The sequence below is a fragment of the Sporocytophaga myxococcoides DSM 11118 genome, from assembly GCF_000426725.1.
GTDB classification, from domain to species: Bacteria; Bacteroidota; Bacteroidia; order Cytophagales; family Cytophagaceae; genus Sporocytophaga; species Sporocytophaga myxococcoides.
The window spans coordinates 1-115,343 of the sequence record NZ_AUFX01000006.1; the positions used below are offsets into that span (position 1 = coordinate 1).

The window sequence follows — 115,343 nt, forward strand, 5'->3', positions numbered from 1 at the left end:
GAAGCACCATTGCAAAGTGCATCGGTATGGGTTTCAGAAGTTGAAAGAACGGTTGGCTGTCCTATTACAACTGAAATAGTGGAAGAACATCCATTTGCATCTGTTACTGTGTAAGAGTGCGTTCCAGCTGCAAGGCCAGTAAATGTTCCTGTTCCTGTGTAAGGAGCTGTTCCACCTGTTGCAGAGATGATTGCTGTTCCTGTTAAAGCTCCATTACAAAGTGCATCGGTATGAGTTTCTGAAGCAGTTAATATAGTTGGCTCTCCTATTACAACTGATATAGTGGAAGAACATCCGTTTGCATCTGTTACTGTATAAGAATGCGTTCCAGCGGCAAGACCAGTGAAAGTTCCGGTTCCTGTGTATGGAGCTGTTCCGCCTGTTGCAACGATGGTTGCTGTTCCTGTTGAAGCTCCATTACAAAGTGCATCAGTATGAGTTTCACTTGCAGCTAAAGTAGCAGGCTGTCCAATTACAACTGATATAGTGGAAGAACATCCGTTTGCATCGGTTACTGTGTAAGAATGCGTTCCAGCTGCAAGACCTGTAAAAGTTCCGGTTCCTGTGTATGGAGCTGTTCCGCCTGTTGCAGAAATGCTAGCAGTACCTGTCGAAGCACCATTGCAAAGTGCATCGGTATGAGTTTCTGAAGCTGAAAGAACTGTTGGCTGAGAAATCGTCTGACTTGTAAGTGCTACAACACAATTGTTGGCATCTCTTATATTTAATGGATAAGAGCCCGCTGCAAGACCTGTAAAAGTTCCACTTGCCTGATAAGTTCCTCCGTTAATAGAATATTGATAAGGTGAAACTCCTCCTGAAGCGGATGAAATAGTAATTACTCCAGTTGAAGTTCCATTACAAGTTACATCTGTTTTACTCACCGTTGCTGATAAAACAACTGGTTCTGTAATTATTTTACCAGGAAGTGCTACAACACAGTTATTTGCATCTTTGATATTTAAAGTATAAGTTCCTGCTACAAGGTTAGAGAAGTTCCCACCAGACTGATATGTTCCTCCATTTATAGAATATTGATATGGTGATACACCGCCAGTAGGAGAGGAAATTGTTATAGTTCCATTATTACCTCCATAACAACTTACATTAGTAGAGGATGCAGTTCCATTTAATAAAGATGGTTCAGTTAAAGTTAGTGAATTATTAATAACAAATCCACCACAAGAAATATTAATGGCGTCTCTTAACTGGACGTTATAAATCCCTGGAGATAGGGATGTAAAACTTGAAGAACTTTGCCATGATACTCCACCATTTATGGTATATTGGTAACTACCACTTCCACCAGATGGAGTATTTATTGTTATTACTCCGTTATTATTACCATTGCATGTTATATTGGTAAAACTAACTGACCCATTAAGCGGGCCTGGCTGAGTAATAGAAACACCTGGAAGGTAAACAGGACAGCCTGGTGCAGACGGGTCTCTCATTCGAATAAAATAGCTGCCAGATGTTAAGCCGTTAAAGACAGTAGCCGTCTGCCACGTTAATCCATTGTTAATTGAATACTGATAATTACCGCTTATTCCACCTGAAGGCGATGTAATGGTAATCGATCCATCGGATCCTCCGTTACATGTAACATTTGTTTTTGTAAGAGTAGCATTTAATGGACCTGCTTCAATAATGGTTTGACTGGCGAGTGCCACAACACAACTATTTGCATCTTTGATATTTGTTGTATAACTCCCTGGTCCCAAGCCAGTAAAACTTCCACTCGACTGATAAGTTCCTCCGTTGATTGAATATTGATAAGGTGAAACTCCTCCTGCAGCTGATGTAATGGATATCGCTCCGGTTGAAACTCCATTACAAATTACATTTATTTTGCTTACTGTTGCCGATAAAACCACTGGCTGAGTAATTGTCTTACTTGCAAGAGCTACAACACAATTGTTCGCATCTCTTATATTTAATGTATAGGTGCCTGCTGTTATACCACTAAAGTTTCCGCTTGATTGATACGCCCCTCCATTTATAGAGTACTGATATGGTGATACACCACCGGTAGGAACCGCAAAGATTATAGTTCCATTATTCTCTCCGTAACAACTTACATTGGTAGAGGATGCGGTTCCATTTACTAAAGATGGTTGTGTTAAAGTCAATGAATTATTAACAACAAATACACCACAAGAAATATTATTAGCATCCCTTAACTGGACACTATAAGTTCCAGGAGAAAGGGATGTAAAACTTGAAGAGCTTTGCCATGATATTCCTCCATTTATGGTGTATTGATAACTACCACTTCCACCTGTTGGAGAAGTAATTGTTATAATTCCATCATTTTTACCATTACATGTGATATTGGTAAAAATAACTGATCCATTAAGTGGACCTGGTTGACTAATTGACACACCTGGCAAATAGATAGGGCAGCTTGCTGCAGACGGATCTCTCATTCGGACAAAATAACTTCCTATTGCTAAGCCGGTAAATACGGTGCCTGTTTGCCATGTTGCACCGTTATTAATCGAGTACTGATAATTACCGCTTATTCCTCCTGAAGGTGATGTGATGGTGATTGAGCCGTTGGATCCTCCATTACATGTAATATCTGTTTTGGTAAGAGTGGCACTCAATGGTCCTGCTTCTATAATTGTTTGACTGGCAAGTGCTACAACACAATTATTTGCATCTCTGATACTTGTTGTATAATTTCCTGGTCCCAGGCCAGTAAAGCTTCCAGTCGACTGATAAGCTCCTCCATTGATTGAATATTGATAAGGTGAAACTCCTCCTGAAGGGGATGTGATGGATATTGCTCCGCTTGAAGCTCCATTACACAAAACATTTGTTTTACTCACCGTCGCCGATAAAACCGCTGGCTGAGTAATTGTCTGACTTGGAAGCGCTAAAACACAATTATTGGCATCTCTTATATTTAATGTATAAGTACCAGCTGCAAGTCCAGTAAAACTTCCGCTTGTCTGATAAGCTCCCCCATTGATTGAATACTCATAAGGCGTAACTCCTCCAGTAGGAGAAATGCCGATTGATCCGGTTAATGCTCCATTACATAAAACATTTGTTTTACTAACTGTTGCAGTCAGTTGAGATGGTTGAGTAATAACAACAGCAGAGTTTAAAGTTCTAATACAATTTACAGGAGATGAAGGACCTGAAAGGACATCTAATTTCCATTGCTGATTAGAATTCCCATGATAGAAATATTGTATGAGCAAAACACCATTAGCTGTGCTAGCCCCTGTAATATCAAAGGCTTTTCCGCTATGTTTTGCTACTATTTTTATATAACCGTTATTATCAAAAGATATAAACCATTTTTGATAATCTGCATTTGTCCATGTTTGTTGTTCGATAGTCGCAACATCAGCCATAGAACCTCCCTCAACACCTAAAGCCAAATTACTGTGTTTTGCCAAAAACCTATAGTAACCCGGCTCTACTTCTTCAATGACAAATTGCTGATTAAGAGCACCAGTATAATCCCACTGCTGAAGATCTGCTCCGCTGGCCATAGAACTCCCTGCAACATTCAATGATTTACCACTGTTTCTTGCGGTAATTTTATAGGTGCTTCCGCTTATAATTATAGCATCTCTGATTTGAACATTATATGTTCCCGGAGCAAGGCCAGTAAAAGTAGGGCTTGATACCCAATTGGCTCCTCCGTCTATGCTATAGTTATAGCTTCCTGTTCCTCCAGATGGAGAGGAAATTGTAATGGTTCCATCATTTGCATTGTAACAACGTACGTTTGTAGCTGTAACAGTACCATTTAAAATTGGAGGCTGAGTTATAGTTAAAGAACTATTGATGGATACAGAACAGGTTGTTGCTGCGGCATCTCTCATCCTTACATTATAAGTACCAGGAGAAAGTCCTGTAAAAGTTCCTGAGCTTTGCCAGGTTGCCCCTCCATTAATTGAATATTGATAAGTCCCTCCTCCTCCTGAAGGTGAAGAGATTGTTATAGTACCATCATTTGCACCATTACAGGTCACATTCGTAAACTCTTCCATCCCATCAAGAGGCTGGGGTTGAGTAATAGTTACAGAAGGAAGAGATCTGGAACATGATGTAAACGCAGCATCTCTGATTCTAACTGTATAGGTACCGGCCGCAAGTCCGTTAAAACTTGTTGCTGTCTGCCAGGTTGTTCCATTAATAGAATATTGATAGGTTCCTCCTCCTCCGGAAGGAGCAGCGATAGATATTGATCCGGTAGATGCCCCATTACAGGTCACATTAGTTTGACTTAATATGGCATTTAGCGGAACTGGTTGTGTAATATTATAAGCAGCGTTTAGAGTTCTGGTACAAGATGTGTTGGCCGCATCACGGATTCTAATATCATAACTTCCGGCTGGAAGTCCTGTAAAACTATTGGAAGCTTGCCAGGTAGTACCTCCATTGATAGAATACTGATAAGTACCGCTACCTCCGCTTGGTGATGAAATTGTTATTGTACCTGTGCTAGACCCATTACAATTAGCATTAGTTGAAGATATTGATGCGTTGGGGCCAGGACTAACAGTTAAAGTAACGATATTGGAAATTTCGAAATTCGGACAGCGATATACCAATACCCTATATTTGTTTCCGCTCATAGCTGCGGTCACGTTAGACAGCGTCAATGTACTGCTTGTTGCTCCGGATATACTTGAAAAGGGTCCTGTCCCTCCAGTTTGAACCTGCCATTGATATGTATTTGAAACAGGAGTCGATGCTACAGTAAAGGTAGCATTTGTTCCAACACACGCTGATACATCAGAAGGCTGGGTTGTAATTGTTGGATTTGCGTTATTCACATTAACCGAAGCCTGCAAAGTCCCGGTGTTAGGAGAAGGTACTTTATTAATTGACAAACCGCCATTACTCAGAATATCTCCTGCACTATTATTAGTAAAAGTACCGGTTACATCTATACCTCCGCAGGAACTTGATCCATTTCCCTGTATCGTGCCATTATTAGTAATTGATCCTACGACGGAAAGAACTCCTCCAAGAGAGATTGTTCCGCCACTGTTAACCGTTACAGTTCCTGTAACATTTATTACGGAACCGGGGAAAGAATTTATATCTGAATTATTATTAACTGTAATACCTGATGAGACATTAAATGTACCATAATTATTAAAGGTATTTGAGTTTAATGTAACAGTATTTGTATTAGTTGTACCGTAATTGTTAAATGTAACACCACTTTGATATAGGCCTGCCCCTGCGCTTAGAGATTTATCCCAAATACCATAGTTATTAATTATTGCGGTTGTAGAAACATTGCTTAAGGTGGCAGTGGAACTAAGTGTTACATTATTTCCAATACAAAGAGTTACATTGCTTCTAGAATTAAAATTAATTGTCCCGGTATATGTTCCGGTTCCTGTAATACAAAGTATCTGATTGTTGACTGTAGCTGAAATATTAGTTGATGTTGTTCCACTAACATTCACTGTTACAGAACAACTGCTGCATTGGCTGTATCCCGATCTTATACCTACAAAAAAGACTATTGTAACTAAAATGGCGAGTAGAAAATATTTCATTTAATAATGTAAGAGAAAATAAACCGAAATTATAAGTAGAAATATGGAGCTAAATTTTTGAATTAGATAAATTTGACAACACCACTAAAAAGGCCTGATATGTATTGATCTTCAATTCGATAAACATATAATATAAACATTGGCTAACTATACAAAGCTTTGTAAAACCTTTGCAGTTAAGGATAAATAAGAATAATCTTTAACGAATTAATTTTAAAATACACAACCATTGAGCAATTGTACACGCTGCTTCTATGGTGTAAAATTGACCTAGTAGGTAATTGATTTAATAGAATTTAATATGCCCTGAATAGTATGGATTGAAGAAATATAAATGTGCAGACTTGAAAGTATTATTAATATTAGTCCCCTTTAATAATGCTTATTGTAACTCAGCTATACTTCTACCTCTAATTTAAATTTTATAATTATTTTGAATTGGTTACGATATGAGGCAAACAGTTTTATTTCGAGAACTATAAAATACTTAACCGTATTTTCCCCGATGCGTCTTTCTTAGTTTTTAACGCAACATGTATGTTATAGTTACAAGTTGAAACAAATATTTTTAACATATAATGAATATCAATTCTTTCACATTTAATATTCATTATAATTGTATGTGAGACTGATATACTTTATTAATATCAGCAAAGAGAACAATTTCACTTCTATGCTATACATAACTTTATCTTACATCTTATTTTTATCATTGAAGAATCCTCTTTAATCCTCAGCCCGGCCATCTATAGGCTTTATAAGCCTATACAAAGATCCTTCAAGCTAATAAATTGAAATTCATTCTCTTTATGAGAAATGTCCTCATATCATAAAGATTAAAACTTCATTAAAATTTATATTTCTGACAACTACACCTATCTGGTTATCTTTTTTTGATTACTAATATTCAAATACTTATCAGTATTCAAAGACCTTCCAGAAAACAATCTTAATAATTACACCATTATATATAGACTGTTAAATGTATTTTTTATTAAAACTTTAAATTTCAATTATGAAGAATAATCTACTCATAAAAGCAATATTGTTTTATTTAATAGGTCTAAACCTAGCATCGGCCCAGGTTCTAGACAGCTGTACGTTTGTTCAAAGAGACAGCATTATAACAATAGAGATGGAGTCAGCCAATCTAAATGGAGGATTTTGGGTTGTGCAAAATGATGTACCAGGTTACACAGGATCCGGGTATATTCAATACATTGGTGGAGACGCAACAGGAGTGCCTGGAAAAAGCCAGCTTACATATACATTCAGAGTTAAAGAAGCTGGTCGTCATAGTTTCAAGATGAGAGCTTTCAGAGAAAATTATCATGACAATGATGTATGGGTAAAATTCCCTCACGGAGGTGTTATTACAAAAATTGGCAATGACAGCACAGGTACTATGGGAAGCAATTGGTTTAAAGCAGTTATAGGCGCTAGAAATGAATGGTATGGTTTTGTCAAGACACAACATCTAGGAACTGCATGGGGTGAAACATTTCACGACATATATGTTGATTTTCCAGAGCCCGGAGTCTATACTGTTCAATTCTCAGGGAGAGCAAGCATGTTCAGAATTGATAGATTTATGCTTTATTATCAGAAAAGCAGTTTCTTTGGTATGAACCCGGACAATACAGAATCAGCAAAGGAAAACTGTCAACCTTATAATACCATGGGGCGCCTTTATCTTTCAAAACCATTATTGGATTATACAATAAGAAGTGGAGAAACCTGGACGTATACCATTCCTGAAAATACTTTTGAAGGAGGCACTAGTATTGGCTATTCATCTTTCTTAGGAAATATGTTTCCGCTTCCTTCCTGGCTGTCATTTGACCAGAAGACACGTACCTTCACAGCCAACCCCGCCTTTGAAAACGGTGGAAAATATACTGTACTTGTCAAGGCTGAAGATAACGGAACACATGCAGTTGATGCATTTACATTGAATGTTCTTGGTAACAGACCTCCTGAACATGCTTCCACTATTAGTGATACTACAGCCTTTACCGGTCAAAATTTCACCTATGATCTTTCACCCTATTTCTCTGATGCTGATGACAATACATTAAATTATTCAGCAAGATCAGGCTCAGGGGCTATACCATCATGGCTAAGCCTGGAAGGAAGTACTTTATCCGGAACGCCCTCCAATGCTGATATTGGTAACGATACCATTTATGTAACTATAAGTGATGACTTCGGAGGTTCATTAGTTGAAAGCTTTATTATCACTGTTAAATATGCAGTCGTTGAAAGCTTATATAAAAATAACTCTAGAAAGCTTTATATGTATCCTAACCCTGCAGATCAAATACTTAACATCAGAACAGAAGGAAATGGCAAAGGAAGCATGGCACTAATAGACAATATGGGAAAAATCATTTTCAAAACAGAAAATGTTGATCTTGAAAATGATATAATTCTGGATCTGGAATCTGCAAGCATTAAACCAGGAATATACACTTTGAAAATAAAATCAAACAATTCAACTTCTGAATATAATGGGCTTGTAGTTAAAAAATAAAAGTCCGAGGCCGCCATAAAAGGCGGCCTCTATTTTTCTTTATATTAATTCAAAATCTCCTGGCTTCCAGGAGCCGTTAAAGGCAGCCTCTAGAGGTGCATATATACTGAAATATGCAAACCATCCTTTTCCTGGAATTGTCTTGATCCATTGTTCTTCTTTACCTTCTAGAGGTCGTGGACCAAAGTATAGATCAATACCTGCCCCATCAGATATATCTTTTAACTCAAACATAGAACGAAGCGCAGCTTTACCTTGAGCTATTTGTATCTGGCTTCTTGTGTCTATATCATATATTGTAACTGACCAGAAGAGTTTTTCAGAAACTGGAAATGGAACGTGAAGTTTATAGGTTTTGCCTTAGTCTACATAATTACCATTAGTATCTTTTAAGCCTAACCAATATAAAGATCCTTGTCCTCCTTCTTGACTAGTCGGAGATGCTCCTATTAACGGATGAATGGTTCAATATTTTACTTCACAAATACCTTCAGCTTCATTTTCCTCATCTCCAACCCAATCGGATTTTTAAAAGCATTTAAACCAGCCATTAAAGCCTCGTTAAGTAAATTGCATTGCTTTCAAACATAGTATTTGGGGTAAGAAAATATTTTTAGGATGATATTTAATAACTGAAACTGAGTTTTATCCGTAATTCATCCAGAAATGCATATCCTTTACAAAAAAATATAGACTAACTCGGTACATGTGCAACAATCATTTTCAATTGTAAAAGGAAATTTGATCTGGAGATTATTTTTTCTAAATTTTTCGATAAAGTTTCAGAATGGAAATGCAACTCTTTTCAGGCTCTCATTTTTCATGGTAAAAAAATATATCAGTAAATAAAGTGGAGACCAGAACCCACTAAAAAAAACGGGGCGAAACCGAAAAGCCTTACTAGTAGGAAAAAGTAAAAGATTAAACTAATGAAATATTATCTTAAAGTTTTAAAAAATTATGCACTATTCAGTGGTAGAGCAAGGCGAAGTGAATATTGGTACTTTGTTTTATTTAACATTATTTTTTCTATAGGTATTGGAATTGTTTGTGGACTCATCAGTATACCTGAATTAAGTTACGTTTACTCAATAGCAGTTCTTATTCCTGGACTTGCTGTTGGAGTCAGAAGAATGCATGACGTTGGAAAGAGTGGTTGGTTTTTGCTTATCCCCTTCTATAACCTTATCCTTGCCGTTACAGAAGGCGAGATTGGTAGTAATCAATATGGTCCTTCCCCTAAAGAAGACACTGAATCTACCCAGACTGAAGTATATTAACTGGAGTATATTAAAAACTCCAAACTCTCTAATATTTATGCCATTTAGATTCTTTGAATATTACTATTCAGAGAATCTATGGATTTAGATGCATATAAAACTAAAAACCACTGCAATTTAAAATTACAGTGGTTTCATTTTAAGTAGCCCGTAGGGGAATCGAACCCCTGTTTCCAGGATGAAAACCTGGCGTCCTAACCCCTAGACGAACGGGCCAAAATATCTTTGACTTAGATTTCCTTTCTTTTTGCAATACGTTTTCAATATCGCTTTGCAGAAATGAAATTGCTAAAAACAAAAACCACCATAACTTTTATTACAGTGGTTTCATTTAAGTAGCCCGTAGGGGAATCGAACCCCTGTTTCCAGGATGAAAACCTGGCGTCCTAACCCCTAGACGAACGGGCCAAATATCTTTGGCGTAATTATTTTTTCTCTCTTTTCGTGAGACGTTTTCGTTAAACGTGGCGCAAAGATAACGGGACATTTTTAATTTGCAAAACATCAACCCAAAAAAGTTGTTTTTTTTTCATTCACTTAGATCCAAAAAAAAACAAGTCAATTATTATCAACGCTTTAACATATATTTTTTTTTCAATAAAAATCTTAAGGGCTATTTAGAACATTTTTCTCTAAACAATTTTTAATTCTGATTTACATATGCCGCCTTCGATCTTGCTTTTAGTTTCAACTTATTGTATTATTGTTCCTTGTTTTTAAACCCTAATTATCTAAATCAATATGGCTAAAATAAAAGTCGGTATTAATGGATTTGGTCGTATCGGCAGACTTGTGTTCCGCGCTGCAGTAAACAGACCGGATATTGAAATCGTTGGAATCAATGACCTGATAGATGTAGACTACATGGCTTATATGCTTAAGTATGACTCTACTCACGGAAGATTCGACGGAACTGCTGAAGCAAAAGATGGTAAACTTGTAGTTAACGGAAAAGCTATCAGAGTTACTGCAGAAAAAGATCCTGCAAACCTAAAGTGGGATGAGGTTGGTGCTGAATATGTTGTTGAATCAACGGGTTTATTCCTTACTCAGGATACTGCCGACAAGCATATTAAAGCCGGTGCTAAAAGAGTAATTCTTTCTGCTCCTGCAAAAGATGATACTCCTACTTTTGTAATGGGTGTTAATAACAAAACTTACAAGAAAGAAATGAGCATCATTTCTAACGCTTCTTGTACTACTAACTGTCTTGCTCCTATCGCTAAAGTACTTAACGATAAATTCGGTATCCTTGAAGGCCTTATGACTACAGTTCACGCAGCTACTGCTACTCAGAAAACTGTAGATGGTCCATCTGCTAAAGACTGGAGAGGTGGCCGTGGTGCTTACCAGAACATCATTCCTTCATCTACAGGTGCTGCTAAAGCTGTAGGTCTTGTAATTCCAGCTCTTAAAGGCAAACTTACAGGTATGGCATTCCGTGTTCCTACTCCTGATGTTTCTGTAGTTGACCTTACTTGCCGTCTTGAGAAAGGCGCTAAATATGAGGATATCAAAAAAGCAATGAAAGATGCTTCTGAAGGCGAACTTAAAGGTATCCTTGGTTACACAGAAGATGAGGTTGTTTCTAACGACTTCCTGGGTGATGCAAGAACATCTATCTTTGATGCTAAAGCTGGTATCTCATTAAATGATAACTTCGTGAAAGTAGTTAGCTGGTATGACAATGAGTGGGGTTATTCAAACAAACTTGTTGACCTTATAAGCTATATTGACACTGTTAAATAAGCTAACAATAATATTTGTTATACTAAAAATAAGCTCCTTTACAGGGGCTTATTTTTTTTTGCCTAAACGATTAAAGCAATTAACTTACTTTGAACAATTCTATCCCCATTAACAATTGTGAGCTTCTAAAATAATAAAAGTAAAAGAGGAATAAGAAACATAAAAAACCAACCTATATATACAAAGGTCTGCTTAAGCTGCAAAAAACTGATTCTACTTTTATATAAAACAAAAAACACAATACCAGAAACAATGAGAAATACAGGCATCAGGTCATATTGCTTCAACAATAAACTTATTGACCATTCTATAAGCACCCCAACTATAAAAGCATAAAACAAAGAAGTAATACTATGCTGTCTTAAATCAAAATGATATGTATTGGGATATAAAATTTTATAATTCACTAACACCAGGATATAAAGTAGTGGGAATATTAAAAAATTTATCCAGAACCACACTCCTTCCATTCCTGCAATTTTCAATGCAATAACTATGACTCCCAGATTCAAAATAGATAGAATACCAAAATAATAGTTTCTGTACTTCTTTTCTTTATCGGGACCACAATCACATTCCAGCGCCGCCTCTTTAGGTAATAAGATTACATATCGGTTATAGGCGATAATCTTGTAAAGGAAAATAAATATACTGAAAACGAAGGGGATCTTGATGATTGTATTTAAAAATCCAGTATTGCTGCAAATAGCTTTTTTAATACCGTAAGGCCCATACAGAACACCATCCGATGGATCCAGAAAGGCCATTTCATTCTTGAATCGGTCTTCGTCTATCAGCGATTTTAAATCAAGGGGAAGTTTGTAATAAGAAATACATTTATCCGCAGGAAACAATCCTGTAATGTTAATCAACTTGATAAGATTGATACATACCCGGCAATAGCCGTCAAATACGAGGATTTGTTCCCGGATCAAAAGCTTTATATTTCTGTTAGTTTACGAAATATAATCATCTATTTCCGCTTCAGGAAGCAACTCCGAAGAATCTTCTTCCTTATAAAAGCTTCTGATAGACTTATCAATCTCATTTTTCTGTCTTAGATGATGGCGGAAATGCATTTCAATAATCTGAAACCACTCCTGTCCTGTAAGCATTCCCAGTGATGGATGCATTGTCTTATATGTAGATGGAGTTGCATCAAGGTCTTTGGCAAGCTTTTGCATTTCCTTGAAAAACTTAAAAAATTCATCTTTCATTTTCTCAGGACTTTCCGGCTGAGAGGGAATATATCCGTTGGGATCTACCCCTGCGATTTTTACGGAAGGAAATTTCCCGAGAAAAAATACTATATGTCCTTTGAATAACTTCTTCCCTTCTTCACTTCCTCCGGTTTTTTCAAGACATTTTCTTATTTCCCGCATATGGTAAGCTCTGGTACCATTGATCAGGTGATCATATACCTGACCAATAGTCCATGCTGAATTTTCTGTTACTTTTTTAAACTGATTAGAACCATAGAAGTCAAGTTCTTTCAACCAATATTTGGCTGTTTCCAAAAACTTCTTGTAAGTTCTATCCCCTTGTGGTAGATTTTTTCCTTTTGATTCAAAAATACTCATCGTGCCGAAGCTCAAGCAATTATTACACTAATTTACTATATTTTTTCTTGGGAAAGCTTCTAAACACAACTAAAAGGACAAAAATCAGAGAAAATTTTGCCTTTTATTTTAATATATGTAGTAAGACTTTCCCTGGTGCTCAATCTGACTATATGCATTAACCAGAGTCTCTTTATCTACGTTCAAAACAAAGTGATTATTGTCATTCCCTTTAACTAAAGCTTCGTACGGGATAGCAAAATTCTTGTTACCTATTCCCATAAACCCACCGAACGACAGGATTCCATATTCAACTTTTCCTTTTCCGGTATCCATCACCCATTCTTTGATCTCTCCAAGATCTTCTCCTTCAGGGTTTCTAACCTTGTCTCCTCCAATTAGCGGAGACGATAATATTTTTTCTTTTTCTGATTTCATAAGAGGATTATTGTACTTTCCTTTGAAATATAACAGGTCTGCCTCTTGAATTGTTGGTAAGAATTTAAAGGATAATTCTAAAAAAATTAAAAGTTAAAATGATAAAAATTTACTCCTTAGAAATAATGATTGAGCTGTTTTAATACGGAGGGCTTCTAAGAGTTCTGCAATATACCTTCTATTATTACTTTCCCTTAACTACATCAAAAAAACACAAAAATATCGCTTTAAAACTTTTCCTCTACTCCCATACCGAAAAGTGCGAAATCATATTTTACCGGATCCTTGGGATCAAACTTTTTTAAATTTTCAGTTAACTCTACTGCTGTCTGCCAATCAGTTTGTTTTCGATTTATAAGGCCTAACTTTCTCCCTACCCTGTCCACATGTACATCGCAAGGACAAACCAACTGCCCAGGCTTAATATTTTTCCAGATCCCAAAATCCACTCCTTTTTTGTCATTCCTTACCATCCAGCGCAAATACATATTTAACCTTTTGCAAGCACTGTTCCGGGCAGGAGTTGAAATATGCTTTTTCGTTCTTTCAGGATAATCTTCCAGACTGAAAAACATATTATGAAAACCAGACAAAGCCCCTTCTACATTAATTGCATTCTTTGAATGTCCCTGGAGAAATGCTTCCTCCAATGATACATGCTTTTCATAAAAAGTTTTAAAAAACTCTATAAAATAAAGTGTATCTGTCGCATTAAAAGTTCTGTGCTTAAACTGCATAAATACCTTTAAATCACGTGGCTTATGATTCCTTATAAAATCATATGGAGCCTGATCCATCATTACGATTAATTCTCTGCACTTATTGATAATCGTAGCTCTTTGTCCCCAGGCTAATACTGAAGCCCAAAGACCCATAATCTCTATATCCTGTTTTTTAGAAAAAAGATGCGGGATACAAACCGGGTCATTTTCTATAAACCCGGGCTGATTGTATTGTTGGTATTTTTCTTCGAGAAAATCCCGGAGGGCTTCAAATTTCACCTAAATAATATTTTCTTAAAGCTTAAAAGAACCTCATCCCTAGCCCTTCTCCTGAAGGAGAAGGGAACAGTCGTGGACAATAATTAGTCATTTAGATTTTTTTATATGAACGAATTTCTGGAGGGATCTACATGAAACCTTGTGTTCATCCTGATATGTGAAACAAAAGTTTGTAATGGCTTAAGCCTAGACAAACTTTTAACTTAAAACTTTCAACTTAAAACTTTATGGTATGTAGGATATCTGAACAGGAATCTTTTTGTCTACTCCTGACAAACGTTCGTAAGCTTTTTGAGAAATTTTGATAATTACTTTATCTTCAACATTTCCATTCTGAAGCTTACCAATGACTCTTACAAACAATTTCTGTCCATTTGCCTCATTTTTCACCTGAATAATGGTGCCTATCGGCGCAGTTTTATGCAAGGCAAGATACTTTGGGGAATCACTATTCCCTTCAATCACTTCAGCAAAACCACTTTCAGTAACCTTATTAAAATTATCTGTAGGTGGTACAAATACTTGCTCCTGACTCTTATTATTTTTGGTTACTGCTTTCTGGGTTGAATTAGCAGTTTTAGGTTCTTCTTTTTTCACTTCAGATCTTGAAGCTTCTTTAGATGCAATTGTAGTGCTTGCTGCACCTGACTTTCCAGGTATGTTTATCGTCTGGCCAACCTTTAAATCTGCAAGACCTGGATTTGCTTTTTTTATCTCTTCAACAGAGACATTGTATTTTCTGGAAAGAGAATAAAGTGTTTCTTTTGGTTCAACTGTGTGGCTGCCTGGAGCACTACCTGACGAAGCTGATGTCGACGTTTCCGCTGCATTGGAAACTGCCACAACCGATCCTTTATATGGAATACGCAAAATCTGACCTACCTTTAAGCCAGCTGACAACTCAGGATTATTTTTATTCAGTTCATCTACAGTTACTTTATATTTTCTGGAAATAGAATATAAAGTTTCTTTCGGATCTGCCTTATGAAGCACAAACACCTTGGAATCCTTTTTCTCTACACCAATAGAATCCTGTATACCTGCAAACACATTAGAAAAAGAGATAAACAAAATCAGGATCAAAAAATACTTCAACAGAGATACAGCTTTATAATTCATAAATTATCAGTTCCTTTTTTTCTTTAACAAAGATTACAGTATTCTCCAGCAAAAAGAAAGTATCCATCCCCACTCCCTTTGGACTTTTGTCCAGGATTTCTTTCAAAAGCACCTCTCCCTCTTCATTGGCTATTAACAGGAGATTTTGAAGTTTATTATCTGAGTAAATATAATAAGAAATAATTATAAAATTTTTATACTCAGCATAGTCAAAGGCCAATGAGGCTTTTTCGCCCGTCACTTCCTGCACATATTCAGATAGTTTGGGAAAATATTCGCTTTCCTGAGTAAAATGTAGCGCATTCTGAATGCTACTTTTTTGCTTTTCCCGAAAGACCTGATTAAGTTTTTTTAAAACTTCTACATCAGAATATTCTTTCTTTTGCTTTCCGGTTTTGAGATCAAGCAAAAAGTAGACCTTATTTTCTTCCTCTTCATTTTGCAAAGCAAGAATACCTTCTGAAAATACACCACCAAAACTTAATACCTTTTCTTCCCACATTACCTTACCTGAATCTGATGCTACAGCAATAATTCCTTTGTGCTCCGGATTCTGTATGTCTTTAAAACCATGAAGATAGATGTAGCCGTCTTTAATAGCCTCCAGCCCAATCCACCAGGGTTCATCCTTTTTTATTCCCTGCCATCTGATTTTTTTCTTCTTCAAATCTATGGCACTAAAATCAGCAAGATGCTTATCAGAATTTCTATATTCCACTATAAGCAAATGATTTACTTCATCAGGAATTACTTTCCAGATCAAACCATCAAAAGAAAAGGAAGTTAGATTTTGTGTCGACAAGCTTTATTTGTATTTTTTCTGCAAAAATAAACATTTGGTAAGGTTTACAAAGGAAAAGAAGCTGAAAGTGAAAAGTTGAAAGTGAAGATGAAACTTGAAGCATTATACGGTTTTCATGCAAATATTGAAATACTTCATCTTCAGAGAAGGATTTATGATGAGGTCTATTTCGCGTGGTGAGAGAAACTGAATACATAATCAAAAAACATAACTGATTTCGTAACTCTAAAATAAAGAATGAATATAATAGGTATAATTCCTGCAAGGTATGCCTCCACAAGATTTCCTGCCAAGCCTTTGGTAGAAATTGGGGGCAAATCAATGATCAGAAGGGTTTATGAACAGGCAGGAAAAGCCAGACTACTTTCCCAGGTTGTTGTTGCCACAGACAACAATGAAATATTTGACCATGTCAAAAGTTTTGGAGGAAATGTAGTCATGACAAGGGAAGAACATCCAAGTGGCACAGACAGATGTTTTGAAGCATTGGAGAAAACATCAGGTAAATTTGATTTTGTTATTAATATTCAGGGGGATGAGCCATTCATTCATCCTGAACAGATTGATCTTCTGGCTTCCGCACTTAAAAAAGAAACAGAGCTGGCCACATTGGTTAAAAAGATTGAGGACCAGGAAACTCTATTTAATCCGAATACCCCAAAGGTCATTTTTAATAAAAATAAAGAAGCTATTTACTTCAGCCGTCAGACCATCCCATATATAAGAGGAGCTGAACAGGACCAATGGTTGTCGAAAGCAGAATTTTACAAGCATATAGGTATCTATGCTTATCGCTCAGATATTCTTAAAGCGATTACTTCTCTTGATACTGGCAGTTTGGAAAAATCAGAATCTCTGGAACAATTGAGATGGCTGGAAAACGGATTCAAAATAAAGGTAGAGATTACAACTTATGAGAGCGTGGGGATTGATGTTCCTTCGGACCTGGAAAAAATAAAAGATCTGATTTAAATCAGATCTTTTTTTCAAGGCTATCTACAGCCGTTTCTATTCTAAGCTTAAAGCGAGTCCATCCTTCTTCTGCATCTACCTTTGTAGAATCGAAATTATAGTCCTTCACTTGCTTCTTTAATGCTGTAAATTTCTGTTTAACTACTTTGGAGCCTTTGCCTGCTTTTTCATCAGCCTTTTTCTCCAAGCCTTCTATTTTATTTTCTAACTTCTCTTTTTCTTCTTCCATTTCAGCTTTTGAAGTTTCTTTCTTTTGCTGATTTTCCTGTTGAGAATACATCGAAGTTGCTGAATCACCGTGTCCTGCTTCTGTTTTCTTTTCTTCACATCCCGAAAGATAAATTCCGCCAATAAAGGCAAATCCTATAACAGAAGTAACTATGTTGATCTTTTTCATCTCTTTCATCACTTTATCAAACTCACAACTCTTCTTTATTTCGCTGTCTGTCTTTTATACTAAGTTTTCTTTCTTGTTTAACTGCCGCCTTTCCGGCAGACATATCTTTTCTGAGTTTATATGTTACTATTGCACAATCAGATTCCTTTACAATATTTTCTGAAATACTATCACTGAAAAACCTCTCCAGTCCTTTCTTTTCATGACTGACAAGACAGAGTACATCAGCTTGTACTTGTTTGGTAAAATGTAAAATACCCTCTTCCTCTGTTTTATCTGTTACTAAATGAACAGGATTGTTCTCCAGCTTAAAATCATCTCTGATTTCATCTAGTGTCTTCTGGATCTTTGCTTCGGGAATATTTCCTGATGGCGTATTGACCTTAAGAAAATGCAGGTCTGCACCAAAAGCCTGTGCCATGCTTTTAACCCTCGTGATTATTTTATAAACAGGCTCTGCAAAATCCGATGCAAAAACAATGGTTTTGATTTTGAATGCAGCCTCCGTATTCTTCAATATCAGTAGAGGAATGTTAGACTTTCTGATTAACTTTAAAGTTGTGGATCCGAATAAGACTTCTTCAAAGTCACTTTCTCCCTTTTTGCCGACGATTATCAAATCGATATCTTCTTCAGCTGCGTGCAGGAGGACTTCTTTAGAAACTTTTCCTTGTACAATGTCACCACTACATTTTACACCTTTTGACTTTAGACGGTCTACAAATCCTTTTAACAGTCTTTGCTTTACTTCCATTATCCTTGCCTGATAATCCATCTGCAACTCATCTTCGAATAATGGATCACCGAAGGAACCCACCTTTGGTACATAAACCTGCTGCACTACATGGAGCAGCTTCACTTCACAGTTCTTTTGCAAAGCAATGTATGCTGCTGCTTCAAGAGCTTTTTGTGAGTAAACAGAAAAATCCACGGGCACCAGTATTCTTTCCATTAATCAGTTCCTTATGTCTTTAAATGCAACAGTTTTAAAATTCAAATTGTTGGAACCATCCTACAAATCATCATGAGAATCAACCCATTCAGACTTTTCAAAAAATTCAGAAAACAAAAAATACTAAAATAAAAAAAGCTGAGGCATTTCAGTCTCAGCTTTTTTAAAAATTTGCTTAATCTAACTTATAAGTTTAACCGCCGATTTTTTTTACTTTATAACCTTTGCTTTGAAGGTGGGCCATTACTTTATCTCTGAAATCTCCTTGAATCAATATCTCACCATCTTTCACACTTCCTCCCACTCCGCATTTCTGCTTTAACTCTTTCCCCAATGCTTCAAGATCTTCAACTTTACCGACAAATTGAGTTATTGCCGTAACAACTTTTCCACCGCCTTTTCTGTCAAGCTGCACTCTGAGATCCTGCTGCTGAGGAGGTAAAGTTGTAACCTCTTCTCCTTCCTGATTGTATTGATATTCAAACTCGGGGTTGGTGGAAAATACTACTCCGTCTCTGTTCTTTTTACTTTTTTTCATACTGACAAAACTCTTAAGCTGTTAGGAACTATAGATATTTTTAATCTGGCTTCCATATTCACCGGCTCTCCATCAAGATGTACCGGGCCAGATGACTTTCTTTCTATTTCAATATTCTTGGCTTTGATTATATCCAGATAGTGAAATTTATTTACTCTTTTGGTGAATAATTTAAAGCCTAGGTTCAAAAGAGATCTCAGCGGAAAAGGATGCATCATACAGACATCAATATATCCGTCCTGCAGACTTGCCTGGGGGGCAATAAATACATTGTTACCATATTGTGAAGCGTTGGCAAAACTTAACAGAAAAGCTTTCATTTCTATTTCTTTTCCATCAAGCGTAATTTTATACGATTCACATTTATAGCTTTGATACTCTGCAATGACTGTTTTTAGATAGGTAGAAAAACCCCTGGTTTTCTGTTCAGCAAAGACTTTTCCTATGAGGGCATCAAAGCCTACTCCTGCTGTGCAAAAAAAAGGTAAATCATTTAACCTGCAGTGATCTATGGAAATTGGAGTGGCATCGAGCAGGTATTTGATAGATTTTTGAATATGTATAGGTACCTGTAAATGTCTTGCAAGACCATTTCCTGAACCAAGAGGAATAATACCAAGAGCAGGTGTTTGCCCTATAAGACCCGTGGCGACTTCGTTGATTGTGCCATCACCACCCACAGCCACAACCGCATCAAAGTTTTTTGTTAAAGCTTCCTGAGCCAACTCGGTTGCATGCCCCTTGCACTTGGTAAAGGCTATTTCATAATACCTTCCTGAGCCGTTAAAAATGTCTTTTATATTTTGTGGAATATCTTCCTTACTTCTTACTCCCGCAATAGGATTAATGATAAAGAAAAATCTCTCTGGTTTTTGTTTCATCTAGTTTTACCCTTTTCAAACCAACTAATCTGTTTCTCGAAAATACGACATATTCCTCACTTCACATATATATTCTTATTTTCAAGGATATTGGAGAGCTGAATTTTTATAATAGTATAATTGCTTAATTTTATTTTTTATTTGGGCTACTATTAAATTTGGATACAAATGGAGACTGTTTCTTCCAAGAAGTTTTACCATACACTTTACTTTTATGTTCTGATCGCTATTGCTGCAGGCGTTTTTATAGGATATTTTTTTCCTTCAACCGGAGCACAGCTAAAACCTCTCGGAGATGCTTTTATCAAACTGATTAAAATGGTTGTTCCAGGGGTTATTTTCACCACTGTTGCGGCAGGTATTGCTAATGTGAAGGAAAATAAAAGTATAGGAAGGATAGGTCTTAAGGCGTTTATATACTTTGAAGTTATGAGTACCCTGGCTCTTGTTATCGGACTTATTGTAGCAAAACTTCTTAAGCCCGGTAAAGGAATGAATGTCAACCTGGCCACTCTTGACATATCAGGCATTGAAGGTTATACTGAATCAGCCAAAAAATTTGATACCATTACCTTTCTGTTGGACATTATCCCTGATTCTTTTTTCGGGGCATTTGCTGAAGGGAAGATATTACAGGTATTGTTTCTGGGCATACTTTCCGGATTTGCTATATCGAGGATGGGTACTTTCAGAGAGCCCCTTGTAAAGGGGATAGATTATTTCAATAGCTTCTTCTTCCGTATTGTTTCAATTATTCTGAAAGCTGCGCCGATAGGCGCTTTCGGTGCTATGGCTTTTACTATTGGTAAATATGGCATTGAAAGCCTATTATCCCTGGGAGAGCTAATGGCTTCCGTATATCTGACCTGTTTCTTTTTTGTCTTTATAATCCTGGGAATAATAAGTAAGCTTGCAGGCTTTTCTATTTTTAGAATTTTAAAATATATAAAAGAGGAAATTTTTCTTGTTCTGGGGACCAGCTCCTCTGAACCTGCATTGCCTGGATTAATGAAAAAAATGGAAAAGGCAGGTTGTTCCCAATCCATTACCGGATTAGTAATACCGGCAGGCTATACTTTTAATCTTGATGGTACTTCTATTTACCTGACTATGGCTACCATGTTTATTGCCTATGCAACCAATACCAAGATAAGCCTCTGGGATGAACTGGCATTGCTTGGCATTCTTATGCTTACTTCCAAAGGTGCTGCTGCCGTAACCGGTGGAGGTTTTATTGTCCTTGCTGCAACACTTTCATCTATCAATAAACTGCCTGTAGCCGGTATTGCCCTCCTTTTAGGTGTAGATCGATTTATGTCCGAAGCAAGGGCTATCACCAATCTAATAGGAAATACCGTAGCTACATTGGTTGTCGCTAAGTGGGAAAAAGAGTTTAACCCAGATGAATATTCTGAAAATCTCAAATAAACCGTTTTCCCTTATTGCATCACATAATATTTAATTAAAATACTAGTAATAAGTAAAATTTAATCTCTCGAATATCCATAACAATCTGAACAACAAAGGCATAAACATTACATAAAAACAATTATCTCATCTATGGACTTACTTTAATATAAGTAAGAATCCGGGGAGATATTGAATTTATGTTAAAACAACTGGCTTATCTGTTTTTGCTTATCTTTTCATTCATCTTTGGAAATGTTGCGAAAGCGCAGGTGAAAGAACCTGGCTACACTTACATTCCCTGGGAAAGAATTAAAATTAATGATATAGAAAAAAACAAAACGGATACAGTAGTTATCATCATTACTACAAGAAAGTTTTCTTCCGATAAAATACAGTTATTTAGTAAAGATCAGGAAGAACCGTGTCACATGCATTATGTAGTTGCAAGACTAAAAAACAAATCCTGGAATCTCGAAATTAAAAACTCATTTGAAGAAGCTGCTTTAGAAATGCCTTCAAATAAAGACTTTTTATTTTATGTTCATGGAGATGGCAAATCATTTCCTGACGTGCTTGAAGGAGGCCTGCGCATGAGTATTCTGTATGGGATCAACTTTGTAGCTTTTGATTATCCAACTAAAGATGAGGAGTTGCCATTCTGGAGAAATTTTCATACTTCCATAATCAACGTCAACAATGCAGTTACTTCATTTGGCAAAATGATCAACGAAGTAAAAACCTATCGTGCATTACATAATACCAATGGCCACTATACCTTGCTTTTACATAGCCTCGGAAATGTATTGATCAGAAATTCTAAAGGTCTTCAGGACTCCTCAATTGTTTTTGAAAACATAGTGATGAATGCACCTGCTGTCAAACAAAGAAAGCATTCACAATGGGTTGAAGATATTGCATTTCAGAACAACATCTATATCATTTCAAACAGACGTGATATCATCCTCACCGGTGCCTATTTTCTGACATTCAAGAGTTATCTGGGGAAAAAACACAGGAGGCCACTTGCTGAGAATGCTACTTATGTTCGTCTTGACAATGTTGCAGGCCACAAACACAGCTTTTTTATTGATATAGAGCTCTTAAATCTCGCACCCTCCGTTAAGCATTTCTATGATCAAATTCTTCACGGATTGCCAGCAGACAACGAGACTTGCTGTTACCTGAAGGCAAAAAAATGCCAGAATAATTATTCTATGAAAAAAAAACCTGATTGCAAGTTTCTTATTTCCGATGAGAAAATATTTGTAACCAGTCCTGCCTCTCCTGCAATGACAGAATTAAGTCTGTCTAATTTTATTAATCAGATATTCCATACCAAAAAATTCCGAACAGGTGGTAACTGAGCTGATTGTAACCCCTAATACACCATGCAAGCTTATATTCTGACCTGTAAAGAATAGGTTAGGAATTTTCGTTCTTGGAGGTATAAAAGTTCTGATGGGATCATTGTAATCCTTCATGACTCCGTACATGCTTCCATCTTTTGTGCCTATATAATCTCTGTAAGTCAAAGGAGTAGAAGTATTATAGGATTTGATTTTGCCCCTTAGTCCAGGAATTCTTTTTTCCATTTCATCAATCAGCTTTTCGGCCTTTCTTATTTTAAAGTCCTCATAACCTTCTCCTCTGTTTGTCCTATGGTGAGGTATGGTATGAAAAGAAAATTCCCAGGGTGCCACATCTTCATATTTCATATAAGCCATTACAGTCAGGCTTTCCGCATACTCTTCATCTTTTTGACTTACAGGAAAAAATAAAGCATAACCTAAAGGCCAGTTGTCCTCATTATAATTCAGAGTATTCCATACATCCTCATTTTTATAATGATAAATATTGCTATTTCTGTACTTTAAAGTTTTAGGTTTTAAGACTATGTTAAGAATAAATACTGAACTGGTATTTTCAAGGCTGTGAATCCTGGTAGAGTATGCTTTCCTAATTTTTCCAGGTTCTACCATGTCAAGAGTATTGCTTGGATGGATATTTGATATAAATCTCTTTCCCTCAACCCTTTCGCCATTAGACAATTCTACAGATTCAATCTCATCACCTTTGAAACAGAATTTAGTAACCTCCGAATAATTCCGGATTTCACCACCCATTTCCTTTATTGATTTTGTTAAAATAGTTGCGATCTGAGCTCCTCCTCCAATGCACTTATAAGCACTTTCAATATAACTATTGATAATCAGGCCGTGTACATAAAGGGGGGTCTTTTCTCCAATGCCAGCATACAAAGGATTGGTGCCCGCAAGCACATTCTGAAGTAATGTATTTGAAGTAATAGATTCAATATACTCCTTTGCATTTACAGACAGATATTCCGTATTAAAGAAACTTTGTTCGCTGTACCTTAAATTATAAAGAGGAGAGAAATTACTTATTTCTTTAAGCTTTGCACAATATTTATGAATAGCTTCTTTCTCAGTTGGAAATTGTTCAATAAGTTTTTCACTAAACTTTTCATATCCCATTGCATAGGAATATTCCTTTTCATCATTATCAAATGAAACGATGTCAAAGCTCTCTTCATCCAGTTTCTTGAGCTTTAGCTTATCCATAAGACCAAAATATCTGAAGTATTGATTCAGATTTTGTCCTTCATCCAAGCCTCCTATATAATGAATACCAGTGTCAAATATCGCTTTGTCCCTCACGAATATCTGAAGGTTACCTCCTATTTGTCTGTTCTTTTCAAGAACACAAACAGAGTTACCTTCTTTGGTAAGTGTGTATGCACATAATAAGCCCCCCAGACCACTACCAATAATTACATAATCAAATTGTGGCATTCTAAAAAATTACTTTTTTTATGATAAAAATTCTATTTGAGGTCAGTTTTGTATTGTCTACAATCTCAACATCAAGTCCCTTGTCTTTTGCCTGTTTTACGATAGCTTTACCGGAAAGATACGAAAGTGGATTTTCCGTTTTGTTAAACTTGACAAAACGTGTAGAGAAGAACTCAGTTAACTTAGTTCCTTTATGTCTCTCCTGATAATCTGAATCTCCATCTCTCAAGATCAACATTCCTCCTGGATTTAACTTATCAAAGCATTTATCTAACAACTCCGTTTGTACTACTTCAGGAAGATAATGCATTACATCATTCAGTAGAATCACATCTGAATTCTGAATATCATACTTCGTAATATCCGCTGCTTCAAATCTAACACTTGCAGGTTTTGCGAATCCGTTCTCTGCTACCTCTATCTTCTCCGAGTCATAATCAACTCCAACTATTTTTCTTTCATCAGAAAGGAAACCTAGCATATTACATAGAAAACCATAGCCACATCCCAAGTCTGTGATTACAGCTTTCTTTGGCACAATTGTATTGAAAAACTCGTAGTTATTTTCAAGCCTTAATTTCACTCTGAGATACCATTCAAGAACAGGTCCTTTATAGATATAATTTTTGATTAATCTATTCTTGTAATAATTTACTGTCTCCTCTGAATCTCTTAGTTTCTCGTATTCACCTCTGAAATATCTTCCGATCAATTTTGCTCTTTCAGAGTATGTCTCACCATATGTCTTGTCCTCTGGGGATATTCTTGGAAGTAACTTCATTGTAATCCTTCCATTCTTCAGGAGTAGGTCACCTTTCGCAATGGTATCACCTGTGCCATGTAAAAGAAGTGGAATAATATCAAGCTTTAAGCGTTCTGCCATAAGAAAAGCACCCTTGTGGAATCGGGCAACTTTCTTGTCTGCTGCTCTTGTTCCCTCAGGGAAAATTATAATTGAATAACCTTCATCAACCAATGCTTGCAACTTCTCCAAACCTGCTTCATGATCTGATGTTGCAAGGTAGAAATCAGCTGATCTGATAACTCTTCCAAAGAATGGAGAGTTCCAGACCCACTCATTTGTTACCATTACCATCTTGGGATAAAGCATAATAGTAACAAGAATATCCAGGAATGACTGATGATTAGCGATGATTACCGCAGGTTTCTTAAAATCCTCCCCAGTTTCATTGATAATTTTCTTCCTGACATTTCCCATAATATAAATCATGGACTTGCTGAAATACATCAGCAGGTAATGCAGTATAAGTTTCCTCTTGCTCGCTTTAACCGGAAGGACATACAATACAATAGGACCAACTACATTTAACACTAAACATCCTAAAAGGAAATAAGTGTAGGCAACAAAAGTAAAAAACAAGCCTTCTGCAGTATATGGGTCAAATCCTTTTCTGGTTCGATTGGTGATCAGAAGTCTGAACAGTAAAGGCTGAACAGTGTAGGAAATAATGATTACCGAGAACATTCCAACTATCGATAAGAATGCAATGGATTGCAGTGCCGGGTGTTGAGCAAATACTAACACACCTATACCCACAATAGAGGTAAATGCTGAAAGGAATATGGAGGTTTTATACGAAGCTAGATTATTCAGCCCCAGTCTGTACTCCTGAAGGAGCCCCGACATGATGAAAATACTGTAATCTATACCGAGACCGAGAATAAACGTTGAGATGATGATATTGACAATATTAAACTTAATACCAAGCATTCCCATTAGCCCAAGTGTCCACAACCAGCTCAGGCACATAGGTACAAATGCTATTAACCCAAGCTCTATTCTTCCATAGGAAACAACAAGTATGAATAATACTAACCCAAGGGATAATACTTCCAGAAGGCTGAAATCACTGTTCAGGATTTCAATAAACTTATCAGTAAGATATTTCTTATCAACTATAGTGAGGTTATCATTTTCATGTATATCAGCATAGACCTGTTTTTTATCCTCCTCATCAACTTTCAACAAGGTAACAACTGTTGTCAGATCTTTGCTTTCTGTGATAAAATCATTGAAGAATAGTTTTCTGACATCTGCAAGATCTTCCATAGTCACTGGCTGATATTGTTTATCCAGAAGTTCAAAGAATCCTGCAAATGCCTCAGGTTTGAATTTATACTTGGCAGAAGATTCCAGGAGATTCTTTTTAAGTAAAGCTTTCTTTTCTTCAGTCCAGTAATTATTCCATCTTTTGATCTTTTCCTTTTGCAAACTATCACTGATAAGCATTTTGCGTACGGATGTATACTTGCGGACCACACCTTCTTCCTTCAGCTTTTCAACCTGAACTGCAACCTTTTCACTGCTGGCAAGGGCTTCATTCAATGTTTTTCCGCTTGAGACAAGGTACACTGATTTAGAAGAGGCTGAACTTATTTTATTCAGATTTTCCTGAGCAACAAAAAGCTTATCCGATACATAGTTCATCTTCAACATGTCGCTTTCGAACTCCACTAAATTATAAGTGTATGCGCACACCATTGAAACAATAGCAATTGCACCTATGATAAAAGGATTTCTGTCGAACTCGTAGGAAGTATATTTATGAACAAAAGAAAGACTTCCGTGATCTTCTGTTTTATGTTCTTCTACTTTCTTTTTCTTAAGAAAATGAGGAAGCACTATTAAGCCTATCAAAGCAGCATTGATACAGCTTATTGCTGCGAACAAACCAAGGTCCTGCAAAGCTTCACTTTTTACAAACATCAGGCAGAAGAAAGAAGATGCAGTGATCAAACAACTTAGCAAAAGCGGAGTGGTTACATCCTTTATAACTGCCTTCGGAGAGCCTGTACTCTTATAGTGCGTAAATATATGGAGTGAGTAATCTATTGTTATACCAAGCAACACCGACCCCATGCCCAGTGCTATAGCAGAAATATTTGGTCGGAAGAAAGTCAAAATTGCGAGTGAAATTAGTCCGCCAATAGCGACTGGGAGGAATATCAGAAATACAATTGCCGCCCTTCGGAAAAACAAACTGATGAATACTACAAGAATAGAGATAGCAATTGATACTGTAATGGTAATATCATTCTTGATTCTTTCGGCATTGCCCACCGACATTGCCATTGCACCGAAATATTCTGCTGTTACTTTTCCACCCTCTATCTTTTGTAAACTATCGATAGTGGCATCTACACCTTTTAGAAATTCAGAGTTCTTTGCTGTTTTATTTCCGGAATGAGCAGGGTCAATAAAAAACACCAGATGTTTTTTATCTTTAGTTACAATGCTACCATTATATAACTCATAGTTATCTTCGTATTGAAGATTTTGAAGTTTTTTCAAGCCAATGAAAGTAATTCCGACAGGATCCTTGACAATAAACTGCTTCATCACAATGCTGGCAGGGGAAATTAAAGTCTTGTAATTCCTTGCCATTGTGGAGTCCAGATGTTGCCTTTCTGTCAGCAGGTTAATGTCCTTATAATCCTTCTCATCCAGGAACAAAGGAATATTTTCATAGAAGGTATTATAAACCTGAGCCATCATATCATCAGACACTTTATAGTTGATGTCTTTGATATATTCTGGCTGGTATTTTCCCTTTAATACTTCTGCGAGGTTTTCAGAGAACCCAACTAGTTTATCCGGATCAGTTACAGTAGTATCATTCAGGTATAGATGGAAGATAAGCTTATCTGTAAATTTAGAATTCTGGAAGATCAGGTTCATCTTCGTGATCTTCTCGTCTTTAGGCATTATCTTGGAAATATCTTCTTCCATTTTGATGCCCGAAGCGAAGAATGCAGCTACAGCAATAACTGAACAAATAATGACTGCAAGCAGCCATCTACGTTTTTCAAAAAAATTATAAAGATTAAGAAACAGATCAGACATTAATATTTCAGCTTGAAATTTCAGTATTTAGTTTTTGCCTCGCAGGAAAAACTTTTAATAATAAATAAGTAATAAGACCAAACAACACAGCTGCAGCTACTGCAAGCAACATGCTTCCTACGGTATATTGGAAGAGATCTGCTTTAACATTTTCTAATGTTATATCTCTGTTGAATATCAAAACATCTTTACCATTAGGCAACACCATACCTCCTGACTTATAGCTCAGGAAAATAAGAATGGGAATCATAGGAGGTATGCTAATATGTGCAGCTGTTACAAATAGCACCTTATTTAATTTCATCAGATGTGCCAGCGTTATTCCAACTATCAGCTGAAAACCCCATATAGGCACTATTCCCATGAAAACTCCAAACATCACAGCGAATGTCTTTCTTAAATCAGATTCGTCTCTGTTGAAAACATACTTTTTGAAAAAGTCAGCAATACTGTTTCTGTTAAGACTTCTGACTACTTTAAAAGGTTTGATAAAAAGAACTGCAATCACAACCAGTACAGTGTTCAACACACTTACTCTGCTAAAATCTTTAAACGGCCTAAAGTGCGTTACACGTTCTTTACCATAATATACCTGAACTGGCACTGAATCAACCTTTACACCTTTCCAGGAAGCTCTTACTATATTCTCAATTTCAAATTCATATTTTCTGGTGAACCATTTCATTTTATATAAAGGCTCTAAGGGATAAAGCCTATATCCTGACTGAGTATCGGGAAGTTTTACTCCTGTTTCAAACCAAAACCAGAAATTGGAAAACTTATGTCCGAAGCTGCTTTTGCCGGGCACAGAGGATTGCTCCATATTCCTTGCCCCTACAATAAGTGTCCCTGGTTCTTTTTCAATCTTATCTATAAATACAGGAAGATCCGATGCCATATGCTGACCATCTGAATCTATAGTAATAGCGTATTGATATCCCTGTTCAAAAGCAGCTTTGAACCCTGTGCGAAGGGCCATGCCTTTGCCCATATTATGAGGCTGCTGAACTACCTTAACCTGAGTGAAAGACTCAAGGATGCCACGTGTAGAATCTGTAGAGCCATCATTAACAACAATGACATTTGCCGTATATTCCAGTACATCCCTGATCACGTTGGACAAAGTTTTTTCATTGTTGTATGTAGGAATAAGCACACAACATTTAAGCTTGTCAAACTTTTCCCTATAGGTATCTTTCAGAGATTGCATGAATAATTTGATATTGAATATTTAGTCAAAAAACTGATTAATAACGTATTCCCCGCCTGTTTAATTCCTCAAAAGCAAAAAATATTAATCAATTCTGAATGGCTACTATCTGAAGGTTCCACTAAACTTAAAGAATACTTTATCTTCAAAAAATATGGTATTGTTTACCTTAATAACAGAATCTTCCAGATTTTTATAATTGATATCGAAATCAAGGAACTTATTTACCTTTGGATTTACAATATTCATAAACTTCAGATTATCTCCGGTAACCAATATCAGTTCTTTTCCTAAAGCTGAAGAAAGCATTTCTTTAATCATCTGCACCATGCATACTCCCGGCACAACTGGATTTCCCGGGAAATGGCCTTCAAATATTTTATGCTTTTCGTTCAGCTCAACTCTAACTTTTAATGAGCCTTCCGCAACCGGCTCTGCTGTTTGTACTTTATAGAAATTTTTCTCTTGTAACATATTATCTTTTCAAAAGACTCATCTTAATTGTCAACTTAATATTCTGATGATCCAGCAGAATATTGGAAGGTACTGCGCCTGAATAATCGGTAAATAAGATCTCCACTTTTACCTTCGACTTCTTTCCGTAGGTCGTCATTATTTTTAACAACTTGCCATCATCAAGTTTGTAAAAATAGGAATTTTCTTCCTTCTTTCCTCTGAGTCTGTAAATTACATGCGTGCTATCTTTTGAAACAACTGCTTCTGAAGCAATTAATGGATTCATAAGCAAAAGCCTGAAATCATCTCTTAAAAGGTTAATTACAACCTTCTTATTCATTTGGTCAATACAGTAGTGTACCTTAAAATAATCAGAAGGACCTAGCTCAAAATCAAAAAGTTTGACTCCTACTTCTGTTGTAAATACAAGTCTGTACTTATCCGGCTCTGTGTTTTTTATAATTAACAAACCGCTAAGGTAATGGCCATAAACATCTACCGCAGTTTTATATACAAAAGCTCCGCTGTCACTTTTAAAAAGCGATACCAGCTCACCTGATTTCAGAGGCCTTCTTTCTTCCCCTGTACTTGCTGTTTTAGAGCCCTTACATGAGAATAGCAGAACAATCAGGACACTACTTAATATGAAACTTCTCATCCGGAATTTCGGCATTTACTTTTTTATTAGTGAAAGCGATATTGGTATAATCTCCTGAGGGCTCAGTCATTGTCAGTTTAGAAACTGTATAATCCTTTTTGTCAAAGTATAAACTGATGGTTTTCAGGAACCCCTTCATATTCTTGTTCAGAGGAGTAAGGTCTACCAGATAGTACTTTTCATTCTGATAATACTTGATTTTATAATCTTTGCTATTCAACACATTTCCCTGCACACTATTGACAATCATATTGTTGATTTCCTGGAACATCTTGTTTGACTGCATGTCATACTTATTTTCCCTGGAGTCGTCTTTGATATAGACTTTGTTTTTATTCATGATGATCAAATATTGAAATGGATCTGTATACTGCCATCTCAGCATGTTATCCTTCTTGAACATGAAACTGCCTTTGGTAATAATTTTCTCTGCAAGTACACTTAGGTTTTTCTCCTGAACAAATTCACTTTGAATGGTCTTGGTCTCTTTAGCTGTTTTAGCAAGATTATTTTTAAATGAAACCGAATCTGTTAGCGGACCAAAACCAGTATGCTGACTAAAAGCTATTGTGGTAAGACCAAAAATAAGCGAAAGAATAAATCCGAATTTCTTAATTAACTGCATATGCATTTTTATTTACAAACTTCTCAATTGATACAAAAGAATATCCATTTTCCTTTGCATAAAGAATAAATGATTCCAAAATTTCAACAGTGCGGTCATTGGTATCGTGAAACAGATAAATAGCTCCTGGTTTCAGTGCTTTTTTCAGTTTATCCAACAAACTGTTTTTATCCATTACAACAGTATCGAAGGAACGAACATTCCAACCAATTACAGAATATCTTGAATCTCTAAGCGCCTTATACAAAGGTGGATTCGTTACTCCATAGGGTGGTCTGAAATACAATGGATATTTACCCAAAACTTCCCTGACCTTATCATCGGTTTGCTTCAGTTCAAGTTTCATGCCTGAAGGTGATTTCAGGTCGAACCAGAATAAATGATTGAAGGTATGATTTCCAATGATGTGCCCCTCCTGATCTGTTTTTTTTAGTAAAGCTTCGTTTCCCTCAATGTTTTTTCCAATAACAAAAAATGCAGCAGGAATAGAATGCTCTTTTAAAATTTGTAATATTCTGGGAGTTATTTCGGGATGAGGACCATCGTCAAAGGTTATGCATAGTTCTTTCTTATTGTCAGGACCAGCACAAACAGCTTTTACAAAAAAGCCTGCACTCAAATAAGTCACTCCGTAAAATACAACCCCGGAGTAACCTAAAACAGAAAGTACCAGCCACCAAAAAGAAAAACCTTTTTCGATCGCCAGGTAAAGGAGGAGTACCGAAATTATAAAAAATAATGCACTGACAAGCTTAAACCTCAACATGAGGATAGTAAAATGAGGGAATGATTTCCGCAGTAGTGGTTATACAAAAGAATCTTGTTCACTTCCTTGTCAGAATTGCGAGTCAAAGAAACACATGTAGGAATTTCTTTTTTCTTTAGAATCTGGGAAGCCAGCCAAACTCCAAATGCGGAAGCTGTAGAATACTCGCCGCAAAGATTTTTGAAAGCTGCAGAATTATTTTCTTTAAAGAAATTTTCTTTAAATTCTGAATATACTTTATCCCCTTCCTTATCGCCATTGGCTCCTAACAATATCAGATCAATATCTTTAGATTGTATGTTGTTAGAAGAAAGAATTCTGTCCAGAACCTTTTTTAGATCTTCCTTGCCATTTGTATTAAACAGCATTTCTACTGCCAGCACAGTGGCATAGGGATCATTTGGACTTGAAGATAGAGAAAAGAATGTAGCACCTTCACCAGGCATTGTCCCATCTGGATTTTTGTTAAAAATTTCAGAGGTTTGTACCCCTGTCTTCCACAAACCTTTTTTGGCATGAATGGAATAATGGTTAGGTGTAATTTCGTCTACTCCACCTAGCAGAACATTACTGGCTTCCCCCTCTTTCAAAAGAAGTAAAGAATCCACAAAAGCGCTTTCGAACGAAAAATCTCTGTGAACATAGGTGAAATTATAATTATTGCAGGTAAGAAGTAATGCAATCTGAGCACCAACAGTATTATGCGTTGATTGGATAAATGAAGTTGGTGTTAAAAACTGTTCTTTGTTATTAAGTATATTACAGAGAAAATTCTCAGTGTCCTCGAGGCAACCCATACCAGTACCCGTAATGATTGCATCAGGATTTTCAACCTTTGCATCTCTGAGACAATAGTTAGCAGCTGCTACACCCATTTTTATAACCTTCCCCATTCTTCGTGCAGCAGCCGGCGATATGAACTCCTTATAATTTGGCTCTACCACTTTAAAATAATCCTGATGATATTTTATCTCTTCCAGAAAAGAGGAATTGTCCAGAGTATTCTGGGGAGAGACATTACCAAGACCATTAATATAAATCTGCATAATTTAAATCTTCTTAAAAACAAGAGCTGAGTTATTCCCTCCAAAACCAAATGAATTGGAAAGTACACTTTTGATATCTACACCTGATAGTAATGAAGTTTCAGGAGCAAGGTCCAGCTCTTTCATCTTCGCCTTAAAATTAAGATTTGGGAAGATGGTTTTATTCATAATGGATAAAGTAGAATAAACAGCCTCAATACCACCACACGCACCTAAGGTATGGCCTGTATATGATTTGGTAGAACTGAATTTCGGAACCTGAGCACCAAACAGTCTGGTCATTGCTGTTCCCTCAGACAAGTCATTATTGGGAGTGCCTGTCCCGTGAACGTTGATATAATCAATTTCCTCAGCCGTTAATCCTGCCACTTCAAGCGCCTTTTTCATAGCAAGAAATGCGCCTTGCCCGTCTGGAGAACTTGCAGTCTGGTGATAAGCATCATTGGTATTGGCATATCCTCCAACTTCAGCAAGAATCGGTCTGTTTCCGGCTTTCGCAGCTTCTTCAGACTCTATCACGATATAGCCTGCGCCTTCTCCAAGATTTAATCCTTGTCTGCTATCATCAAAAGGTCTGCAATGCTCTTTATCCAGAATCATCAATGTATTAAAACCATTGATCGTAAATACTGTGAGAGAATCTACTCCTCCGGCAACAACTCTATCGATCATTCCTGCCTTTATCATTCTGGCTCCAAGCATAATAGAATTTGCAGAAGAGGAACATGCAGTACTAATCGTTGTCATAAAGTCTTTAATTCCCAAGACCTCAGCAATTCTTTCAGTACTCTCCCCACAGTCGTGAGTTTCCAGGAATTTCATGAAATCCCCTTTGTCTGAAGGATCAAGATATCTCTGATAAAGCATTTCAGTCTTGCCCATTCCACCTACAGAAGTGGCTGATATAAAACCTGTCCTGAGTTTGGCAACTTTATCCAGGCCAGCTGCAAGATACGCTTCTCTTGCAGCAATGATTCCTAACAAAGTAGTTCTTGTCACTGGCCGATTCATATCAAATCCGGCCATTTGACCAAGTTCCTTATCTGAAAGCTTTACTTCCGATACAGGAATGATATTTTTATGAACAGTATCAAGGTTTTGAATATGCCCTATACCAGGCCTTAAAGAAGTCAATGAGTTATAGTTCTCCTGCACATTGTTTCCAATAGAAGAGATAACTCCAAGACCGGTAATGACAACCTTTTTACTCATTCCTGATTACGCTTTTTTATGCTCTGCAATATAGTCTGCCATCGATTTGATCGATGAAAATATCTTTTTAGCTGAAGCTGCATTTTCTACTCTCAAACCATATTCCTTCTCAAGAAGAACGATTAGCTCAAGCGCATCTATGCTGTCAAGACCAAGTCCGTCTCCGAACAAAGGTGCTGTAGGGTTGATGTCTTCAGGTTTTACATCTTCCAGTTTAAGGGCCTTTATAATTTGAACCTTTAATTGGTTTACTAAATCTTCCATAATAAAACTTAAAAATTATATATTTTTTTAATTTGTTCTGTTGTGTGCATTATTCTATTCTCTCCTTGAGCAGCTTCAGCTAGGTATACAAAGGCCTCATATTTGCCTTCACAAAACTCTACCCAACCGGCAACACAGGATTTTAATTTTCCTGAAGAGAAGAGATTATTGACATAATCTGTAATAAACTCAGGATTATATTCTTCAAAAATAAAAAAAGTATTTTCACCTTTTATCTTATTTCTGATACAAATTTCCCCAATAACTATATTTGGCAAAGTATACACGAACACAGCAGGACTTGGAAAGTAATTACTTTTATCCTTAACTGTTTCATAATAAGAAGCATCAGTATGCAAACTCGAACTTGAATTCGAAAGTACCACACCAATTTCTGTATCTGTATATTTTTCTTTAATTGCAGTGTCTTTCAGAATCAACTCGGTTGCCATCAATCCAAGCTTGCACATATCATCCATTTTGTAAAATGGAGAGTGTGTTATTTCAAGTCTTTTATAAAGGCTTCTGATAAAGGTAGCAAAGTCATCTTCCGGGGCTCCTTTAAGAAATTCCTCACCATTCAGAATGGCTTGATTATTTCTTATGATCGAATATGATTTTATAAAACCTTTACTGCTCATTGTTTCTCAAAAATCAACGCTGCATTACATCCTCCGAAACCGGCAGCTGTTTTTAAAACTCTCTTAACCTTTTTCTCCATGCAATCACTCAGTACATTTACCGGCTGAGTAACTCCCATTTTAGAAAATCCTGCTGTCGCAAACAGAATATTATTTTTCATGGAATAAGCTGCCATCACAGATTCTGCAATACCAGCCGCTCCAAGCGTATGTCCAATATATCCTTTCAAACTGTTCATCGGCACAAGTTCCAGTTTGGCAGAATGAATCGCCTTAGATTCCATTTCATCATTGTAATTCGTAGCAGTGCCGTGTCCCGAAATGTAATCAATCTCTTCTGCAGAAATGGAGGCATCTTTTAAAGCACCATCTATTGCAAGAAACAAACCCTCTCCTGTTCTCGAAGGGCCAGAAATATGGTTGGCATCGTTGCTGATCGCTCCACCTTTTACCGCAACAGAAGTGTTGTTTTCCGGCTCAACAGAAAGAATCACAGTTCCTGCGCCTTCGCCCAGACTTATTCCATCTCTCCCTTCATCATATGGTTTGCAAGGTCCAGTTCCAATTGCTTTAAAAGACTGAAAACCCGATACTGTAAATTCAGAGATAACATCTCCTCCGGCTACAATTATATTTCTGTATTTTCCCTCATTTAAAATTCTCTTTCCTAAGAGTATTGCCACTGAGCCTGATATGCAAGCATTGGATACCACAAGTGGCTGATTAGAATTTTGAAAAAAAGAACTTATAACTCTGGCCAATACCGCCAGCTTCAAACGTTCTTTGGGAAATTTGTGGTTATATTTTTCTTCCAGCAAATCTATATTTCCTTTGGCAGTGGAAATGATAAATAAAGTATCATTAGATGCCGGATCAATGTTAGTTTTATCCAGAGCATCCGAAATACTTGTGATAATCATTTTCTCAAGCCTCGTATAACCTACTTTTGAATTTAACCTGCCAAATGATTCTTCTAATAAAGGAGTGTTCACTAATGATGCATAAAATGGAGTCGGGGAAATAAAATGATCTTCCGAAAGCAATACTCCGGAGCATTTTTCCCTCATTTTTGCAGCATTTTCCCCAGTTGTAAAACCCAGAGAGGTGATGACATTATCCGATATTAAAAAAACTGATTTCATCCTTTTTTATAAAGCCACTTTTCTTTCCACTGCTGATAGCAATCAGGATTTGTAATAGAAAGTTCGCCATCTTTAAGAAAAACCTGAATGGTTTTTCCTGTTGTAAGCACTTCCCGTCCCCTTGTAGTATCTCTGAATATTTTATAATCAAATATGATTTTTGCTGCTTCGGTTGGAACAAATGTAGTCTCTACAATTGCTTTCTCCTGAAGTCTTAGAGGCCTTTTATAATCGCAGTTTGCTGTTACAAGAGGAGTTAAATACCCCTGTGAGCTGTATAATTCAACAAAATCAAGGTCAAATTCCTTCCCGAATGCATCCCTTCCGTCTTCAAAAAATTTGAGATAATTTCCATGCCAGACAATACCCATCGCATCCACCTCGCAAAATCTGACTTTTATCTCTGTCCTGGCAACTAGTAAATTTGTTTCCAACTCTTATTTATTAAAATCCGAATTCTTTTTGATTATAAAGCCTAGTCTTCATTAACTTCTGACTTTAAATTTATTATAAAAATAGGCCATAATTAGCATTGCTCCAAAAAAACCAATCAACGCTGAAATTTCGGGCAATATTTCCTGTACCCCTGCTCCCCTCAGAAATAGATTATAGAAAGTTTCCATAGCCCATCCCAAGGGAGAAATGACACTCATTTTTCTTAATATTTCCGGCATCACAAAAACCGGTATCCAGATACCTCCTATTGCCGCAAGTATTACTATAGAAACGGCTGCAAATGTGGAAGATTGCTGATGAGTTTTAAATATGGTTCCCAGGAGCACGCCAAAACCCGTGGCTGCTAATCCGATAGAAACTACTGCTAATACAAGTGCTGGTGCGTCTTGCCCGATATCAAGGGAAGGTAAACCTAGAAGCGGCATTAAGTAAATTCCTGCCAGCATCATCAGCGCAAACTGCACCAGGGTAATTAACAAGTAGGCCACAACCTTGCCAATCATTACCACTAAAGAAGTACCAGGAATCGTTTTTAATCTCAAAGCACTGCCATCTTCTCTTTCTTTTATGATGCTGCCAGCTAAAGGAAGGACGATAAAGAAAATTCCAAAGATTGTCCAGGCTGGAACATTATGTTGCACTGAATTCATAGACAAACCTTCTAATTCAGGCTTAGCTGCTTTCTGGTCTAACTCTATAAATCTTCTTGTATCAATACTAAACTGATTCCCATTCGGAAAATACTGAGAAAGATGTTGCGAGATGACCTTTATAGATTGGCTGGCTTGATACCCATCCAGGATTTTATCCAAAGCCAGTTGTACTGACTTTTTGAAGGATGCCTGTAAAGCTGGATCATAAATAACCTGAACGGCTGCATGCAGAGAATCTTTGATACCATCAGAAGGACCATTGGTAAGTTCTCCAAAAGCCCTGCTGATGTCTCTGCTGATATGGGTTTGCAGCATCAAAGAAGTACCGGGAGGGACAATTACTCCAACTTTGTAAGTTCCATTATTTACTTCTTCTCTGATATTGTTTATATCAGTTTTTGAATATTCTGACTGTGTTACCTTAAATATCCCTGCCTGGCTCAGGCCTTGTGCTATAGCCTTGCCGCATTCATCTCTGTCCTGATCTAAGATGATTACCTTTATTTCCGCCTGCTGATAATCCCTGAAAGGACCATCTTGAATCAATGCCATGATGATGATCATTGTTAAGGGCATCAGAAACAAGATTGCCAGACCCGCTTTGTCACGGATCAGGATCAAAAGTTCTTTATAAATGGCAAAGAAAACTTTCATGTTAATCTCTCAATTCCTTTCCTGTAAGTTTGATAAACAGGTCTTCCAGATTTGAACATGGATTTTCCTGGGCTATCAGTTGTGCTGGTGCTCCCTCCTTAATGATTCTGCCTTTGTCTATGATGGCAATTCTGTTGCAAAGATCTTCAGCTTCTTCCAGGTAGTGACTTGTATAAATTACTGTAGTTCCCTTACTGTTGATTTCTTTTAGGGTTTCCAGAATGAGCACACGAGATTGAACGTCAACGCCCACTGTAGGCTCATCAAGGATAATTATAGAAGGTTTATGAAGGATACCTGCAATTAGGTTTACTCGGCGCTTCATACCAGTGGAGTACTCGCTTATTTTTTTATAGCGATGATTTGACAGGCCCATTTTGGTAAGCCAAAAATCAACTTCACTTTTGATAGTATTTCCAGGTATGCCATACATGCGTCCAAAGAAACTAAGATTTTCTTCCGCAGTCAGCGAAGGGTATAAAGCTATATCCTGCGGAACCAGCCCGTAAATTTTTTTTATTTTCTCAGGGAATTTCAGGATATCGGTTTCATTCATATAAGCAGTACCGATATTTGCAGAAGAAAGCCCGCAGATAATGGAAATCAAAGTAGTTTTACCGGCTCCATTAGGACCAAGTAATCCAAAAAAATCGCCCTTTTGAATAGTCAAATTTACACCCGTGAGCGCAGGAGCAAATCCCTTTTTATAGGTTTTGAAAAGATTATTTACCTGAACCACTTTTTATAAACTAATTTTTTTCAGTTTGGTAAAGATTGCCTTTTCACGATCTGCACATTCCAGTAATATATCTGATAATGTTGTATAAGATACAGCAGAAGAAGCCCTTCCTTTACAGATTCTTCCTGCTTCAAATGCAAAATCTCTCCACCTGTCTCCGGTTTCGGTAACTTCCTGAGCTACTTCCTGAAGCCATGGTTGTTGAAGATGATTAGATGCTTCCTGAAGAAATGCACCAAATATAAATCTAAACCCTCCACCTCCTGTTCCGATTTCTTCCTGCATTCTTATTACTTGTCCCAGATATAAAATCGCCCTTCTTTCATCAAGCTTATCTGGCCATTTTTTCAGGCTCTTAGCAAGAAACCTGATTCCCTTCACACCAAAAAGCGGAATAGGGACATTCAACATATCTCCTGCTGTCTGCTTAATTCCTTTGACAATTGCAGGTTTAAAGTCATATGAAGATGGTACTGCAGTCGGGTAGTACATTTTACCTTTGGGAGGCATTGTCCCTTTTGCAAATCTGGCTCTCACCAGATCATCATAATCTATTTCACAAGTCTCTTCAAGAACCGGATCGCTCACCAAATACTTTCCATTTCTCTTTCCAAAAACAACAATATTGTGAGCGTTAAAATGAAATCGTAAAGCTTTAGGTAAATAGGGAAGATAAAACACGCTTGTTAGCAATCCGACGGGCAAGCCCTTTTCTAAAGTCCTATCCAACTCTTCCATCGCTTTTGTTTCACTTCTGAAAGTTGTGGAGTGTATGGAAATGCCAAGCCTTGAGCTTACCCTTTTGAATATCCATCCTGGAAGAATTCTGTAAGAGGTAACGGGTAATCCATTTAGTTTAACAAATGGCAGGTAGCTAAAAAACAATCCTGAGCCTACACCAAAAACCATTGGCTCAGAGATACCAAGATTGTGGAACTTAAGTAGATTAGATACTGCACCATTTTCACAGTGCGCACTCTGATTATGTTCAAATTGCACTTCCAAGGTTATTCAGTTTTTTTTAGTTGTGCTACAGATATATTCAAAGCACGGGCATATTTTTCAAGGGTTTTCTGGCTTAGCTTTGCAAATGCAGAAGGGCGCAAATGCCAGATAATTTTGAACCATGAAACGCCGGACAATTCTGCCAGCATCCCTTTAGTAATCATATTTTTTTCAAGATGAAAAAGCAATGGACTGGCTTTACCGGTCACCACCTTCTGTCTTGCCGCTTCAACCTTTTCATTGATTACTTCCCAGGCTTGGTCCAGAGCGATATTTTCAGGTTCCCAACCAGCAGTCTTAACTTTTGTATAAGTACCGTTTTTATCAGTTGCATATAAAACTTTCCTGACGCCTTCAAGTGCACCATGATCCTGAGGAACCTGATCTTTTTCCATAAAAGCTAATTAATCTTTTTTAACGAAAATTTTCATTTCACATTCAGCAACTGCATTTCCATTGCAGGTACAAAATGCTTTAATAAGCAGGACGCCCATTACTTCATTTTCAAATCTCACCTCGGTCACCAGCTCGGAATGGACAGGAGGCAGTGAATGGATTTTCAATCCCTTAATTGCCCCAATATATCCAACAGGAGCCCCTTTTAACTCACCACTATTGTCAGATTTCTGTCTGTTAATTTCGTATCCCATACGAAGAGCAGCCGTCTGAGCCATGTTCTCCACCAGCCCTGGCTCTCTGAAAAAGCCGTTATAAGAAAAAATATTATCCTCTTTCAGAGTCAGTCCGCTTACAGTTTTTACATCATCAGAAAACAAAAGCTTGTCTACCATTACAAATGGTTCTTTTTGAGGAACCATATTAACAACTACATCGCCTTCGTAAATTGGACTATTGGAATTCATTTTAATAAAATTTTAAAACTTAAAAGACAGTCAGAAGCGCATACGAATAAGAGAATCGTGCACTTTCCGGAACTGCCAGCAATAATTTATCGCCTATATTTAATTTCCCTGAACTTAAAATTTCCTCTACCATCACAAACACTGAAGCCGCTCCGATATTTCCTACACTGGTGAGATTAGTAAACCACTTTTCCTGAGGAATCTCAATATTATACTTTGATAGTTCTTCTGCAATCTTAAACCTGAAGAACTCCGAGGAAAGATGTGGAAGTACATAATTGATTTCTTTAACGTCAAAATTTCGCTTTTTACAGATTCCCTTTAAAGCCCTTGCAGCTAAAACAGAAATATGCTGATCCAGCAGTTTGACATCCTGTTTCATTGCCATTACAGAGTTGTCGGCAATAGCTTTAGGATCCATTTGTTTAAAGCTTATAAGATTTCCTTTTTCATCTTTGTCAGAAGCAGCATACATACAAGTCTCCACTTCATTGGCAAAAGAAACACTATCAACCCATTCTATTTTTAGTGACAAACCATTCTCAGCAGGTTTATCCTCCAAAAGAAAAGCACCTGACCCGTCGGAAAGCATCCATCTCAAGAAATCTTTTTCAAAAGCGAGAATTGGTTTTTCCTCCATTTCTCCGATCTTTTTTGCTTCCTCTTCATAATTTTTAGCCTGAAGCATAGGAGAACAAAGTTCTGAGCCTACGATTACAGCATTTGAAGTATTTTCAGACTGAATAGACATAAAACCAATCTTCAGCGCATGCATTCCCGAACAACAATTTCCCATTGGAGAATAAGTTTCCAACGGTCTTCCTCCGAGGTAACCGTGAACCATAATTGTATGAGATGGCATGATTTGATCAGGATATGAAGTACCACATGCAAGCAGTTCTATATCATCCTGATTAAATGAACTGTCGAATAAAGATCTGACAGCTTCTGCCGCCAGCTGAGCGTTATTATGAGTTAGTTTACCCTCTTTGTTAAGCGCATAGTATCTTGTTTTAATACCATTATTCCTTAATACTATTTTCTTAGCTCTCGAAGGTTTGCCATTAATAAATCCCAGGTAAGTCTCCATTTCATCAATTGAAACCGGATCATTAGGCAAATATTTCGCAACCCTTGTTATAAATACTTCCTTCATTAATAACTTCTCTTATGAAAAACTCTAATTGAACCGGTAGAAAACCGCAGTCAACTAAATGCTTAAGTCAAACAAACAGTAAAACTAATGGATTTCCTCTTAAGAATCGCTAAAAATAATACTTTAAATATTAAATTTAACGCCGGTTGGGATTGAAAATAGCTCTATTTCACCCCGGAAAAATAAGCCACCTTCCTTTTCATTGGCCCCCATAGAAGTATTCTTTTAATATTTGCAACTATAAACATAATTGGAGTACCAATGATGATTACAAATACTAGATAATATAAAAAAAATGATAAAGCTGCTTTTCGTTTTGAATTACCTGAACGTCCTAATTTGCTGATAGCTTTAGCCCAGATTTTAAATATCTTAGACCCAGTCATTTCCATGGTCATCAATGGCTGTTTGATTTCTACAGCTCCTGCTTTTACCAGAGAATCCTGGAGGTTTTCCAGTTGATTTCCGGATAAATATTTATAGATAATTTCTCCATATGCCGAAGCCCCTTTGATGTCCGAATCTGAAACTCCCGAAGCTGGCAAAAATCCCCAATAATTTGCCTTCTTTCCTTTCATCAGCCAACCAATGATTGTAACAAGGCTTACCAGATTATGTGATTTATCAAACAAAGCAATGTTTCCAACGAGATGCCCCCCTGCTGCTTTTATATAGGCTTTCGCCTTTTCCTGGCCTGAAATCCACATGTTGCGGCAAGCTATAACTGTTATGACCGGTTTACCTTTTAAAATCCTTTTTCCTTCTTCACTTTGGAGAAATGAACAAGCAGGTAAACTGGGTGACAAATACCATGGCTGATATCCGAATATTACAAGGTCAAAATCAGAATTCTGAATTTGAAGAGGTTTCATTTTTACAGATTCCTGATGAACGGTTTCGGGAAACACGTCTAAAAATTCATCTGCAGACCAGGGAAAATTATAGTTATTCTCAGGCTGGAGTTGTTCAAAAGTAAATTCTATATCTTTTTTATTCAATCCTGAACAAACAGACTTCACTACTGCTGTCAATTGACCGGTTTGTGAATACCAAAGAACAAGTACTTTTTTCATGAATGTGAGTTTTTTGCCCAGAAGTTATAAAAATTAAACCATTGTTCCGGATAAGTTTTTACCATCCTTTCAACTTCTGTTACATATTCTTTCACCATTTCCTCGACATTTCCATTACTAATCTTTGGGGGTGTAGCGAAGAAGTGATAATGCTTGTCTGTTTCTTTTACAGCAAATACATAGCTGTAAGGTACTTTTAAAGCCTTTGCAAGCTGGAAAGGACCTAATGGAAAAAGGGCCTCTTTTCCCAGAAAATCAGTTGAAATAACCTTTCCTCCCTCTACATATCTGTCACCATGAATGCAGATAATCTCCTGATTTTTTAAAGCTTTATTAATTTCGAAGATGTGAGAAAGATCATCTTTCACTGGGATTATATTAACAGGTCGTTCCCCGTATATTTCAGAAAAATAACTTTTAATCTTTTCATGCTCTGCATCGAACATGACAATATTTATTTTTGCTTTGATCTCATTTAAGAGATGGCCTGCGACCTCATAATTGCCTATGTGAGCACTGATAAAAATTCCACCTTTACCTTGAGCGGCAATTTCCCTCAAATGGAACTGGCCATCATGATTTATGGTAAACCTGTTTCTTATTCCCCCCATAATAGCAACCTTGTCTATTAAGGTTTGTCCAAAAACATAATAGTTTTTATATACTTTAAGCCAGGCTGTGAAGTACTTATATTTGAGAATTTCTCTGAAAAAATGGAATGATGATTTGGTTGACTTTAATGAGAAAAACAAATAGTAAAGTGCAACAAAACGAAGTACCAGATATGCGATTTTAAGACCAAGGTGCCTGATCAGGAATACAAATATTTTGTGTCCTAATAAGGAACCCTGGGTTTTTCCTTTCCAGGCCATTATTACTTAGCTTCCTGTTTCTCGCCTACCTTACTTAAAATGTAGTTATAAAAATCCTGGAAGTTAACAATTCCGACGAAATCTTCACCTTTAACTTTAAATCCGAAATTACTTTCAATAACAACTACAAGGTCTACATAGTCAAGGCTATCAAGACCAAGGGTTTCTTTCAGGTTGGCTTCGGGAGTTATTTTATCAGCATCCACCTCAAACTCTTCAACCAAAAAGCCATTAATTTTTTCAATAATTTCCTGATTTTTCATTTTACCTCTAAGTATATTTTTTATTTTACCTTTTTTAATATTAATGAGGAGTTGGTTCCTCCGAAGCCGAATGAATTAGACAGCAAAGTGTCGATATTCTTTTCAACTGTTTTTGTAGCGATATTTAGTTTTGCGGAATCCTCATCTGGGGTTTCAAGATTGATGTTTGGTGCAACAAAATCATTTTGCATCATCAACAATGAATAAACTATTTCACTCGCTCCTGCCATCCAGCATTCATGCCCTGTCATTGACTTGGTTGAGCTTACCAGTGGTTTTGAACTTCCGAAAACGGAATCCAGAGCCCTAGCTTCATACATATCTCCAACAGGTGTTGACGTTGCATGAGCATTAACATAATCTATTAAATCCGCTGGAATTCCTGCATCCCTCAAAGACATTTCCAGTGCCCTTACGGGACCTTCAACATTTGGTTGCGAGATGTGGCCTCCGTTTGAAGAAAATCCATATCCGATAATTTCGGCAAGAATCGGTGCACCTCTTTCTATAGCCGATTCATAGCTTTCAATAATAACAGTTGCTGCCCCACCGCTAGGTACCAGGCCGTCTCTGTTTTTATCAAAAGGTCTTGATGCCCTTGTAGGTTCATCAACTCTTACTGAAAACGTACTTAACGCATCAAAATTACCCATTGAAAACGGATTGATTTCCTGTGCTCCTCCACAAATTACCCCCTTCTGAAGTCCATGTTTGATCAGAAAGTAACCTATTCCGATAGCATGAGAGCCGCTGGCACAGGCTCCGCTAACAGTGAAGTTTACACCTTTGAGCTTAAATATTGTTGCCAGGTTCATGGTTACTGTGGAATTCATTGACTGAAATACAGATCCGGAACCTACCAGTGTGGTATCTTTTTTATCTCTTATTATATCCGTTGCTTCAATTACAGCTCTTGCAGAACTGTCATTTCCAAACAACACACCAAACTCGTTTCTGTCAATAATTTCTTCATCGAGCTTAGCATTTTTAATTGCTTCCAAAGTAGATAGATAAGCATATTCACCTTGTTCCGCCAGACCAATTCTTTGTCTTCTGTCAAGTATTCCTTTCAGAACCGGTTTTTCAACCATCCCGGTAAGTGGCGAACGAAAACCCATAATTCTTCGCTCTTCATCAAATACAATTCCTGACTTTCCCTTATAAAGAGAATCGCGCACTTGATCCAGGCCTGTTCCCAGGCAGGAATAAATACCAATTCCAGTAATAACTACCCTGTTCATTTATACTAGGTGATTCTTATATTAAATACTAGGTATACAATCCTCCATTTACAGATATTACCTCTCCGGTAACATATGATGCCTTGTCTGAAGCTAGAAATGATACAACATTCGAAACCTCCTCTGCAGTTCCAAATCTGGCCAAAGGAATTAATGATTTAAATTCTTTTTCATTAATATCTTTTGTCATATCTGTTACAATAAAGCCTGGAGCCACGGCATTGACGGTTACTCCTCTTCTCCCTACTTCCTGCGCCAAGGCTTTTGTTGCTCCTATTATTGCTGCTTTGCTGGCAGAATAATTTGTTTGTCCCGGCATTCCCTTGATTCCAGAAAGAGAGACAACGTTTACTATTCTTCCATATTTATTAACCAACATTCCCTTTACAACCAGTCTGGTTATGTAAAAGAAACCATTAAGGCTTATATCAAGTACACCATGCCACTCCTCTTCACTCATCCACATCAGAAGATTATCTTTTCTGATTCCGGCATTGTTGACTAAAACCTCTATTACTTTATCAGGATTTTTTTCGAGCCAGGTTCCCAAGACGCCTTCAACTTCTTCTTTTTTAGAAACATTGAATTGCATTAGTTCACCATCACTACCCTTTTCTCTTATTAGCTCAAGTGTCTTTTCTGCTTCCTGAACGTTTGATTGAAAATTGATGAGAATTTTATAGCCCATCTCTGCGAGATTCAGACACACAGCTCTTCCAATCCCTCTTGAACCTCCTGTAACTAAAGCGTATTTCATTATTAAAAAAATTTATTATTTCTTTCAAACAATTTCCTGCATATCAGGTTAATGATCTAGGATAAGTGTAGACATTATCTACAAATATAATAAAATATATTTCTACCCAGCCCTAATTTCAAGGATTCCCCTTTATTTTAAATGCTATCAGGCTTATTATCAATCAAATACTGCTTGACTTTTTTGATATCACCATATTTAGGAAGGTCATTTTCAAACCTTGGGAAAATTTTCCTTAAAGCTTGATAAACCTTATGAGTCTTGCCAGACAGTTTACCTTCAATATCCAGATAATCTATTCCCTGAAGAATTGACATCATCTCTATTGATATTACTTCGAAAGTATTTTCAATCACCTTTTTGGTAAGCAAGGCAGAATTGGTTCCCATGCTAACAATATCCTGATTATCATTATTATTAGGAATACTGTGAACATACATAGGATTACTTAAAACCTGATTTTCTGCAGTTGTAGAAGTTGCAGTAAACTGAACACCTTGCATTCCAAAATTCAAACCTAGTTTACCAAGATTTGCAAATGGAGGAATCTTGCCATTTAGTTTATTATTCATCAGGTAATTCAATTGCCTTTCTGCAAGCATAGAAAGCTTCGTGATGGCAATTTTTAATTTATCCATTTCCAGAGAAATGTAATCACCATGAAAATTACCTCCGTGGAATACATTTTCAGCTATTGAATCAATGACAGGATTATCATTTGCCGAATTCAGCTCATTTATCAGAATTTCTTCTGCATACTTGATGGTGTCTTTAATCGGCCCTAGTATTTGAGGTACACATCTTAAAGAATAATATTCCTGCACCTTATCTTCCAGCACATATTCTTCCACTTTCTTTTTATACAGCTCTTCCTGTCTGTTTCTGGTAAGCTTACTGTCGTGAAGAATATTTCTCATCCTCTCAGCTATTTCCAACTGCCCTCTATGTCTTTTTACCTGATTTAACTCAAGGGAAAAATGATCATCATAGGAGTTGACCAGCTCATTGAGCATACAAGAGGCATAAGTACTCCACTCTATAAGGTTTTGCGCATGAATCAAATTTACCAGACCTATTCCCGTCATACATGAAGTTCCGTTCATGATGGCAAGTCCTTCCCTTCCACTAACTTTCAAAGGGGAAATTTTATATTCTTTATAAACTTCTGAAGCAGGTCTTATCTGGTTTTTCGAAGACACTTCTCCCTCTCCGATCAAACCAAGCGCCAAATGAGCCAATTGAACAAGGTCGCCGCTGGCTCCTACACCTCCATGCTCAAATATAACCGGATATATTTCGTTATTAATCAAATCTTTCAGCAGTGCAGCAACGTCGAAAGGAATACCAGAACATGCCTGGCATAGTGAATTCAACCTGGCTATCATAACTGCTTTCAGATACATATCGGGCAATACGGCACCTACCCCGGATGAATGACTTCTGATAAGGTTGTACTGAAGATCAATCTGATCCTTTTCGTCAATTCTGTATTGAGCCATTGGCCCAAACCCTGTATTGATTCCATAGATCAGTTTATCTTTTGAAAAATAACTTAAAAAATCATGGTTTTTCTTTATTCTTTCTTCAATAGATGTATGAATTGTAATAAGCTCTTTACCCGTCAATATTCTTTCAATTTCAGACAAATCGAGCTTTTTTTCTCCAATAGTAACCATCAGACTTATAAAATCAATTTTAGATTATTTTTTACTAACCCTACAGAAGCGGATAATCGTAAAAAACCAATATTAGTTCCCAATACGATTAATTGTAAAAAAACTTATAACTTTTCAAGGGGCATAAGCTTTTTTACCTTTGATTAAAAATCAGGGCTCAAAATTAATGTAACTTTCGACCTTTAAAAAAATTTTTCTTCAAAGTTGTGGAAAGTATATTCAAAATGAAACTGCTTTAATAAAAAAACGTCGATTTCAATCGTTCGATCATCCAAATACCTCAATACTTTATTAAAAGATGAAAAAAATAACCTTTTTTATTTCACTCTCTCTACTGGTTTTGAAAGGAGCGATAGCTCAAAATATCAAACCTGACTTATTTTCTGCAAAAAAAAGAAATCCACACACACACACATCTGTCAGAAAAGCTTCAGACATAACGATCGATGGTAGACTAAACAGGAATGCTCTTCCCTATCTTCTCAATGCTGTTCCTGCAAGTCAAGGAAACACAACCTTTTTGATCTCTTTAGATCAAGAAAAAAAAACTCCTTACTTTATAAAGCGAAAATCATCAAATACCAAAAATACTAGAAAGCTCTCCTTAAATGCCCCTGAGCTTTGCAAAAAAGAAGCTGCTAATTTTCTTAATGAAATTAAACCTGTTTTAAAACTTCGCAACAGTGCCAATGAATTTGAAATTCAAGATACCATAGAAGGAGATTTAAGACACATCCGTTTTACTCAAAAGGTTGGCGGGATTCCAGTTTTGGGAGGTGATGGTATAATTCACCTAAGCGAAGATGGCAACCATACTTTTCATGGACAAATTGAAAATGTAGATGCAAACTTGAGCACAACACCATCTATAAGTGCAAAACAGGTAATCGAAACTGCAGTCAATGACCTAAAAAAAACATTATCTGTAAGGACTCTATCAGCGAAAGAACAACAGGTCCTTGAATATAAAGGTCCTGAAGCAACTCTTGTAATTGTACCGAGATCCGAAATGATTAAACTTTATGAGTTGGCATGGGAAATTAGTATAAGACCCAATCTAATCGACCATTATCACTATTATGTAAGTGCTATTACGGGGAAAATAATCTTTAAAGAAAATCATACATGTACTGCAGTGCATGCGACAGGTACGGCACCCGATTTAAATGGGGTAAACCAGACTGTGACCAGCTATCAGGACGGCACTACCTTTTACCTGATTGATACTTCTACCCCAATGTTCAGTGCCAAATCAGTTTTACCGGAACAACCTGTGGGGGCAATTTGGACAATGAATGCTGAAAATACCGATCTTACCAGCATTGCGCAGATAACATCTTCTACTGCTTCTTCCTGGACTCCAACAGCTGTATCAGCTCACAGCAATGCTAAAGTTTGCTATGACTATTACAAAAACACCCATAACAGAAACTCATTGAATGGTCAGGGAGGAAATATTATCTCTGTAATAAATGTAACTGATGGTGGAAAATCTATGGAAAATGCTTACTGGAATGGTAAACTAATGGCATATGGAAATGGAGGTTCTTATTTCAAACCTTTGGCAGGGGCACTGGACGTAGCTGCACATGAAATGACACATGGAGTAATTCAGAATAGCTGCAATCTCAAATATTCCGGACAAACAGGTGCAATCAACGAATCTCTGGCTGATATCTTCGGTTCATTAGTAGATCGTGATGATTGGAAAATCGGAGAAGCTATTACAAAGAATTTCACTTTGTTTCCTTCAGGAGCATTAAGAGATATTTCAAATCCTCATAATGGTGGCTCTTCCAAATCTGATTATTGCTGGCAGCCCGCCCATATGGATGAATTTGTGATTACTTCAAGTGATAATGGAGGTGTGCATACTAATAGCGGTATTCCAAACAAGGCATTTTATTTATTTGCTACTCAGGTCACCAAAGAAAAAGCTGAAAAAGTTTATTACCTGGCCATGACTAAATACCTATTTGCCTCTTCTCGCTTTATTGATCTGAGAATATCTGTGGTTAGTGCAGCTACTGAACTTTATGGAGAAAATTCAAATGAGGTTACTCAAGCCAAATCTGCTTTTGACCAGGTAGGAATTCTTGAAGGACAAGCAACTAAAATTGAAGAAAACCTTCCTGAAAATCCAGGAGATGAGTTTCTACTTGTGACTAAAACACTAAAAGACAATTACAGACTTGAAACCATAAAGACTGCCACTTCTCAAAAAAATTTGATAACATCTAGCAAAGTAGGAAGAAAACCAAGTATCTCCGACAACGGAAGTGTCATGTATTTTGTCACACCGGATGGTGTTATCAAGCAGATCTATACAACTGGCAATTCTGAGATAATTTTTGATAATTCCAGAAAGTGGAATAATGTATCCGTTTCAAAAGACGGAACAAAAATAGCTGCCGTAACTGATGATGAAGATTCTTCAATTTATGTAAGAAAAACTTCAGGAACATCTCCATGGGTACGTTTTATTTTATACAACCCGACCTTCACTCCTGATTCGATAGAAATAAGATCTAACGGTCCTAAATATGCTGATGCCCTGGAATGGGATCATTTTGGAGAAAGAATTATGTATGATTGTTACAACCTAATCAAAGGAGACAAGGATAGTGTAGTATTCTGGGACGTTAATTTTATAAAAGTATGGGACAATGCTGAAAATGATTTTTCTGACGGAACCGTAACCAAACTCTATGCTGACCTTCCACAGGACATTAGTATTGGTAATCCTACATTTTCCAAAAACTCGCCTTATATCATCGCATATGAGATAATAGATGAATATGTCGGCTACGTAGATATGGTCTCTACTAATCTTGAAACATCCGAAAGTAATTTTATTCTGAATGGCAATAATGGGATGTTATGCTTTCCAAGCTTTAATAAGTCCGACACTAAAATTGGTTTTACCACCATGGGAGCAAGAATACAAGATACAGTTTTTGCATATGTAAATATGGATGTAGATAAAATTACTCCGATCGATGGCTTCTATGACCCAACCATAACCGGAAAATATTTTAATTACTATGCAAATGGGGACCGCGTCCTGGGCAATGAACCACAAACAAAGTCTGAAAATTTTAGAATATATCCCAATCCGTTTGATAATATCATAACAATTGATTTTAATATTATCGGTTCAACGGAAATTATACTGATAAATAGTTTAGGGCAAAATGTCTATCAGGAAACACTGAACCTGAATGGTTTCACTCAGCACCAACTTACAATGCCTGAGCTCAAAGCTGGAACTTACATCATTAAAATCATTTCAAAAGATGGTATATTCACATCTAAGTTGCTTAAGTTATAGATTAAAATTATCATAACTCCGGATTCGGATGTTCTTTATACTATCCAAAATATTATTCTACTTAGTAATGCCAATGGTCTGGATCATTGGCATTCTTATTTATTCCATATTTACCAGAGATGTCAGAAGAAAAAAAGCAGCTGTCATTTCTGCGACATTATTGCTTCTTTTTTTCTCCAACGAATTTATTGTTAATAAAGCCCTTTTATATTGGGAAGAAGCTCCTGTCCCAATAGCTGATCTGCAATCAGGCTATACAGCAGTCGTACTGACAGGAATAACAGAGTCTAACAAGTCTCCCAAAGATCGTATCTATTACAATAAAGGAGCTGATCGACTTCTTCATACACTTCAACTTTACAGGGAACATAAAATAAAATCTATCATTATTTCAGGAGGTGCAGCAGTAGTGGTTGGAGAGCAAATTCCTGAAGCTGAAAGTCTGAAAAAAACATTTTTAAATGCAGCAATTCCATCAAATGCAATGATTATTGAGACTGAATCCCGAAATACCATGGAGAATGCATTGTTTACCAAAAAAATAATTGACTCACTGAATTTAAAAGGCCCTTTCCTACTTGTTACTTCAGCATTTCATATGAAGAGAGCAAATGGATGTTTTAAAAAAGCAGGTATTGAAGTTACAGAATATCCAACTGACTTTTATTCTACAGATGGTAAATTTACCCCAGATTATTTGATCATACCTTCGGAAAGGGCGCTCTCAAAATGGAGCCTGCTAATCCATGAAATTTTAGGATATTGGGTATATAGAATAATGGGTTATAGTATTCCTACTTAACCCAAACAGATTTAATATTTACAAACTCTCTGATCCCAAATGCAGCAAGCTCCCTTCCGTATCCGGAAAGTTTAACTCCACCAAATGGAAGTCTTGGATCCGATTTTACCATACCATTGATAAATACAGAACCTGATTCTATATGTCGCGCTAAAACTTTACCTTTTTCAAAATCTCCTGTCCAGATAGAAGCTCCGAGTCCATACTTGCTTTGATTTGCCATATTAATAGCTTCCTGTTCATGATGAACACTTATAATGGCAGCTACTGGTCCAAAAAGCTCTTCATCAAAAGCTGGCATGCCTGGTTTAACATTATCAAGTATTGTTGGGGTAAAAACAGCACCTTTTGGAGGTATTCCTCCAACTACCACAGAAGCTCCCAAAGCAATACTTTTTTGAACCTGAGCATGAAGACTTTCGGCGAGGTCCTTTCTTGCGAGAGGTCCAACCTGAACCTCTGGAAGCAATGGGTCTCCAAGTTTTAAGACACTGATTGCCTTTGCCATCACCTCAACAAATTGATTTTTAATTGAATCCATCACAATAAATCGTTTAGCGGCGATACAACTTTGGCCATTATTTATCATTCTTGCCTTCACTGCCCACATAGCTGCCTCTTCAATATTGGCGTCTTTCAGAACAATAAAGGGATCACTTCCTCCAAGCTCAAGGACAGTTTTTTTAAGATTCGCACCAGCAGATGCTGCGACTTTCATTCCAGCCTGTTCACTACCTGTAAGTGTCACGGCTTTAATCGTTTTGTGAGCAATAAGCCTGTCAGTATCTTCTCCAGATATTAATACAGATTGAAAAACACCTTTGGGAAAACCGGCTTCTTCAAATAAATCTTGTATCGCCAATGCACATTGAGGTACATTGGAAGCATGTTTCAGGATACCTGTATTTCCCGCCATAATTGTCGGAGCAGCAAATCTGAATACCTGCCAAAAGGGAAAATTCCATGGCATGATTGCGAGAATACATCCTAATGGATCAAACTCAACATAACTTTCAGAAGCATCAGAAATTATCAAATCATCTTTAAGGAAAAATTCTGCATTTTCAGCATAGTACTCACAAACCCATGCACACTTCTCCACCTCTGCTTCTGCTTCCTTTATCGGTTTACCCATTTCAGAAGTCATAAGAGCAGAGAGATATCCCTTTTTTTCCCTGAGCTTCCCAGCTATTTTATTGAACAGAGAACTTCTTTTTTCAAAAGAATAGCCTTTCCACACTTTAAAAGCTTTTTCAGAAAAAGCCAAAACCTCATTTATTTTATCATCAGAATAAGATTCATATTCTTTCAATAATTGTCCTGAAAAGGGGTTTACAGATTTTATTTTTCCCATGATTGAAAATTAATTATTGAATAACTAAAATAAAAAAGGGCTGTTCCTTTCGGAAAGCCCTTTTTTATTTTTTTTAATTTTTGATTAGTCTTCGTAGTTGAATGAAGCCTTTTGTTCGCCAACGATTACATCAAATGCACCTGGCTCTGTTACGAAAGTTTTTTCATCCATGCCGATAAATGCAAGGTCACTCTTATTAAGTTCAAACTCTACAGTTTGAGTTTGCCCTGGAGCCAAAGAAATCTTTTTGAATTTTCTTAATCTCATCCAAGAAGGAGTAATTGTAGCAAAATGGTCTCTAGTATAAAGTTCTACAGCTTCTTTACCAGCTTTAGAACCTGCATTTTTCACATCTACAGTTACTTTAATTGATCCGTTTCCTTTAAGTGTAGGTGAACTTACTTTAAGGTTTGAATATTCAAATTTAGTATAGCTCAAACCAAAACCGAATGGCCATTGAGGTTTATATCCACCTTCTCCCATTTGACCAGGAGCAAGTTCAGTAACCTTATCGCTGTATTTATGGTCATAATGAATAATATCTCCACTAAATCTTGGGTAAGAGAATGGGAGTTTACCACTAGGGTTTACATCACCAAAAAGAACTTCAGCAATTGCATTGTGTCCTTGACTTCCTGGGATATAAGCATCAATGATACCTTTAGCTCCATCTTCAATTTTTCTGATAATTCTAGGTCTTCCTTCTACAAGAACGATTATTACTGGTTTACCAGCTTCATAAAGAGAAGCTACTAATTTTTGTTGCGCTTCAGGTAGATCAAGTTCGTCAATAACTCCAGGAGATTCTGCATAAGCATCTTCACCGATACATACAACAACGTAATCAACAGATTTTGCAAGTTCTACAGCTTTTTTAGCATCTGCTTCTTTATCAAACTCAGATCCTTTAGCATATAGAGTTGTTCCACCAGTATTCTTTGCTTTTATAGCATTAAAGATGTATGCGGTAGTATCTGGATAATATTTAGATTCATTTCCTTGCCAAGTATATGACCATGAACCATTAAGGGCAGTAATTGATTTAGCTGCAGGACCAGTAACTAATATTTTTTTTCCTTTAGCAAGAGGAAGAATGTTTTCTTTGTTTTTCAAAAGAGTTACAGATTCTCTCGCAGCTTCTAATGCAGCAGTTTTATATTCAGCCAAACCAAAATTCTTCATAGCATCTTTTTCAGGATATGCATTGATGAAAAGTCCGGTTCTGAATTTCAGAGTTAAAATTCTTCCTACAGCTTCGTTAATTCTTGCCTGAGAAACAGAACCCTCTTTTACAAGTTCTACAAGGTATTCGTAGAATGTATAATCGTGAGGAACCATACTCATATCAATACCAGCGTTTACTGCAAGCTTAACAGCTTCTTTCGGAGTCTGGGCAACTTTGTGCTTAGTATGAAGTCTGATAATATCTTCCCAGTCAGAAACAGCAAGACCTTTAAAGCCAAGCTCTTTTCTTAACACATCAGTCAATAAATATTTGCTTCCATGCACGGGAACACCATTGATTTCACTTGAGTTGATCATGATAGTGCTAGAACCAGCATTTACAGCAGCTCTGAAGGGAGGAAGGAAATATTCTCTTAAAACTCTTTCAGGAATATAAGCAGGAGTTCTGTCTTTACCTGATAGTGGCAATGAATAACCGATATAGTGCTTCATACATGAAGCCACTCTGTCAATTCTATTAAGGTTCCCGTCACCTTCCATACCTAAGATAGAAGCAACACCCATTTGACTTACTAAGTAAACATCTTCACCATAAGTCTCAGGGAATCTAGGCCAAAGCGGCTGTCTACCTACGTCTAAAACAGGAGCAAAATTCCATCTGATACCAGATGCTCTTGTTTCTTTAGCAGTGATTTCTCCTGCAAGTTTGGATAGTTCAATGTTACGAGTTGCTCCAATACCAATATTCTGAGGGAATAAAGTTGACTTTGAAGTGAAAGTCACACCATGGATTGCGTCGATACCATAAAGCACTGGGATTTTATTAGCAGTTTGCTTTGTAGCAACATCCTGGATAGCTGTAATAATCTGATGCCATGTTTCAACAGAGTAAGCATGGTTAATTGCATTAAGAATAGAACCAACTTTATAATCCACTACAGCTTTTCTCAAAGCTTCAGGATCAATAGTTCCATCCATGTTACCGTAACCGCCTTTAAGGACAACGTTAAGGTTCACCTGAGTCATCTGGCCAACCTTTTCCTCAATACTCATTTTACCCAACAGTTCCTGAACTTTGGCTTCCACTTCAGCATCTGTCAATACAACAGGTGCAGAAGCCGCAGGAGTTTTAGATCCTTTTTTCTGCCCATAAGCGGGGCCTAGCAAGGTGGCTAAAAATATCATTGAACCGATCAGGGTTTTCAATGAAAATAAACGTTTCTCCATAAAATGTTTTAAATGATGCTTTTTAAGATAAGTTTAATAAAAAGAAAAAGCTGTTCCCTTACGGAAACAGCTTCAAAGCTAATTATATTTTTATTTAAATCCGAAAAATAATGGCAGAGTTAAAATGGTTCAGGCTAAATTATTTCTTTGCCTTTGCATCTTCTGCAGTCATCATTTTTATTTCGTCAATCACAAGACTTCCAGTATAGGCCTTTCCTCCAGGATTAATATAAAATAAAATTTGAACTATCTTAGCAGGATTTACTTTCTGTTTTGTCGGGAAAGACTGTTCGAACTTACCAGTAAAATCGAAATACAAATCTACGAAATCAGCTCCGGCAGCAACTGTCTGCACTACAGGCTTAAGATTTGTGGAGTACCCATCAATATCTTTCACATCAAGTCTTATTTGCCCAGCTTTATCAGCTTTAACTCTTACTTTAACAACAGGTGTTGCTGTAAAGTCAGTTGATAAAAAGCCTCTTCCGAATGTTTCATACATTGGACCAACTCCATTCAATTCTACTTTTAGATCTTCACCTGCTTTTGAAAGTTTCACTTTATCACTTCCACCATACCACTTTACAATGCCATCCTTGAAATTATCAAGATTAACAATTTTGGAATTTACAGGAGTAGAAGCAGCCACAACTTCTTCTTCTTTTGCTTTCACAGTAGCTTCAATAACTGCAGGCTCTTCTGCCTTTTTCTCTGCAACAGGTTTGGTTTCTACTGCAGCCTTCTTTTCTGCAACTACTGCTTTCTTTTCTGGTGTAGAAGTTGCAGCTTTAGGAGCTTCTTTTGGCTTAGCAGTTTCTTTGACTGCTGGTGCTTCAGCAACAGGTTGAGCAGGAGTATCTTTTGCTATCGCAGTTTCCGTTGAAGCTGGAGTTGTTGTATTAGAAGAAGATGATGATGATTCCTCTTTTTTCTCCTCAACTTTTCCCTGACCTGTTAGTTCATTATACTTTTGTCTGGTGATTACTTCGATTTCATCGACATAGATCTTTCCTTCAAAAGCTGGTCCTCCCGGGTTAATGAAGAACAAGATATCCTTAATTTGAGCAGGATTCACAGTTTGATTGTCTGGATATACCTGAGAGAATTTCCCATTGTAATCATAGAAATAATCTCTGTATTCATTCAAAGCAATTTTGTGAGAAACTACACTGGCATTGGTAACTCTACCATCAGCATCTTTAACATCACCTCTAAGAATAGGCTCACTATCTCCGATGGCTTTGGCTCTAACTCTTACAATATCTGCCTTATTAAAATCTTTAATTGTAAATGCTCTACCAAAACACTCATATCCTGGTCCTGCTCCTGTTGCAGTAATAGCAAGTTCTTCACCTTCAGTCATCAGGTTAATTTTATCAGCAGCCCACCAAGAATCAATTGGCTCAGAGAAATCATCAATGATTCCACCAACAGCCGCCGGACCTGCAGCAGGTAATTCTGAAAGAGGTATCGCTTTTATTTCATCAATATAAAGTGTTCCGGTATAAGGAGAGCCTCCACCATTGATAAAGAATAATACTTCATTGATAATTTTAGGATCTACATCTTTAGATTCTGGCCAAGCCTGTTTCCATTTGCCTGTAAAATTGTAGTAGAAATCCTGATAAGGGCCGTTTTTCGGCACTTTGTTATTGGCAATCATATCTGCCATATAACCATTAGCATCACGAAATCTGATACTAACATTAGGAGCTGTTGCACCTTCCGAACGCATTCTAAGCTTAAGAACAGATGCTTCGGTAAAATCAAGCATTGTAATGGCACTACCAAAACACTCCCATTTCGGTCCAACATTTTTCATTTGGATTTTTAAGGTATCACCTTTTTTGGCCAGAGCAAGTTGATCGTTAGCTACCCACCAGCTGTATATTTCATTTGAAAAACCTTCAACAACTCCCTTATTGAATTTCAGAACCGGAACACCGAATTCCGGATCTTCAGCAACAGCAAGTTGACTACTGTCATCTAAAGTAGCTTTTTCAAGGCTTACACAGCCACTGAAAATGACGGGTAAGAAAAGTACCTTTATTGAATATTTAAAGAATTTCTTCATTTGTTAATGTCCTTATTAATTTTGAGGTAAAGGTTTACCGTAGGTAAAGATTGGATAGTCAAATATCAGATTTGTTTTAGCTCCACTTGGATCTGAAAGCAGTACAAATCCCATTTTACCCGCTTTATGAGGCTCTTTAATTCTGTTTCCAGGAATTGTTGTTGTGAATGAAAAGTCACTGTATTTAATAGACAATAACTTCCAACCTGTCCAGTTAATTTTAAAGTCATAAAACAACTCATCTTCGCTTGCCGACTCTACACCACCTTTTCCATTGTCATCCTCCTGAATTTTTATAGACCCTTTATCAGAAATATTCCCAGTTCCATAAACAAACATATTGAAATAAACACTATCAGGATTTGTAGAAGCTAATTTTAAAGTCTGAATAAAACCAGCACCGTCAACGTAAAAATCAACATTCGCATCTGTTGCATTTATCTTGAAATACTGATTTCCGGAAGGAGGTTTAATTGTCTTAGAATTTTGAGGAGAATATGCAACAGTTCCAAGGTAGTATTTTTCCTCATTAACTACTGTTGAGCCTGCCTCACCACCAAATTTATACCATCCTGCAGGCATTTTTAAATGTCCAGTTGTGGTTACTTTTTCAAAATCTTCGACAAGCTTACCATAAGATTTAGGAGTTTTAATAGTCAAGGTATCTCTTAACCTAATATTTGACCCTAGAAAACTTAACTCAGCAAACACACTATCATTTGCTGAGAAAAAATAAAGGCCATTATGTATCCCATCCCATATAACTTTACTTAAATCTGCAGCTTTACCAGTATAAGTTACGGCTGCTCCGTGGTTACTTGTAAGAGTTAGAAAATAAGTTACCTCTTGAGAAAACTGAGCATTAAATACTACTTGATTCTTAGTGAAATCTACCAGACTTGATGGTGTTCCTGCAAATTCGTTATTGACAACATAAAAACCCGGATCTGCATTTTTATACTCAGGTCCTATCATATTCTCAGGATGCTTATCACGCTTACAGCTAATTGAAGATATTACAGTCAAAGCTGTAATTCCCAACAATGCAATTTTTTTAAATCTTTTCATAATGAAATAAATGGTCTTAAGTTTTAGAATACCATTGTATAATTTAAGAAAATCTGATTGATTTTGTAATCAAAATCGCCTAAAGATGTTTGCAATTTGCTCTTGTTGTTATAAAATACTGCCTGGCCTGTAAAGTAAGTATTTTTAGTAAATCTGTATCTGATACCTGCAGCCAATAGACCTTGGTTAAAGCCCTGACTAAGAATGGTATTAGCCTGATCTACGTCACTATATCCCTGAACAGGGTTCACAACTTCATTAAACTCGTTTCTAGCAAGTAAAAATTCATTGCCTTTAGCAGTCAACATTTTATATCCAGCGATTAAATCAAAACTTTTAACAACTTCTACATTGATACCTGCATCTATTAACGTACTTTTCAGATCAATCTGATTTCCGCCATCTCTTTTTGTATGCTCATATCTGAAACCGAAGTTAAGACCTAAAGCTCTTTCCCAGTTAACCAACTTGTTAACGTTAAAGAATAATCCTCCTCTAACACCAGTAAATTTTCTTGTATCTGTAGAACCTTCACCTACAACTTCTGATAATAAATCCACCTTTACATCACCTTTTACTACCTTTTCCATTTCACCTACAGAAGCTCCGAATGAAATACCTTTTCTATTAGGTGTTGCTGTTCCATAAGGAGTTATATTGTTATATTCTGGTCTGTATGCCATTAACACCGGCATGATATTTAGGTTTCTAACATCTTCGTCTGATATTCTATCAAGTAACCCAACCTGTCTTATTACTCCGCCTTTAATTGTTGGGAATAATTCCGGAGCAAATGGGGTTGGTGCTACAGGATTTCCATAATCAAATATTCTTCTTGTTTGTGCTCCTGGGCTGCTAAAATTATCGCTTACATTTCTGTAAGATACAAATAACTTAACTTTCAAAGGCTTATATTCTGCAGATACTCCCACATCGTAAAAATTTCCATTTTTTGATACTGTAGTGTCATTCTGAGCTCTGAAAAATGAATATTTTGAAAATCCAGCTTCACCGTATGCAAATGCTCCAATTTGATCATTATCATATCCAAGTTTGAAATCAACTGTCCCAACTTTATTATCAAATTCGAATTGATTAACTGGGACAGTACCAGCCAGATCAACCATTTGGATGAAGTTACCACCTATATGGAAAAATTTACTTTGTACTAAATCTACTCTACCTCCCCAATTAACTCTGTCTGGGTTTACCAAATCAAGGATATCTTTTCTACCAGCTCTTGCAGCAAAAACCCTTACACCGATTTTTTCTATTCCTTTTGTAAATCTGAAATTAGCATTCGCATGAGCACCTTGAAGTCTCCATTTGTTTCCAAAATTGAAGTTCTCATAATTCACAATACTTCTTCTGATTGCAAATACATCTGCCTCATAATCATGGTATGATTCATCAAAGTTATAAAGAGTGTAAGGTGTTAATCCTAAATCAATATCGCCTATTTCATATTTTACGATTTTTGCTATTACCCCATCAAGACGAAGCTGTCTGAAGAATACAGAGCTACCGTTTCCATAGAAACCTCCAAAATCATTTCTTATCCTTAGTATCGCACTTGCTCTAAGATTTTCATTAGGTTGTGCATTTACTCCCAGGTCAAAAATTGTATATCCTCCAGTACCTCTTCTACCTGAAAGAGTATCTGGTCTTGTCACTCCTCCTTCATTAATTGTTAGTGCATTACCTTTCAATTGATCAGTAGTAACAAGAGCTCTACCCAATCCATTGAAATAAACTGTCTGAGCATTTGCATTGTGCAGACAGACAGCAATAAAAATTACTAAACCAAGTAAAAATTTCTTGCTCATTATATTATAAGTTATCATTTAAATCAGTCTTAAATTTTGTAATAATTATTAAAAGAAAATTTTTAATTCAACAGTGGTTTCTTGTCCGTTAAACTTGTCTTTGGTAAAGTTTACATCTTTATGATTAAACCATCTGTGTCTTACATACAGCCCTGCTCTTCCAGAAAAATCATAATCAAAGCCAAGTCCATATCCATATCCTCTTTGGTCTATTGGTTTTCCATTAGGGCTTGCGATTGGTCTATCCACTTTTGCTGCATCTGCTTTAACTATTTTTTCACCATTTGCATCTGCAAGTTGAGTTCTGTTATTTCCCAATGCCTTTTCATATGCGACAAACCCAATTAAAGTAAGTTTGGGTCTCAATGCATAAAATGCCATGAATTCTTCATAGAAATAGCGTAAGAAAGCTTTATCAGAGAATTTTGGGATTGCAGAAAACCCTGGCTGAACTGAGCTATAGTTATTGTAGTTAGCAAGAATCAATTCTCTTCCAAAAAGGGAAAGTTTATATTTCAAATTAAGGTCAATGCTATTAAAACCTTTTTTATAATCTTTAACTGTATCAGTGATTGCCAAGACTTCAAATGATCTTCTATAGATGTTCATTATGTTTCCATAAGGACCATTATTTCTTGTAAAAAATGCAAATCTAGATCTTGTAAATGAATTGGCTCTATGCTGGAAGCTTACAGAGTCATAAAGGTTTTCAATCTCCTGTGCGAAACCTGTCCCAATATTAACTTTCAATTTGCCATAAGTATCTTCATGCTTCAAATACCCGCCCCATCTGTTATTGGCCATTTGCTGAATATCAGTTACACCACCATAATATGTAGTAATATCATAGATAGCTCCAATATTTTCTGCAGATCCCAAAGCATGAGGATTCGCAGTATTCATAACCTGGCTATTGATGTTGGTTACTGACTTATCAATGAAATACATCATCAGGTTAACCGGAAAATTAAATGCTTCCTTGGTCACATCAATTTGTGACATTACTGCTGGAGCCCAGTTATAATCAACTCCGTAATTTTTACCTTTTTCTACATTAATCGGATCTTTAGGCGCTAGTATGTTACTTTTAGAATAATTATTCAAAATAACACCTTCCTGATTTCTTTGTGCTATAAAGTCTTGGAAACGGCCGACCCCACCTTCAAAATAAATCTTAACATTGTTAAGGTTTAATCTTCCATCAATAGTTACAATTTGTTGCCTGATTCTGAAAAGCTCTTGCACGTCAAGAAAACCAAATTGATTAAAATAGTTAAGTCCGAATTTGTTCATTCCAAATCCTTTATCTATTCTTCCTGCAACAAGGTTTCTTGGGCTTCTGGTTTTTACAGCTGTAAAACCTCCACTATTATCTGTTTTACCATAAACTATATTTCCGCCAAATCCTAAAGGAAGGTTTTTAGCTTCTAATATAAAACCTTGGGTAGCTGTATTTCCCCAACGAGCATCCCTTGCTATATTTTGAGTTGCGTAAAACTGGTTATAACGGTTGAAAGAGGCACCTTCCGGTTCCCATGGGTAGCGCTCGAAAAGATCATCGCGGTACTCATAATTCCAGAATGTAAATGGACTCACTCTATGCCAAAGAACACCACCTCCAGCTATTAATTTAAAATCTCCAATACCAGTATTTGCGCTTCCTTCAAACTGGAGTATTCTATATGTAGAAATCCTTCTGTTATATGCAGTATTTGTTCCTTCAATAACCCCACCGTCATCTTTTATAATTCCAGTCAGTTGGTTATCCATCGCATATTCTACTTTGAAGAATGTTCTAGCGGTAGGATTACCTTCAAGTCTTAATAAAAACAATGGTTCCTGATAACCCTGAAGCGATCCGTTATAAGCCTCAACACCATTGAAAACCAATGATCTTTCAGATAATGCAGGATTGCTAGTATAATGGGTAGGCATTACACGATACTGTGTAAAGGATCTCACATATCCGGAATATTTTAAACCAGACCACCTCTTGTAACCTCCGGCAGGAGTTTCCGCATTTGAAGCAGTTGATTTAAGTCCCAGTAATTTTTTAACAGGCAATTTTCTGAGAAGCAGTGGCGCTGAGCTCTTTTCCTTTTCAGATGGTGGATCTCCCGCAAAGGCAAAAAACCCGGGGAAACTTGCCAATAAAAAGATGATTAGTTTAGTACGCGTTTTCAAACGATAAACAATTTATTTAAGTGAACTAAATTCTTATTTTGTATTAAGTAAATTAAATACATCAAATCCGTATGAACTTTTATTTAAGTTCGTTGTATTGTATAGTGAAAGCTCTTTCAGCCAAATCCCCTCGATTAAAAAAGCCTAAAAAAAGATAAGCGTAAATGCTAATTTTTTTTGTCGAAATAATAGCTTAAATCAATTCGACTTTTGCTTAGCAAAGACATGCCTATTTACAGGTTGCAATATTATATTTTTAATTTCAAATAAGAAAGAGTTTTTTTTCTATTAATTACATTTAAATCCTACTTTATAATAAAAAAATTATATACTAGCAGGTTTTAATTCTGAATTAATAAAAATCCCTTCGGATGAAATTTATAAATAGGGCTCCTGCCCTGGACGAGAATAGTTGAAATCTAAAAAGTTATAAAAAAATCTTGATCGCTCATAAAACTGAAGTGGAGTTTTATTAAGCTTGACTGCATCAGGATAATAACCAACCATTACCTGGACCATACTGAATACAAGGTGTTCATTTCTAAACCTTAGTCCCAGACCAAAACCTGAATAATAATTTGACCTGGTTAATAAATTTTCATTTTGTCCTATCCATGCAAAGTCTGCAAAGAGGACAAATGCCATTTTGAATCCAAGCAAATTTAATGGAGGGTAGAAATTGGATTCTATATTAATTACAAATTTCTTAGTTCCAACCACTCCCTCAGAAATAAAGCCTCTCAATCCATTTTCCCGGTTGATATTTACATAGTATCCATCAAGCTGATTTAAGCCTTTTGTATATCTGAAACTTATGTAATTTCTGTACTTCCAGTTTTTTATGTTGATTAAGGGAGTGAAATGCAATAACCTTCCATAATAAACCCCTTCCTCCATTTTACCATTTCGCCAAAATGACCCATATCCACCTGTAACAGAAACATATCCGATCTTTTTCACAAATTCGGCAATTGTAAAATTTATTCCTCCATAAGGCAGGAGCGGACCGTCACGTTTCTTAACACCAGTTGTAACTCCCAGCATTTTACCAATTGGTATATCTTCCGTTCTTCCTAGCCTAAAGATATACCTGTCCTTATAAAAGCGTCTATTGATATAAGTCAAACCAGCAAAAGCATTTTCGGAAGAATAGTAAGTAAAATATTTACCTGCTTTTTTTTCAGGTATGTTTTCATATATATACCTGACTGCCCTCACGGCAAAAATCAATCTGCTCCCCTCTCCATTTTTAGTGTTTTCAAGAAAAGGAAATGCATATCCGGCCCAAACATCTCCCATTTTAAGCTTTATCTTTTGATCAACAGTAAAACTATCAAATCGAAGATTATAAGGCCAAAGCTCCAAAATAGAATAGTTAACTCCACCCAACCATTTTATCTCTGGTGTCTGAAACTCTCGATTAATCCCAGAAATAAAGCTGTTTAGTCCAAATGCATAGCGGTAAGAAAAACTCGCATTGATTAGTCCCTTTTGAAATGTATTGACATTGTAGTTCCCATAAAAATTCATGCCTTTGGGATATCTGTTGTTAAAAGTAAAATCAGTAAGCAACTGTTGACCTAGTCCTGCAAAATTGGCATCCTGAATAAAAAAGCCTTTTGAACCTGTTTTCTGATCAAAACCACCTCCTACGGAAATATTCCATACATCCTGCACCAGCACAATAATATCCACACTGTCTTTCCCTTCATAATCAACAATTACCACCTTTGCATCATATGCATAACTTGTCGCCCTTAATAACCTTTCCGTTTCACTAAGTGTAAGAGAATTTACCTTGTCTCCTCTGCTAAAAAGCAATCGTCTTTTTACCATCCACTTCTGACTCTTAATATGCAGTGCATTTCCACTTTTTTCAAGAACCCCCTTTGGTTTTTTGTCTGGATTATCCACTGATGGCCCGAATACACCTAGTACACGAATGTCTATTTTTCTGATGATCTTGTTTTCATAGCTTGCATATCTTTCATCACTTTTTTCCTTGGACTCAGGTTTTGCCTGATTGACGTCATTATCTTCAAAAACAAGGAAGTTTTTGATTAGCTGGGAAAAAAAATTCTTTTTTTGTGAGAATTGCTGGATATCCTTAAGCACTTGTTCATTTTTTGTACGGATAGTATCCTGATGAACAATAACTGTATCTATTTTAGGTAAAATTTCCTTACTCTCAATAAATTCAATTTTTCCATCTTTCAGAATAGGTTTAAGAAATTGAACTAGCGTATCCTTTTCTCTGATTACCAAATCCTTAACCACAATTAACGTATCATTTTTTAAAAAAAAAGTATCTTTTCTGGAAATAAAGAGTTCTTTAATTGAAAGTTTTTTAAATAAAGTATCCCTGTTTAAAAATGACAGAGAATCCGCTTTTTCGACCTGCGCAAATGTTTGCAGAGCAAAAAACATTAACACCTGTACAAGGAGAGTAAATTTTAAAAAAACGGGGAATTTCATCTAAAAACACTTTCAACGAAGTTATTTTATAAAACATTTGTAATGCTTATTGTTTTAAGTTTTACAAATTTTAATCCAATCCATCCAATCTGATAACTGAATTTTTCCCATTACAGCCATTATTAAAGGCTCACCTTGTGCAACAAAAATTTACTTTTTATTATATAAATACTAAAAATAAAAAAATCAAAAATATTAAATTGACCTTCATTTTACTTAATAAAATTTTATTATACTTAATTTTTTAGTTTATTTGAGTCTTTGATTTAAGACATAAATCAAAAATTATATATTAATTATGAAAATTATCGTTATTTTTTAACTTAATAAACAGATCATAATTATATAATTAATTTAAGATTCAAAGGATTAAAAATTTATCAGAGTAAGCAACTGATAATATATATAAATCAGAGGTATATGAAAAAAATTGAAGCGATAATCAGATCATCACACTTTTATCCTGTGAAAGATGCACTACATAAAATAGGTATTGATTTTTTCACATTTCAGGATGTTAAAGGTGTTGGCAATCAAAAAAGTGAAAAAACAATTTACAGAGGGCAGGAATATGATCTTGGTTCAATTGCCAGAACGAAAATAACTATTGTCGCATCAAATGAATCGGTGGATGAAATAATCAATGCTATTTTATGTAGTGCAAGAACAGGAGAAATTGGAGATGGGAAAATTTTCATTTCACCTATTGAACAAGCAATCAGAATAAGATCGGGGGAGCGAGATATTACAGCACTCTAATCTTTAACCATAATCAAACCTTAGTAAATAACATTTCCACTGTCCAAATGAACCAGCCATTACTCGATACTTCTACAACTGAAGCTATTGATTCAACTTCAAATTTTATTGCGGCTTCTAATGATTCCCTTTTTATAAATGCAGAAATTATTAATAGTCTAAAAGCTGAAATTGCCGGAAATGCTTTACTTTCCAACAACTTGTGGATGATGGTAGCCACTGCTCTGATGTTCATTATGCACCTGGGGTTTGCAACACTTGAATCCGGACTTTCAAGGTCCAAAAATACCACCAACATTTTATTCAAAAATACTATAATTCCTGCCATGGGGATCCTGATATTCGGTCTTTGGGGCTATAACTTAATGTATCCTGGTAGCCATTTTGAAGGTAATTTCATAGGCTTTTCAGGGTTTGGAATTGCAGCACCGGAAGATAGCTCCTACTTAGGGGCAAGCAACTACACATTCTGGTCATTTTTTCTCTTCCAAGCTATGTTTGCCGCTACAGCTACAACTATAGTATCAGGGGCAGTAGCTGAACGCATTAAAATATGGAGTTTTATACTTTTCTCATTTTTACTAGTAGGAATCATCTATCCAATAATTGGCTTCTGGGCTTGGGGCGGAGGCTTTTTACAAAAAATGGATATTCAATTTTATGATTTTGCAGGATCCACTGTTGTCCATTCTGTAGGGGGATGGTCTGCTCTTGCTGGTGTTATTGTATTAGGACCAAGGATTGGCAAATACATAGACAACAGAATTATCCCACTTCCAGGGCATAGTATGCCATTAGCTACCATTGGAGTGTTTCTATTATGGTTTGGCTGGTTTGGATTTAACGGAGGTTCTGTTTTATCAGCAAACCCTAAACTGGTCTCTCTTGTGCTTGTGACTACCTGCCTTTCTGCATCAGCTGGAGCAATCGGAGCTCTCACTACTTCTTTCATCACAACCAAAACTATTGACCATAGCATGGTCCTAAATGGAATACTTGGAGGACTCGTTGCAATAACTGCCGGAGCTGATAAAATGAATCCATCAGAAGCTATTATCATCGGGCTTACTTCAGGCGCATTAGTTGTCCTTGCTGTCCTCCTCTTTGATAAACTTAGGATTGACGACCCTGTCGGAGCAATCTCAGTTCACCTTATCTGCGGAACATTCGGAACACTTGCTGTAGGATTCATGGGGGATCTGGCAGAAATTCACGGAACTAAGCAACTTATCAGTCAAGTTATAGGCATTGCCTCGACAGGGCTGTTTGTTTTTCCTTCAACCTATCTTATTTTCATTCTTATAGATAAAACGATAGGCCTTAGAGTTACGGCTAAAGAAGAGTTGGAAGGACTTGACATTGGCATTCATGGAATGAGAGCCTATCACATTGATAATGCAAAATAAGTGTTTGTCTCAGAGTTGGTCAGCACAAAATACATTAAAATTAGATTTGGGCTGGCCAACTTATCTTAAGGATAATCTTCTCAACCCATTTCTCATATTGAAACCCGCTCGGATGGAGACCATCTGAAGCTGTATATCTCGGATCATCGGCCGATCGTCTACTAATTCCGGTAATACTAAGATAATGAGCACCCTCAGATTCAGATATTTCGAAGTTCTCTTTATTAAAGGCATCAATCTCCTCAGAAATTTTTGACTTATCCTTTTCCAAGGCAAATGGAGTGCAGGACCAATCTGGAATTGATAATATAAAAACAGAATTATTTACGGAGAAAGATTTAGCTTTCAGTAAAAGTCTTCTGAATTCATTTCGATATTTATCAATGCAGTATCCTCTATATTGATTATTTACTCCAATAAGCAGAAACACTAAATCATATTCTCTTTTTAAATCACTTTGCTCTATTGCGAGCCCAAGCTCATCTGTAGTCCAACCAGTTTTAGCTACAATTTTTAGTTCAACAGATAATCCTCTGTTTTCTAAATTTCCTTTAAGTAAATATGGCCAGCTTTCGCTTTGAGGAACATCTTCTCCTATTGTATAAGAATCGCCCAGGGCAAGTATTTTAATTTTATTCATCATTTAAAAAACCTTCTTTTCGATCAACTTACAAATGCCGTTTCAAACTGCATTCACTTAAGGAATCTTCCCTTTAACAAGGGATAGCTGTATTAAAAAAAGCCAATGCATTCAAAGCAAAATTAACAATTCTTACAAACTTTTATAAAACAGTCAGGTTTGAAATTCAAACAAACAAGTGTATGACAAAAGGCCTTACATTTATCTGTCTAGGAAATGAGCATTGGGAATGTGGCAACCCTTCTCCACTGATAGAGATCATGCATGAACTTAGCCGCGAGAATACTGTCCTATATGTAGAAAATCAATACTCAATCAGCGATATATTTGACAGCATCAAAGGAAAGAAAGAAGTTCCTGTGCGAAAGATACTTAATCTGGATAAACGATTAAGAGTTCAAAAATCACGCACAGGATCGAATGTTTACATATTAACGCCTCCTCCTGTTTTACCCTTAAACAAAATAAGGGATAAAGAGATTTATAAAAAACTTCTCGCATTTAATGCCCGCATTTTAGAAACAGAATTAAGAAAGAGTATTCACTTCTTAAACCTTACTGACATCATTTTCATTTCCGGGGCTAATCCTGACTATGGCTTGGCACTTATGAAAAAATTTAATGACAGTCTAAATGTTTATTATACATTTGAAGGTACAGATGAAGAAGAATCTCATGAGCAGGCATTACTTGAAAAAGAGTATATAGAAGCCACTGATGTAGTAATTACTAATACTGAAGTTTTATACAACAAAATCAGATGTTTTAAGGATGCTACTTTTCTTATTCGAAATGGTGTAAGATTTGAAGACTTCTATAAACGCAGTATGTCTATCTCAAAATCAGAATCTATAACTGTTGGTTTTATAGGGATCATAGATAAAGATTTTGATATAACTTTAGCAACATACTTAATTGAAAACCTGAAAGACATCAACTTCGTCTTTTCGGGTAAAGTGCTTGATAATTCCGTATTAAAAAAACTTGAAAAGTATCCTAACTTCACTCATATTGGAAATAAGAAAAGAGATGAGTTTACAGAACTAGTATCAAGTTTCGACATTGGCATATTACTAAACAAGGGAGACTCCCATCCACCACTTGAGGTAGGACTAAATGAATACCTTTCAGCAGGCAAATCTGTTATCGCATTCAATTATAGCTTTATCAAGGACTATAAAGACGTAGTCCGTTTTTGCAGTTCTAAAGAAGAGATGTTAAAATCAATTAAAGAAGAATTGATACTCGATTCAAAAGAAAAAAAAGAAAAAAGATATGAACGGGCAAGAGGAAATTCCTGGGAAAGAAAAGCTGAAATTTTTCAGACAATTGTAAAAGATTATATTGACAAAAAGCTTTATTCAAAAGCATAAAATATAAGAGGCTGTAATCTTCAGAGGATGAGATATCGAAGATTAACAGCCTCAAAATTATAATTAACTATATAAAGAAATAAAGTAAAATAAATATAAATATCTATTTAAAGAACACGCCGTTTTACCAAAATGTTCTTCACTCACTTTTACTTTTTAAGGATTTAACCAAACAGAGAGAATCCAGTTCTATTGTAAAGAGGGAATAAACCGATGAGAATATTTATAACGCTTGATGGAACAATATGTCCTGTCAAAAAAGAAAATGAAACCTTTGAAAATTTAATACCTTTCCCTGAGGCTAAAGAAAAGATCAATAAACTAAGAAAAGCAGGACATTATATTATTATTCTCACAAAGCGACATCTCTCCTCCTATAATTCCGGAATTAAAAATATTGGTAAAGTTACTCTTGAATGGCTGGACGCAAATGGGATAGAATTCGATGAACTATATCTTGGCACTCCTGATTTCTCTGAGCTGAAGACATCTGTTAAATTTACAGATTGGAAGGTGATTGAAGAAAAATTATTAGGTTTTTAGTAAAGAAAAGAGACTGCTTTCAATGAGCAGCCTCTAACTTTACCTTAAACAAACTTAACTTACTTATTGACTTTGCCTTACATGCTTAATTTGTTTTAAGAGTTCACCTTCCTTGTTAAAAAGAAGTTCGTATCTATAGTGATCCTTGAATAAAAATACTTCTATTTTGTCCGACTTTGGGGATTTCAACTCACTCATCTCTTCTATTCTGCAACCCGAAAAATGATCAGAAATATATTTTCTGGTCTGAATGGGCAATTGAATCCAGGTTAGCGTAATTTTTTGAAGTAACTCTTTACTATCAAGGGCTACAAGAACAGGTGAAACCAAAATTTTTCTATTGGCAACCGTGTACCCGGCAACTGACAATATCACAACAATGGTCATGATAATAGTCCAGAATAATGTTTTCATCACCTTTAATATTTATGATTGTAAAGGTAATTTGGAATTCTGAAAACATTTTGAAGCTGAAACCTAGTGGAAATACTTAATGATTTATACGCATTAGAAATTTATAACCAAAGTATGTAAACCATCCTGATGTATATAAATAATTTTATAATCCAGGAAATCGCATATTTTTTTGACAATTGATAAACCCAGTCCCACTGAGTTTTCTACAGCAGAATCCTTCCGAAAACGTTCAAACATTTCGTCAGCAGGAAAGTTGAGTGCGGTGCCTGTGTTCGTAATAATAAAATGTTTATCTGTAAGCTCTGCCATAATTCTACCGTTTTGGATATTATGTTTAATAGAGTTAGAGATAAGATTATTTAGCAAGCCTTCTATAAGCACTCGATTAGTCAGAAGTGTATCCTTACTTTTAATTTCTATTTCAGTACTTATATTTTTATCATTGATTTGTTCTTCAAGGTGATTAAAAATAGACTGAAGCAATTCTCCCAGATTTACATTTTCTTTCTGAGTAAACTGTCTGTTTTCAATTTTACTCAGAAGTAATAATCCTTTATTTAATAATGTCAGTCTTTTTACCGCACTGAAAATAGACTGAATATGAATCATCTCTTGTTCCGTAAGGTTTTTTGACTGAATGATCAACTCCAGTTTGTTTTTAATAATGGCCAGCGGAGTTTGCATTTCATGTGAAGAGTTCTCATTAAATTCTTTCTGAGTAAGAAAATCTTTATAAATACGCTCAGTCATTTTTTCGACATTGATGTTCAAATCCCGAAACTCGATGATATCAGTGGATTCATAAGGTATAACCTTAGTAGTCTCAAGGTTATACTTTTTTAATTTATCCAACAGGACATAAAAGGGTTGCCAAATTTTAGCAAGTATAAACCTATTCATAAGAAGGACTCCTCCCAGCAAAATCAGGAAAAGACCTATTTCTACCGGCAGAATACTGTTAAGTAAAGATTCTGCTTCTGCCAGCGGTTGCCTTATTGTTACCTTATACCAATTTGCTCCATTTTTATGATAGGATGTCAATTGCCTATAGTCGACAGATTCTTTAGAGAGCGAATCATAGATGGGTATTGTTTTATATTTATCTTTTTCAACATCAACTTCCTCGGCAGGCATAATCAACACATCTTTACTCGGTTGAAGTCCTTCACCTATTTTTTCATAATTGAGGTTAGCAACTAACTGAACTTTCTCTTGATGAATGGCCTCATCAATTCCATCCAATAGAATGATCTTAATAAAAATATAGAATAGAATCGTTCCTATTCCAAATATAAAAAGCGAATATAAAAGGTAATATAAAGTAGTTCTTTGTAATAACTTCATTCAGATTGAAACTTATATCCTATACCGTAAACAGTGTTAAGATAATCTTTCGCTCCTTGTTGTACTAGTTTTCTTCTTAAATTCTTTATGTGAGTATAAATAAAATCGAAGGAGTCTGCCTGATCCATATAATCACCCCAAAGGTGTTCTGCAATCGAGTCCTTCGGAATTACCCTTCCTTTGTTGGCTATAAAAAACAGTAAGAGATCATATTCTTTTGCAGTGAGTGCAACTTCTTTTCCGTTAATATAAACCTGTCTGGAATCCGGCAATATCCGGATCTCATTGAATTGAATCTCATTATTACCATTAAAACTTCTTCTTCTGATAATTGATTTTATTCTGGCATTAAGTTCAGACAAATGAAAAGGTTTTGTAAGATAATCATCCGAACCTATTTCAAGACCCGTGATTTTATCCTCTATTGAATTTTTTGCTGAAACTATAATAATCCCTCCCTGATGCTTTTGTGACTTGATAGCCTTAACAAGATCAAGGCCTGTGCCTCCTGGCAACATAATATCTACCACATAGCAGTCGTATTCATAAACGCCAATCTTATCAATTGCTTCACTATAATTTTTGGCAGATTCACAGAGAAAGCCTTCCTGCGAAAGATAGCTCACCATGTCATACCTAAGCTCCTTTTCGTCTTCAATTATCAAAACTTTCATGTCAATAAACTATTAGTCCTCTTTAACAAAAGGAAAGAAGACTACTACGCCTTCCTTCCCACAAATAAACAAACTAAACAAACTTACTTACTTTAACTAATGCTATATAAAAATCTGGTACTGCAATATAAAGCAACTCTTTCTTTGACTTACTTTATAATCAGCATTGTATGCGGGTCTGTTCTGGTAATCAAATGACAATTTTGATTTATGTCCATTCATCAAAAGATTTACTCCAACATCATAAAGATTCGCTGGATCTTTGAGTTTATCAAAATCAGAACGAGTGTAACTTATAAAAGGCATAATCCCAGGTTTACTGGATTCATGCGGAAGTAAATATCCTAGTTGAGCATAAATAATCTGTCCCGTACCCATCATTGGAACTGCATTACCAAATGAACCCGAAGGAGCGTTTACTCCATTTACAAGACCATTTGCAGGATTCATTATACCATTATACCTTAAATAATTTTTACCAAAATTATAATTGAAATAACCAAGGTACGCTGAAATAGCATCATTCTTACCTTTGTTAACATAGCTATCAAGATATCCTTCCACACACCATAAAAACATATCATCATACTTTGTAACAGAGTCCTCGCTAAGTCTCCACATTGCTTTTGACTGATAGATTGCGCCTGCTGCAATATTCAACACCTTCCTTTTTCCAAGATATGTACCAGTCATATATGGAGTCAGATTTGATTCCTTTTCCCAGAAGTTATAAGAAAAATAACCTTGATATTGATATGTATGACCGACATTAGCAAATGTAGCATCTTTAGAGTCAGGAGCTTTCTTAGTTATAGCCTGAATATTTCCTGCTGCATTGGTAACAACAGAAGTTCCGGCTGAATTTATGGAAAACGGGTCACTCAAAACGACTCTGTAATCTAGCTTACCTAGCTGCCCACGAGCATATACACTCAACTTTCTGGAAAAAAGATCTGTCTGATCCACTGTAGCCTGAGCAAAGACGGGAAGGTCGAGCGTCATTATAGTTCCTACACTCGGGTTTGAAAACCTTGATAGGCCGTTGGCTATTGTAAGGCCTCCTCCCAGTTTTAGTTCATTGCCTTTGGTAAGACGGTACTCTCCCACTGCATCATGAAAGAAGGACTGAATTTTTCTGTTGTTATCCATCTGGTAGGTGCGATTGAAGTTATTCATACCAAACTGAAAATAAACAAACGCTCTTTCCGTAACTTGCCCGTACATTTGGATTCGCGTACGTCTCAATCCAATATCAAAGGTATTTTCCTGAAGGTCTCCAAATACTGTAGTTCCAGCATTGCTTTCATTAAACCTTACCCATGCCTGATTCAAGAAGGTTATCTGAAAATATCTTGATCCATCATTGTTCAGAGAAAATTTTAATGGTTTATCTTCAACAGGAGCAAGACTTGTAAAAGATTTCAGACTATCTGTTTGTGCAAACGTATATAGAGAAAACAAAAACACAAGAATAGTAAGGGATGATTTTTTTTTCATTACTAACTAAATTTAAACATTTAAATAAAAGGCCGGTCTCATTCATTAAATAGCCTTTAAACTTGAATTTATTTTAGTTTAAAAATGAGACAACCTTAATATTAATGAACACTTGTGTTTCTTACAAATTTATTTCGATTCTAGAATTTGTCGCTTAGATAGGATACTTAAGAATGTCTTAAAATAGTTAAGTAGCTTGAGTATTTCATCCACCGGCATTAATGCTTCTGATTTATAAATTATTGCTTCATTTATGAGGCTTTCAACATTGTAAAATGTGTTTTGTTCGAAAAACCTTAGATGATCTTTAAGAATGAAAGCCTTTCAAAATCCCTCCTACAATTGCTGTTTTAATTCTAGCAATAGGCGGAAATCCGTTAGCCATAGCAATTCCAAGAAATAATGACAATGCTATCAGATATATCAGAAAACCGGATAATACACCCGACTTCCGGTTTTGCAAATAAACCTGCAAGACCTGTTGGAGAAATTTCCAGTGATGAGATTTCTGTTTTCATACTTTAATATGAATGAGCATTGCATCAAATTTAACGTCAGATTCTGAAGTAAATCTGAGTTAACCAATGGCCTTCACAACTCAAAATCAACGACCTGCAAAATATATTGCAGCGCATTCAAACAGTAAAAAATAAAGATTTACCACATCTTTATTTTCATTTTTCCATATCCTAATAGTTTGATGAGCCACTTCGACTATTTTAATAAACATATAAATAACAGGAATAGATTTTCAGTCTCAATTGAAATTCTGGGATTAGTTTTTAAATATGGCAATACCCAATTCATTTATACTTAACCTTTTCTTTCAAATATTTACATTTATGAAAATTTTATATTTTCTTTAGTATTAAAATAATAAGAAGCCTTTCTGAGAAACCAATCAACAGGCAATTTCAAGGCATATACATTTTATGATTACAATAATATCAGGTACTAACAGGGTTCCATCCAATTCGATAAAAATTGCAGAATACTATCAAAAGGTATTGAAGAAACACGGAGCCGAAAGTCAGATTCTCGATCTGAGTAAACTACCTGAAAGATTTATCTTCTCCGCTCTATATGAGAATACTGGTAAAGATCCGGATTTTAATATCCTATCTGATTATGTTAAAGAGTCGGATAAATTTGTATTTATAGTTCCTGAATATAACAACTCTTTCCCCGGAGTTTTAAAGGGATTTATAGATGGGCTAAGTTATCCAAATACCTTCAAAAATAAGAAAGGAGCACTTGTGGGTATATCATCGGGAGTTATGGGAGGAGCCCTTGCATTGAGCCATCTTACTGATATTTTAAATTATCTTGGTATGAATGTACTGGCAATAAAACCAAGAATATCGAGGGTAGAAAACAACTTCAAGGAAGGGGTAATTCTGGATCCTTTTGTTTCAAGCCTTATAGAAGCTCAAGCCAGTGCATTTATAGAATTTTAGGGAGTCTTAAAACTCTGTTAAACTACCATTAAAACTCTCTAATCTCTTTTGTTTGGCATAATTAATGCGCCCTAAGACGCCATACCTAATCCATTCTTATCAGGACTTGGATAAAAACCTGAAAAGCTGAAGGTTCAAGGAAAGAAATGATAAAAAGGCCAGGCCTTATTTTTTAAACTTTTCATACAACAGAGGGATTTTATATTTTATGGTTAATTACAAATTATCAGATCTAAAACACGATCTGCCATCAGGGCTAGTTGTCTTTTTCATAGCACTACCACTTTGTCTTGGGCTTAGCCTGGCTTCCAATGCACCTTTATTCTCTGGCATTATAGCGGGGATAGTCGGTGGAATTGTAGTATCAATAATAAGTAAATCACAGCTAAGTGTAAGTGGCCCTGCAGCCGGGCTGGCTATAATTGTGGCTGGTGCAGTCAAAGATCTGGGAAGTTTTGAAGCATTTTCTGTAGCTATTGTTCTTGCGGGTGTATTACAAATACTATTTGGCGCAATAAGAGCAGGAATTATCGCATATTTCTTTCCATCCTCTGTCATAAAAGGAATGCTTGCTGCAATAGGACTTATTCTTATCATAAAACAAATTCCTTATGCATTGGGCTACCACTCCAAAATATTTGAAGTTGATGAGTTTATGGACTCAGGAGACAACGGTAAATTCTCAATGATTACAAATGCCTTTGAGCATATTAATCCTCATGTGCTTTTGATAACCCTTGTGAGTTTAGGAGTATATATCTTTTGGGACATAGTACTTAAAAGAAAATACTCATGGTTCCCGTCTGCACTTGTAGCAATGCTTACAGGTACATTGTTCTATGCGATTCTTGAATTATACTTCAATATACAGCTTCCGGAAAGCGAGCTTGTTTCTATTCCCGACACAAATTTATTTCACGGATTCAAGCTTCCAGATTTTTCATTACTGTTTAATGGGAAAATAATCTATCTCGCTTTTACTCTTGCATTAGTTGCTTCTGTTGAAAGCCTTGTTACACTTGAAGCAATTGAAAAAATTGATCCTCACAAAAGGCAACCACATGTAAATCATGAACTGCTCGCGCAAGGTGCTGGTAACATAGTATCAGGATTACTGGGAGGTTTGCCATTAACAGCTTTAATTGTAAGAAGCAAAGCAAATGCAGACTCGGGCGCCAAGACAAAAGTATCTGCAATTATTCATGGCATCTTTTTGATTTTAGCAGTGTTTCTAATCCCGCAATTCATGCATCATGTCCCGCTAGGGGTGCTGGCTGCAGTCCTTATAGGTGTTGGATTCAAACTTGTAAGACCAGCGATTATTAAAGAAGAATTTTCACTTGGCTGGGCAACTTTCATTCCATTTGCAATTACAATAATTGCAACTCTCGCCACCAATCTACTTATAGGAATTCTAATAGGAAGTATTGCAGGAGTTATTTCCGTGGTCAGAACCAACTTCCATTCTGCTATCTCTGTTGATGGAGATGGTAGCGGAGATACTGTATATGTCAGGTTAAATAAAGACGTATCCTTTCTTAACAAACCTCAGCTGATTACTAAACTTAACCAAATTCCTAAGACCAAAAACGTAGTCATAGATGGCTCCAAAGCTTCATTCATTGATAATGATATTGCTGAGGTAATTGAAGATTTCAAAACTGCCTCTGATCACTTACAGAGGAAAACGGAATTAATCAAAACCCAATATAAACTTGACTCTGACGAAAACGCTTTTCACGCATTATTGGATAGAAATAAGGAATGGGTAAAACAAAGAACAGATATTGATCCGGAATACTTTAAACGGATGGCAAAGGGCCAGGCACCTAAGTTCCTCTGGATAGGTTGCTCCGACAGTCGTGTTGCTACTGACGAAATAACTCAGACTGACCCGGGCGAAATATTCGTACACAGAAACATCGCAAATCTTGTTATTAAAACAGACTTCAATCTGATGAGTGTATTGCAATACGCAGTCAGTGTATTAAAAGTAAAGCATGTTATCGTTTGCGGTCATTATGAATGCGGTGGAGTTAAAGCTGCCATGGGCAATCAGAAACTGGGTTTAATAGATAACTGGTTAAGTAATATCAAAGACATCTACGATAAGTATCAGGAAGAACTAGATGCAATAGAAGACGAAAAAGCTAAATTCAACAGAATGGTAGAACTTGTAGTATTAGAACAGGTTCTTAATCTTTCAAAAATGTCAGTAATTCAGGAGGAGTGGAAAAACGGTAAATTCCCGATTATACATGGCTGGGTTTATGACATTGCCAATGGGTCATTAAAAGATTTGAATGTTAATATTGAATCAACCTCTTCAATACCTGAGATCTATAAGTTTAAAATTTAAACATAAACTCAAATTTCAAAATTGATTTCAGAAAAAGACCTCATCCTAAATCCTTCTTCTGATGGAGAAGGACTTTGATTCATCTAAGAAATAAGTTTTGCAGCGAACCTTCATCTCCGCTAGCGAATTCTCACTCTTGAAAATTTAATTGCATCCATTCTATATCCTCCTTCTAATAAAGAATTATCTCTCCCCTTGCTAGTTTATACATAAAATAAAAAAGCCTTGTCTAAGGACAAGGCTTTCGGTTTTAGGGTTACTTTTTGACAAAAAAATAAAATCTACTTAGACAATTAATCTACATTGTCATGAAGAAACTTATTGTTTCCTAGAATTTCATTATCATCATTCAAATTGAACCTTGAAATGTTTCTTTCAGAAGAATGAGGGTAATCCTGAAGATTTACATTCTTTCTCATATAAGCAGGAACATCCAGCTTCTCTTTGAACTCATCAGGATTCATGGATGTATTCATGCTGCTAAGTCCCTTCAGCTTCTTGATTCTCTCATTAGCCTGTTGCATAAGCTGCTTCTTTTTTTCTTCCTCATAAAATGAATCCTCGTTAGTTTGAGGCTTCTTCATATCGAAAGAATGATATTTTGGAGTATCTTCTGTTTTCTTCGGTCCTTCAAAGTATGATTCTGTATTTCTTCTATCATCCTGAAAATCATAACTTCTTTCAGGAGATTGAGATTTCTGATTGTCAAATTCAAAAGACAACATCTCTCCCTGATTCCTTCTAACATTGTTTTGATTCACAGGTGGCTGCGGATCTACCCTGTTAACAGGAGGAGTTGTAAACTGCTGAGTTGGCAAAACTTCACGCTTTGCAACGTTTATCTGACGCTCTGATTCAAGATCAATAACTGTTTTTTTTACCGGTACAAACTCCTTTTCATGGAAGCCAGTAGCAATAACAGTAACACGAATCTGATCTCCAAGAGCTGCGTCGATACCTTCTCCGAAAATAACTTCAGCATCATCACCTGCTCTTTCTTCAATGTAGTCTGTGATTTCAGTAAGCTCATCCATGGTAAGCTGAGCCTGATCCCCGGACATAATTGAAAGAAGGATCTTCTTAGCACCGTGAATGTCTGTGTTATTAAGCAACGGTGAAGACAACGATTCTTCAGCTGCACGTCTTGCTCTGTTTTCACCACCCGTAACGGCTGATCCCATTACTGCTGCTCCAGAGTTCGACATTACAGTTTTAACGTCTTCAAAATCTACGTTCACTTCACTTGTTACAGTAATGATCTCTGCTATACTTTTTGCAGCATTGGTTAGGACATTATCAGCTTGTGCAAATGCATCTCTGATTGCCAGGTTACCATATATTTCTCTTAACTTATCATTAAGAATAATAAGCACCGTATCGCAATACTGCTTTAATTCAGCAATACCATGATCAGCCTGAAGTCTTTTCTTTTTACCTTCAAAAGAAAACGGAACTGTTACTATAGCAACAGTAAGTATATCCATTTCTTTAGCGAGTTTTGCAATAACAGGAGCAGCTCCTGTGCCAGTACCACCACCCATTCCGGCAGTGATGAAAAGCATTTTAGTATTATTGCTTAAAAACTCGCGGATTTCTTCTTTACTTTCAATAGCAGCATTCTTGCCTTTCTCAGGATTTGCTCCAGCTCCCAGTCCGTCAGTAAGGTTGACTCCTATCTGAATCTTAGTAGGCACAGGGCTTGCCTTTAATGCCTGAACATCAGTATTACAGACAACAAATTCGACGTCTTTGATGCCCATGCCATACATGTGATTGACAGCATTACTTCCCCCACCACCAACACCAATAACCTTGATGATGGACTTATGATGACTGGGTAAATCGAACTTATAAGAAAGCTGTGACATAATGCTTCTATTAAGAGTTATATTGATTACTTTGAATTATAATTACTTAAACTTAAACAATCAGGTATTATTACAAAATTAATAATTTTCTTTTTATTAATAATCACCTTTATCATCAAGATCATCAATCAGAAGACCTTTTGTTCTGTCAATGATTCTCTTTAAAAACTGAGTACTGTTATCTTCTTTTTTCTTCTGTTGATTCACATGCTTTCCGGTTGAATCCATTTCCATATATCTGTTTTCCCTGTCATCAATCGCACGGAAACCAGCCAATACAAGACCTACAGAAGTTGCATACATAGGGCTCTTTACTGCTTCTATCTTGCTCTTTCCAAGATGCTCGTTAGGATAACCTATTCTTGCATCCATCCCAGTCATGTATTCAAATAGTTGCTTTACATTTTGAAGTTGAGAACCACCACCTGTGATGACAATACCTCCGGCAAGCTTACCTTCATATCCAGAACAGATGATTTCAGAATGCACCAACTCAATGATCTCCTCCATTCTTGCCTGAATGATGTGAGAAAGATTTTTTATGGAGATCTCTCTCGGAGGTCTATTTCTCAAACCCGGTATTGAAACGATTTCATTACCGTTTGCTTCTTCAGCCATAGCTCTTCCGAACTTGATCTTCAAAAGCTCCGCCTGGTTCTGCATTACATTGCAGCCCGACTTGATATCAGATGTGATAATATTTCCTCCGAAAGGAATTACTGCTGTATGGCGAATTATACTATCATGGAATATAGCGATATCTGTTGTTCCGCCTCCAATATCAACCAATACTACACCAGCCTCTTTTTCTTCATCACTTAAAACCGCTAGACTTGAAGCCAGAGGCTCAAGAATCAGGTTATCAATTTCCAGGCCAGATCTTAACACGCATTTATTGATATTGCTGATAGCATTTGTCTGAGCAGTGATTACATGAAAATCAGCTTCCAGTCTTATGCCAGTCATACCAACAGGATCTTTAATTCCTTCTTCATAATCAACAACATAATCCTGAGGCATCACGTGAATGATCTCACAACCAAATGGCATGACAGTTTTGTACATGTCATTAGTAATTCGGTTGATATCTTCAACGGTGATTTCATCATCAGTGGTCTGACGTGTAATGCTGCCATGGTGCATGGAACTTTTAATATGTTGCCCGGCAATCCCGACATTTACCACTTTTATATCTATACCTGATGCTTCCTCTGCTTCTTTAATAGCTTTGGTTATAGCATTTACTGTGGTATTAATATTAGTTACCATCCCACGTATCACACCTTCGGAAACCGCTTTTCCCATTCCGAGAATTTCCAGTTTTCCGTATTCATTCTTGCGGCCCACTATTACACAGATTTTGGTTGTACCAATATCCAGACCGACTACTATTTTATCTTTTTGCATAGGATGTAAAAAGTAATAATATTATTCACAAATAATTTGATCCTTGAATTTAAGATTCACTTTGTTGTAAGAGTTCCATCCTTTTGTCGGAAGAATCTCTTTGTAAAAAATCTTCAGCCTCTTGAATTTATTCTCCACCTCTTCCGGTTTACCAAACAATATCAGTTGGTCTCCGATCTGAGTATACATTGAAATGTCTCCATTTCTCTCCACTGTCAGCTGAGTAATTTGTGCTTTCCAGAATTTATCCTGATCCAGAAAATTTATCAGATCAAGATATGGCTTGCCTTCTTCAGACTCGAAAAATTCTTTCTTCGTTAGTTTAGCAGAACCTGATCCATCTATCAGTAATACTCTTGCAGTAAAATCATCTGAAGTTGAAAGTGTATTACCTGAACTCCCGATATATGCATGCGGTCCGTCCGACTGCACAACTCTTGCTACTGGCCTGCACTGGCTCACTTCAACAGTTAGATTGCCTTTGAGATCTTTATATACCTCTGCTTCTTCTACAAATTTATGACTTTTTATTCTCAATTCAAGCGTTTTAAGATCAATATCATTATACGAAGCACCAATAATACGATCTGTTCCGTTCTTTGATATCAGGTCTAATACTTTTTCTTCTGTCACAAAATAATTGTCATATTCATAATCGATATGAACATTGATAGCTTTTATCTCTTTGTCTGCCTGCTTTTTCTCAACAAAGCTGATAAGCGTGAAAAGCACTATGGATCCGAGGATATAATAAACCTTCCTCTTTATCCTGAAACTATTAATGACCGGCTTCTTTTTCAAGTAAGTTTTTTATTGGTTCTATAAACTGATCTATATCTCCTGCTCCGATAGTAACAAGTATATCAGTATCTGTTGACTCAAGAGTTTTCATCAGATCTGACTTTGCAACTACCTTTTTCTCTGTCAGATTTATTTTGTCAAGTAAAACGGAAGAAGTTATTCCCGGTATCGGCAACTCTCTTGCAGGATATATTTCAAGAAGAATTAACGCATCAGGTATTGACAAACTTTCTGCAAATCCATCCATAAAATCTCTCGTCCTAGAAAAAAGATGAGGCTGAAAAATTGCAGTTACCTTTTTATCTTTATAAATCTCCTTCACAGCACTGAGAAATGCTTTGATTTCTGTTGGATGATGTGCATAGTCATCTATGTACGTTATCTTTTCAGATCTATATATATAATCGAAACGGCGCTTTACTCCTTTAAACTCCTTTAATGCACCTTTAATTGTTTCGGCTGATATTCCTAACTGAAGGCCAACTGCGAAAGCTGCAACGGAATTTTGAACATTATGATCACCAGGAACACCTAAAGCAATATTGGTTATAATTCCTGCAGGTGTTTTAAGATCATAGATATAATATCCGTTTTCAATTCTTTTATTGAAAGGAGAAAAATCAGAACCAGCTTCTCCGTAAGAATTTAAAGTTCTGCTTTTATCAATTTTTCTTACAGGACAACTACCTTGAGCAAAAACAACACCATTGCTCTTCACTTGGCCCGCAAACTGATTAAATGTATCGACAAAATCTGCTTCGTCCTTATAAATATCAAGATGATCAGGATCCATTGCTGTGATGACTGCAATAGCCGGACTTAACCTTAAAAAAGATCTGTCATACTCATCCGCTTCAACTACCATTACCTGCTCACCAGCATTCTTGTCTCCAACCAGAAGATTTGATTTATAATTCTGAGTGATTCCACCTACAAATGCAAATACATTTTTGCCTGCATATTTAAGTATGTGGGCAACCATTGAAGAAGTGGTTGTCTTGCCATGCGTGCCGGCAATTGCAACAGTAAATACCTTTTCAGTTATTTTTCCGAGAATCTCAGATCTCTTCCACAATTGTCTTCCCTGAGCTTTGAAATAATTAAGCTCTTTATGGTCAGCAGGAATTGCAGGTGTGTAAACGATGAGTGCATCATCTATAAAGTCCAGAGGGATAAGTTTAACGTCATCCTCATAGTGAATGAGCATTCCTTCAGCTTCAAGCTGTTCGGTAAGAGGAGTTCTGGTACGATCATACCCAGCTACGTGGTATCCGCTTCCACGAAACCATCTTGCCAATGCACTCATACCAATACCGCCTATACCAATAAAGTAGACGTTGCTAAACTTTTCCAATTTCAAACTATTATAAAAATATCTGCTTTACTCTTTTTAAAAATCTTAAGATTCTTAAAACTTATAACTTAAAAGGACCTCATCCTAAATCCTTCTCCTGAAGGAGAAGGACTTCATTGACTGCCAGAGTCTGAATCAATCCTTTGTCTTACTACTTTTTACTTTAAGCTTTAGACTTTGAACTTTAAGCTTTCAGCTTTTCGCTTCAATTATCCTGATCACCTCTTTTGCTATATTCACGGCAGCATCAGGCTTTCCAAGTGTTCTGATATTCTGCGAAAGCTCCTTTTGTTTGTTGAGATCTTTCAGTAAATCCAATGCAGCAGGTACCATTTTTTCAGAAGCTTCAATGTCTTTCACCATAACTGCTGCATTCTTTTCTACCAGAGCCATTGCATTTTTGGTCTGATGATCTTCTGCAACATTTGGCGAAGGAACCAGCACTGCTGGTTTACCCACAAGGCAAAGTTCAGAAATAGAGAGCGCTCCAGCTCTTGAGATCACGATATCTGCAGCCGCATAAGCCAAATCCATTCTGCTGATAAACTCAAGCACTTTCACATCCGGATTATTTTTCTGTCCTGCTTCCTCTTTCATTTTCTGAAAGTAGAACTTTCCCGTTTGCCAGATAACCTGAACTCCACTTACTTTTAACTCATCTATCTTTGCAAGTATGCTGTTATTCAAGGTTCTGGCTCCAAGACTTCCACCTATTACTAATATTACAGGTTTCCCCTCCTGAAGATTGAAATATGAAAAGGCTTCCTGTTTTTTACTTTCAAAATCAAGAATATCCTTTCTTACCGGATTGCCTGTAAGCTCCAGCTTGTCACCAGGAAAGTATCTTTCCATTCTTTCATACGCTACACATATCTTGCTTGCACTTTTTGCCAGCAATTTATTGGTAACACCTGCATAAGAATTCTGCTCCTGGATCATTGTAGGGATTTTTTTCCAGTTAGCAGCAAATAACAAAGGCCAGCTTGCATAGCCACCCACTCCTATTGCAATATCAGGTTTAAATTCACTTATAATTTTTCCTGCATTCCAGATACTTGAAATGATCTTTACAGGAAACAATAAATTATCTACTGTTAATCTTCTCTGAATTCCGCTGATCCACAAACCTTCTATCTTATAACCTGCAGCAGGAACTTTCTCCATCTCCATCCTGTCTTTTGCTCCCACAAATAGAATTTCGGTAGAGCTGTCGATCGCTTTCAGTGCATTCGCAATAGCTATAGCAGGATAGATATGGCCACCAGTGCCACCTCCGCTAATGATTACTCTATACGGTTTGTTTTTTGAGGGCATTTTTTGATTCAAAGTTAGTTTCTGAAATATCTCCTCTGCTTACACTTAATATAATTCCCAGCGAAATTCCTGTAAATAATAATGAGGTCCCCCCCATACTCAATAACGGTAATGGCTGACCAGTAATAGGTCCTAAGCCAACTGCTACACCCATATTGATCATAGCCTGTATAACCAGACTAAATGCAAGACCTGCTGAAAGCAAGCCACCGTAAGCTCTTTCACTGTTTGAAACAGTAAGCATTGCTCTATATAATAATGCTAAATATAAAAACAGCACTAAAAATGCTCCTACAAATCCATACTCCTCTATTATAATAGAATAGATAAAGTCAGAATAACTATGAGGAAGAAAATCTCCCTGAACACTTTGTCCCGGGCCTTTTCCAAAGATCATCCCGGTAGCTATTGCCTTATAAGACTGTTCTGCCTGAAAAGGAATTTCTTTTGAAACAAAGAAAAATTCTAACCTACTAATTGCTGTTTCTAACCTTTGCCCCAACTTCAACGCAATGGTACCACAAACACCTCCTACCAAAACTAGCATCGCTAGGAACTTAAACGGAACTCTTCCTATGAACATCAATAAAAGACAAGTGCTGAACAAAAGAACTGCAGTTGACAAATTAGACAAAGCTATCAACCCACATATTAACCCGCTCCACAAAACTATTGGTATAAATGACTCCTTGAAATCATCAATATTAGCCTGTCTCTTTGCAAGCATACTTGCCAAATTGGCAATTAACGCAAGTTTAGCAAAGTCTGAAGGCTGGAATGACTGGTTAATAACAGGAATAATAAACCACCTGCTTGCACCATTGATATCACCACCTTTGAAATAAGCAAATACAAGTAAAGGAATGCTTAACCAAAGACCCAGCTTGCTTAATTTCGAATAATACTTATAATCAATTTTATGAGCAACCCACATACAGGCAAGACTCATAAATACTAAAAATGAATGCTTAAATAAATAATGTTCTGTATCACCTTTCATCATTTTATAAGCCAAACTACCTATAGCACTATATACCACGAGGATACTTATAAATGAGAAGCACAGTATTATCCCCCAGATCACAGGATCTCCTTTTAAGTTCTTTTGTAACCAGGCTTTTACCATATTCAATTAATTCTTTATAACTTCTTTTTTTAACTCAAGCACCTGCGCCTTAAACTTCTCTCCTCTATCTTCATAGTTTTTAAACAGATCAAAACTCGCGCAGGCTGGAGAAAGTAAAACAACATCTCCTTTATTCGCCAATGCAAATGCCTTTTGAACGGCATCCTTTACATTGTCTGTATCTTCAAGCTTTTGAATTTTGCCCGAGAAAAACTCAACTAATTTTGAGTTATCTTTTCCCATACAAACCAAAGCTTTCACTTTATCTTTTACCAACTGCTCAATCTGTCCATACTCATTGCCTTTATCCAAACCACCTGCTATCCAGATAAGCGGCTCTGTAAAGCTATCCAAAGCATAGAACACCGAATCAACGTTTGTCGCTTTGGAGTCATTTACAAACTTTACTCCATTGATTTCACCAGCATCTTCCAGACGATGTGACGCATTTTTGAAATCAGACATTGCCTCAACAAACTTATCCTCATCAAGACCTATGGCCTTTGCAGCAAGCGCAGCAGCCATTATATTGACCATATTATGCTTACCTTTTAATGGTAGCTTGTTCACTGGCAAAGTAAAGTCATTCTTATTAAAAGAGAACTTAAGATCCGCCCCAGACTGACATGCTCCTTCGCTTTCCTTTTCGGAAAGAGATACAGAAAGCAACTGAGGATTTAATTCTCTTGTCTTTAACTGTTCTGAAATAACAGGGTCATCAGTGAAAGTGATAAAATAATCGGAGCTTGTTTGATTCTGTAAAATCCTAAATTTGGAGTTTACATAATTTTCAAACTTATACTCATATCTGTCCAGATGATCAGGAGTAATATTCAGAAGTATTGAAACATGTGCTTTAAATTCAAACATGTCATCCAACTGAAAACTACTTAATTCAAGTACATAGTACTCGAACTTATCATCAATCACTTGCTTTGCAAGACTATCGCCGATATTGCCAGCCAGACCTGTATTTACACCAAGTCTTTTAAGCAGGTGATAAGTCAGAAGCGTTGTGGTCGTTTTTCCATTGCTTCCTGTAATAGCAATGAATTTGGCATTTGTATAATAAGATGCAAATTCAATTTCAGAAATGACTTTAATACCCTTTTTCCTTATAGCTTTGATCAGATCATTCTTTTCAGGAATACCAGGACTTTTTATAATCAAATCAGCATTCAGAATTCTGGCTTCATCATGTTTTCCTTCTTCAAACTCAATTCCTTCACCAGCCAGAATAGATTTATATTTATCCGCCATCAATCCTTTGTCCGATACAAAAACTGTAAACCCTTTGGATTTCCCCAAAAGTGCTGCTCCTGTACCGCTTTCACCGGCTCCTAGTATGACGAGATTTTTTGCCATTGAAATTCTATCTAAGCTTTAATGTAGCTAATGTTAATATTGCCAAGAGAATTCCAACAATCCAGAACCTTGTAACGATCTTCGCTTCATGCATTCCTTTCTTTTGATAATGGTGGTGAAGCGGAGACATCAAGAATATCCTCCTACCTTCTCCGTATTTTTTCTTGGTATATTTGAAGTAACTTACCTGGATTAAAACGGATAAATTTTCCACAAGGAAAATTCCGCAAAGCACCGGTATTAATAGTTCCTTTCTGATTGAAATTGCCAGTACTCCGATAATACCTCCAAGAGTTAAACTTCCTGTATCTCCCATAAATACCTGAGCAGGATAAGAGTTGACCCAAAGAAAACCTATACAAGCTCCTACAAAGGCGGCGACGAAAATTACCATTTCACCACTATTAGGGATATACATGATATTTAAGTAATCAGCGAAAATTGCGTTACCGGATACATATGCAAAAATTGCAAGAGCAACACCGATAATCGCTGAAGATCCTGCAGCAAGTCCATCTATACCATCAGTGATGTTAGCCCCATTAGATACTGCTGTGATAATAAAGATTACAAGCACAACATAAAACACCCAGATAAACTGTTCTCCGAAAATTCCGAACAACTGAGAATAATCAAGCTCATTGTTTTTCAGGAAAGGGATCGTGGTGATCATTGATTTTTCATCCACAAATTTTGATGAGATCAATCCGTCTGAATTTCTAATTGCAGGATTCAGATATGTTCTTACAACTACATGATCATTGAAATAAAGCGTCAATCCTACAATAAGACCCAATCCTATCTGTCCGATAATTTTGAATTTACCCTGAAGACCTTCTTTATTCTTTTTAAATACTTTTATGTAGTCATCCAGAAATCCGATAAGTCCCATCCATACAGTTGAGATCAGAAGTAAAATCACATAAACGTTATCTACTTTTGCAAAGAGAAGTGCAGGAATCATGATGGCGGCTATGATGATGATACCACCCATCGTTGGTGTTCCCTTTTTCTCCATTTGTCCATGAAGACCTAGATCCCTGATTGTCTCGCCTATCTGCTGCCTTCTCAGAAAATTGATCATCTTAGGACCAAAAAACATGGCGATGAACAATGAGAAAATCATTGCCATTCCAGCCCTAAACGAGATGTATCTGAAAACTCCGGCTCCGAAGAAGTCGAATTCCCTTTCTAAATAATTAAAAAGATAATAGAACATTTTAGTTAAGGTTATGAATGTCCAGTTTTAAATTACTCTTAGTACCTTTTTGTGTCATATATGCAAGAATGCTAATGATCTCATTTAGCTGGTCTACACACAGATCTCCGGACCAGGTGATTGTGTGTTTCATCTGAATAAGCTTCAGCCAGTATCTTGCTTCCACTGCTTCTTTAGTTGCCACGGCTATTTTTGCCATGTAATCCTGATTGTCCAGAGCAGCCAGGGATCCCTCTACATTGCCTCTGATATTGGTTGTACTTCTAAGCAGTTTTTCTGAAATCTCAAATTCATTATTTCTGATAAGCTCTATATAAAGCTCGATAATGCTAAGAGAAAGCTTAAATGTTTTTTCAACCAATTGATCCTGTTTTTTTGCCCCAATCGTTCTCATAATTTATTTTCCTAGTAGTTGAAATAATTCCTTTACTGTTTCTTTATCATCAAAAGGATGCTTTACTCCTTTAATTTCCTGGTAATTTTCATGACCTTTTCCTGCTACCAGAAGAATGTCATTTCCTCCTGCGAGAATTATAGCGGTCTTAATAGCTTCTTTCCTGTCTGGGATTACCATCGTTTTTTTCTGATCTGTCAGGCTTACTCCTTTTTGCATTTGAGCAATAATGTCCATCGGATCTTCATTTCTCGGATTATCTGAAGTAAGAATAACCTTATCACTAAGTTTACATGCAATATCAGCCATTACAGGTCTTTTTGCCGCATCTCTGTTTCCTCCACAACCAACAACAGTAATGATCTGCTCATTACCTTGTCTCAAATCCTGAATTGTTTCCAATACATTTTTTAACGCATCTGGCGTGTGCGCATAGTCAACTATAGCTGTTATTTTTTCTCTGGATACGATCTGTTCAAAACGACCTTTAGCAGATTCAAGACTTGATAGCTCCTTCAATACTTCTTCACTGTCTTCCCCCAACAATACAGCAATGCCATATATTCCAAGAAGGTTATATGCGTTGAAGCTACCGATCAGCTTAAACCAGACATCTTTGCGATCTATCTCCAGCTCAATTCCATGAAAGGTATTGGAAATAAGCTTTCCTTTGAAATCCGCCATGGTTTTAAGACCATAGGTTTGCTTTTTGGCTTTTGTATTCTGCATCATCACCATCCCTCTTTTGTCATCAGCATTAACCAATGCAAATGCTGTCGAAGGAAGGTTATCAAAAAACATTTTTTTAGCTTTTATATACTCTTCAAATGTCTTGTGATAATCAAGGTGATCATGCGTAATATTAGTAAATGCGCCTCCTGCAAATGTAAGTCCCGAGATACGATGCTGAACAACAGAATGCGAACTTACTTCCATAAAGCAATGTGTACATCCGGTTTCCACCATCTTATGCAGCAATTGATTTAGTGTCACTGCATCAGGAGTTGTATGTGTACTGGGTATTACCTCATCGTTGATTTTATTTTCAACTGTAGAAAGCAGACCTGCATTGTACCCAAGACTTCTGAACAGTTTATGCAGAAGTGTAACTGTAGTAGTTTTACCATTTGTTCCAGTAACACCTACAAGACTCAATTTAGAAGATGGATTTCCAAAGAAATTCGATGAAACGATCCCAAGAGCTTCACTGCTGTCCTTCACCACTATATAGGTAATTCCATCGCGCAAAAGGGAAGGCATCTCTTCACATATGATAGCACTTGCTCCTTTGTCAATTGCTATATCAATGAACTGATGACCATCTGCCTGAGTACCTTTTACAGCAACAAAGAGAGTTTTCTCTTTTACCGTGCGGGAATCCATGGTTATATAACCAATCTCAGTATCCGTAATTCCGGAAACAGAGACAAGTGATACCTTGTAGAGTATGTCTTTTAAAATAGCCATTATTCAAGTTCGATATAAATGGTACTACCTTTAACAATTCTGGCTCCCGGGGGCATTGATTGTCTGGTCACCCTTCCATGCCCTACATGTCTAACCCTCAATCCGGCATTTTCAAAAACATAATATGCATCTCTCAACGTTAGGCCCATCCCGTCCGGAACAGCTCCTTGCACCAATTCCTTCTGCTGCCACATCACAGCATTGTTTACAGCTTTAGCCATAACCCACTCATCAGCTTCTTTGAAAGAGTGGTTGGAAATTCCTAACTCGTTGCACAAGTAATTCAGATCTTCATGATAACCACCCTTGATAACAGGGAAAACTCCAATCTCCGGACTTACTTTACTCCTTGCAATAGGTTGGTGTAAATCAAGATCAGTAGCATAAATTTTATCTGCTACTTCCTTAAAAACAGGAGCGGCAACGTCGCTTCCGTATTTTTTATATCCCTTAGGACTATCGATAACAACAATGCAACTGTATTTAGGTTTATCTGCTGGGAAATATCCGGCAAAAGAGCAATAATAATCCTTTATATATTGACCATTCTTAATTTTCTGAGCAGTACCGGTCTTTCCGGCAATCTTATAGATTGTATTGTTGATATTATTTGCAGTTCCTCTTTCAACCACTCCCTCCAGCATTTTTTTAACTTTAGCGAGTGTGTTATCCGAACATATTTTTTCCCTTACAACTTCAGTCTCATAAGCCTGCAAAGTCTTGTCCGCCAATTTTGTTTCTTTAACAATTATCGGCTTTATCATCTTACCATTGTTTGCTACCGCATTATACAACATAAGCGTTTGCAATGGAGATATTTTTAATTCATATCCTATTGACATCCATGGAAGGGAAATTCCGCTCCAACTTCTGTCTGTTGGCTTTTTAATAAAAGGTTTAGCTTCTCCATGCATTTGAAATCCTATTGGATCTGCTAATCCTAATGAATGGATATAATCAATGTACTTTTGAGGATTAAGACCGAAATGTTCGTTCACCTTTCTGCTTATCCCTATGTTTGAAGATTTTTCAAAAGCCTCCTGAAAAGTTATTGTTCCATAACCTTCAGGTTTTGAATCGGTCATCAACCTATCGTAGAACTCGAAAGTACCGGTTCCTGTTTCGACACTGTCTTCCAACTCAATATTGGAGTCCTCAAACAAAGCAATTACAGAAGCTAATTTGAATGTTGACCCTGGATCAGTCAACCCTTGGTTTCCAACTGCATAATTATAATTCTCTGCATAAACACCAGGTGCTTGTTTCCCCAAATTAGCGATAGCTTTGATTTCACCGGTTGCCACTTCCATCAATACCACACAGCCATAATCAGCATCGTGTGCAGTAAGGTGTCTCAATAAAGAAGACTCGGCAACATCCTGCATGTTGATATTGATTGTAGTCTGAATATCTATCCCTTGCTTAGGTCTGACTTCGGATTCATCGTGCATTGGTTTCCACACTCCACCGGCAATTTTCATAAACAACGCCTCTCCGTCAGTTCCTCCAAGATCCCTATGGAATGAATATTCCAGACCAGCTCCCTTATTGTCTTCATTGATAAAACCAACAGTTCTCATAGCCAGGTAAGAAAAGGGTCTGAATCTTTTATCTACCTTTTCAAATATTACCCCACCTTTTGATCTCCCTTCCCTGAAAATAGGCCAATTAGCCATTTCTTTTTTTGCCTGGAAATTGATCATCTTTCTGTTTATAACCAGATATTGCTTATGACTCGCTCTGGCATCCTGAATTTTTCTTTTGTATTCCAGACTTGACTTATCCTTGAAAAAAGCAGAAAGAAATCTTGAAAGAGAATCTATTCCATTTTTGAATACTTTATCATCCGCAATCCTTGGATCTATGGCGACTTTATAAAAAGGCAATGAAGTAGCAAGCAAGCTCCCGTTATCTGAATAGATATTTCCTCTTGTTGCTTTTACTTTTCTGAATTGCACTAGATTTTCGACGGCAAGCTTTCTCCACTTATCCCCGTCAACAAACTGGATATATAAAATTTTTCCGATGATAGCGAATGAGAATAACAGAATGACAAGAAATGCCACTCTTACTCTCAATACTATGGATCTTTTAATATTCACCGTCTTTTAAAATAATTTTATATGGTGGTACTGAACTTTCTTCTAATCCTATCTGACTTACCTTTTTCGCAACTTCTGACTGTTTGCTGTAATACATTAAGTCAGCCTTCAATGTGGTATAATCAGCTCTAAGATCATCTACTTCTGCCTTCAGCTTTCCCATTCGTCTTACTGTCTTGTCCGAATAGTGCGTATTACCGATGTAGAAAATGATTATACCAGTTATATAAAGTACATATGGCAGATATTTTACAGGTAAGCCCTCCTCAAAAATCTTATCAATCTTGATGGCATTGCCCATCATAGAAAACAGATTTTTCTTTTCTTCCCTTTGCTGATTCTGTTGTTTAGGAGTATTTTCTGCCATCTTATAATTTTTCAGCAATTCTTAACTTAGCACTTCTCGCCCTTGGGTTAGCCTTGATTTCTTCTTCTCCAGCTTCCAAAGGTTTTTTATTTACTGCCTCTAAAGGTCTTTCAAAATTTCCGTAGATGTCTTTTTCCACATCACCGTAGAATTTACCTTTAGCGATATAATTCTTTACAAGTCTGTCTTCCAGAGAATGATAAGACATGATTACCAGTCTTCCGCCTTTATTTAACACCTCTCCTGTTTGAGTAAGCACCTCTTCCAACACTTTCAACTCTTCATTGACTTCTATTCTCAATGCCTGGAATACCTGAGCTGAATATTTGAAATCCGCACCGCGAGGCGCTATTGGTTTTAAAATAGAAATCAGTTCTCCGGTAGTTTCAATCTTCCCTCTGTTTCTTGCCTGGATAATAGCATTAGCCAGGGTTTTTGCATTCTTCACTTCACCATACATTCCGAATATCTTGTGTAACTGATCTTCGGTATAAGTTCTCAGAATATCCTTTGCTGTTACTGGTGATTGCTGATCCATTCTCATGTCCAGTTCAGCATCAAAACGGGTGGAAAATCCTCTTGTACCCTCATCGATCTGATGAGAAGAGATTCCCAGATCTCCAAGAATACCGTCAACTTTAGTGACTCCATGCAGCTTTAAATATCTTTTCAGATATCTGAAGTTTGCGTCTATAAATGTGAAAGAACTACTTGTTATTTCTTCAGCATTTTTTCTGGCATCTGGATCCTGATCAAAGGAATACAAATGCCCGGTTGTCAAATGCTTCAAAATCTCTTTTGAATGCCCTCCACCACCAAATGTCAGATCTACATAAATACCATCTGGTTTTATATTCAATCCTTCTACACACTCTTTCAGTAAAACCGGAACGTGGTATGCCATTCTAATTCTTTATTTTTTGTCTGCCTGATCTGGCTCATTGCCCAGGTATTTTTCTGCAAGCTTTGCAAACTCCTGTTGATCTTTAATCAGGAATTTTTCATACAAATCAGGATTCCATAGTTCGATCCTGTTTCCCAAACCAACGACTATCACGTCTTTGTCTATCTGGGCATGTCGCAGCAAGGGCTTTGGAATCAGAAACCTCCCATTGTTATCCAGCTCCACTTCCGAGTTTCCTCTAAAAAAATTTCTTTGGAAATTCCTGTACTCTTCATTGAACTCATTGAGTCCCGATACTTTTGAGAATACTTTTTTCCATTCATTCATCGGGTAAACAACAAGACAAGGTTCAAATCCTCGGGTAATGACAATACTATTCTCTGAAGCCTCTGGCAGATTGGCTTTTATGCGTGCCGGAAGGACAAGGCGTCCTTTGGCGTCCATCTTACAGTCATACTCACTCGAGAAATAGGACATTTATTATCGGGATTAGTCTAGAATCACCCTATACAAATATAGAAAAGAAATTTCCAAAATCAACCACTTCCTACCACTTCAAACCACTTTGTGGATAAATTACCCCATAATCCACCATTTTGTTACACTTTTACACAAAAATCGACCAGTTTTTTTGAAACCTTTTTCGAAATCAAGCCAACAAAAGGAAGGCAAAACGAATATAATCACCTAAAAACCAATACAATAAATAGAAAATAACTTGAAAAGGAGGAGAAAATCGAAAAAGTGGGCGAAAATGGGAGATTCTTCCACTTTTGGATCAGTTTATAGCCAATGTAATTTTGTATTTTTGAAAGAAGTGGAGAGAAGTGAGATCTTCTTCTTCATTTTCATAAAAAAATTAAAATTCTAAATGCTTTTAAAGAGATTCATTATCATCCTATTCTTTTCAGGTATATCAAATTCCATGTTTGCCCAACTGCTAATGGAAAGAAATTACCGTTGGGGAGAAATGATCACTCAAAAGGATACGATTCAATGCTATTTGGAAGAAAAGGAAAACAAATATTCAAATAAAGTAAGATACAAACTAAAGTTGGATGATAATAGACCGTTAAAAATCAAATCCGCAAACATCCTCCAAATTAAATTCAACGGTGGGGAAATTTATGATAGAATAAATAATGTACAAAATGAATTCGTTCTTTTAAAAAGACTTGCGGGTGGACCTGTGAGGCTATACAAAGAAAATTTGAGTAACGATACTTCTACAACATTGACAATGGGAGGTACCATGATATATGCGAGGCCTACACCTGATTTTTACTATTTGGTCAAATATGATCAGATCTATATAATGTCAAGACTAACATTCAGAGAATCGCTAAAAAAAATATTTACTAATAATCCTGAATTTGAAAAACTCATTGATGAAATAAAATATAGAGAATTTATTAATAACATTGAAGAAATTGTAAACGACTATAACAAGAAGGCTTCCAATTAATTGTTTCAATTGCAAATATCCAATTCTTTCAAATTGTATTCATTCAACTTAAATGAACCTCACAAAACTAACAACTATTCTACTAATACTTGCTTCTATAAATTTATCTGCTCAATCAGAAAAACACTTAAATGAAGAAATCCAATCTTCCGAATACAAGCCTGGGAAGATTGTTACTCTGAAGGACACAATTAAGTGCTTTATAATGGACAGAGAAAATGACTATTATTTTAATAACAATGTAAAATACAAACTACAAATAAGCGATTCCAAATCATTAAAGATAAAATCTAGAGACATTCTCCATCTGGAACTTGATGGCAATGACCCTTTTGACAGACTTCCATATGGTCCCTTATCATACCTGATGGTTAAACTTGTTGATGGTGATGTAAAACTTTATGAAACAGCGATAGATGGCTTTGATGACTATGGAACCTATAGTAATGGAGGCATGAACACTACCAATAATCCTAATCTTGACAGATTTTTTCTTGTGAGAGAATCTTTAATAATCAAAGTTTCGAGAAGAATGTCAAGTGCAGATATAAAGAAAATATTCCCGGATAACAATGAGTTCCTTAAGCAATTTGAGAAGATGGATTTTCAGCAATTTTTAAAAAATATAAAGGAATTGGTTATAAATTATAATAATTCAATAAAAAATAAGGGAAACGAAAACAAGTAATGAATGTATAAATTAAGCTTTAAATTTAAAGAGATCTGATAAGATATTAAGAGTCTATAAGATGAGAGTTTGTTGGTAGAATTTCACTTTGTGCTGTTTCAGGATCAGACTTTATTGAAAGATTATATTGGCCTGTCAAGGCATTGTACATCACTTTAAAAAGCTCTGCTAGTGTCAAAAAGTAATGATAAAACTTAACGCTACTTTTTCTATCTGCACTCTTCCAGGTAATAGGTAATTCTTTTATTCCTAGATTTAATTTTCTAGCCAGGAATAAAATTTCAAAGTCAAACCCAAACCCTTTAAGCTTTTGCCTGCTGAAAAGCCTTTTAGCAGGTTTATTTAAAAATAATTTAAAACCGCATTGACTGTCATGTATTCCGGGCACCAAGATTTGGATAAACAGATTTCCAATTTTTCCAAGTATAACTTTAATAAATGAATTGTTAACATTCGATTCATTAAGACCACGTGACCCAATTATAATAGGCGTTTCAGGAGATAAAAATTGTTTTAATTTAATAAACTCAATTATAGGAACAGAAAGATCGGCATCTGTCAAAAGTATTAAATCCCCTTTAGCAGCCAGCATGCCGGTTTTAACAGCCATGCCCTTTCCTTGATTTATTCCTAATTTTATTACCTCAACGTTATTATAACCACATTCAATAATAAGCTCAACTGAATTATCTGAACTTCCATCATCAACAATAATTATCTCCAATTCTTCTGCCTTGAAAAAAGAATTAATTGTAGAAATCGTTTCTACAATATTTTTGGATTCGTTGAAAACAGGAATAACTACAGAAATCTTCATAAATTATTTTTTCAATCTGCCCTTTGCAACACAGGTCAAACCAAATAGTTTATTATTGGAAAAAAGAGAATTTTCCAGAGAAAAGTATTTAATCAAAAAATTATTGGCTAATGGAAATAAGGGCTTCATATCACTTTCAGCCTCTCCTGAATTTTTGGTTAATTTCCTCTTCAAAAAAGCTGCAGGATAAAGACTTCCAAAAATATAATGTACTCCAAAGACTTCCTGATCCGCCACTAATTTACTCAAGCTTTCAACAGTATATCTGCGATAATGTCCAAGATAAACATCATGACCAGACCATATATTTTCAAATGCAGGAACTGTAATAAAAAAATAGTTATTACATCCCTCACATCTGCTAACTATTTCCTTAAAAAACGTTTCATCATTTTCAATGTGTTCCAAAACATCCATCAAGATGACTATTGTATTTGAAATACGTTCAGGTAGATTAACTATCCGTTTAATCCTAGAACCAATACATGCTTGAATATCTTCCTCTGAATACCCAATATCACACTGAATCACATCTTCAACTCTATTCCCAAAATGTTCGGCAATTTCATTTGAGAAAAAACCGGAACCGGAACCTATATCAAGAATATTCATCCCCTTCTCTTTATTAACAATCTTTTCCACGAAAGTTAGGAGGGGCTTTTTCTTAGTTTGATAATACCAATGCTGATTTTGATCGATTCCGGAATTGAGTTCTTTTAGGTCCATTCTATAAAAATAGCTTATAAAAAAATTTATTCCCATAATTTTTAAATATTTTTGATATTAAATAGGAAAAAATTCACATATGCCTACGATCATACTTTTCTGATAAAGTTTATAAATAACTTATTTCTATATATTTAATATTAAAATATCACATTACAATTCAATGCTATCATTCAATTTTATTCACAAAAAAAGCTTTTACATCTTCCTCTCTGCAATCACAGGTTTTTTAGTTTTCAGCTTTTATTTTGATCTTACTATTGCAGATCCTACCAATATAACATGGATATACAGAGAAGGTGGTGATTTAGGAATCCATTACTTAGGTAGTTATTATTTCAGGTTAGATGATTGGCATTTCCCATTGACAAAAACTGTTTTAATAAATGCACCCGAAGGAAACTCTATCATATTCAGTGATTCCAATCCTCTTCTATCTTTAATTGCCAAACTTTTAAAATTTATATTCCCGCCGGAATTTCAGTTAATAGGTATGTGGTATTTAATATGTTGGATATTGCAGAGTATATTTGGTTACCTTCTTATTTTTAAGTTAACAAAAAATAATATTTACGCCCTTATATCCGGTCTGCTTTTCTGTTTATTACCAACTCAGGTATTCAGGATAAATCATGAAAATCTTGTAACATTCTGGCTGATCTTGTGGACTCTCTATGTCTATGTAGATAACGAAATGCCAAGTAAAAAGAAACAGATATTATTCTTTACAATCTTTGCTATTTCCAGTCTTATACATGCATATATAACTTTCATGGCGATATTTATAAGTGCAACATGGTATATCAAGAAACTGATTCCGCTATTCAGAGAAGATGATAAAAAGAATCTTTTACAATTTTTAAAAGTATCGGCAATATTATCTGTCTCTTTTCTGATTTTTTTATGGACTATGGGATATTTTTATAACAACCCACAAAACACTGGACTTCTGGGATTTGGCACATATGCAATGAACCTAAACGCTCCATTCAATCCAATTAGTACAAACTATTCAACTTTTATTAAACCTCTGCCTGTACTTGAAGGCCATTATGAAGGTTTTCAATACTGGGGAATGGGAATTATAATTTTATTCTTTTTCATAGCAATCCTTTTTACCAAAAAATATTTCAACGATTATAAGAGTCATCTTGGACTCTTTTTTGCATTGGTTTTAGCCTTTATTTTCTTTTCCCATCAGGATGAAATCTCTGCTTATGAAAGGTTCTTACCAATTGCTTTTATATTGCTATATGGTATTATCAGCTATTCAATTTATAAAGAGAATGAAGTTTCTCTTTTATGGCTGATTATACCAGCATCATTCTGCTATATTTTAGCCCTTTCTAATAAAATCACTCTTGGTAATGTAATATTGTTCGAATTCAAATTATCCGGAGATGAATTTTATGCTGGCTTTTACCGCACTTTAAGATCCTCTGGCAGGTTCTTTTGGGTAACAACACATATCTTATTGCTTGCGGCTCTGGTATTGACATATAAAACCCTTTCTTCAAAGGTTAGATATCTGGTTATCTGCGTAGTCATTATCATTCAGTTCCTCGATCTTTCCAAACTTAGCTATAGATTCGACAGTAATAATTTCTCATACCAGTTCCCATTGAATGATAACCTTCAAAAGATGATCAAGGCTTCACGAAAAGTAAATTTGTTATTTTGCTATGATACCAAAATTATTGAATTTGCAATGAAGAATCGCGTTCATCCCAACTACTTCTATACTGCCCATGATGCTGGAATCTTAACTGATAAAAGACTTAAACAGGAGTATGATGATTTTAAAGAAAACAAGATCAACGATGATGATCTATACATATTTCCTCAAAGTGAACTTGGACTAAATCTACCTGTAGATCTTAACGTCGAAACTTATCAGAATTTTTTATTTATCCCTCCTAAAAACTTCAAATCTGATCATACAAAATTAATGATCGTTAAGAGGCAATATGACAAAATCCAAACTATTATAGATCAGATAAAGTCTAAACAACTTGTACTTATTTCTGCTAAGGATGAAGCTACAAATGCCATTTCTGCGCAATTTAGAAATGACTTTGATAATGCTTTTGGAGCGAATCTTAGAAATCTTGGATTCAGACAGTCCTATATAGCTGTTTTTCAAAATGGAAAACTAGTTCATGAATCCATAGGAGCAAACAATTTAGTTGAATATTGGGGACAGTTTTATGGACTTAATTTCTACGTTAAAAGTACAGGTGCTCTTCAGGGAACGGATTCTTTTATAAAAATCAATAACATTGAATTTTCAGCAAATAACAGAGGATTAAACGTTGTTTCTCTTGAAGAAGCTTCACCTGATAAATTCATTTTCAATTCCTTTAATTTTGACACTTACGAAAAGGCTTATCAATAATTAATTGTCTAGAAATTTATACCTGTTCAATAGTTTGTAATAAATTGAACAGGTATTTTTATTTAATTACATTCAATTTTCTCTACGGAAATGAAAAAAATAGCCCGAATACTCCTCATTACATTCATTGTATTTTTCATTTTCACTAATTTTGTCGCCATTTTTCACAGCTATAAGTTTACGCACTTTTCTTCAGAAAAACTTGCCAAGCCCAAAAAGCCTGAAGACCTCACCTCCGCCGAAAAACTTAAGATAATGATACTTGGGGTAAAGATGCCCAAACCTTTGAATGAGACAGAACCTCATCAAAAATTTCAAACTATAGTACTTCAAAGCAATAAGAAAATCGAATGCTGGAGCATCAAGAATCAGCAGTCCAAAGGTACTGTGATTCTTTTCCATGGATACGGAGGCAAAAAGTCTTCTCTAATGGATAAAGCAGAGGTTTTTATTGATCTGGGTTATAATGTTTTTATGGTTGATTTTATGGGTTCAGGAGGCTCAGAAGGACTGCAAACCACTATTGGATATAAAGAAGCTGAAAATGTAAAAACAGCATATGATTATATAAAAGAAAAAGGTGAAAAGGATATTTTCCTTTTTGGAACTTCGATGGGAGCTGTTGCAATCATGAAAGCGCTTGATAAATATCCACTAGAGCCTAAAGGAATTATTTTAGAATGCCCCTTTGCAACGATGTTTGAAGCTACCAGTGCAAGATTTAAAGCCGTCGGAGCACCTGTCTTTCCAATGGCTGGCCTGGTTGTCTTCTGGGGCGGACTTACAAATGGTTTCTGGGCATTTGATCATAATCCTGTTGATTATGCAAAAAAAATTAAATGCAAGACACTATTACTATATGGGGAGCAAGATAAAAGAGTTAGCAGGGAAGAAATCGATGCCATATATTCCAATCTGAATTGCTCAAAAGAACTAAAAACTTATCCTTTAGCGGGCCATGTAAACTACCTTTTAAAATATAAAACAGAGTGGACCAGAGATATTAGTACATTTCTCGATCAAACTAATAAATCCATTTATCCTAATCATTAGTAGCATCTACTCTACAGACTAAGTGAATGAAATAATGGATAACTAGTATAACAATTGGTAAAAAGAAAATAAATGAAGAGCCCGAGAATGAAACAGCATCAGGTGCACCGGATTCTATCAAAAAGTTAACCACTTTAATTATTGGAAGTATTGAAACCAATAACAGCAATAAAAAAAAACCTAGTAACAACAGTTTTCTAATTCTTCCTTCTTTTACAAAATATCTGATAAGAATATTTACCAGAATTTGAATAACGCAGATGATATAAAATACTTCCATTCTTTAATTTATACATTATTCATACAAACTTAAAATTGAGACTTTAGCACGAAAAATTCACTTTATACTTTTATACACTTGAACGAATCTTATTGAAATAACAAGTTCAAACATTAATGTGGACAATTTTTAACTTAAAACAGAAAAAATTAAACTCTCCCTACAAAATAAATATACAGTTGTAATCATTCTGAAAATCAGTAAACAAAATTAAATTTTCAGGTTAATTATAAGTAATTTGATACTTTATTCTTTTTGCTGAAAAACGAATAAATTACTAAAATTGTCGGTTTAAACAATTAACACAATGGCACAGGATCAGGCTACAATTGACCAAAATCACAAAAAATTTATTCAACAGGTTGTTGAAACAGAACTGGTATGGGGACTTGAAACAGAAGACGGATTTGCGACTTCATCTTCCATGGAATATGAAGATGCAGATGTTATTGCATTCTGGTCAGATGAAGCCTCTGCTGCAGCCTGCGCAGGTGAAGACTGGGCTGAATATTCGCCAGCTTCTATTTCTTTGAGCGAGTTTCTTGAAAACTGGTGCATAGGTATGCAAGAGGATGGCTTGCTCGCAGGTACAAATTGGGATACAGACCTCACAGGGACAGAGCTTGAACCACTTGATCTAGCTCTTGAAATTCTGGATGAATTAAAAGCAAAAGGCAAAAAAATTCAACTACAAGGATTTGCCTCTCAGGAAATATTTGCTGAAGAACTGAAAAAGGCCTGGGAAGAAACCGAAGGCGAATAGTTATTACTCTGAAATATCAAGTCATTTTTAAGATTGTTGACATTCTACATGTTTTTCGCCAAATTGAAAAACATGTAGAAGGGTCTTCATCTGTAGATTTTTATAATCTCTGTATGGTAAATAATACAGAGCTTTTATCGTCTAAATAGGTTCTCCCTACTTTATCGCTTTAAACTTCAATTTTCACTACACTTTTAAGTTGTACAAATGAATCATAGTCAAATCATTGATTTCATAGAAAATAATTCTATTCAGAAAATTAAATTTGCTTTTACTGATATAGATGGTGTGCTTCGGGGGAAAATCATCCATCGTGACAAATTCCTGAAAGGTTTGAAGGAAAATATAGGCTTCTGTGATGTGGTGTTTGGCTGGGACAGTGGGGATGCTTGTTATGATAATGTAAAACTTACAGGATGGCATTCAGGATACCCCGATGCTCCTTGCGCCATAGATCTTTCAACTTTCAGAAAAATCCCCTGGGAAAACGATCTCCCATTCTTTATTGCAGATTTTGGTTGCAAGCCCTTAGCTGCATGCCCGAGAAGCTTATTAAAGTCAATAGAGAAACAATGTCTTGATATGGGCTTTCATGCTGAATTTGCTCAGGAATTTGAATGGTTCAATTTTAGGGAAACTCCACAAACACTGAAAGAAAAAGAGTTCACGAAACTGAATCCTCTAACTCCTGGCATGTTTGGATATTCTGTTTTAAGGCCCTCTTATGAAACTACTTACTATCACAATCTCTTTGATTTATTATTAAAATTTGATGTGCCTCTTGAAGGGCTTCATACCGAAACCGGTCCAGGAGTTTACGAGGCTGCCTTGTTACGAGACAGCGTTTTAAAAGCAGCAGATAAAGCTTCATTATTTAAAACAGGGGTAAAAGAAATTGCTTACAAAAATGGTATCATGGCTACCTTTATGGCCAAATGGAATGAAGAACTACCAGGATGTAGCGGGCATATTCACCAAAGCCTATGGAGCCTGGACAAATCCGAGAACCTTTTCTTTGACCCAGTAAAAGAAAATAAAATGAGCGATCTTTTTAAACATTACCTGGCTGGCCAGCTATACTGTCTTCCATATATTCTGCCAATGTATGCGCCAACTATTAACAGCTACAAAAGATTGGTTGAAGGCGCCTGGGCTCCTACCACCATTACTTGGGGAATTGATAATAGAACCACTGCCCTTCGTGTATTAAATAGTTCAAAAGACCTGACAAGACTGGAAACCAGAGTTCCAGGCTCTGACAGCAATCCATATCTGGCAATGGCGGCAGCCCTCGCTTCAGGATTGTATGGAATAAAACATCAACTAAGACTTGAAATCTTGCCAACTAAGGGAAATGGGTATAAAAATATTGAGAACGGTAAGTTGCCTTCCAACCTCATAGAAGCTAGTCTGGCAATGAAAAACAGTCCGGTTGCAGCGGAATTATTCGGTGGTGAGTTTGTGGAGCACTATGTTAGCACTCGTGAATGGGAATGGAGACAGTTCTCTAAACACGTTACAGATTGGGAATTAAAAAGATACTTTGAAATCATTTAATCAAATCTGTGAAACAACAATACTTTAATACTACCTTTCAAACAAAGGGAATTAATAACTGAATATGAAAATCATAGATTACTCTCAAATTATAAAAGAAGCCTGGGGAAACTTTGATGCATCCAAGACCATTTCAAAAGTCGAAGATATCAGCGCAAAGGTTTCTACCAATCACGTATTCAGAGTAACCTTTGACGATGAAGATATCATCATAGCAAAACTATCTTACTTCGGAAAGTATGAACATTTTAAAGAAGATCACAGACTGATTCACGCGCTGTCCAACAATCTGCTCTATCCTTTTGAAAATGTACTGGCCAAATCTCTGGTAAAAAACAACAAAGTATATACTTACAGGTATCAGAAAGGACTTACAGATGCATGGGTTGTATTTTACAATCCAATACGGGTTTTGGAAAAACTTCCCAGACGATTGGAAGAAGAACATATAGTCAAGCTCGGAAGAGAAATTGCTAAATTTCATAAAGCTTGCGCTAAAGTAAAAAACGTTCTTCCCAAATCATCCAAAACCCTTGTATCGGATATCGAACATCTGCTTGACATACTTGATACAGAAGACGGACAATTTGAACACAGAATGCATGTAGACTATCTTAGGAGTCAATGTGAGACATTTCTCAAGAATATTGAGTTATTAAATTATAAATCCTTTGAAAGCATTCCTGTATTTGTAGATTGGAACATTGGCAACTTTTCCGTTACAGATAAGCTTGAACTATATTCCCGCTGGGATTACGACTGGTTCAGAATGAGTTCAAGAGTATTAGACTTCTATTTTTTCAGTAGAGTCGTTTCAGATATTGGAGACAGAACAGTATTCAGTTATGTAATAGGACCATTGATGGAAGACAGATTTATTCTTTTCTTGAAAGAGTATCATAAAATATATCCACTAACTCGCAATGAAATCCTGTTCCTTAAGGAAGCCTACAGATTCTTTATTTTAAACTATGTAATAAAACATGGAAGATATTTCTTTCATGAGATATATGCTACCAAGCTTCAAAGAGAAGCCTATGAAAGCTACTTCCCTTCCATAGATGAAGAATTCGATGCTGATAAAATTTTAAAAGAGCTGCAGTTATAAACGTCTTACCTCAGCATTAACCAAAACTTACTACTTATTACTTAAAACTTATTACTCCCAATGGTGCAGTTACAAAATTTCAAATCCATCGTTTCAAAATACAAAGTTATATTTTTTGATGCATTTGGAGTTTTGAAAAATTATAAGGGCTTGATACCTGGTATAGAACATACTTTTAATTATCTACAGGAGCACAATAAAGACTATTTTATTCTTACCAATGATGCTTCCAGAAGTCCTGCACAGCTTGCGGAATCTTACCACAAGCTTGGCCTTTTTGCCATCACTCCAGATAGAATAATTTCATCCGGAATGCTGGCTAAAGAATATCTTGATCTGAAAGTCAACCATGGTACTGTAGCCTATCTTGGGACTGAAAACTCCGCTCACTATATAGAAAGATCAGGACTAAAAACCTTACCAATCAGTCAGCTTGAGCTTGACAATATTTCAGAAGTCAATGCTCTTGTATTGCTTGATGATGAAGGATTTGACTGGAATAAGGATTTAAATAAAACTATAAACCTGCTTAGAAACAGGAATATACCTGTAATAGTAGCCAACACTGATACTACTTATCCAGTTTCACAATCACAGGTTGCTATTGCTATCGGTGGGGTTGCGGAATTAATTGAAAATGTTGTCGGAAAGAAATTTATAAGATTTGGTAAACCTGACTCACAGCTTTTTAACTTCGCATTTGAACATGCTTGTGCCAACTGCATTGTAGATAAAAATGATATATTGATGGTTGGTGATACCCTTCATACTGATATAATGGGTGGAAACAAATTTGGTTTCGATACTGCATTAATGCTCACGGGTATAACGCAGCCAGACATGGCAGAACAATATATCAGAAGTACTGGCATTATCCCAACATATATTTGCGAATCCGCCATTATCAAATAAAACATTTTTTATGATCAAAGGACTTTTTAGTATTAGTATTTTGCTTATTGCTCTTTTTCCGGGCGAAACAACCAATTAATTGCATATAAAATTGATCAGATCCCACCAACTAATACAATGGTGATCAACTGTGTTGTTAAGAATGGACCAAAAATTTCACCGACTTACGAGAAAGCTGTTTGTACAGAACTAGTAATTGGAGTACTTAAAAATTTCATAAAACTTACGGAAGAAGATAAAAAGAGAATTCGCATCATTACCGATGAAAACATTTATCAACTGAGATCAACAAATTCTCCCATCCCCAAAGGAGTTTATTACGCACTCACTAAAAATGGAAAGGGAATACCAATAAGCAAACTTGAGAATGTGCAACCAGGAGATTTCGTGCAGTTCTGGACACTAACCTGGGGACATTGCGGATTCGTTAAAAGTATTGACATTGCCAATAAAACGATGGAACTATATTCTTCCTTCCCTTCTACTTAATATTTAATGAATGTAAAAGTTTCTCTTATACATTTTTAAATAGGAGTTATTTTAGTATTTATCAAAGCTCTTCTGTTAAATGAACTTTCTATTGACTTAATAAAATCTTTTTTGCGCAATATTATTCAATCGATTGCTCTATCCCTTCATCCTTTAAAAGTTATTATAAAAATTCAGGAAGAGTAATCTGGATTACATTCTTCAATATAAGTTCATTAAGTGCTAAAAGAAAATTTGTCACTTTTGAACACGGATATACATAATTTGTTTTCAATTAGAAGCTTTATTTATACTTACTGTAAAAAAGTTGATCAATGATAAAATGGAACGAATAATTATTGGCAAGATTCATAAAGTCTGAAGTAAATTAGGAAAGGTAAGATCCTGGAATTTTCAGAAGCAAAGGACTTCCTTAAAAAAAAATAAAGTCTGGGTAGATGTTAATTTAATAAGGAAGAAAAAGAACTAACAGAGACTGCTAAAAGTAGAATTGGATGTCAAAGGAAAAAGAAATTACAAAAGCAGAAGATTTTTCTGACCATGAGGAGCAATCCAATGTTCAGAACGAAACGGATAATGAATCTGATATGATTCTGAAGGTTCCTTCTTTAAAAGCTGGGAGAGTCAACATGGATGCAGAAAATTTAAATTTTTCTATTTCTGTTAAAGCACAGCTTTCTAATTTCTCCAATATAGAAATCGGAACTGACATTCATATTGATAAAATAAAACTAGATATAGATTCGCTTGAGGCAGAAGCTCTTTTTACAGCAAAACTGAAAAAGATTGAAACTATTTTTATCAAAGCATTAGAATCACTAGATAAAAATCCAGATTTAAGAAATTGCAATAACCCAAAATCAGATAGAGAACAAGACGAAGATGGTGATCATTGAGTTTTTTTATTGAAGTGTTATGCTCATAAAACAATAAAGGCATGAAGGATACTAGAAAGAACGAGCAAGATTCTTCTGATATAAAGATATATGGGAAGGCAAAAATGAAACATGTGAATGTTATTAAATCAAGTGAGGTAGAGGTAAATCAATTCAGTAATGTTAAACATGATAAAATACATGAATATATTCGTATTAATGTTCCTTATGAAATGCAAGAAGGAGAAGAATATCATGATGCCATAGTTGCTTCCAAAAGAGGAGTGTCAATAAAAATATCAAATTAACATCTGGCTTTTAATTCAAAAGGGGACTTGATTTATTTCTATCAACAAGGTAAATAAGACAAATTTTTAAAATCCCTTTACTAAAATATAAATCACCCCAAATAACATAAAAAAATGCCTGATGTTTCCACCAGGCATCTCAGTATATTAAAAAGTAACCCTAAAAATTCAGATTAAGCAGCTTTTAGCTTCAATTTTTTAATCAACTCCTGCATGGTTGCATTGAACTTTCTGTCAGTGTCCATTAAGTCGTTTACTGAAGTTAAAGCATGTATTACGGTACTGTGGTCTCTGTTCCCAAAATGGAAACCAATTGATTTCAAAGAAAGGTTAGTGTATTCTTTTGCAAAATACATAGCAACCTGTCTTGCAATCACGATCTCTCTCTTTCTTGTTTTAGCTTTAAGAGAATCAACAGTCACGTTGAAGAATTCGGCAACAAACTTCTGGATATAATCTATACCCACTTCCGATTCTATGTTTTGAACAATGCTCTGCAATGTCTGCTTTGCAAGTTCAAGATCAATTTCTTTCTGAGTTAATGAAGATTGTGCAATCAAAGAGATTAATACACCTTCTAACTCTCTTACGTTGGTATCTATGCTATAAGCAAGATATTCAACAACACTGTCAGAGATTTCTACACCTTCTGACTGCATTTTTTTGCGAATGATCGCAATTCTTGTTTCAAAATCTGGTTGCTGCAAATCTGCAGTCAAACCCCATTTGAATCTGGATAATAATCTTTCCTGTAATCCTTTCAAATCTTTTGGCGGGCAGTCGCTCGTCATTATGATTTGTTTACCTGATTGGTGCAGGTGATTAAAGATATGGAAGAATATCTCCTGAGTTTTTTCTTTACCAGACAGGAATTGTACATCGTCTATAACTAGTACATCTACCTGAAGATAGAAATTTGCAAACTCCTGGGTATTGTTGTTTTTAATTGCATCAAGGAATTGATTCGTAAATTTTTCCGATGACACATAAAGAACAAATTTGTCAGGACTGTTTTGTTTAATTCTGTTTCCTATTGCCTGAACAAGGTGGGTTTTACCTAAACCTACACCTCCATAAATCATCAATGGGTTGAAAGATGTTACTCCCGGTTTGTTAGCGACAGCATAACCGGCCGAACGCGCAAGTCTGTTACAATCTCCTTCAATGAACGTGTCAAAAGTATAGTTTACATTTAACTGCGAGCTGAAAGAAAATTTATCCAGCCCTTTTAAATCAAACGGACTCTTAACAGTCTGAGGAGCGTTATAATTTACAAATTTTGCATTACCATTCGGTTTTCCCTGAACTTGGTTCACAAAAGTTTTGGATTGCTCTGATTCTTTTTCCATCATCAGAGAGTATTCCAATCTTCCGTCAGCGCCCAATTCAGTGTCTATCGCTCTCCTTAAAACCTGAACATAATGCTCTTCAAGCCATTCATAAAAAAACTGGCTAGGAACCTGAATCGTCAAAACGTCATTCTGCAACATTACTGGGACTATAGGTTCGAACCAAGTTTTGAAACTTTGCTCGCCTACACTCTCCTTAATGATACGGAGACAGTTGTTCCACACTGCTTTACAGTCTTTTACAATTAGCATAATTAAAGGGTTTTTGAAAAAATCGTCCTCCTTGATTTTGGAGGGGAGACAAATTTGTAAAAAAAATAATTAACAAAAAAATGAAATGGGGACTTGACTTTTTCATATCCTTCAGGGCTTGTAAATTACGAAATAAGCCCTTGAATATTCTTAAAATAAAACAATAAATTCTTCTAAATATACAACAAACATAATGTTACTACATGTAAATTTAGCCACAAAAAACTAATGATTTTGTAATCTTTTTCTCCCTTAGTTGATTTTTTTAATAGCTTTAAAAAAAAGTTTCCGTGGAACATTCATCAACTCCAAATACCCCTTTCGAAAACACAGATAAAGAACTGTGGTTCAGCAAAATAAAAGAAGAATTAAAGCTTCAAAAACTTGATTCTTTGGCGTGGAACGTAGGGCAAAAAATAAATATAGAACCATTTTATACCAAAGCAGATTTAAGCCGTATAAACGTGTCATATTTTGACAAAAATTTTGGCAAATGGAAAGCTGTCTATAAAATCAATTTTTCGGACTTAAATTCACTAAAAAAAGAAATTGAAAAATCAAAAAAATTCAATGCAGATCATATAGAAATTTTAATCAGAAATAGTCAAAATTTTAGTTTGACTTCTGTGAAAGATTTACTAAAAGACTTTTCATATACCATTGAAATTTTTGAGGCCGATAAAAATGATATTTTGGGAAATATCGCACCTGGTAGTTTTTTAAATCTCAATTCCGACACTTATTTAAAAGAAAAGGATGATTTCATTAATAATGTGTCAACAGTTCTATCTAAAAAAGGCTCAACCAGTTCAATTTTAGGAATATACGAATCAAATGAGGATCCTGGGACTGAATTGGCTTATGCAATAGCCAAAGCTGTTGAATATTTCGATCTTCTTACTGAAAATGGAATCTCCCCAGAAATCGTTTTATCAAATATTCATTTTCATACATCCATTGGCGAAAACTTTATAATAGAAATTGCTAAACTAAGAGCTTTCCGATCACTTTGGGACAAGTTAAAAGCACTTCTTCTTCCTGGAAATTCAATTTATACAACCTTTCATTCAGAACTGATTCCTTTAACGTCGGCTGTTAAAAATGAAAATGATGAAATGATTATCGATACTATTCAGTTTATGGCGGCAATTTTGGGTAATTCTGATTTTATTAAAATAAATAGCAGGACATCGTCTCCCTATCCTTTAGCAGAGGAGTTCTATCAAAGAGTGCGCTTAAACATTGCACATATATTAAGAGAAGAATCTTTTATGGATAAAGTAATGGATCCTTTAGCTGGTTCTTATTTAATAGAAACCATTACTTCAAAAATCAGTGAAGTAGCTTGGGAAAAATTTAAAGCTATTGAAGAAGCAGGCGGTTATTCAGAGGCGAAACGTAAGAAGGCAGTCAATTAATTTATGAAACCAGACTTTTCAAAAATACAATATCATCAACTCCCTGATCCATCTCATAATGGTACACAGGAGAAAAGCACATGGATAACGTCAGAACAGATTCCCGTTAAAAGTTTGTTCACCTCTAAAGATAGTGAAAGCTTTATCTTTGACGACTTTCCTGCAGGAAGCCCGCCATTCTTGAGAGGTCCATATGCAAGTATGTACCTTGGTAAACCCTGGACTATCCGTCAATATGCAGGCTTTTCCACTGCAGAAGAATCCAATGCATTTTACAGAAGGAATCTTGCTGGAGGACAAAAAGGATTATCTGTAGCCTTCGATCTTCCGACACACAGAGGATATGACTCCGATCATTCAAGAGTTACAGGAGATGTAGGTAAGGCCGGAGTAGCTGTTGATTCAGTAGAAGACATGAAAATTCTTTTCGAAGGAATTCCATTGGATCAGATGTCAGTTTCTATGACAATGAATGGAGCAGTCATTCCTATCCTAGCTTTCTATATAGTTGCTGCGGAAGAACAAGGTGTGTCTCCAATGAAGCTTAGCGGTACTATTCAAAATGATATATTAAAGGAGTTCATGGTAAGGAACACTTATATATATCCTCCCCTTCCTTCAATGAAAATCATAGGAGACATATTTGAATATACTTCCCGTCATATGCCTAAGTTCAATTCCATTAGCATAAGCGGTTATCATATGCAGGAAGCTGGAGCCACTGCAGATATTGAGCTTGCTTATACGTTGGCAGATGGATTGGAATATGTTCGCACCGGATTGAAAGCAGGTATCGACATTGATGACTTTGCTCCAAGGCTTTCTTTCTTTTGGGGAATAGGAATGAACTTCTTTATGGAAATCGCCAAGATGCGAGCTGGCAGATATCTCTGGGCTAAAATGCTGAAAGAGTTTAATCCCAAAAATGAAAAGTCTCTTGCATTAAGAACACATTGCCAAACGTCCGGATGGAGCTTGACAAGACAAGATCCTTTTAATAATATCACCAGAACCTGCATTGAAGCTATGGCTGCTGTGATTGGTCACACACAATCTTTGCATACTAATGCACTTGATGAAGCACTTGCTCTGCCTACTGACTTTTCGGCTAAAATAGCACGTGATACTCAACTATATATCCAAAAGCATACAGATCTTTGTAAATACATAGATCCATTCGGTGGTTCTTACTATGTAGAATATCTTACGAATGAGCTTATAGTTAAAGCTGAAAAACTCATCAGCGAAATCGAGGCTCATGGAGGAATGGCAAAATCGATAGAAGCTGGAATTCCACAAAGCAGAATAGATCAGGCTGCTGCAAGAAAACAGGCACGTATTGATTCAGGTCAGGATGTAATAGTGGGAGTTAATAAATATAATGTAGAAGAAGAAGGTAAACTTGAGCTTCTCGAAGTAGACAACACACAGGTAAGAGAAAAACAAATTGAACAACTTGAAAGAATAAAAACTCAGCGGGATGAAAAAGAAGTAACCCTTGCTTTAGATGCCATTACCAATTGTGCTCAGGCAGGGAAAGGTAACCTTCTGGAACTGGCTATAGATGCGGCAAGGAAAAGAGCCACATTGGGAGAAATATCAATGGCGATGGAAAAAGTTTTTGGAAGACATAAAGCTATGACTAGAACTACTTCAGGAATTTATGGCAGAGAATCTTCTGACAAAGGAAACATAGACAAAGCGCGTGCGCTTTCTGATCAATTTGCTGCAATGGATGGAAGAAGGCCAAGGATCATTATAGGAAAACTTGGGCAAGATGGTCACGACCGTGGAGCAAAAGTAATAGCTACTGCCTTTGCTGACCTGGGTTTTGATGTTGACCTTGCTCCTTTATTTCAGACTCCGGAAGAACTGGCAAGAATGGGAGCTGAAAGTGACGTACATATAATAGGTGTATCAAGTCTTGCAGGTGGCCATAAAACACTCATCCCTGAATTAATCGAAGCACTGAAAAAAATAGGAAGAGATGATATAGTGGTTGTTGCCGGAGGAATTATTCCTCCTAAAGACTACGACTTTCTATATGAAAAAGGAGTATCAGGAATCTTTGGACCAGGGACGGTTATTGCTGTTGCAGCGCAGGATATACTTAAAAAACTTATCGAATCTAACCTTTAAACTCACGGGTTATATTTCTTCTTTTATAAGTATCAGGGATGCTCTTATTTTCAAAAAAATACTTAAAGGTAATTAAAGCGTCCTCACAAGTTAGTACCTCATCATCGTGGACGCTAAGATTTCCTATACTGCAAACAATGGACTTCCAAACAGTTTTAAGTGCACTTTTCACCTCTCCTTTTCCTAATACATAATGCTTAAAGCCTTTTTCCTTGACATCTCTATACTCAACAACCAATTCAGCAGGACCACCTGCGCATTGAATATAACTTCCGGAATCTGCTTCAAGAATAAAATAAGCTCTAGATACAGGATCAATTTGTTTTAGCAAATGTTCTACTTCAGTCCATTTTATGTCTTGAATATTCAACCTCTCATTCAAATGATCATACATAAAGTTCATAAGCCTATATTTCGTAACTCAATAGCAATAGCCTTGATAAAATATTCTTCGAATTAATGCTACGATCTGCTTTGAAATTCAATACCAAAAATTATCTATTATAAATTAAAAAATAGTAATTCCCCAGCCAATAATCCGGGGAATTACTATAAGTAAAAATTATTTTACCAATTCAAGAGTTCCAAACAAGCCAGCGTCAATCCAGCCTCTGTTTTTATCTTCTCCTGGTATTTCCATTGATCCAACAAAATTCTCTCTGCCACCTGTTGTATCGTTGTCGTTATAAGAAACCGCAAATCCTAATTTCTTTCCTTCTGAAAGTTTTACAGGAACGTTGTTTTCTCCGTCTTTGTAAGTATCCTTAAATACTTTCATTCCAACTTCCCATGTATAAACGTTTCCATTCTTAATCCTCTTTGTTTCTACATCTTTATTATACAAATGTGGTTTCTGGTCTGGACCAATATCTACTGCATCATAATCCAGTGTTATATGATAGGCAAAAGCATTGTGATTAAACTGATGATTTCCTCCTGATTTGTCTTCATCAATAAACAACTCCAGACAATCATCTTCCCACCAATCGTTGAATGGATCAGGTCTCTGGTCATTCAGAATCTCGTCTGTTATTTCAACCAAATAAAAGATTTTGTCTTCATTCCAAAGAATTTTATATCTGCCAGAAAAATCTTCCGGAGTGTAATCTCCTCCAAGCCATTTATATTTTAGAGGAGCCCATGTCGCTTTCTCCCAGCTCTTTTCATCTCCTTTACCATCTATTACTATATCTTCTGAAGCTTTGTGAGCAGTGTAATTCCCATCGCCAACACTATCTGCTGTGACTGAACCACTCTTTTCTTCTGAATTAGCACTTGATTCAGGCTTTGTGCAAGAGAATAAAAACACCAGCACCTGAACCCAACAAAATAATTTTAGTTTTTGCATGAATATTAAGTTTGTTTAAAAAGATTTTGATTCTTACCCTATACAGAAACAAATATAAAAAAAATTAAATGCTGGCAATGTTCCTTTGGTTGCTTACTTCATAAAAGAAATCAATACTTTCAGGAAAAACTACAATCCACTAATCCCCTTGTAATATTAAAAGGTATAAATGAAAACAGGCAGACTTTGCAGCCTGCCTGTCATATCTAATTATATCTTTTATAAAAATTACTTTTTATTATAAAATGACTGGATGAATTCATCACTGATAGCTGTGCATGAAAAACCTCCGTCATGAAATAGATTTTGCATAGTAACTTTTTTTGTAAGATCTGAGAATAGCGTGATTACATAATCAGCACACTCTTCGGCAGAAGCATTTCCAAGAGGAGATAATTTTTCTGCAAAGTCTACAAATACGTCAAAACCTGAGATTCCTTTACCTGCAGTTGTCATAGTAGGAGACTGAGACACTGTGTTTACTCTGATTTTCTTAGGTCCAAGTCTTAGGCCATAACTTCTTGCGATAGATTCTAATGCAGCTTTTGCTTCGGCCATGTCATTGTATCCCGGAACAGCCTTCTGTGCAGCGATATAACTAAGAGCTACAATTGAAGCACCTTCATTTAAAGCATCCTTTTTCTCAGCAATTTGCATGATTTTGTGAAAAGAAAGAGCTGAAATATCGATAGTTTTTAGAAACCATTCATAGTTAAGATCTCCATAGTCCTTGCCTTTACGAACGTTTGGACTCATACCTATAGAGTGAAGGATAAAATCTACCTTACCACCTAAAGCTTCAAGAGATTTAGTGAAAAGGTTTTCAAGATCTTCCAGAGAAGTAGCGTCAGCTGGAATTACCACAGCGCTACATTTTTCAGCTAGTTTATTGATCTCTCCCATTCTCATTGCAATTGGGGCATTGGTTAAAGTGAATGAAGCTCCTTCTTCATGTGCTTTTTCAGCAACTTTCCATGCAATGGAATTACTATCGAGTGCTCCGAATATGATTCCCTTTTTACCTTTTAAGAGATTGTAAGCCATTTTTTCTTTGTTTTATTAAAAATCAACTCGCAAAAATATTATTCTCCATGATTCATTCAAAAATTCCAGGATAAAATATCTTCCTTTCCTTTCTTTATTCGTTGATTTCCAATAACTCTTTCGCATTCTTCATTGCTGTTTCAGATGGTTTCTCCCCTCCTATCATCTGTGCAATTTCCTTTACACGATCCTCTTTAGTCAATTCCTTTATTTTACTAACTGATCTTTTACTTGAATGATCTTTATATACAAAGTAATGTGCAGATCCTTGTGCAGCAATCTGAGGTAAATGGGTAATGGCTATCACCTGATGGTTTTTAGACATTTGCTTCATCATCTTTCCAACCTTAAATGCTACCTCTCCGGAAATACCGGTATCGATTTCGTCAAATACTATGGTTGGCAATGATGATTTATCTGCAAGCATGTATTTGATACATAACATAAGCCTTGAAAATTCTCCACCTGAGGCTGCATTTTTAAGTTCTTCAGGTGCGATACCCTTATTCGCACTGAACAAGAAATTGATTTTATCAATACCTAAAGGACCAAGCTCAGTGGTATCCGAATGAATATGCATAGTAGCATTTGGCATTCCCACCTCTTTAAGCAATAATTCCAATTCCTTCTTAATGCCTGGTATTACTTTAGTTCTCTGATTGCTTAGTTTAACTGCTTTTTCCCTCAAGCTCTTTTCCAGTTTTAATAATGCAGCTTTTAATGTTTCAATCTTCTCAAAAAGATCTGAATTAGCACCCGCTTTATTTTCAAGGTCTTCCTGAATTGCTATAAGTTCTTCTATAGTATTTACATGATGCTTCTTTTGAAGCTTGTAAATTAAACTGAGACGTTCCCTTTTCTCTTCAATTTTTTCCGGTGAATAATCGATCTGTTGTTCAGCTTCTTCAAGCTCTCCATTGATATCTTTTAACTCTATTACAATGCTTTGGAAACGTTCACGCAGTTTTTCGTAAGATGGAGAATACTTAACAATACCATCAAACAATTTATTAACCGTCTGTAAAACAGCAATACTTGCCTGATCAGATTCAGAAAGAATACTAACCATCTGATTAAGCTTACTTTTAATTTCTTCTGAATTTTCAAGCAGCTTAAGATCTTCTTCCAGTTTTTCCTGCTCACCACTTTGTAAATCGGCCTCTTCCAATTCACTCAAAAGAAAAGTATTAAAATCCTGTTGCTTTGAAGATTCTTCTGCCTGCCTTGTAACTTCAACAAGTTCGGCTTCTTTATCCTTAAATTCTTTATAAAGCTTTTTATACTCTGTCAGCAAATTTTTATTTCCTGCAAAGGCGTCAACAATTCCAATCTGAAATGAAGAGGCTCCCAGCATGAGTGTTTCGTGCTGACTATGTACGTCCATAAGTCTTTGTCCC

At 36.1% G+C, this 115,343-nt stretch carries 98 protein-coding genes, 2 tRNA genes and 1 pseudogene (1 of these 101 running past the window's edge); 27 read left to right on the forward strand and 74 right to left on the reverse strand.

The genetic code is table 11. From position 1 onward, the window contains the following. Positions 1-5,540: RICIN domain-containing protein (locus tag K350_RS0108515; RefSeq protein WP_028979547.1), on the reverse strand; the 5,540-nt coding region annotated here is incomplete at its 3' end. 1,015 nt (positions 5,541-6,555) lie between these two features. Here K350_RS0108515 and K350_RS0108520 point away from each other — a divergent pair. Next, positions 6,556-8,073, forward strand: a complete 1,518-nt coding sequence (locus K350_RS0108520) for a putative Ig domain-containing protein (protein WP_028979548.1) — start codon at positions 6,556-6,558, stop codon at positions 8,071-8,073. 39 nt (positions 8,074-8,112) lie between these two features. Here the strand turns inward: K350_RS0108520 and K350_RS31955 are convergent. After that, a pseudogene (locus K350_RS31955) lies at positions 8,113-8,418 on the reverse strand (DUF1214 domain-containing protein); the annotation flags it as partial. Positions 8,419-9,002: 584 nt separating this feature from the next. Here K350_RS31955 and K350_RS0108530 point away from each other — a divergent pair. Continuing rightward, on the forward strand, positions 9,003-9,353 hold the full coding sequence (locus K350_RS0108530) for a DUF805 domain-containing protein (protein ID WP_028979550.1): 351 nt from the start codon (positions 9,003-9,005) through the stop codon (positions 9,351-9,353). A gap of 144 nt (positions 9,354-9,497) precedes the next feature. Here the strand turns inward: K350_RS0108530 and K350_RS0108535 are convergent. Further along, positions 9,498-9,569, reverse strand: a tRNA-Glu gene (locus K350_RS0108535). 120 nt (positions 9,570-9,689) lie between these two features. After that, positions 9,690-9,761, reverse strand: a tRNA-Glu gene (locus tag K350_RS0108540). A gap of 333 nt (positions 9,762-10,094) precedes the next feature. On the opposite strand from K350_RS0108540, the gene gap reads away from it, so the two are divergent. Beyond that, positions 10,095-11,102 carry a type I glyceraldehyde-3-phosphate dehydrogenase gene (gene gap, locus K350_RS0108545; RefSeq protein WP_037574820.1) on the forward strand — a complete coding sequence of 336 codons (1,008 nt, stop codon included), beginning with the start codon at positions 10,095-10,097 and terminating at the stop codon, positions 11,100-11,102. A 125-nt stretch (positions 11,103-11,227) separates the two neighbouring features. Here the strand turns inward: gap and K350_RS0108550 are convergent, their stop codons facing one another. From K350_RS0108550 to K350_RS0108575, 6 genes are all read right to left on the reverse strand, one after another. Further along, positions 11,228-11,974, reverse strand: a complete 747-nt coding sequence (locus K350_RS0108550; RefSeq protein WP_028979552.1) for a hypothetical protein — start codon at positions 11,972-11,974, stop codon at positions 11,228-11,230. 84 nt (positions 11,975-12,058) lie between these two features. After that, entirely contained in the window at positions 12,059-12,682 is a 624-nt protein-coding gene (locus K350_RS0108555) for a DinB family protein (RefSeq protein WP_051312989.1), read from the reverse strand. A gap of 108 nt (positions 12,683-12,790) precedes the next feature. Then, entirely contained in the window at positions 12,791-13,099 is a 309-nt protein-coding gene (locus tag K350_RS28000; RefSeq protein ID WP_051312990.1) for a PRC-barrel domain-containing protein, read from the reverse strand. A 227-nt stretch (positions 13,100-13,326) separates the two neighbouring features. After that, positions 13,327-14,100 (reverse strand): TIGR02757 family protein, encoded by a 774-nt coding sequence (locus K350_RS0108565; RefSeq protein ID WP_028979554.1) that lies wholly within the window; start codon positions 14,098-14,100, stop codon positions 13,327-13,329. Between the two features lie 225 nt (positions 14,101-14,325). After that, complete coding sequence (locus K350_RS0108570) at positions 14,326-15,219, reverse strand: LysM peptidoglycan-binding domain-containing protein (RefSeq protein WP_028979555.1); 894 nt, start codon at positions 15,217-15,219, stop codon at positions 14,326-14,328. Continuing rightward, positions 15,209-16,021 carry a DUF4905 domain-containing protein gene (locus K350_RS0108575; RefSeq protein ID WP_028979556.1) on the reverse strand — a complete coding sequence of 271 codons (813 nt, stop codon included), beginning with the start codon at positions 16,019-16,021 and terminating at the stop codon, positions 15,209-15,211. The genes K350_RS0108570 and K350_RS0108575 overlap by 11 nt, the downstream gene beginning before the upstream one ends. A 237-nt stretch (positions 16,022-16,258) precedes the next feature. Between K350_RS0108575 and kdsB the strand changes: the two genes are divergently transcribed. Next, positions 16,259-16,993, forward strand: a complete 735-nt coding sequence (gene kdsB, locus K350_RS0108585) for a 3-deoxy-manno-octulosonate cytidylyltransferase (protein ID WP_028979558.1) — start codon at positions 16,259-16,261, stop codon at positions 16,991-16,993. Position 16,994: 1 nt separating this feature from the next. Here the strand turns inward: kdsB and K350_RS0108590 are convergent, their stop codons facing one another. The 4 genes from K350_RS0108590 to K350_RS0108605 all read right to left on the reverse strand — a co-directional run bounded on the left by K350_RS0108590 (position 16,995) and on the right by K350_RS0108605 (position 19,761). Then, positions 16,995-17,390 carry a hypothetical protein gene (locus tag K350_RS0108590; protein WP_156026978.1) on the reverse strand — a complete coding sequence of 132 codons (396 nt, stop codon included), beginning with the start codon at positions 17,388-17,390 and terminating at the stop codon, positions 16,995-16,997. A gap of 22 nt (positions 17,391-17,412) precedes the next feature. Beyond that, positions 17,413-18,342, reverse strand: a complete 930-nt coding sequence (locus K350_RS0108595) for a universal stress protein (RefSeq protein ID WP_028979560.1) — start codon at positions 18,340-18,342, stop codon at positions 17,413-17,415. A gap of 193 nt (positions 18,343-18,535) precedes the next feature. Then, a complete protein-coding gene (locus K350_RS0108600; RefSeq protein ID WP_028979561.1) occupies positions 18,536-18,880 on the reverse strand; it encodes a translation initiation factor in 345 nt (114 codons plus the stop codon). Next, positions 18,877-19,761, reverse strand: a complete 885-nt coding sequence (locus K350_RS0108605; RefSeq protein WP_028979562.1) for a diacylglycerol/lipid kinase family protein — start codon at positions 19,759-19,761, stop codon at positions 18,877-18,879. Before K350_RS0108605 ends, K350_RS0108600 begins: the two co-directional genes overlap by 4 nt. 168 nt (positions 19,762-19,929) lie before the next feature. Between K350_RS0108605 and dctA the strand changes: the two genes are divergently transcribed. Next, positions 19,930-21,189, forward strand: a complete 1,260-nt coding sequence (gene dctA / locus K350_RS28005; RefSeq protein WP_051312991.1) for a C4-dicarboxylate transporter DctA — start codon at positions 19,930-19,932, stop codon at positions 21,187-21,189. 179 nt (positions 21,190-21,368) lie between these two features. After that, complete coding sequence (locus K350_RS0108615) at positions 21,369-22,535, forward strand: hypothetical protein (RefSeq protein WP_028979563.1); 1,167 nt, start codon at positions 21,369-21,371, stop codon at positions 22,533-22,535. Here the strand turns inward: K350_RS0108615 and K350_RS0108620 are convergent. From K350_RS0108620 to flxA, 25 genes are all read right to left on the reverse strand, one after another. Then, positions 22,470-23,984: a phytoene desaturase family protein gene (locus K350_RS0108620; RefSeq protein WP_028979564.1), complete on the reverse strand. Its 1,515-nt coding sequence runs from the start codon at positions 23,982-23,984 to the stop codon at positions 22,470-22,472. The two genes, K350_RS0108615 and K350_RS0108620, sit on opposite strands and share 66 nt — an antisense overlap. Before the next feature lies 1 nt (position 23,985). Next, on the reverse strand, positions 23,986-27,849 hold the full coding sequence (locus K350_RS0108625; protein WP_028979565.1) for a trifunctional MMPL family transporter/lysophospholipid acyltransferase/class I SAM-dependent methyltransferase: 3,864 nt from the start codon (positions 27,847-27,849) through the stop codon (positions 23,986-23,988). A gap of 7 nt (positions 27,850-27,856) precedes the next feature. After that, complete coding sequence (locus K350_RS0108630; protein ID WP_037574825.1) at positions 27,857-29,059, reverse strand: DUF2062 domain-containing protein; 1,203 nt, start codon at positions 29,057-29,059, stop codon at positions 27,857-27,859. A gap of 105 nt (positions 29,060-29,164) precedes the next feature. After that, on the reverse strand, positions 29,165-29,533 hold the full coding sequence (locus K350_RS0108635; protein ID WP_028979567.1) for an ApeI family dehydratase: 369 nt from the start codon (positions 29,531-29,533) through the stop codon (positions 29,165-29,167). Position 29,534: 1 nt separating this feature from the next. Next, on the reverse strand, positions 29,535-30,173 hold the full coding sequence (gene lolB2 / locus K350_RS30950; RefSeq protein ID WP_028979568.1) for a flexirubin biosynthesis protein LolB2: 639 nt from the start codon (positions 30,171-30,173) through the stop codon (positions 29,535-29,537). Continuing rightward, entirely contained in the window at positions 30,151-30,798 is a 648-nt protein-coding gene (gene lolA2, locus K350_RS0108645; RefSeq protein WP_051312992.1) for a flexirubin biosynthesis/transport protein LolA2, read from the reverse strand. The genes lolB2 and lolA2 overlap by 23 nt, the downstream gene beginning before the upstream one ends. Next, complete coding sequence (locus K350_RS0108650; RefSeq protein WP_028979570.1) at positions 30,785-31,564, reverse strand: polysaccharide deacetylase family protein; 780 nt, start codon at positions 31,562-31,564, stop codon at positions 30,785-30,787. The genes lolA2 and K350_RS0108650 overlap by 14 nt, the downstream gene beginning before the upstream one ends. After that, entirely contained in the window at positions 31,558-32,610 is a 1,053-nt protein-coding gene (locus K350_RS0108655) for a beta-ketoacyl synthase chain length factor (RefSeq protein WP_051312993.1), read from the reverse strand. The genes K350_RS0108650 and K350_RS0108655 overlap by 7 nt, the downstream gene beginning before the upstream one ends. 3 nt (positions 32,611-32,613) lie before the next feature. Then, positions 32,614-33,822 carry a beta-ketoacyl-[acyl-carrier-protein] synthase family protein gene (locus tag K350_RS0108660; RefSeq protein ID WP_028979572.1) on the reverse strand — a complete coding sequence of 403 codons (1,209 nt, stop codon included), beginning with the start codon at positions 33,820-33,822 and terminating at the stop codon, positions 32,614-32,616. A gap of 6 nt (positions 33,823-33,828) precedes the next feature. Beyond that, a complete protein-coding gene (locus tag K350_RS0108665) occupies positions 33,829-34,086 on the reverse strand; it encodes a phosphopantetheine-binding protein (RefSeq protein WP_028979573.1) in 258 nt (85 codons plus the stop codon). An 8-nt stretch (positions 34,087-34,094) separates the two neighbouring features. Next, positions 34,095-34,727, reverse strand: coding sequence for a beta-ketoacyl-[acyl-carrier-protein] synthase family protein (locus tag K350_RS0108670; RefSeq protein WP_028979574.1), 633 nt, complete (start codon positions 34,725-34,727; stop codon positions 34,095-34,097). After that, on the reverse strand, positions 34,724-35,869 hold the full coding sequence (locus K350_RS0108675; protein ID WP_028979575.1) for a beta-ketoacyl-[acyl-carrier-protein] synthase family protein: 1,146 nt from the start codon (positions 35,867-35,869) through the stop codon (positions 34,724-34,726). The genes K350_RS0108670 and K350_RS0108675 overlap by 4 nt, the downstream gene beginning before the upstream one ends. Next, positions 35,866-36,303 (reverse strand): acyl-CoA thioesterase, encoded by a 438-nt coding sequence (locus K350_RS0108680; protein ID WP_028979576.1) that lies wholly within the window; start codon positions 36,301-36,303, stop codon positions 35,866-35,868. Before K350_RS0108680 ends, K350_RS0108675 begins: the two co-directional genes overlap by 4 nt. 51 nt (positions 36,304-36,354) lie before the next feature. Beyond that, complete coding sequence (locus K350_RS0108685; RefSeq protein WP_028979577.1) at positions 36,355-37,632, reverse strand: ABC transporter permease; 1,278 nt, start codon at positions 37,630-37,632, stop codon at positions 36,355-36,357. Between the two features lies 1 nt (position 37,633). Beyond that, positions 37,634-38,371 (reverse strand): ABC transporter ATP-binding protein, encoded by a 738-nt coding sequence (locus K350_RS0108690; RefSeq protein ID WP_028979578.1) that lies wholly within the window; start codon positions 38,369-38,371, stop codon positions 37,634-37,636. Positions 38,372-38,374: 3 nt separating this feature from the next. Continuing rightward, the gene (darH, locus tag K350_RS0108695) at positions 38,375-39,370 is read right to left on the reverse strand and encodes a BtrH-related acyltransferase DarH (protein ID WP_245598584.1); all 996 of its coding nucleotides are present in this window, start codon (positions 39,368-39,370) and stop codon (positions 38,375-38,377) included. 8 nt (positions 39,371-39,378) lie between these two features. After that, positions 39,379-39,771 carry a DarG family dialkylresorcinol biosynthesis protein gene (locus tag K350_RS0108700; protein ID WP_028979580.1) on the reverse strand — a complete coding sequence of 131 codons (393 nt, stop codon included), beginning with the start codon at positions 39,769-39,771 and terminating at the stop codon, positions 39,379-39,381. Positions 39,772-39,780: 9 nt separating this feature from the next. Then, positions 39,781-40,239 carry a hotdog family protein gene (locus K350_RS0108705; protein ID WP_028979581.1) on the reverse strand — a complete coding sequence of 153 codons (459 nt, stop codon included), beginning with the start codon at positions 40,237-40,239 and terminating at the stop codon, positions 39,781-39,783. A gap of 19 nt (positions 40,240-40,258) precedes the next feature. Further along, positions 40,259-41,395 (reverse strand): dialkylresorcinol biosynthesis protein DarB, encoded by a 1,137-nt coding sequence (gene darB, locus K350_RS0108710; RefSeq protein WP_028979582.1) that lies wholly within the window; start codon positions 41,393-41,395, stop codon positions 40,259-40,261. Between the two features lie 164 nt (positions 41,396-41,559). Next, a complete protein-coding gene (locus K350_RS0108715) occupies positions 41,560-42,468 on the reverse strand; it encodes a hypothetical protein (protein ID WP_028979583.1) in 909 nt (302 codons plus the stop codon). Next, the gene (locus K350_RS0108720; RefSeq protein ID WP_037574830.1) at positions 42,465-43,340 is read right to left on the reverse strand and encodes a lysophospholipid acyltransferase family protein; all 876 of its coding nucleotides are present in this window, start codon (positions 43,338-43,340) and stop codon (positions 42,465-42,467) included. The genes K350_RS0108715 and K350_RS0108720 overlap by 4 nt, the downstream gene beginning before the upstream one ends. A gap of 2 nt (positions 43,341-43,342) precedes the next feature. Further along, positions 43,343-43,603, reverse strand: coding sequence for an acyl carrier protein (locus tag K350_RS0108725; protein ID WP_028979585.1), 261 nt, complete (start codon positions 43,601-43,603; stop codon positions 43,343-43,345). Positions 43,604-43,623: 20 nt separating this feature from the next. Beyond that, positions 43,624-44,844, reverse strand: a complete 1,221-nt coding sequence (locus K350_RS0108730) for a beta-ketoacyl-[acyl-carrier-protein] synthase family protein (RefSeq protein ID WP_028979586.1) — start codon at positions 44,842-44,844, stop codon at positions 43,624-43,626. Between the two features lie 28 nt (positions 44,845-44,872). Beyond that, positions 44,873-45,601 (reverse strand): flexirubin biosynthesis SDR family reductase FlxB, encoded by a 729-nt coding sequence (flxB, locus tag K350_RS0108735; protein WP_028979587.1) that lies wholly within the window; start codon positions 45,599-45,601, stop codon positions 44,873-44,875. 137 nt (positions 45,602-45,738) lie between these two features. Next, positions 45,739-47,277, reverse strand: a complete 1,539-nt coding sequence (gene flxA, locus K350_RS0108740; RefSeq protein ID WP_028979588.1) for a flexirubin biosynthesis tyrosine ammonia-lyase FlxA — start codon at positions 47,275-47,277, stop codon at positions 45,739-45,741. 298 nt (positions 47,278-47,575) lie between these two features. On the opposite strand from flxA, the gene K350_RS28015 reads away from it, so the two are divergent. Both K350_RS28015 and K350_RS0108750 read left to right on the forward strand, forming a co-directional pair. Beyond that, complete coding sequence (locus tag K350_RS28015; protein ID WP_051312994.1) at positions 47,576-50,608, forward strand: M4 family metallopeptidase; 3,033 nt, start codon at positions 47,576-47,578, stop codon at positions 50,606-50,608. 28 nt (positions 50,609-50,636) lie between these two features. Continuing rightward, the gene (locus K350_RS0108750; protein ID WP_028979589.1) at positions 50,637-51,410 is read left to right on the forward strand and encodes a YdcF family protein; all 774 of its coding nucleotides are present in this window, start codon (positions 50,637-50,639) and stop codon (positions 51,408-51,410) included. Here K350_RS0108750 and K350_RS0108755 read toward each other — a convergent pair. The 7 genes from K350_RS0108755 to K350_RS0108785 all read right to left on the reverse strand — a co-directional run bounded on the left by K350_RS0108755 (position 51,403) and on the right by K350_RS0108785 (position 64,803). Beyond that, entirely contained in the window at positions 51,403-52,764 is a 1,362-nt protein-coding gene (locus K350_RS0108755) for an NAD-dependent succinate-semialdehyde dehydrogenase (RefSeq protein ID WP_028979590.1), read from the reverse strand. The two genes, K350_RS0108750 and K350_RS0108755, sit on opposite strands and share 8 nt — an antisense overlap. An 84-nt stretch (positions 52,765-52,848) precedes the next feature. After that, positions 52,849-55,176 carry a glycoside hydrolase family 3 N-terminal domain-containing protein gene (locus K350_RS28020; protein ID WP_051312996.1) on the reverse strand — a complete coding sequence of 776 codons (2,328 nt, stop codon included), beginning with the start codon at positions 55,174-55,176 and terminating at the stop codon, positions 52,849-52,851. A gap of 139 nt (positions 55,177-55,315) precedes the next feature. Continuing rightward, positions 55,316-57,250, reverse strand: a complete 1,935-nt coding sequence (locus K350_RS32715; protein WP_051312997.1) for a hypothetical protein — start codon at positions 57,248-57,250, stop codon at positions 55,316-55,318. A gap of 15 nt (positions 57,251-57,265) precedes the next feature. Then, positions 57,266-58,318 (reverse strand): hypothetical protein, encoded by a 1,053-nt coding sequence (locus tag K350_RS0108770; protein ID WP_028979591.1) that lies wholly within the window; start codon positions 58,316-58,318, stop codon positions 57,266-57,268. Between the two features lie 23 nt (positions 58,319-58,341). Continuing rightward, positions 58,342-60,144 carry a hypothetical protein gene (locus tag K350_RS0108775; RefSeq protein ID WP_051313041.1) on the reverse strand — a complete coding sequence of 601 codons (1,803 nt, stop codon included), beginning with the start codon at positions 60,142-60,144 and terminating at the stop codon, positions 58,342-58,344. A gap of 48 nt (positions 60,145-60,192) precedes the next feature. Further along, on the reverse strand, positions 60,193-62,328 hold the full coding sequence (locus K350_RS28030; RefSeq protein WP_156026979.1) for a hypothetical protein: 2,136 nt from the start codon (positions 62,326-62,328) through the stop codon (positions 60,193-60,195). A 378-nt stretch (positions 62,329-62,706) separates the two neighbouring features. Next, positions 62,707-64,803: a BamA/TamA family outer membrane protein gene (locus K350_RS0108785; RefSeq protein ID WP_037574833.1), complete on the reverse strand. Its 2,097-nt coding sequence runs from the start codon at positions 64,801-64,803 to the stop codon at positions 62,707-62,709. Positions 64,804-65,223: 420 nt separating this feature from the next. On the opposite strand from K350_RS0108785, the gene K350_RS0108790 reads away from it, so the two are divergent. Together K350_RS0108790 and K350_RS0108795 are read left to right on the forward strand one after the other, a co-directional pair. Continuing rightward, positions 65,224-65,562: a P-II family nitrogen regulator gene (locus K350_RS0108790; protein ID WP_028979594.1), complete on the forward strand. Its 339-nt coding sequence runs from the start codon at positions 65,224-65,226 to the stop codon at positions 65,560-65,562. Positions 65,563-65,609: 47 nt separating this feature from the next. Next, positions 65,610-66,968, forward strand: a complete 1,359-nt coding sequence (locus tag K350_RS0108795; RefSeq protein WP_028979595.1) for an ammonium transporter — start codon at positions 65,610-65,612, stop codon at positions 66,966-66,968. Between the two features lie 40 nt (positions 66,969-67,008). On the opposite strand, the gene K350_RS28035 is transcribed toward K350_RS0108795, so the two are convergent. Then, positions 67,009-67,611 (reverse strand): SGNH/GDSL hydrolase family protein, encoded by a 603-nt coding sequence (locus K350_RS28035; RefSeq protein ID WP_037574836.1) that lies wholly within the window; start codon positions 67,609-67,611, stop codon positions 67,009-67,011. A 179-nt stretch (positions 67,612-67,790) separates the two neighbouring features. Between K350_RS28035 and K350_RS0108805 the strand changes: the two genes are divergently transcribed. Both K350_RS0108805 and K350_RS28040 read left to right on the forward strand, forming a co-directional pair. Continuing rightward, positions 67,791-68,981: a glycosyltransferase family protein gene (locus K350_RS0108805; protein WP_028979596.1), complete on the forward strand. Its 1,191-nt coding sequence runs from the start codon at positions 67,791-67,793 to the stop codon at positions 68,979-68,981. 213 nt (positions 68,982-69,194) lie between these two features. Then, a complete protein-coding gene (locus K350_RS28040; RefSeq protein WP_037574839.1) occupies positions 69,195-69,524 on the forward strand; it encodes an HAD family hydrolase in 330 nt (109 codons plus the stop codon). A 63-nt stretch (positions 69,525-69,587) separates the two neighbouring features. Here the strand turns inward: K350_RS28040 and K350_RS0108815 are convergent, their stop codons facing one another. The 5 genes from K350_RS0108815 to K350_RS32315 all read right to left on the reverse strand — a co-directional run bounded on the left by K350_RS0108815 (position 69,588) and on the right by K350_RS32315 (position 73,974). Then, positions 69,588-69,938 carry a hypothetical protein gene (locus tag K350_RS0108815; RefSeq protein ID WP_028979597.1) on the reverse strand — a complete coding sequence of 117 codons (351 nt, stop codon included), beginning with the start codon at positions 69,936-69,938 and terminating at the stop codon, positions 69,588-69,590. Between the two features lie 93 nt (positions 69,939-70,031). After that, entirely contained in the window at positions 70,032-71,285 is a 1,254-nt protein-coding gene (locus tag K350_RS0108820) for a sensor histidine kinase (protein ID WP_028979598.1), read from the reverse strand. Then, positions 71,282-71,959: a response regulator transcription factor gene (locus tag K350_RS0108825; RefSeq protein ID WP_028979599.1), complete on the reverse strand. Its 678-nt coding sequence runs from the start codon at positions 71,957-71,959 to the stop codon at positions 71,282-71,284. The genes K350_RS0108820 and K350_RS0108825 overlap by 4 nt, the downstream gene beginning before the upstream one ends. A 102-nt stretch (positions 71,960-72,061) precedes the next feature. Then, positions 72,062-73,456, reverse strand: coding sequence for a hypothetical protein (locus K350_RS28045; protein ID WP_037574843.1), 1,395 nt, complete (start codon positions 73,454-73,456; stop codon positions 72,062-72,064). 377 nt (positions 73,457-73,833) lie between these two features. Next, complete coding sequence (locus tag K350_RS32315; protein ID WP_156026980.1) at positions 73,834-73,974, reverse strand: hypothetical protein; 141 nt, start codon at positions 73,972-73,974, stop codon at positions 73,834-73,836. A 414-nt stretch (positions 73,975-74,388) separates the two neighbouring features. On the opposite strand from K350_RS32315, the gene K350_RS0108845 reads away from it, so the two are divergent. After that, on the forward strand, positions 74,389-74,913 hold the full coding sequence (locus tag K350_RS0108845) for an NADPH-dependent FMN reductase (RefSeq protein WP_028979600.1): 525 nt from the start codon (positions 74,389-74,391) through the stop codon (positions 74,911-74,913). Positions 74,914-75,121: 208 nt separating this feature from the next. Then, positions 75,122-77,272: a SulP family inorganic anion transporter gene (locus K350_RS0108850; protein ID WP_037574846.1), complete on the forward strand. Its 2,151-nt coding sequence runs from the start codon at positions 75,122-75,124 to the stop codon at positions 77,270-77,272. Between the two features lie 293 nt (positions 77,273-77,565). Here K350_RS0108850 and ftsZ read toward each other — a convergent pair whose 3' ends face one another. From ftsZ to mraZ, 14 genes are all read right to left on the reverse strand, one after another. Then, complete coding sequence (gene ftsZ, locus K350_RS0108855) at positions 77,566-79,140, reverse strand: cell division protein FtsZ (RefSeq protein ID WP_028979602.1); 1,575 nt, start codon at positions 79,138-79,140, stop codon at positions 77,566-77,568. A 96-nt stretch (positions 79,141-79,236) separates the two neighbouring features. Then, on the reverse strand, positions 79,237-80,547 hold the full coding sequence (ftsA, locus tag K350_RS0108860) for a cell division protein FtsA (RefSeq protein ID WP_028979603.1): 1,311 nt from the start codon (positions 80,545-80,547) through the stop codon (positions 79,237-79,239). 21 nt (positions 80,548-80,568) lie between these two features. After that, entirely contained in the window at positions 80,569-81,348 is a 780-nt protein-coding gene (locus tag K350_RS0108865; RefSeq protein WP_051312999.1) for a cell division protein FtsQ/DivIB, read from the reverse strand. Beyond that, entirely contained in the window at positions 81,326-82,702 is a 1,377-nt protein-coding gene (gene murC / locus K350_RS0108870; protein WP_342665040.1) for a UDP-N-acetylmuramate--L-alanine ligase, read from the reverse strand. Before murC ends, K350_RS0108865 begins: the two co-directional genes overlap by 23 nt. A 192-nt stretch (positions 82,703-82,894) precedes the next feature. Beyond that, complete coding sequence (gene murG, locus K350_RS0108875) at positions 82,895-84,016, reverse strand: undecaprenyldiphospho-muramoylpentapeptide beta-N-acetylglucosaminyltransferase (protein WP_028979606.1); 1,122 nt, start codon at positions 84,014-84,016, stop codon at positions 82,895-82,897. Further along, entirely contained in the window at positions 83,991-85,142 is a 1,152-nt protein-coding gene (locus tag K350_RS0108880) for an FtsW/RodA/SpoVE family cell cycle protein (RefSeq protein ID WP_037574850.1), read from the reverse strand. Before K350_RS0108880 ends, murG begins: the two co-directional genes overlap by 26 nt. 6 nt (positions 85,143-85,148) lie before the next feature. Beyond that, positions 85,149-86,507 (reverse strand): UDP-N-acetylmuramoyl-L-alanine--D-glutamate ligase, encoded by a 1,359-nt coding sequence (gene murD / locus K350_RS0108885; protein WP_037574853.1) that lies wholly within the window; start codon positions 86,505-86,507, stop codon positions 85,149-85,151. Between the two features lie 7 nt (positions 86,508-86,514). Next, positions 86,515-87,726: a phospho-N-acetylmuramoyl-pentapeptide-transferase gene (gene mraY / locus K350_RS0108890; RefSeq protein WP_028979609.1), complete on the reverse strand. Its 1,212-nt coding sequence runs from the start codon at positions 87,724-87,726 to the stop codon at positions 86,515-86,517. A gap of 1 nt (position 87,727) precedes the next feature. Beyond that, complete coding sequence (locus K350_RS0108895; protein ID WP_037574856.1) at positions 87,728-88,120, reverse strand: four helix bundle protein; 393 nt, start codon at positions 88,118-88,120, stop codon at positions 87,728-87,730. Positions 88,121-88,123: 3 nt separating this feature from the next. Beyond that, complete coding sequence (locus K350_RS0108900) at positions 88,124-89,587, reverse strand: UDP-N-acetylmuramoyl-L-alanyl-D-glutamate--2,6-diaminopimelate ligase (protein ID WP_028979611.1); 1,464 nt, start codon at positions 89,585-89,587, stop codon at positions 88,124-88,126. Next, positions 89,587-91,689, reverse strand: a complete 2,103-nt coding sequence (locus tag K350_RS0108905; protein ID WP_028979612.1) for a penicillin-binding protein — start codon at positions 91,687-91,689, stop codon at positions 89,587-89,589. The genes K350_RS0108900 and K350_RS0108905 overlap by 1 nt, the downstream gene beginning before the upstream one ends. Then, positions 91,679-92,056: an FtsL-like putative cell division protein gene (locus tag K350_RS0108910; protein ID WP_028979613.1), complete on the reverse strand. Its 378-nt coding sequence runs from the start codon at positions 92,054-92,056 to the stop codon at positions 91,679-91,681. The genes K350_RS0108905 and K350_RS0108910 overlap by 11 nt, the downstream gene beginning before the upstream one ends. Position 92,057: 1 nt before the next feature. Further along, positions 92,058-92,960, reverse strand: a complete 903-nt coding sequence (gene rsmH, locus K350_RS0108915; RefSeq protein WP_028979614.1) for a 16S rRNA (cytosine(1402)-N(4))-methyltransferase RsmH — start codon at positions 92,958-92,960, stop codon at positions 92,058-92,060. A 9-nt stretch (positions 92,961-92,969) separates the two neighbouring features. Continuing rightward, positions 92,970-93,437: a division/cell wall cluster transcriptional repressor MraZ gene (mraZ, locus tag K350_RS0108920; protein WP_028979615.1), complete on the reverse strand. Its 468-nt coding sequence runs from the start codon at positions 93,435-93,437 to the stop codon at positions 92,970-92,972. Positions 93,438-93,903: 466 nt separating this feature from the next. On the opposite strand from mraZ, the gene K350_RS0108925 reads away from it, so the two are divergent. Continuing rightward, positions 93,904-94,425, forward strand: coding sequence for a hypothetical protein (locus K350_RS0108925; protein ID WP_156026981.1), 522 nt, complete (start codon positions 93,904-93,906; stop codon positions 94,423-94,425). A 52-nt stretch (positions 94,426-94,477) separates the two neighbouring features. After that, positions 94,478-95,113 carry a hypothetical protein gene (locus K350_RS0108930; RefSeq protein WP_028979617.1) on the forward strand — a complete coding sequence of 212 codons (636 nt, stop codon included), beginning with the start codon at positions 94,478-94,480 and terminating at the stop codon, positions 95,111-95,113. 46 nt (positions 95,114-95,159) lie between these two features. Here the strand turns inward: K350_RS0108930 and K350_RS28050 are convergent, their stop codons facing one another. Together K350_RS28050 and K350_RS0108940 are read right to left on the reverse strand one after the other, a co-directional pair. Next, positions 95,160-95,930 (reverse strand): glycosyltransferase, encoded by a 771-nt coding sequence (locus K350_RS28050; RefSeq protein WP_051313000.1) that lies wholly within the window; start codon positions 95,928-95,930, stop codon positions 95,160-95,162. 3 nt (positions 95,931-95,933) lie between these two features. Beyond that, the gene (locus tag K350_RS0108940) at positions 95,934-96,692 is read right to left on the reverse strand and encodes a class I SAM-dependent methyltransferase (RefSeq protein ID WP_028979618.1); all 759 of its coding nucleotides are present in this window, start codon (positions 96,690-96,692) and stop codon (positions 95,934-95,936) included. A gap of 127 nt (positions 96,693-96,819) precedes the next feature. On the opposite strand from K350_RS0108940, the gene K350_RS0108945 reads away from it, so the two are divergent. Then, positions 96,820-99,051 (forward strand): DUF6311 domain-containing protein, encoded by a 2,232-nt coding sequence (locus tag K350_RS0108945; RefSeq protein ID WP_028979619.1) that lies wholly within the window; start codon positions 96,820-96,822, stop codon positions 99,049-99,051. Positions 99,052-99,141: 90 nt separating this feature from the next. Next, complete coding sequence (locus tag K350_RS28055) at positions 99,142-100,104, forward strand: alpha/beta hydrolase (RefSeq protein ID WP_037574860.1); 963 nt, start codon at positions 99,142-99,144, stop codon at positions 100,102-100,104. On the opposite strand, the gene K350_RS0108955 is transcribed toward K350_RS28055, so the two are convergent. Then, entirely contained in the window at positions 100,094-100,384 is a 291-nt protein-coding gene (locus K350_RS0108955; protein ID WP_028979620.1) for a hypothetical protein, read from the reverse strand. The two genes, K350_RS28055 and K350_RS0108955, sit on opposite strands and share 11 nt — an antisense overlap. A gap of 307 nt (positions 100,385-100,691) precedes the next feature. On the opposite strand from K350_RS0108955, the gene K350_RS28060 reads away from it, so the two are divergent. The 7 genes from K350_RS28060 (at position 100,692) to K350_RS0108990 (ending at position 106,396) form a co-directional block, all read left to right on the forward strand. After that, a complete protein-coding gene (locus tag K350_RS28060; protein ID WP_037574865.1) occupies positions 100,692-101,147 on the forward strand; it encodes a DUF2750 domain-containing protein in 456 nt (151 codons plus the stop codon). Between the two features lie 207 nt (positions 101,148-101,354). Further along, on the forward strand, positions 101,355-102,704 hold the full coding sequence (locus K350_RS0108965) for a glutamine synthetase family protein (protein WP_028979621.1): 1,350 nt from the start codon (positions 101,355-101,357) through the stop codon (positions 102,702-102,704). A 64-nt stretch (positions 102,705-102,768) separates the two neighbouring features. Continuing rightward, positions 102,769-103,812, forward strand: a complete 1,044-nt coding sequence (locus tag K350_RS0108970) for a hypothetical protein (RefSeq protein WP_028979622.1) — start codon at positions 102,769-102,771, stop codon at positions 103,810-103,812. A 63-nt stretch (positions 103,813-103,875) separates the two neighbouring features. Continuing rightward, complete coding sequence (locus K350_RS0108975; RefSeq protein ID WP_028979623.1) at positions 103,876-104,724, forward strand: TIGR01459 family HAD-type hydrolase; 849 nt, start codon at positions 103,876-103,878, stop codon at positions 104,722-104,724. Between the two features lie 117 nt (positions 104,725-104,841). Next, positions 104,842-105,213, forward strand: a complete 372-nt coding sequence (locus K350_RS0108980; RefSeq protein ID WP_028979624.1) for a hypothetical protein — start codon at positions 104,842-104,844, stop codon at positions 105,211-105,213. Between the two features lie 494 nt (positions 105,214-105,707). Next, positions 105,708-106,109, forward strand: a complete 402-nt coding sequence (locus K350_RS0108985) for a hypothetical protein (protein ID WP_028979625.1) — start codon at positions 105,708-105,710, stop codon at positions 106,107-106,109. Positions 106,110-106,150: 41 nt separating this feature from the next. Further along, entirely contained in the window at positions 106,151-106,396 is a 246-nt protein-coding gene (locus tag K350_RS0108990) for a hypothetical protein (protein ID WP_028979626.1), read from the forward strand. Between the two features lie 173 nt (positions 106,397-106,569). Here the strand turns inward: K350_RS0108990 and dnaA are convergent, their stop codons facing one another. Continuing rightward, positions 106,570-107,997, reverse strand: coding sequence for a chromosomal replication initiator protein DnaA (gene dnaA / locus K350_RS0108995; protein WP_037574869.1), 1,428 nt, complete (start codon positions 107,995-107,997; stop codon positions 106,570-106,572). 290 nt (positions 107,998-108,287) lie between these two features. On the opposite strand from dnaA, the gene K350_RS0109000 reads away from it, so the two are divergent. Both K350_RS0109000 and scpA read left to right on the forward strand, forming a co-directional pair. Continuing rightward, a complete protein-coding gene (locus K350_RS0109000; protein WP_028979628.1) occupies positions 108,288-109,415 on the forward strand; it encodes a methylmalonyl-CoA mutase family protein in 1,128 nt (375 codons plus the stop codon). Between the two features lie 3 nt (positions 109,416-109,418). Next, the gene (gene scpA / locus K350_RS0109005; RefSeq protein ID WP_028979629.1) at positions 109,419-111,554 is read left to right on the forward strand and encodes a methylmalonyl-CoA mutase; all 2,136 of its coding nucleotides are present in this window, start codon (positions 109,419-109,421) and stop codon (positions 111,552-111,554) included. Here the strand turns inward: scpA and K350_RS0109010 are convergent. The 4 genes from K350_RS0109010 to recN all read right to left on the reverse strand — a co-directional run. After that, entirely contained in the window at positions 111,544-111,957 is a 414-nt protein-coding gene (locus K350_RS0109010) for a hypothetical protein (RefSeq protein WP_156026982.1), read from the reverse strand. The genes scpA and K350_RS0109010 overlap by 11 nt on opposite strands. Positions 111,958-112,116: 159 nt before the next feature. Then, a complete protein-coding gene (locus K350_RS0109015; protein ID WP_028979631.1) occupies positions 112,117-112,902 on the reverse strand; it encodes a sugar-binding protein in 786 nt (261 codons plus the stop codon). A gap of 228 nt (positions 112,903-113,130) precedes the next feature. Beyond that, positions 113,131-113,946, reverse strand: coding sequence for an enoyl-ACP reductase FabI (locus tag K350_RS0109020; RefSeq protein ID WP_028979632.1), 816 nt, complete (start codon positions 113,944-113,946; stop codon positions 113,131-113,133). Positions 113,947-114,040: 94 nt separating this feature from the next. Next, positions 114,041-115,343 carry the 3' portion of a DNA repair protein RecN gene (gene recN, locus K350_RS0109025; RefSeq protein WP_028979633.1) on the reverse strand. It continues 356 nt past the right edge of the window, so only the last 1,303 of its 1,659 coding nucleotides appear in the window; its start codon lies beyond the right edge, outside the window; it ends in the stop codon at positions 114,041-114,043.

Excerpts from the sequence above, each read along its gene's own strand:
- K350_RS0108620 (WP_028979564.1), bottom strand. The coding sequence starts at position 23,984 with ATGCCACAATTTGATTATGTAATTATTGGTAGTGGTCTGGGGGGCTTA.
- K350_RS0108990 (WP_028979626.1), top strand. The coding sequence starts at position 106,151 with ATGAAGGATACTAGAAAGAACGAGCAAGATTCTTCTGATATAAAGATA.
- K350_RS0108590 (WP_156026978.1), bottom strand. The coding sequence starts at position 17,390 with ATGAAAAAGATCAACATAGTTACTTCTGTTATAGGATTTGCCTTTATT.
- K350_RS0108700 (WP_028979580.1), bottom strand. The coding sequence starts at position 39,771 with ATGGAAAAAGATCAGGTTCCTCAGGATCATGGTGCACTTGAAGGCGTC.
- K350_RS0108750 (WP_028979589.1), top strand. The coding sequence starts at position 50,637 with ATGTTCTTTATACTATCCAAAATATTATTCTACTTAGTAATGCCAATG.
- K350_RS0108595 (WP_028979560.1), bottom strand. The coding sequence starts at position 18,342 with ATGGAAAGAATACTGGTGCCCGTGGATTTTTCTGTTTACTCACAAAAA.
- K350_RS0108845 (WP_028979600.1), top strand. The coding sequence starts at position 74,389 with ATGATTACAATAATATCAGGTACTAACAGGGTTCCATCCAATTCGATA.
- dctA (WP_051312991.1), top strand. The coding sequence starts at position 19,930 with ATGGAGACTGTTTCTTCCAAGAAGTTTTACCATACACTTTACTTTTAT.
- K350_RS28020 (WP_051312996.1), bottom strand. The coding sequence starts at position 55,176 with ATGGAGAAACGTTTATTTTCATTGAAAACCCTGATCGGTTCAATGATA.
- K350_RS0108530 (WP_028979550.1), top strand. The coding sequence starts at position 9,003 with ATGAAATATTATCTTAAAGTTTTAAAAAATTATGCACTATTCAGTGGT.
- K350_RS0108910 (WP_028979613.1), bottom strand. The coding sequence starts at position 92,056 with ATGGCAGAAAATACTCCTAAACAACAGAATCAGCAAAGGGAAGAAAAG.
- K350_RS0108660 (WP_028979572.1), bottom strand. The coding sequence starts at position 33,822 with ATGAGTAAAAAGGTTGTCATTACCGGTCTTGGAGTTATCTCTTCTATT.
- K350_RS0108670 (WP_028979574.1), bottom strand. The coding sequence starts at position 34,727 with ATGAGCAGTAAAGGTTTTATAAAATCATATTCGATCATAAGAAATAAT.
- K350_RS0108880 (WP_037574850.1), bottom strand. The coding sequence starts at position 85,142 with ATGGTAAAAGCCTGGTTACAAAAGAACTTAAAAGGAGATCCTGTGATC.
- K350_RS32715 (WP_051312997.1), bottom strand. The coding sequence starts at position 57,250 with ATGAAGAAATTCTTTAAATATTCAATAAAGGTACTTTTCTTACCCGTC.
- flxB (WP_028979587.1), bottom strand. The coding sequence starts at position 45,601 with ATGAAATACGCTTTAGTTACAGGAGGTTCAAGAGGGATTGGAAGAGCT.
- K350_RS0108980 (WP_028979624.1), top strand. The coding sequence starts at position 104,842 with ATGGTGATCAACTGTGTTGTTAAGAATGGACCAAAAATTTCACCGACT.
- K350_RS0108730 (WP_028979586.1), bottom strand. The coding sequence starts at position 44,844 with ATGAACAGGGTAGTTATTACTGGAATTGGTATTTATTCCTGCCTGGGA.
- K350_RS0108655 (WP_051312993.1), bottom strand. The coding sequence starts at position 32,610 with ATGCAGATTTATATTAATGGTCTTGGTAATGTCTCTCCCCAGAATACT.
- K350_RS0108815 (WP_028979597.1), bottom strand. The coding sequence starts at position 69,938 with ATGAAAACATTATTCTGGACTATTATCATGACCATTGTTGTGATATTG.
- K350_RS28060 (WP_037574865.1), top strand. The coding sequence starts at position 100,692 with ATGGCACAGGATCAGGCTACAATTGACCAAAATCACAAAAAATTTATT.
- K350_RS0108665 (WP_028979573.1), bottom strand. The coding sequence starts at position 34,086 with ATGGAAGATTTAGTAAACCAATTAAAGGTTCAAATTATAAAGGCCCTT.
- K350_RS0108630 (WP_037574825.1), bottom strand. The coding sequence starts at position 29,059 with ATGCAATCTCTGAAAGATACCTATAGGGAAAAGTTTGACAAGCTTAAA.
- gap (WP_037574820.1), top strand. The coding sequence starts at position 10,095 with ATGGCTAAAATAAAAGTCGGTATTAATGGATTTGGTCGTATCGGCAGA.
- K350_RS0109015 (WP_028979631.1), bottom strand. The coding sequence starts at position 112,902 with ATGCAAAAACTAAAATTATTTTGTTGGGTTCAGGTGCTGGTGTTTTTA.
- K350_RS0108570 (WP_028979555.1), bottom strand. The coding sequence starts at position 15,219 with ATGAATTATAAAGCTGTATCTCTGTTGAAGTATTTTTTGATCCTGATT.
- lolB2 (WP_028979568.1), bottom strand. The coding sequence starts at position 30,173 with ATGAGAAGTTTCATATTAAGTAGTGTCCTGATTGTTCTGCTATTCTCA.
- K350_RS0108940 (WP_028979618.1), bottom strand. The coding sequence starts at position 96,692 with ATGGGAATAAATTTTTTTATAAGCTATTTTTATAGAATGGACCTAAAA.
- murD (WP_037574853.1), bottom strand. The coding sequence starts at position 86,507 with ATGGCAAAAAATCTCGTCATACTAGGAGCCGGTGAAAGCGGTACAGGA.
- murG (WP_028979606.1), bottom strand. The coding sequence starts at position 84,016 with ATGCCCTCAAAAAACAAACCGTATAGAGTAATCATTAGCGGAGGTGGC.
- mraY (WP_028979609.1), bottom strand. The coding sequence starts at position 87,726 with ATGTTCTATTATCTTTTTAATTATTTAGAAAGGGAATTCGACTTCTTC.
- K350_RS0108555 (WP_051312989.1), bottom strand. The coding sequence starts at position 12,682 with ATGAGTATTTTTGAATCAAAAGGAAAAAATCTACCACAAGGGGATAGA.
- K350_RS0108775 (WP_051313041.1), bottom strand. The coding sequence starts at position 60,144 with ATGAGCAAGAAATTTTTACTTGGTTTAGTAATTTTTATTGCTGTCTGT.
- K350_RS28055 (WP_037574860.1), top strand. The coding sequence starts at position 99,142 with ATGAAAAAAATAGCCCGAATACTCCTCATTACATTCATTGTATTTTTC.
- K350_RS0108755 (WP_028979590.1), bottom strand. The coding sequence starts at position 52,764 with ATGGGAAAAATAAAATCTGTAAACCCCTTTTCAGGACAATTATTGAAA.
- mraZ (WP_028979615.1), bottom strand. The coding sequence starts at position 93,437 with ATGTCCTATTTCTCGAGTGAGTATGACTGTAAGATGGACGCCAAAGGA.
- K350_RS28050 (WP_051313000.1), bottom strand. The coding sequence starts at position 95,930 with ATGAAGATTTCTGTAGTTATTCCTGTTTTCAACGAATCCAAAAATATT.
- K350_RS28000 (WP_051312990.1), bottom strand. The coding sequence starts at position 13,099 with ATGAAATCAGAAAAAGAAAAAATATTATCGTCTCCGCTAATTGGAGGA.
- K350_RS0108650 (WP_028979570.1), bottom strand. The coding sequence starts at position 31,564 with ATGTTGAGGTTTAAGCTTGTCAGTGCATTATTTTTTATAATTTCGGTA.
- K350_RS28040 (WP_037574839.1), top strand. The coding sequence starts at position 69,195 with ATGAGAATATTTATAACGCTTGATGGAACAATATGTCCTGTCAAAAAA.
- K350_RS0109020 (WP_028979632.1), bottom strand. The coding sequence starts at position 113,946 with ATGGCTTACAATCTCTTAAAAGGTAAAAAGGGAATCATATTCGGAGCA.
- K350_RS0108900 (WP_028979611.1), bottom strand. The coding sequence starts at position 89,587 with ATGGCTATTTTAAAAGACATACTCTACAAGGTATCACTTGTCTCTGTT.
- K350_RS0108720 (WP_037574830.1), bottom strand. The coding sequence starts at position 43,340 with ATGGCCTGGAAAGGAAAAACCCAGGGTTCCTTATTAGGACACAAAATA.
- K350_RS0108805 (WP_028979596.1), top strand. The coding sequence starts at position 67,791 with ATGACAAAAGGCCTTACATTTATCTGTCTAGGAAATGAGCATTGGGAA.
- K350_RS0108965 (WP_028979621.1), top strand. The coding sequence starts at position 101,355 with ATGAATCATAGTCAAATCATTGATTTCATAGAAAATAATTCTATTCAG.
- K350_RS0109010 (WP_156026982.1), bottom strand. The coding sequence starts at position 111,957 with ATGAACTTTATGTATGATCATTTGAATGAGAGGTTGAATATTCAAGAC.
- kdsB (WP_028979558.1), top strand. The coding sequence starts at position 16,259 with ATGAATATAATAGGTATAATTCCTGCAAGGTATGCCTCCACAAGATTT.
- K350_RS0108970 (WP_028979622.1), top strand. The coding sequence starts at position 102,769 with ATGAAAATCATAGATTACTCTCAAATTATAAAAGAAGCCTGGGGAAAC.
- K350_RS0108675 (WP_028979575.1), bottom strand. The coding sequence starts at position 35,869 with ATGAAATCAGTTTTTTTAATATCGGATAATGTCATCACCTCTCTGGGT.
- K350_RS0108770 (WP_028979591.1), bottom strand. The coding sequence starts at position 58,318 with ATGAAAAGATTTAAAAAAATTGCATTGTTGGGAATTACAGCTTTGACT.
- K350_RS0108615 (WP_028979563.1), top strand. The coding sequence starts at position 21,369 with ATGTTAAAACAACTGGCTTATCTGTTTTTGCTTATCTTTTCATTCATC.
- rsmH (WP_028979614.1), bottom strand. The coding sequence starts at position 92,960 with ATGGCATACCACGTTCCGGTTTTACTGAAAGAGTGTGTAGAAGGATTG.
- flxA (WP_028979588.1), bottom strand. The coding sequence starts at position 47,277 with ATGGTTACTATTGGAGAAAAAAAGCTCGATTTGTCTGAAATTGAAAGA.
- lolA2 (WP_051312992.1), bottom strand. The coding sequence starts at position 30,798 with ATGCAGTTAATTAAGAAATTCGGATTTATTCTTTCGCTTATTTTTGGT.
- K350_RS28045 (WP_037574843.1), bottom strand. The coding sequence starts at position 73,456 with ATGAAAAAAAAATCATCCCTTACTATTCTTGTGTTTTTGTTTTCTCTA.
- dnaA (WP_037574869.1), bottom strand. The coding sequence starts at position 107,997 with ATGCTAATTGTAAAAGACTGTAAAGCAGTGTGGAACAACTGTCTCCGT.
- K350_RS0108685 (WP_028979577.1), bottom strand. The coding sequence starts at position 37,632 with ATGAAAGTTTTCTTTGCCATTTATAAAGAACTTTTGATCCTGATCCGT.
- K350_RS0108520 (WP_028979548.1), top strand. The coding sequence starts at position 6,556 with ATGAAGAATAATCTACTCATAAAAGCAATATTGTTTTATTTAATAGGT.
- K350_RS28035 (WP_037574836.1), bottom strand. The coding sequence starts at position 67,611 with ATGATGAATAAAATTAAAATACTTGCCCTGGGCGATTCTTATACAATA.
- K350_RS0108955 (WP_028979620.1), bottom strand. The coding sequence starts at position 100,384 with ATGGAAGTATTTTATATCATCTGCGTTATTCAAATTCTGGTAAATATT.
- K350_RS0108820 (WP_028979598.1), bottom strand. The coding sequence starts at position 71,285 with ATGAAGTTATTACAAAGAACTACTTTATATTACCTTTTATATTCGCTT.
- K350_RS0108795 (WP_028979595.1), top strand. The coding sequence starts at position 65,610 with ATGAACCAGCCATTACTCGATACTTCTACAACTGAAGCTATTGATTCA.
- ftsZ (WP_028979602.1), bottom strand. The coding sequence starts at position 79,140 with ATGTCACAGCTTTCTTATAAGTTCGATTTACCCAGTCATCATAAGTCC.
- K350_RS0108605 (WP_028979562.1), bottom strand. The coding sequence starts at position 19,761 with ATGAAACAAAAACCAGAGAGATTTTTCTTTATCATTAATCCTATTGCG.
- K350_RS0108850 (WP_037574846.1), top strand. The coding sequence starts at position 75,122 with ATGGTTAATTACAAATTATCAGATCTAAAACACGATCTGCCATCAGGG.
- K350_RS32315 (WP_156026980.1), bottom strand. The coding sequence starts at position 73,974 with ATGAAAACAGAAATCTCATCACTGGAAATTTCTCCAACAGGTCTTGCA.
- K350_RS0108945 (WP_028979619.1), top strand. The coding sequence starts at position 96,820 with ATGCTATCATTCAATTTTATTCACAAAAAAAGCTTTTACATCTTCCTC.
- K350_RS0108625 (WP_028979565.1), bottom strand. The coding sequence starts at position 27,849 with ATGTCTGATCTGTTTCTTAATCTTTATAATTTTTTTGAAAAACGTAGA.
- K350_RS0108705 (WP_028979581.1), bottom strand. The coding sequence starts at position 40,239 with ATGAATTCCAATAGTCCAATTTACGAAGGCGATGTAGTTGTTAATATG.
- ftsA (WP_028979603.1), bottom strand. The coding sequence starts at position 80,547 with ATGCAAAAAGATAAAATAGTAGTCGGTCTGGATATTGGTACAACCAAA.
- K350_RS0108895 (WP_037574856.1), bottom strand. The coding sequence starts at position 88,120 with ATGAGAACGATTGGGGCAAAAAAACAGGATCAATTGGTTGAAAAAACA.
- K350_RS0108600 (WP_028979561.1), bottom strand. The coding sequence starts at position 18,880 with ATGAAAAAAAGTAAAAAGAACAGAGACGGAGTAGTATTTTCCACCAAC.
- K350_RS0108985 (WP_028979625.1), top strand. The coding sequence starts at position 105,708 with ATGTCAAAGGAAAAAGAAATTACAAAAGCAGAAGATTTTTCTGACCAT.
- K350_RS0108785 (WP_037574833.1), bottom strand. The coding sequence starts at position 64,803 with ATGAAATTCCCCGTTTTTTTAAAATTTACTCTCCTTGTACAGGTGTTA.
- darB (WP_028979582.1), bottom strand. The coding sequence starts at position 41,395 with ATGAAGGAAGTATTTATAACAAGGGTTGCGAAATATTTGCCTAATGAT.
- K350_RS0108825 (WP_028979599.1), bottom strand. The coding sequence starts at position 71,959 with ATGAAAGTTTTGATAATTGAAGACGAAAAGGAGCTTAGGTATGACATG.
- scpA (WP_028979629.1), top strand. The coding sequence starts at position 109,419 with ATGAAACCAGACTTTTCAAAAATACAATATCATCAACTCCCTGATCCA.
- K350_RS0108925 (WP_156026981.1), top strand. The coding sequence starts at position 93,904 with ATGGAAAGAAATTACCGTTGGGGAGAAATGATCACTCAAAAGGATACG.
- K350_RS0108715 (WP_028979583.1), bottom strand. The coding sequence starts at position 42,468 with ATGAAAAAAGTACTTGTTCTTTGGTATTCACAAACCGGTCAATTGACA.
- K350_RS0108725 (WP_028979585.1), bottom strand. The coding sequence starts at position 43,603 with ATGAAAAATCAGGAAATTATTGAAAAAATTAATGGCTTTTTGGTTGAA.
- K350_RS0108930 (WP_028979617.1), top strand. The coding sequence starts at position 94,478 with ATGAACCTCACAAAACTAACAACTATTCTACTAATACTTGCTTCTATA.
- K350_RS0108790 (WP_028979594.1), top strand. The coding sequence starts at position 65,224 with ATGAAAAAAATTGAAGCGATAATCAGATCATCACACTTTTATCCTGTG.
- K350_RS28015 (WP_051312994.1), top strand. The coding sequence starts at position 47,576 with ATGAAAAAAATAACCTTTTTTATTTCACTCTCTCTACTGGTTTTGAAA.
- K350_RS0108635 (WP_028979567.1), bottom strand. The coding sequence starts at position 29,533 with ATGTTACAAGAGAAAAATTTCTATAAAGTACAAACAGCAGAGCCGGTT.